General features: G+C 73.1%; 108 protein-coding genes and 2 pseudogenes (1 of these 110 cut by a window edge). 58 read left to right on the top strand and 52 right to left on the bottom strand.

The window, feature by feature from the left end; genetic code table 11:
• Nucleotides 1-381: 381 nt before the first annotated feature.
• Both ACIPN7_RS18380 and ACIPN7_RS18375 read right to left on the bottom strand, forming a co-directional pair.
• Nucleotides 382-450, bottom strand: a pseudogene (locus ACIPN7_RS18380) (hypothetical protein); the annotation flags it as partial.
• A gap of 2,459 nt (nt 451-2,909) precedes the next feature.
• The gene (locus ACIPN7_RS18375) at nt 2,910-3,848 is read right to left on the bottom strand and encodes a hypothetical protein (RefSeq protein WP_400545270.1); all 939 of its coding nucleotides are present in this window, start codon (nt 3,846-3,848) and stop codon (nt 2,910-2,912) included.
• A gap of 186 nt (nt 3,849-4,034) precedes the next feature.
• Here ACIPN7_RS18375 and ACIPN7_RS18370 point away from each other — a divergent pair, with 186 nt between their 5' ends.
• Nucleotides 4,035-5,198: a sensor histidine kinase gene (locus tag ACIPN7_RS18370; protein WP_400545267.1), complete on the top strand. Its 1,164-nt coding sequence runs from the start codon at nt 4,035-4,037 to the stop codon at nt 5,196-5,198.
• Nucleotides 5,195-5,806, top strand: a complete 612-nt coding sequence (locus ACIPN7_RS18365) for a DNA-binding response regulator (protein WP_400545264.1) — start codon at nt 5,195-5,197, stop codon at nt 5,804-5,806. The genes ACIPN7_RS18370 and ACIPN7_RS18365 overlap by 4 nt, the downstream gene beginning before the upstream one ends.
• Before the next feature lie 6 nt (nt 5,807-5,812).
• Here ACIPN7_RS18365 and ACIPN7_RS18360 read toward each other — a convergent pair whose 3' ends face one another.
• Nucleotides 5,813-6,214: a YchJ family protein gene (locus ACIPN7_RS18360; protein WP_400545261.1), complete on the bottom strand. Its 402-nt coding sequence runs from the start codon at nt 6,212-6,214 to the stop codon at nt 5,813-5,815.
• 17 nt (nt 6,215-6,231) lie between these two features.
• Nucleotides 6,232-7,065, bottom strand: coding sequence for a helix-turn-helix transcriptional regulator (locus ACIPN7_RS18355; RefSeq protein WP_400545258.1), 834 nt, complete (start codon nt 7,063-7,065; stop codon nt 6,232-6,234).
• A gap of 101 nt (nt 7,066-7,166) precedes the next feature.
• Here ACIPN7_RS18355 and ACIPN7_RS18350 point away from each other — a divergent pair, with 101 nt between their 5' ends.
• Nucleotides 7,167-7,931 (top strand): SDR family oxidoreductase, encoded by a 765-nt coding sequence (locus ACIPN7_RS18350; RefSeq protein ID WP_400545255.1) that lies wholly within the window; start codon nt 7,167-7,169, stop codon nt 7,929-7,931.
• A 103-nt stretch (nt 7,932-8,034) separates the two neighbouring features.
• Here ACIPN7_RS18350 and ACIPN7_RS18345 read toward each other — a convergent pair whose 3' ends face one another.
• The 6 genes from ACIPN7_RS18345 to ACIPN7_RS18320 all read right to left on the bottom strand — a co-directional run bounded on the left by ACIPN7_RS18345 (nt 8,035) and on the right by ACIPN7_RS18320 (nt 15,510).
• Nucleotides 8,035-10,068, bottom strand: coding sequence for an ABC transporter ATP-binding protein (locus tag ACIPN7_RS18345; protein ID WP_400545252.1), 2,034 nt, complete (start codon nt 10,066-10,068; stop codon nt 8,035-8,037).
• Nucleotides 10,065-11,873: an ABC transporter ATP-binding protein gene (locus ACIPN7_RS18340; protein WP_400545249.1), complete on the bottom strand. Its 1,809-nt coding sequence runs from the start codon at nt 11,871-11,873 to the stop codon at nt 10,065-10,067. Before ACIPN7_RS18340 ends, ACIPN7_RS18345 begins: the two co-directional genes overlap by 4 nt.
• On the bottom strand, nt 11,873-12,685 hold the full coding sequence (locus ACIPN7_RS18335; RefSeq protein ID WP_400545247.1) for a TetR/AcrR family transcriptional regulator: 813 nt from the start codon (nt 12,683-12,685) through the stop codon (nt 11,873-11,875). Before ACIPN7_RS18335 ends, ACIPN7_RS18340 begins: the two co-directional genes overlap by 1 nt.
• Before the next feature lie 134 nt (nt 12,686-12,819).
• Nucleotides 12,820-13,959 (bottom strand): SPFH domain-containing protein, encoded by a 1,140-nt coding sequence (locus ACIPN7_RS18330; RefSeq protein WP_400545244.1) that lies wholly within the window; start codon nt 13,957-13,959, stop codon nt 12,820-12,822.
• Between the two features lie 125 nt (nt 13,960-14,084).
• Nucleotides 14,085-14,513 carry an NfeD family protein gene (locus tag ACIPN7_RS18325; protein WP_400545241.1) on the bottom strand — a complete coding sequence of 143 codons (429 nt, stop codon included), beginning with the start codon at nt 14,511-14,513 and terminating at the stop codon, nt 14,085-14,087.
• A gap of 211 nt (nt 14,514-14,724) precedes the next feature.
• Nucleotides 14,725-15,510, bottom strand: coding sequence for an ABC transporter ATP-binding protein (locus ACIPN7_RS18320; RefSeq protein ID WP_400545239.1), 786 nt, complete (start codon nt 15,508-15,510; stop codon nt 14,725-14,727).
• A 43-nt stretch (nt 15,511-15,553) separates the two neighbouring features.
• Between ACIPN7_RS18320 and ACIPN7_RS18315 the strand changes: the two genes are divergently transcribed.
• Nucleotides 15,554-16,315, top strand: a complete 762-nt coding sequence (locus tag ACIPN7_RS18315) for a hypothetical protein (RefSeq protein ID WP_400545236.1) — start codon at nt 15,554-15,556, stop codon at nt 16,313-16,315.
• A 4-nt stretch (nt 16,316-16,319) separates the two neighbouring features.
• On the opposite strand, the gene glgA is transcribed toward ACIPN7_RS18315, so the two are convergent.
• Nucleotides 16,320-17,543, bottom strand: a complete 1,224-nt coding sequence (glgA, locus tag ACIPN7_RS18310; RefSeq protein WP_400545557.1) for a glycogen synthase — start codon at nt 17,541-17,543, stop codon at nt 16,320-16,322.
• 164 nt (nt 17,544-17,707) lie between these two features.
• On the opposite strand from glgA, the gene glgC reads away from it, so the two are divergent.
• Nucleotides 17,708-18,949 (top strand): glucose-1-phosphate adenylyltransferase, encoded by a 1,242-nt coding sequence (gene glgC / locus ACIPN7_RS18305; protein WP_377233437.1) that lies wholly within the window; start codon nt 17,708-17,710, stop codon nt 18,947-18,949.
• Between the two features lie 78 nt (nt 18,950-19,027).
• On the top strand, nt 19,028-19,648 hold the full coding sequence (serB, locus tag ACIPN7_RS18300; RefSeq protein ID WP_400545233.1) for a phosphoserine phosphatase SerB: 621 nt from the start codon (nt 19,028-19,030) through the stop codon (nt 19,646-19,648).
• Between the two features lie 28 nt (nt 19,649-19,676).
• On the opposite strand, the gene ACIPN7_RS18295 is transcribed toward serB, so the two are convergent.
• From ACIPN7_RS18295 to fabG, 3 genes are all read right to left on the bottom strand, one after another.
• Nucleotides 19,677-20,216, bottom strand: a complete 540-nt coding sequence (locus ACIPN7_RS18295; protein WP_400545231.1) for a SixA phosphatase family protein — start codon at nt 20,214-20,216, stop codon at nt 19,677-19,679.
• 17 nt (nt 20,217-20,233) lie between these two features.
• Entirely contained in the window at nt 20,234-21,004 is a 771-nt protein-coding gene (gene fabI, locus ACIPN7_RS18290) for an enoyl-ACP reductase FabI (protein ID WP_400545228.1), read from the bottom strand.
• Nucleotides 21,005-21,164: 160 nt separating this feature from the next.
• Nucleotides 21,165-21,902, bottom strand: coding sequence for a 3-oxoacyl-ACP reductase FabG (gene fabG, locus ACIPN7_RS18285; RefSeq protein ID WP_400545225.1), 738 nt, complete (start codon nt 21,900-21,902; stop codon nt 21,165-21,167).
• 264 nt (nt 21,903-22,166) lie between these two features.
• On the opposite strand from fabG, the gene ACIPN7_RS18280 reads away from it, so the two are divergent.
• The 3 genes from ACIPN7_RS18280 to ACIPN7_RS18270 are packed head-to-tail and all read left to right on the top strand — an operon-like array spanning nt 22,167 to nt 23,760.
• The gene (locus ACIPN7_RS18280; RefSeq protein ID WP_400545222.1) at nt 22,167-22,571 is read left to right on the top strand and encodes a DUF3099 domain-containing protein; all 405 of its coding nucleotides are present in this window, start codon (nt 22,167-22,169) and stop codon (nt 22,569-22,571) included.
• Nucleotides 22,571-22,822 (top strand): hypothetical protein, encoded by a 252-nt coding sequence (locus ACIPN7_RS18275; RefSeq protein ID WP_400545219.1) that lies wholly within the window; start codon nt 22,571-22,573, stop codon nt 22,820-22,822. The genes ACIPN7_RS18280 and ACIPN7_RS18275 overlap by 1 nt, the downstream gene beginning before the upstream one ends.
• The gene (locus ACIPN7_RS18270) at nt 22,819-23,760 is read left to right on the top strand and encodes an SURF1 family protein (protein WP_400545216.1); all 942 of its coding nucleotides are present in this window, start codon (nt 22,819-22,821) and stop codon (nt 23,758-23,760) included. The genes ACIPN7_RS18275 and ACIPN7_RS18270 overlap by 4 nt, the downstream gene beginning before the upstream one ends.
• Nucleotides 23,761-23,992: 232 nt before the next feature.
• On the opposite strand, the gene ACIPN7_RS18265 is transcribed toward ACIPN7_RS18270, so the two are convergent.
• On the bottom strand, nt 23,993-25,591 hold the full coding sequence (locus tag ACIPN7_RS18265; protein ID WP_400545213.1) for an ABC-F family ATP-binding cassette domain-containing protein: 1,599 nt from the start codon (nt 25,589-25,591) through the stop codon (nt 23,993-23,995).
• 127 nt (nt 25,592-25,718) lie between these two features.
• Here ACIPN7_RS18265 and ACIPN7_RS18260 point away from each other — a divergent pair, with 127 nt between their 5' ends.
• Nucleotides 25,719-26,909, top strand: coding sequence for an MFS transporter (locus ACIPN7_RS18260; RefSeq protein ID WP_400545210.1), 1,191 nt, complete (start codon nt 25,719-25,721; stop codon nt 26,907-26,909).
• Nucleotides 26,910-26,963: 54 nt separating this feature from the next.
• On the top strand, nt 26,964-27,620 hold the full coding sequence (locus ACIPN7_RS18255; protein ID WP_400545207.1) for a hypothetical protein: 657 nt from the start codon (nt 26,964-26,966) through the stop codon (nt 27,618-27,620).
• A gap of 143 nt (nt 27,621-27,763) precedes the next feature.
• On the opposite strand, the gene ACIPN7_RS18250 is transcribed toward ACIPN7_RS18255, so the two are convergent.
• Nucleotides 27,764-29,047, bottom strand: coding sequence for an aminoacyl--tRNA ligase-related protein (locus tag ACIPN7_RS18250; RefSeq protein WP_400545205.1), 1,284 nt, complete (start codon nt 29,045-29,047; stop codon nt 27,764-27,766).
• Between the two features lie 165 nt (nt 29,048-29,212).
• Nucleotides 29,213-30,103, bottom strand: a complete 891-nt coding sequence (locus ACIPN7_RS18245) for a neutral zinc metallopeptidase (protein ID WP_400545202.1) — start codon at nt 30,101-30,103, stop codon at nt 29,213-29,215.
• A gap of 86 nt (nt 30,104-30,189) precedes the next feature.
• Between ACIPN7_RS18245 and ACIPN7_RS18240 the strand changes: the two genes are divergently transcribed.
• A complete protein-coding gene (locus ACIPN7_RS18240) occupies nt 30,190-31,257 on the top strand; it encodes an MBL fold metallo-hydrolase (RefSeq protein ID WP_400545199.1) in 1,068 nt (355 codons plus the stop codon).
• 21 nt (nt 31,258-31,278) lie between these two features.
• On the opposite strand, the gene ACIPN7_RS18235 is transcribed toward ACIPN7_RS18240, so the two are convergent.
• Together ACIPN7_RS18235 and ACIPN7_RS18230 are read right to left on the bottom strand one after the other, a co-directional pair.
• Entirely contained in the window at nt 31,279-32,709 is a 1,431-nt protein-coding gene (locus ACIPN7_RS18235) for a serine hydrolase domain-containing protein (RefSeq protein ID WP_400545196.1), read from the bottom strand.
• A 17-nt stretch (nt 32,710-32,726) separates the two neighbouring features.
• The gene (locus tag ACIPN7_RS18230; protein WP_400545193.1) at nt 32,727-33,371 is read right to left on the bottom strand and encodes a DedA family protein; all 645 of its coding nucleotides are present in this window, start codon (nt 33,369-33,371) and stop codon (nt 32,727-32,729) included.
• Between the two features lie 127 nt (nt 33,372-33,498).
• Between ACIPN7_RS18230 and ACIPN7_RS18225 the strand changes: the two genes are divergently transcribed.
• The 7 genes from ACIPN7_RS18225 (at nt 33,499) to ACIPN7_RS18195 (ending at nt 39,846) form a co-directional block, all read left to right on the top strand.
• Nucleotides 33,499-34,671 (top strand): sensor histidine kinase, encoded by a 1,173-nt coding sequence (locus ACIPN7_RS18225; RefSeq protein WP_400545190.1) that lies wholly within the window; start codon nt 33,499-33,501, stop codon nt 34,669-34,671.
• Nucleotides 34,662-35,300, top strand: coding sequence for a response regulator (locus tag ACIPN7_RS18220; RefSeq protein WP_400545187.1), 639 nt, complete (start codon nt 34,662-34,664; stop codon nt 35,298-35,300). Before ACIPN7_RS18225 ends, ACIPN7_RS18220 begins: the two co-directional genes overlap by 10 nt.
• A 70-nt stretch (nt 35,301-35,370) precedes the next feature.
• Nucleotides 35,371-35,640, top strand: coding sequence for a DUF1905 domain-containing protein (locus ACIPN7_RS18215; RefSeq protein WP_400545184.1), 270 nt, complete (start codon nt 35,371-35,373; stop codon nt 35,638-35,640).
• A 16-nt stretch (nt 35,641-35,656) separates the two neighbouring features.
• A complete protein-coding gene (locus tag ACIPN7_RS18210) occupies nt 35,657-36,550 on the top strand; it encodes a hypothetical protein (RefSeq protein WP_400545181.1) in 894 nt (297 codons plus the stop codon).
• 91 nt (nt 36,551-36,641) lie between these two features.
• On the top strand, nt 36,642-37,253 hold the full coding sequence (locus ACIPN7_RS18205; RefSeq protein WP_400545178.1) for an NAD-dependent epimerase/dehydratase family protein: 612 nt from the start codon (nt 36,642-36,644) through the stop codon (nt 37,251-37,253).
• Nucleotides 37,254-37,355: 102 nt separating this feature from the next.
• Nucleotides 37,356-39,104, top strand: a complete 1,749-nt coding sequence (gene argS / locus ACIPN7_RS18200) for an arginine--tRNA ligase (protein ID WP_400545175.1) — start codon at nt 37,356-37,358, stop codon at nt 39,102-39,104.
• A gap of 121 nt (nt 39,105-39,225) precedes the next feature.
• Nucleotides 39,226-39,846, top strand: a complete 621-nt coding sequence (locus tag ACIPN7_RS18195) for a TetR family transcriptional regulator (protein WP_400545172.1) — start codon at nt 39,226-39,228, stop codon at nt 39,844-39,846.
• 18 nt (nt 39,847-39,864) lie between these two features.
• Here the strand turns inward: ACIPN7_RS18195 and ACIPN7_RS18190 are convergent, their stop codons facing one another.
• The 3 genes from ACIPN7_RS18190 to ACIPN7_RS18180 are packed head-to-tail and all read right to left on the bottom strand — an operon-like array spanning nt 39,865 to nt 41,631.
• Nucleotides 39,865-40,206, bottom strand: a complete 342-nt coding sequence (locus ACIPN7_RS18190) for a hypothetical protein (RefSeq protein WP_400545169.1) — start codon at nt 40,204-40,206, stop codon at nt 39,865-39,867.
• A 54-nt stretch (nt 40,207-40,260) separates the two neighbouring features.
• A complete protein-coding gene (locus tag ACIPN7_RS18185; protein WP_400545166.1) occupies nt 40,261-41,001 on the bottom strand; it encodes an ASCH domain-containing protein in 741 nt (246 codons plus the stop codon).
• Between the two features lie 42 nt (nt 41,002-41,043).
• The gene (locus tag ACIPN7_RS18180; protein ID WP_400545163.1) at nt 41,044-41,631 is read right to left on the bottom strand and encodes a DUF4291 domain-containing protein; all 588 of its coding nucleotides are present in this window, start codon (nt 41,629-41,631) and stop codon (nt 41,044-41,046) included.
• Between the two features lie 313 nt (nt 41,632-41,944).
• On the opposite strand from ACIPN7_RS18180, the gene ACIPN7_RS18175 reads away from it, so the two are divergent.
• The 3 genes from ACIPN7_RS18175 (at nt 41,945) to ACIPN7_RS18165 (ending at nt 43,869) form a co-directional block, all read left to right on the top strand.
• Nucleotides 41,945-42,613, top strand: a complete 669-nt coding sequence (locus ACIPN7_RS18175; protein WP_400545160.1) for a hypothetical protein — start codon at nt 41,945-41,947, stop codon at nt 42,611-42,613.
• Between the two features lie 198 nt (nt 42,614-42,811).
• Nucleotides 42,812-43,267: an NUDIX domain-containing protein gene (locus ACIPN7_RS18170; RefSeq protein ID WP_400545157.1), complete on the top strand. Its 456-nt coding sequence runs from the start codon at nt 42,812-42,814 to the stop codon at nt 43,265-43,267.
• Between the two features lie 86 nt (nt 43,268-43,353).
• The gene (locus ACIPN7_RS18165; protein ID WP_400545154.1) at nt 43,354-43,869 is read left to right on the top strand and encodes a GNAT family N-acetyltransferase; all 516 of its coding nucleotides are present in this window, start codon (nt 43,354-43,356) and stop codon (nt 43,867-43,869) included.
• Between the two features lie 27 nt (nt 43,870-43,896).
• Here the strand turns inward: ACIPN7_RS18165 and ACIPN7_RS18160 are convergent, their stop codons facing one another.
• A complete protein-coding gene (locus ACIPN7_RS18160; RefSeq protein WP_400545554.1) occupies nt 43,897-44,223 on the bottom strand; it encodes a GTP-binding protein in 327 nt (108 codons plus the stop codon).
• A gap of 368 nt (nt 44,224-44,591) precedes the next feature.
• Nucleotides 44,592-45,074, bottom strand: a pseudogene (locus tag ACIPN7_RS18155) (cobalamin biosynthesis protein CobW); the annotation flags it as partial.
• Nucleotides 45,075-45,199: 125 nt separating this feature from the next.
• On the opposite strand from ACIPN7_RS18155, the gene rpmB reads away from it, so the two are divergent.
• The 6 genes from rpmB to rpmF are packed head-to-tail and all read left to right on the top strand — an operon-like array spanning nt 45,200 to nt 46,580.
• The gene (rpmB, locus tag ACIPN7_RS18150; RefSeq protein WP_026365262.1) at nt 45,200-45,436 is read left to right on the top strand and encodes a 50S ribosomal protein L28; all 237 of its coding nucleotides are present in this window, start codon (nt 45,200-45,202) and stop codon (nt 45,434-45,436) included.
• Complete coding sequence (rpsN, locus tag ACIPN7_RS18145; protein ID WP_400545150.1) at nt 45,436-45,741, top strand: 30S ribosomal protein S14; 306 nt, start codon at nt 45,436-45,438, stop codon at nt 45,739-45,741. The genes rpmB and rpsN overlap by 1 nt, the downstream gene beginning before the upstream one ends.
• A 58-nt stretch (nt 45,742-45,799) precedes the next feature.
• Nucleotides 45,800-45,922, top strand: coding sequence for a type B 50S ribosomal protein L36 (gene ykgO, locus ACIPN7_RS18140; protein ID WP_020013141.1), 123 nt, complete (start codon nt 45,800-45,802; stop codon nt 45,920-45,922).
• 17 nt (nt 45,923-45,939) lie between these two features.
• Entirely contained in the window at nt 45,940-46,242 is a 303-nt protein-coding gene (locus ACIPN7_RS18135; protein ID WP_400545147.1) for a type B 50S ribosomal protein L31, read from the top strand.
• On the top strand, nt 46,242-46,409 hold the full coding sequence (gene rpmG / locus ACIPN7_RS18130) for a 50S ribosomal protein L33 (RefSeq protein WP_285106734.1): 168 nt from the start codon (nt 46,242-46,244) through the stop codon (nt 46,407-46,409). The genes ACIPN7_RS18135 and rpmG overlap by 1 nt, the downstream gene beginning before the upstream one ends.
• A 3-nt stretch (nt 46,410-46,412) precedes the next feature.
• The gene (rpmF, locus tag ACIPN7_RS18125; RefSeq protein WP_377232394.1) at nt 46,413-46,580 is read left to right on the top strand and encodes a 50S ribosomal protein L32; all 168 of its coding nucleotides are present in this window, start codon (nt 46,413-46,415) and stop codon (nt 46,578-46,580) included.
• A gap of 102 nt (nt 46,581-46,682) precedes the next feature.
• Here rpmF and ACIPN7_RS18120 read toward each other — a convergent pair whose 3' ends face one another.
• The 3 genes from ACIPN7_RS18120 to ACIPN7_RS18110 form a co-directional block, all read right to left on the bottom strand.
• Nucleotides 46,683-47,954: an ATP-grasp domain-containing protein gene (locus ACIPN7_RS18120; protein ID WP_400545142.1), complete on the bottom strand. Its 1,272-nt coding sequence runs from the start codon at nt 47,952-47,954 to the stop codon at nt 46,683-46,685.
• A 114-nt stretch (nt 47,955-48,068) separates the two neighbouring features.
• Entirely contained in the window at nt 48,069-49,478 is a 1,410-nt protein-coding gene (locus ACIPN7_RS18115) for an MFS transporter (protein WP_400545139.1), read from the bottom strand.
• Between the two features lie 174 nt (nt 49,479-49,652).
• On the bottom strand, nt 49,653-50,561 hold the full coding sequence (locus ACIPN7_RS18110) for a LysR family transcriptional regulator (RefSeq protein WP_400545136.1): 909 nt from the start codon (nt 50,559-50,561) through the stop codon (nt 49,653-49,655).
• Nucleotides 50,562-50,642: 81 nt separating this feature from the next.
• Here ACIPN7_RS18110 and ACIPN7_RS18105 point away from each other — a divergent pair, with 81 nt between their 5' ends.
• The gene (locus ACIPN7_RS18105; RefSeq protein ID WP_400545133.1) at nt 50,643-51,947 is read left to right on the top strand and encodes an MFS transporter; all 1,305 of its coding nucleotides are present in this window, start codon (nt 50,643-50,645) and stop codon (nt 51,945-51,947) included.
• Between the two features lie 120 nt (nt 51,948-52,067).
• On the opposite strand, the gene ACIPN7_RS18100 is transcribed toward ACIPN7_RS18105, so the two are convergent.
• Complete coding sequence (locus ACIPN7_RS18100; RefSeq protein ID WP_400545130.1) at nt 52,068-52,568, bottom strand: SRPBCC family protein; 501 nt, start codon at nt 52,566-52,568, stop codon at nt 52,068-52,070.
• 1 nt (nt 52,569) lies between these two features.
• Entirely contained in the window at nt 52,570-52,959 is a 390-nt protein-coding gene (locus tag ACIPN7_RS18095) for an ArsR/SmtB family transcription factor (RefSeq protein ID WP_400545127.1), read from the bottom strand.
• A 178-nt stretch (nt 52,960-53,137) separates the two neighbouring features.
• Here ACIPN7_RS18095 and ACIPN7_RS18090 point away from each other — a divergent pair, with 178 nt between their 5' ends.
• A complete protein-coding gene (locus ACIPN7_RS18090; RefSeq protein ID WP_400545124.1) occupies nt 53,138-54,409 on the top strand; it encodes an exo-alpha-sialidase in 1,272 nt (423 codons plus the stop codon).
• Between the two features lie 164 nt (nt 54,410-54,573).
• Here the strand turns inward: ACIPN7_RS18090 and ACIPN7_RS18085 are convergent, their stop codons facing one another.
• The gene (locus ACIPN7_RS18085) at nt 54,574-55,608 is read right to left on the bottom strand and encodes a LacI family DNA-binding transcriptional regulator (RefSeq protein WP_400545121.1); all 1,035 of its coding nucleotides are present in this window, start codon (nt 55,606-55,608) and stop codon (nt 54,574-54,576) included.
• Between the two features lie 141 nt (nt 55,609-55,749).
• Between ACIPN7_RS18085 and ACIPN7_RS18080 the strand changes: the two genes are divergently transcribed.
• From ACIPN7_RS18080 to ACIPN7_RS18045, 8 genes are all read left to right on the top strand, one after another.
• Nucleotides 55,750-56,979, top strand: coding sequence for an amino acid ABC transporter substrate-binding protein (locus tag ACIPN7_RS18080; protein ID WP_400545118.1), 1,230 nt, complete (start codon nt 55,750-55,752; stop codon nt 56,977-56,979).
• A 4-nt stretch (nt 56,980-56,983) separates the two neighbouring features.
• Nucleotides 56,984-57,868: a branched-chain amino acid ABC transporter permease gene (locus ACIPN7_RS18075; RefSeq protein WP_400545115.1), complete on the top strand. Its 885-nt coding sequence runs from the start codon at nt 56,984-56,986 to the stop codon at nt 57,866-57,868.
• Nucleotides 57,852-58,925, top strand: a complete 1,074-nt coding sequence (locus ACIPN7_RS18070; protein WP_400545112.1) for a branched-chain amino acid ABC transporter permease — start codon at nt 57,852-57,854, stop codon at nt 58,923-58,925. The genes ACIPN7_RS18075 and ACIPN7_RS18070 overlap by 17 nt, the downstream gene beginning before the upstream one ends.
• Entirely contained in the window at nt 58,922-59,662 is a 741-nt protein-coding gene (locus ACIPN7_RS18065) for an ABC transporter ATP-binding protein (RefSeq protein WP_400545109.1), read from the top strand. The genes ACIPN7_RS18070 and ACIPN7_RS18065 overlap by 4 nt, the downstream gene beginning before the upstream one ends.
• The gene (locus ACIPN7_RS18060; protein ID WP_400545106.1) at nt 59,652-60,446 is read left to right on the top strand and encodes an ABC transporter ATP-binding protein; all 795 of its coding nucleotides are present in this window, start codon (nt 59,652-59,654) and stop codon (nt 60,444-60,446) included. The genes ACIPN7_RS18065 and ACIPN7_RS18060 overlap by 11 nt, the downstream gene beginning before the upstream one ends.
• 56 nt (nt 60,447-60,502) lie before the next feature.
• Complete coding sequence (locus ACIPN7_RS18055; RefSeq protein WP_400545104.1) at nt 60,503-61,486, top strand: ThuA domain-containing protein; 984 nt, start codon at nt 60,503-60,505, stop codon at nt 61,484-61,486.
• An 83-nt stretch (nt 61,487-61,569) separates the two neighbouring features.
• Entirely contained in the window at nt 61,570-63,891 is a 2,322-nt protein-coding gene (locus tag ACIPN7_RS18050) for a PQQ-dependent sugar dehydrogenase (protein ID WP_400545101.1), read from the top strand.
• A 71-nt stretch (nt 63,892-63,962) separates the two neighbouring features.
• Nucleotides 63,963-65,732 carry an ABC transporter ATP-binding protein gene (locus ACIPN7_RS18045; RefSeq protein ID WP_400545098.1) on the top strand — a complete coding sequence of 590 codons (1,770 nt, stop codon included), beginning with the start codon at nt 63,963-63,965 and terminating at the stop codon, nt 65,730-65,732.
• A 72-nt stretch (nt 65,733-65,804) separates the two neighbouring features.
• On the opposite strand, the gene ACIPN7_RS18040 is transcribed toward ACIPN7_RS18045, so the two are convergent.
• Nucleotides 65,805-66,281 (bottom strand): winged helix-turn-helix transcriptional regulator, encoded by a 477-nt coding sequence (locus ACIPN7_RS18040; RefSeq protein WP_400545095.1) that lies wholly within the window; start codon nt 66,279-66,281, stop codon nt 65,805-65,807.
• A 74-nt stretch (nt 66,282-66,355) separates the two neighbouring features.
• Here ACIPN7_RS18040 and ACIPN7_RS18035 point away from each other — a divergent pair, with 74 nt between their 5' ends.
• Together ACIPN7_RS18035 and ACIPN7_RS18030 are read left to right on the top strand one after the other, a co-directional pair.
• Complete coding sequence (locus ACIPN7_RS18035; protein ID WP_400545092.1) at nt 66,356-67,654, top strand: MFS transporter; 1,299 nt, start codon at nt 66,356-66,358, stop codon at nt 67,652-67,654.
• Nucleotides 67,654-68,358 carry an SDR family oxidoreductase gene (locus ACIPN7_RS18030; RefSeq protein WP_400545089.1) on the top strand — a complete coding sequence of 235 codons (705 nt, stop codon included), beginning with the start codon at nt 67,654-67,656 and terminating at the stop codon, nt 68,356-68,358. Before ACIPN7_RS18035 ends, ACIPN7_RS18030 begins: the two co-directional genes overlap by 1 nt.
• 77 nt (nt 68,359-68,435) lie before the next feature.
• Here the strand turns inward: ACIPN7_RS18030 and ACIPN7_RS18025 are convergent, their stop codons facing one another.
• A complete protein-coding gene (locus ACIPN7_RS18025) occupies nt 68,436-69,602 on the bottom strand; it encodes a sensor histidine kinase (RefSeq protein WP_400545086.1) in 1,167 nt (388 codons plus the stop codon).
• Complete coding sequence (locus tag ACIPN7_RS18020; protein WP_400545083.1) at nt 69,599-70,261, bottom strand: response regulator transcription factor; 663 nt, start codon at nt 70,259-70,261, stop codon at nt 69,599-69,601. The genes ACIPN7_RS18025 and ACIPN7_RS18020 overlap by 4 nt, the downstream gene beginning before the upstream one ends.
• 88 nt (nt 70,262-70,349) lie before the next feature.
• Here ACIPN7_RS18020 and ACIPN7_RS18015 point away from each other — a divergent pair, with 88 nt between their 5' ends.
• Nucleotides 70,350-71,021 carry a M15 family metallopeptidase gene (locus ACIPN7_RS18015; RefSeq protein ID WP_400545080.1) on the top strand — a complete coding sequence of 224 codons (672 nt, stop codon included), beginning with the start codon at nt 70,350-70,352 and terminating at the stop codon, nt 71,019-71,021.
• A gap of 28 nt (nt 71,022-71,049) precedes the next feature.
• On the opposite strand, the gene ACIPN7_RS18010 is transcribed toward ACIPN7_RS18015, so the two are convergent.
• The 3 genes from ACIPN7_RS18010 to ACIPN7_RS18000 all read right to left on the bottom strand — a co-directional run bounded on the left by ACIPN7_RS18010 (nt 71,050) and on the right by ACIPN7_RS18000 (nt 78,967).
• On the bottom strand, nt 71,050-72,075 hold the full coding sequence (locus tag ACIPN7_RS18010; RefSeq protein ID WP_400545078.1) for a DUF4037 domain-containing protein: 1,026 nt from the start codon (nt 72,073-72,075) through the stop codon (nt 71,050-71,052).
• Nucleotides 72,076-72,711: 636 nt separating this feature from the next.
• A complete protein-coding gene (locus ACIPN7_RS18005) occupies nt 72,712-74,208 on the bottom strand; it encodes a BadF/BadG/BcrA/BcrD ATPase family protein (RefSeq protein WP_400545076.1) in 1,497 nt (498 codons plus the stop codon).
• A gap of 115 nt (nt 74,209-74,323) precedes the next feature.
• Nucleotides 74,324-78,967: a hypothetical protein gene (locus ACIPN7_RS18000; protein WP_400545074.1), complete on the bottom strand. Its 4,644-nt coding sequence runs from the start codon at nt 78,965-78,967 to the stop codon at nt 74,324-74,326.
• Between the two features lie 266 nt (nt 78,968-79,233).
• On the opposite strand from ACIPN7_RS18000, the gene ACIPN7_RS17995 reads away from it, so the two are divergent.
• The 4 genes from ACIPN7_RS17995 (at nt 79,234) to ACIPN7_RS17980 (ending at nt 83,865) form a co-directional block, all read left to right on the top strand.
• Complete coding sequence (locus tag ACIPN7_RS17995) at nt 79,234-79,791, top strand: hypothetical protein (RefSeq protein ID WP_400545071.1); 558 nt, start codon at nt 79,234-79,236, stop codon at nt 79,789-79,791.
• Nucleotides 79,792-79,881: 90 nt separating this feature from the next.
• Nucleotides 79,882-80,403 (top strand): DUF1269 domain-containing protein, encoded by a 522-nt coding sequence (locus ACIPN7_RS17990; RefSeq protein WP_400545069.1) that lies wholly within the window; start codon nt 79,882-79,884, stop codon nt 80,401-80,403.
• On the top strand, nt 80,400-80,858 hold the full coding sequence (locus tag ACIPN7_RS17985; protein WP_400545066.1) for a hypothetical protein: 459 nt from the start codon (nt 80,400-80,402) through the stop codon (nt 80,856-80,858). The genes ACIPN7_RS17990 and ACIPN7_RS17985 overlap by 4 nt, the downstream gene beginning before the upstream one ends.
• Nucleotides 80,859-81,090: 232 nt before the next feature.
• Nucleotides 81,091-83,865 carry a LuxR C-terminal-related transcriptional regulator gene (locus ACIPN7_RS17980; RefSeq protein WP_400545063.1) on the top strand — a complete coding sequence of 925 codons (2,775 nt, stop codon included), beginning with the start codon at nt 81,091-81,093 and terminating at the stop codon, nt 83,863-83,865.
• A gap of 22 nt (nt 83,866-83,887) precedes the next feature.
• Here the strand turns inward: ACIPN7_RS17980 and ACIPN7_RS17975 are convergent, their stop codons facing one another.
• The 8 genes from ACIPN7_RS17975 to ACIPN7_RS17940 all read right to left on the bottom strand — a co-directional run bounded on the left by ACIPN7_RS17975 (nt 83,888) and on the right by ACIPN7_RS17940 (nt 91,502).
• Nucleotides 83,888-84,292: a hypothetical protein gene (locus ACIPN7_RS17975; protein WP_400545061.1), complete on the bottom strand. Its 405-nt coding sequence runs from the start codon at nt 84,290-84,292 to the stop codon at nt 83,888-83,890.
• A gap of 32 nt (nt 84,293-84,324) precedes the next feature.
• Complete coding sequence (locus tag ACIPN7_RS17970) at nt 84,325-85,236, bottom strand: haloacid dehalogenase-like hydrolase (protein ID WP_400545058.1); 912 nt, start codon at nt 85,234-85,236, stop codon at nt 84,325-84,327.
• Entirely contained in the window at nt 85,233-86,222 is a 990-nt protein-coding gene (locus ACIPN7_RS17965) for a formylglycine-generating enzyme family protein (protein ID WP_400545055.1), read from the bottom strand. Before ACIPN7_RS17965 ends, ACIPN7_RS17970 begins: the two co-directional genes overlap by 4 nt.
• Nucleotides 86,223-86,230: 8 nt before the next feature.
• Nucleotides 86,231-87,730 carry an arylsulfatase gene (locus ACIPN7_RS17960; RefSeq protein WP_400545052.1) on the bottom strand — a complete coding sequence of 500 codons (1,500 nt, stop codon included), beginning with the start codon at nt 87,728-87,730 and terminating at the stop codon, nt 86,231-86,233.
• Between the two features lie 130 nt (nt 87,731-87,860).
• Nucleotides 87,861-88,583, bottom strand: a complete 723-nt coding sequence (locus ACIPN7_RS17955; protein WP_400545049.1) for a ZIP family metal transporter — start codon at nt 88,581-88,583, stop codon at nt 87,861-87,863.
• Between the two features lie 83 nt (nt 88,584-88,666).
• Nucleotides 88,667-89,950 carry an ABC transporter permease gene (locus tag ACIPN7_RS17950; RefSeq protein ID WP_400545046.1) on the bottom strand — a complete coding sequence of 428 codons (1,284 nt, stop codon included), beginning with the start codon at nt 89,948-89,950 and terminating at the stop codon, nt 88,667-88,669.
• A complete protein-coding gene (locus tag ACIPN7_RS17945; protein ID WP_400545043.1) occupies nt 89,947-90,642 on the bottom strand; it encodes an ABC transporter ATP-binding protein in 696 nt (231 codons plus the stop codon). The genes ACIPN7_RS17950 and ACIPN7_RS17945 overlap by 4 nt, the downstream gene beginning before the upstream one ends.
• A gap of 149 nt (nt 90,643-90,791) precedes the next feature.
• Nucleotides 90,792-91,502 (bottom strand): GntR family transcriptional regulator, encoded by a 711-nt coding sequence (locus tag ACIPN7_RS17940; RefSeq protein WP_400545040.1) that lies wholly within the window; start codon nt 91,500-91,502, stop codon nt 90,792-90,794.
• A gap of 290 nt (nt 91,503-91,792) precedes the next feature.
• Here ACIPN7_RS17940 and ACIPN7_RS17935 point away from each other — a divergent pair, with 290 nt between their 5' ends.
• The 3 genes from ACIPN7_RS17935 to ACIPN7_RS17925 all read left to right on the top strand — a co-directional run bounded on the left by ACIPN7_RS17935 (nt 91,793) and on the right by ACIPN7_RS17925 (nt 94,696).
• Nucleotides 91,793-93,070: an MFS transporter gene (locus ACIPN7_RS17935; protein ID WP_400545551.1), complete on the top strand. Its 1,278-nt coding sequence runs from the start codon at nt 91,793-91,795 to the stop codon at nt 93,068-93,070.
• On the top strand, nt 93,067-94,092 hold the full coding sequence (locus tag ACIPN7_RS17930) for an L-idonate 5-dehydrogenase (protein WP_400545037.1): 1,026 nt from the start codon (nt 93,067-93,069) through the stop codon (nt 94,090-94,092). The genes ACIPN7_RS17935 and ACIPN7_RS17930 overlap by 4 nt, the downstream gene beginning before the upstream one ends.
• Before the next feature lie 91 nt (nt 94,093-94,183).
• Complete coding sequence (locus tag ACIPN7_RS17925; protein WP_400545034.1) at nt 94,184-94,696, top strand: DinB family protein; 513 nt, start codon at nt 94,184-94,186, stop codon at nt 94,694-94,696.
• Between the two features lie 26 nt (nt 94,697-94,722).
• Here ACIPN7_RS17925 and ACIPN7_RS17920 read toward each other — a convergent pair whose 3' ends face one another.
• Both ACIPN7_RS17920 and ACIPN7_RS17915 read right to left on the bottom strand, forming a co-directional pair.
• On the bottom strand, nt 94,723-95,235 hold the full coding sequence (locus ACIPN7_RS17920) for a MarR family winged helix-turn-helix transcriptional regulator (RefSeq protein WP_400545031.1): 513 nt from the start codon (nt 95,233-95,235) through the stop codon (nt 94,723-94,725).
• A gap of 5 nt (nt 95,236-95,240) precedes the next feature.
• Nucleotides 95,241-95,600 (bottom strand): nuclear transport factor 2 family protein, encoded by a 360-nt coding sequence (locus ACIPN7_RS17915; protein ID WP_400545028.1) that lies wholly within the window; start codon nt 95,598-95,600, stop codon nt 95,241-95,243.
• A gap of 155 nt (nt 95,601-95,755) precedes the next feature.
• On the opposite strand from ACIPN7_RS17915, the gene ACIPN7_RS17910 reads away from it, so the two are divergent.
• Nucleotides 95,756-97,117: a zf-HC2 domain-containing protein gene (locus tag ACIPN7_RS17910; RefSeq protein ID WP_400545025.1), complete on the top strand. Its 1,362-nt coding sequence runs from the start codon at nt 95,756-95,758 to the stop codon at nt 97,115-97,117.
• A gap of 121 nt (nt 97,118-97,238) precedes the next feature.
• On the top strand, nt 97,239-98,033 hold the full coding sequence (locus ACIPN7_RS17905; RefSeq protein WP_400545022.1) for an SDR family NAD(P)-dependent oxidoreductase: 795 nt from the start codon (nt 97,239-97,241) through the stop codon (nt 98,031-98,033).
• 20 nt (nt 98,034-98,053) lie between these two features.
• Here the strand turns inward: ACIPN7_RS17905 and ACIPN7_RS17900 are convergent, their stop codons facing one another.
• Together ACIPN7_RS17900 and ACIPN7_RS17895 are read right to left on the bottom strand one after the other, a co-directional pair.
• Nucleotides 98,054-99,403, bottom strand: a complete 1,350-nt coding sequence (locus ACIPN7_RS17900; RefSeq protein WP_400545019.1) for an SLC13 family permease — start codon at nt 99,401-99,403, stop codon at nt 98,054-98,056.
• Between the two features lie 52 nt (nt 99,404-99,455).
• Nucleotides 99,456-100,886 (bottom strand): homoserine dehydrogenase, encoded by a 1,431-nt coding sequence (locus ACIPN7_RS17895; protein ID WP_400545016.1) that lies wholly within the window; start codon nt 100,884-100,886, stop codon nt 99,456-99,458.
• Between the two features lie 120 nt (nt 100,887-101,006).
• Between ACIPN7_RS17895 and otnK the strand changes: the two genes are divergently transcribed.
• The 4 genes from otnK (at nt 101,007) to ACIPN7_RS17875 (ending at nt 104,631) form a co-directional block, all read left to right on the top strand.
• Nucleotides 101,007-102,260: a 3-oxo-tetronate kinase gene (otnK, locus tag ACIPN7_RS17890; RefSeq protein ID WP_400545013.1), complete on the top strand. Its 1,254-nt coding sequence runs from the start codon at nt 101,007-101,009 to the stop codon at nt 102,258-102,260.
• Nucleotides 102,257-102,910 (top strand): class II aldolase/adducin family protein, encoded by a 654-nt coding sequence (locus tag ACIPN7_RS17885; protein WP_400545010.1) that lies wholly within the window; start codon nt 102,257-102,259, stop codon nt 102,908-102,910. The genes otnK and ACIPN7_RS17885 overlap by 4 nt, the downstream gene beginning before the upstream one ends.
• 21 nt (nt 102,911-102,931) lie before the next feature.
• On the top strand, nt 102,932-103,720 hold the full coding sequence (locus tag ACIPN7_RS17880; protein ID WP_400545007.1) for a DeoR/GlpR family DNA-binding transcription regulator: 789 nt from the start codon (nt 102,932-102,934) through the stop codon (nt 103,718-103,720).
• A 110-nt stretch (nt 103,721-103,830) separates the two neighbouring features.
• The gene (locus tag ACIPN7_RS17875; protein WP_400545004.1) at nt 103,831-104,631 is read left to right on the top strand and encodes a CHAD domain-containing protein; all 801 of its coding nucleotides are present in this window, start codon (nt 103,831-103,833) and stop codon (nt 104,629-104,631) included.
• 17 nt (nt 104,632-104,648) lie between these two features.
• Here the strand turns inward: ACIPN7_RS17875 and ACIPN7_RS17870 are convergent, their stop codons facing one another.
• Both ACIPN7_RS17870 and ACIPN7_RS17865 read right to left on the bottom strand, forming a co-directional pair.
• Nucleotides 104,649-105,602, bottom strand: coding sequence for a helix-turn-helix transcriptional regulator (locus tag ACIPN7_RS17870; protein WP_400545001.1), 954 nt, complete (start codon nt 105,600-105,602; stop codon nt 104,649-104,651).
• A gap of 17 nt (nt 105,603-105,619) precedes the next feature.
• Entirely contained in the window at nt 105,620-106,192 is a 573-nt protein-coding gene (locus tag ACIPN7_RS17865) for a dihydrofolate reductase family protein (RefSeq protein WP_400544998.1), read from the bottom strand.
• Nucleotides 106,193-106,396: 204 nt separating this feature from the next.
• Here ACIPN7_RS17865 and ACIPN7_RS17860 point away from each other — a divergent pair, with 204 nt between their 5' ends.
• Entirely contained in the window at nt 106,397-107,083 is a 687-nt protein-coding gene (locus ACIPN7_RS17860) for an alpha/beta fold hydrolase (protein ID WP_400544995.1), read from the top strand.
• A 45-nt stretch (nt 107,084-107,128) separates the two neighbouring features.
• On the opposite strand, the gene ACIPN7_RS17855 is transcribed toward ACIPN7_RS17860, so the two are convergent.
• Complete coding sequence (locus ACIPN7_RS17855; RefSeq protein WP_400544992.1) at nt 107,129-108,055, bottom strand: S1C family serine protease; 927 nt, start codon at nt 108,053-108,055, stop codon at nt 107,129-107,131.
• Between the two features lie 157 nt (nt 108,056-108,212).
• Here ACIPN7_RS17855 and ACIPN7_RS17850 point away from each other — a divergent pair, with 157 nt between their 5' ends.
• The 3 genes from ACIPN7_RS17850 to ACIPN7_RS17840 all read left to right on the top strand — a co-directional run bounded on the left by ACIPN7_RS17850 (nt 108,213) and on the right by ACIPN7_RS17840 (nt 110,423).
• Complete coding sequence (locus ACIPN7_RS17850; protein ID WP_285106630.1) at nt 108,213-108,683, top strand: carboxymuconolactone decarboxylase family protein; 471 nt, start codon at nt 108,213-108,215, stop codon at nt 108,681-108,683.
• A 200-nt stretch (nt 108,684-108,883) separates the two neighbouring features.
• Nucleotides 108,884-109,657 carry a MerR family transcriptional regulator gene (locus ACIPN7_RS17845; protein WP_400544988.1) on the top strand — a complete coding sequence of 258 codons (774 nt, stop codon included), beginning with the start codon at nt 108,884-108,886 and terminating at the stop codon, nt 109,655-109,657.
• A 67-nt stretch (nt 109,658-109,724) separates the two neighbouring features.
• A complete protein-coding gene (locus ACIPN7_RS17840) occupies nt 109,725-110,423 on the top strand; it encodes a GPP34 family phosphoprotein (protein ID WP_400544986.1) in 699 nt (232 codons plus the stop codon).
• 33 nt (nt 110,424-110,456) lie between these two features.
• Here the strand turns inward: ACIPN7_RS17840 and ACIPN7_RS17835 are convergent, their stop codons facing one another.
• On the bottom strand, nt 110,457-111,104 hold the final stretch of the coding sequence (locus tag ACIPN7_RS17835; RefSeq protein WP_400544983.1) for a beta-galactosidase. 1,725 nt of this gene lie beyond the right edge of the window; the window shows 648 of its 2,373 coding nt (coding positions 1,726-2,373); its start codon lies off the right edge, out of view; the stop codon is at nt 110,457-110,459.

Here is a 111,104-nt window from a genome sequence, read left to right as displayed (position 1 = left end):
TCGCCACCGCGAAGAGATAGGCCGACCGGTCCATCTCCTCCGCCCCGCGGTCGACGTCGTTCTCCCCGTAGCCCATCACCGGGAAGCCCAGGAAGTCGGTGCGCCGCCACAGGTTCACCCACGCGGGCTTCGCACCGCAGGTCAGCAGCGACAGCAGCGTGGCCTGTTCCCCCGAACCGGGCTCGGGGCCCTCCGGCGTCAACGGCGCCGCCGGAACGGCCCCGGGTCCGGAACCTGCCGCGTCCGCGGCGGCCTCGACCTGCCCGCCCCACGGGTCCGCCGACCAGGCGGGTCCGGTGCTCGGCGGCAGGCCCGTCGTCGCAGACCCCAGGAGGTCGGGGAAGAACCGGCCGAAGAACGGCCGCAGCTGCACGCCGTAGGTCAGCAGACCGAGGCGCCCGTCCACGCTGTCGGGCGCGCTGTCGGGCGCGCTGTCGGGCGCGCTGTCGGGCAGGCTGTCGGACGCGGTGCCGGCCACCGGGTTGCCCGCCCGGATCAGGATGACGGCGGCCGCCAGCACGCCGCCCATCGAGTGCGCGGACAGCACGACGCGCCGTTGCGGAGCCACCCGTGCGCGCTCGGCGTCGTCGGCGATGTCGGCGCCGGTGAGCCAGGCGTCCACGCGGGAGCGCACCTCGGGCACCACGCGCTCCGCGTAGCTCGGCGGGCCGAACGGGTGGGCGCTGCGCGGCAGGAAGCACAGGAGGTCCCACAGCAGCCCCCAGGGGCGTCCGGGGACGCCGCCCGAGGCGCCCGCCAGCGCGCTGGCCACCAGCGTCGCCGCCAGCACCCCGAGCGCCGGCACCGCCAGCGAGGACAGCCACTGCGGCACCTGGACGGTCCTGGTGCCGTCGTGCTGGGCGATCAGGGGGATGTGGGCCACCAGGGCCGCGACGTAGCAGGCGGCGGCCAGGGCGCCGACGGCGAGCTCCACCCGGTGCGACATGGCCGCGACCTGCCGGCCCCGTAGCACGCGCTCCAGGACGGGGTTGGCGCCACCGTCGGGGTCCGGGGCGTCCGCGACCGCCCGCCAGGCGGGCACCGCCGGGCCGTACGGCGGCCCGAGCGTGCGCGGCGCGCCCGGGATCCAGAGCGCCCGCGAGCGCAGGGTGTCGACGACGTAGGGCCCGGCCGCCGCCACGAGCAGCAGCACCACGAACACGAGCGCGATCACCACCGACGCCGTGCCGAACTCGGTGTAGACCGGCGGGACCCGCACGAGCTCGGGGTCGGGCACGGTGCGCGCGATGCCCACCAGGCCGCCGTCGAGGGATTCCGGCGTGGGGTGCTCGCCGCTGCGCAGGACCCACTGCACACCGAGCACCAGCAGGCTGGAGTACACGGTCGCCGCCGCGACGGAGACCAGCAGGAACACGCCCGGCCCGGCGCCGTTCCAGCCCTCGGCGGCCCGGCGCCGCAGCAGCATCGCGGCCAGCACGACCACCACCGGGCTCAGCACGGCGAGCAGCGCGACGCCCACGAGCAGGTAGCGCAGCCCCGGGCCCGGCTCGGTGACCAGCACGACGGCGACGCACGCGGTGGCGACCACCGGCACCGCCGTCCACGCCGCGACGGCCCGGGTGCTGCGCGTGGTGCGCCACGCGAGGCTCGTCGCGGCGATGCCGCCCATGCCGACGCCGAGCAGCGCGGGCACCAGGTCCAGGCCGATCAGGGCCGGCATCCGCTCCGGCTGCGGCCCGGCGACGCAGGCGACGCACGCCAGCAGCCAGACCAGCAGCCCGGCGGCGAACACGGCGAGACCAGCCCGGGCCTTCCAGCGCGGCGTGACCGCCTGGACGCCGTCGTCGTCGGTGCGCAGGGCGACGAACACGCATGCCCCCAGGATCACGACCAGGGCCACGAGCGGGAGGGCCGGGACCGGCAGGCCGGCGTCGGCGTAGCGCGTCCAGGTGAGGTACTGCCCCGTCAGGGCGAGCGCCGCGCCCAGGTGCGCCCACAGCAGGCCCGAGCCCGAGCGCTGCGACCAGAAGCCCGCGCGGTGCAGCGGCGGGCCCGACGGCGGCACGGTGCGCCCGGCGCGCATCGCCGAGAACTTGGACTCGAACCGGACCTGACCGCTGTGCGCCACGGCCACCAGGATCGCGACCAGCAGCACCGGGGCGAGGGACAGGAGCGCCAGGCGGTCGCCGACGTCGAGCCGGGCCAGGCCGTACAGCGCGCCGGGGATGCGGGCGCAGACGGGGACCACCGCGGCGGGTCCGGGGGTGGCCAGGCCGATGCAGCGCGTGCCGATCACCGACAGCGCGACCGTCGCGACGGCCGAGACGAACAGCAGCGTCAGCCCGAGCGAGAACACGCGCGTCAGCGCGGCGGTCGGGTCCGGGCGCAGGCTGCCCGAGGGCGTGTCACGCGCCGTGGGCCGGTGCGCCGCCGGGACCGGAGCCGGGATGCGGCGCGCCCAGTACGCGGCGTTCACCAGGCCGAACGGGACCATCGCCGCCCACAGCAGGCGCACCGCGACCGTCCCCACGACGCCCAGCACGCCGCCGAACGGCAGGCCGCCGAGGCGCGCCATCGCGCCCCACGAGTACGCCTCGCGGCGCACGTCGGGCCGGATCGCGTGGACGTCGCCCGGCGGGAGCGCCCGGTCCCGCGCCTCGGCGGCCGGCGTGGGGACCCAGAAGCTGCCCAGGCCGTCGCCGTCGGACTGGGTCACCTCGCCCCGGGGCAGGCCGAGCGCGCCGTACGGCAGCGTGTTCGCGATGCCGTGGATCCGGAGCTCGAGGATGCTGGGCGGGGTACCGGGCCGGGTTCCGGGCGCGCTGTCCATAGCGCCCCAACGTAGGGGTGCCCGACGTCGCCGGGCGCGCCGCCACGCGCGGCCCGGCCGGATCCTGCGGGAATCACGCAGGATCCGGCCGGCCTCCCTGACCTGGGGCGCAGCGGCCTCAGGGGGCGAACGTCACCGCGACCACCGCCGCGGCCAGCAGCAGGTCGTAGACCACGCAGGTCTCGGCGTACCAGCGCCACACCACCGCGCCGGCCCGGTGGTGGAACGCGTCCCAGACCGCGTGGCCCACCAGGCCCGCCGCGACCACGTACGCCCCGGTGTCCTGCCCCGCGAAAGCCGTGGCCAGCAGCGCGACCACCGCGAACACCGCGAGCCCTGCCGCCTGCAGCAGCACCATCGACCGGCCCCGGATGCTGCGCCGGACCAGGCCCACCACGGGGTACACGAGGGCGACCCCCAGGATCAGCCACGGCGGGAGCCCGCCCACACCGCCCGCGATCGTGAGCGCGAGCAGCGCCAGCCCGAGCAGCACGGGCCACCGGCGCGCCAGCCACGCCAGGTCGAACCCGTGGACGTGCCGCGTGTACTCGGCCGGGCGCAGCAGCATCGCGCCCGCCATGGCCGGCACCATCAGCACGTGACCCCAGAGCATGAGGTCGCCCGCCGTCGCGAACCCGGCCCAGAACAGCGCCAGCAGCACCGCGAACGGCGCCGCCATCGCCGCGTTCATCTCCCCGATCGCGGCCCAGCCGTGCCGCCGCAGCCGCATCCACACCGTCATGGCCGCGACCATGTCCAGGACCATCACGACCGCCCCGACGTCCGGCCGGGCCAGCGCCGCCTCGACGCCGAGGGCGACGCCCGCCAGGTCCCACGCCGGGGCCAGCGCCAGCATGCCGAGCACCATCACCACGACCATCTCGGCCAGGTGCGCCAGGAACCTGCCGACCGTCCGGGCCCGCGACACGGGTGCGGTGTCGTGGGCCGGGTGACCCACCACGGCCGCCGCGGTGTCGCCCGTGCCGTCTCCCCGGACCGGCACCGTCATCGAGCCTGCCGCCGTTCCCGCCGTGACCCGGCCTGTCGTCTCCGTCATCTCGCCGTCTCCTCGCTCCGGGCGGCGTTCCTCGCCGCGCTGTTCTCCACGCTGTCGCGCGGCGAGAAGCGCCAGTAGTGCCGGACCGCACCCGGGCGCGGGCACTTGTCACGAGCCCGTATGACAGATGTCATCCAGGCGCCGCGACACACCCCGGACCGGCGTCGGCGCTGGCAGGATGGCGTCATGAGCACCGGGCGGGCCGTCGCGGACGACGGCGGCAGCGGACTCGTGAGCTTCCGCCGCAACGTCTGGTGGGGGCTGGCGGGCACGGTGGCGTGCGTGCTGGGCTTCGCCGTCGGCGACTGGGTGCTGGACCCCGACGTCCCCGCCGGGCTGCGCGCGCTGACCGGTCTGTCCACGGCGGCCACGATCGTCGCGTGCGGCGTGCTGCTGGGGCAACGGATGCGGGACCGGGCGCCGTCGGCCGGCTGGCTGGTCACCGCGGGCTGCGCGGCCCTGGTCGCCGGGGCGGTGCCGCTCACGGTCGGCAACTTCGGGATCTGGTCCATCGCCCCCGCCGCCACGATCTCGGTGCTGGTCATGTTCCTGCCGATCCGCCGGGCGTGGCAGGCGCTCGGCCTCGCGCTGCTCGTCCTGCCCGCGATCGGCCTGGTCACGGCGCTGGCCACGGGCGAGCCCAACGTGGCGCACGCGGTGTGGATGCCCGCCCTCATGGTCGTCGCGTTCGGCCCCGCGATGCTCGGCATGGTCCGCGCCTGGCAGGTCACGGCCCGGCTCGACGACGCCCGGCGGCTGGCCGGACAGCTCGCCGTGGCGGACGAGCGGCTCCGGTTCGCCGCCGACCTGCACGACATCCAGGGGCATCACCTCCAGGTGATCGCCCTGAAGAGCGAGCTCGCCGCCCGCCTGGCGGAGGCCGACCCGGCGCGGGCCGCCGAGCAGATGCGCGAGGTGCAGCAGCTCGCCGGGGACGCCCTGCGCGAGACCCGCGCTCTGGTGCAGGGCTACCGGCGCACCACGCTCGACGCGGAGATCGCCAACGCGTCCCGGGTGCTGGCCGCGGCGGGTGTCCAGGTGCGCGCCGACGTCGATGCCGGCCTCGCCGCCGCCCTTCCCCAGGCGCCGCGCAGCCTGCTGGGCCTGGTGGTCCGCGAGGCCACCACCAACGTGCTGCGGCACAGCAGCGCCACGCGCGCGGCGATCGTCCTGGTCCCGGACGACGCCGGCGCCCGCCTCGTGATCGACAACGACGGCGCCCGTCCTGCCGTGGCCGGCGACGGGACCGGGCTGGCCTCGCTCGCGGAACGGCTCGACGCCGTCGGCGGGCGCCTGTCGTGGGTCAGCGACGACGACCGGTTCGTCGTGACCGCTACGGTGACCGGATGATCCGCCTGCTGCTGGCCGACGACGAGGAGCTGCTGCGCGGGGCGCTGTGCGCCCTCCTCGACCTCGAGGAGGACCTGCACGTCGTGGCCGAGGCGGCCACCACCACCCAGGCGGTCCGGCTCGCGGGGCAGCACCGGCCCGACGTCGCGGTGCTCGACCTGGAGATGCCGCCCACCGACGGGCTGCACGCCGCCGGGCAGATCCTGGCCGCCGCCGACGGTACGCTGCCCCGCATCATCATCGTCACGCGGCACGCGCGCCCCGCCGTCCTGCGCCGGGCGCTGGCCGCCGGGGTGAGCGGCTTCGTCCCCAAGTCGACGCCCGCGGCGCGGCTCGCGCAGATCGTGCGCGACGTCGCCGTCGGGCACCGGTACGTGGACCCCGAGATCGCCGCCTCGGCGCTCACGGAGAACGAGTGCCCGCTGACGGACCGGGAGCTGGAGGTGCTGCGGGCGGCCCGGACCGGCTCCCCCGTGGCCGACATCGCGGCCGCCGTGCACCTCGCGCCGGGCACGGTGCGCAACTACCTGTCCTCGGCGATGGCCAAGCTCGGCGTCGCGACCCGTCATGCGGCGGCCCACCGCGCCTGGGAGGAGGGCTGGATCTGACCGGCCCTAGCGGTCGAGGGCCTCGCGGGCGCCGTCGACGTAGAACCAGCGGCCGCCCTCCCGGACGAACCGGCTGGTCTCGTGCAGGCTGCCGCGCACGCCGGTGACCGGGTTGCGGTAGAAGGCGGTGAACTCGACGACGCCGCTCGTGTCGAACGGACCACCGCGCTCCGTGCGGTGGATGTCGAGGCGGCGCCACTCCTCGTCGCCCACCCCGGCGTCGCCGGGCCGGGTCTCCGGCGCCCACGTGGCCAGCAGGTAGGCGCCGTCCCCCACCGCGAACGCCGAGTAGCGCGAGCGCATCAGGGCCTCGGCGGTCGGGGCGGTCGCGGCGCCGGAGTGGTAGCGCCCGCAGCAGGAGCCGTAGGTGTCGCCGGAGAGGCAGGGGCAGCGTTCGTCGTCGTGCACGAGGACGATCCTCGCACCTACGCGAACGTCTCGTGCCCCAGCACCGCGAGCAGCCGGACCTTCTCCTCGGCCACGCTGCCCGGCGCGGGGGTCAGCACCAGGAGGGCCTGGGACTGGTCCTCGGTGAACAGCGCCTGGCAGTCCACGTCGATGCGGCCCAGCTCGGGGTGCACCAGCGTCTTGTGGTCCTCGAACCGGCGGGAGACCTCGTGCAGCTCCCAGAGCCGCACGAACTCGGGGCTCTGCCGCAGCAGGGCGCGCAGCACCTCGTCGGCGGGCGAGCCGGGCCCCGCCGCCGCGTGGGCCGCCCGCAGCGAGGCGACCTGGCTCCGGGCCTGCCGGTCGTGGTCCTCAGGCGGGTAGACGTCCCGGGACGCGGGGTCGGTGAACCACCGGTAGACGGAGCTGCGGGCCAGGCCGCCGGCAGGCGCCGGGCCGAAGACCGCCTCGGCGAGGCGGTTCTGCACGAGTGTCTCGCCCAGGCCCGAGATGATCAGCGCCGGGGCGTCCTCCAGGCGGTCGAGGACCCGGAGCAGGGCGGGCGCCACGTGGGAGTCGGCCGGCGTGCGCCGCGGCACGCCGTGCCCGGCGAGGCGGAACAGGTAGTCGCGCTCGTCGGCGGTCAGGCGCAGGGCCCGGGCGAGCGCGGCGAGCATCTGCTCGGACGGCTGCGGCCCGCGCTGCTGCTCCAGCCGCGCGTAGTAGTCCACCGACATCCCGGTCAGGGCGGCGACCTCCTCCCGGCGCAGCCCGGGTGCGCGACGGCGGGGCCCGGGCACCAGGCCGACGTCGGACGGGCGCAGGGCCTCCCGGCGTCGGCGGAGGAAGTCGGCGAGGGCTGCGCGGTTCATGCCCCCATCGTGCGCCCCGCACGGGACACGAACCAGGGACCGCCGGTCCCTGGTTCACCGGGTCTCTCCCGCCGCCGGCGCCGGGGCCGCACGGTGGAGCCATGAACATCACCGGAAACACCGTCTTCATCCCCGGCGGCACGCGCGGCATCGGCCTCGCCCTCGCGACCCGCCTCCAGGCCCGGGGCAACACCGTGATCGTCGGCGGGCGCAACGCCGCCGCGCTGGACGTCCTGGCCACCGAGCACGGCTTCGGCACGGTGCGGATCGACACCGCCGACGCCGACTCGATCAAGGCGGCCTCCGCCGAGGTGATCGAGCGATACCCCGCAGTGAACGTGCTGCTCGCGATGGCCGGGATCATGCGCGCCGAGGACTGGCGCTCCCCGGCGTTCCTCCACGACGCCGAGGAGACGGTCACCACCAACGTGCTCGGCCCGATCCGGCTGATCGCCGCGTTCACCGAGCACCTGCAGAGCCGGCCGGACGCGACGATCGTCACGGTGGCCTCGGGCCTCGCGCACAGTCCGCTGCGGGTGACGCCGACGTACAACGCGACCAAGGCCGCCGTCCACATGCTCTCGGAGAGCGTTCGCCTGCAGTTCGCGGGCACGAGCGTGTCCGTGGTGGAGCTGGTGCCGCCGTCGGTCCAGACCGATCTCATGCCGGGGCAGGCCGACAACCCGCACGCGATGCCGCTCGACGAGTACGCCGACGAGACCATGGGCCTCCTGGAGTCCCAGCCCGACGCCCACGAGATCCTGGTCGAGCGGGTCAAGTTCCTGCGGTACGGCGAGGTGCGCGGCGACTACGCCGACGTCGTCGCGACCCTGAACGCGACGGACCCCCACGCGGCCGCCCACTGACCCTCCGCCGTCAGCCGACGAACGACCGTGCGGTTGCTGCCAGAACGCGGTTCGTCCTGGCAGCAACCGCACGGTCGCCTCGTCCGCCCGCACGGGCGGGACGTCACGTCGCGGCCGGCTCCTCCACCACCGGGGCCGCGAACTGGCTCGCGTACAGGCGGGCGTAGGGGCCGTTCGCGGCGAGCAGGTCGTCGTGCGAGCCCTGCTCCACGATGTCGCCGTGCTCCATCACGAGGATGACGTCGGCGTCGCGGATCGTGGACAACCGGTGCGCGATGACGAACGACGTCCGGTCCTTGCGCAGCCGGTTCATGGCCTCCTGCACCAGCACCTCGGTGCGGGTGTCCACGGACGACGTCGCCTCGTCGAGCACGAGGATCGCCGGGTCTGCCAGGAACGCCCGCGCGAGCGTGAGGAGCTGCTTCTCGCCGGCCGAGACCGACGAGCCCTCCTCGTCCACGACGGTGTCGTAGCCGTCCGGCAGCGTCCGCACGAACGGGTCCACGTGGGTGGCCCGGGTCGCGGCGAGGAACTCGTCCTCGTCCACCGCGACGCCGTCGGGCACGCCGTACCGGAGGTTCTCCTCGATGCTGCCCTTGAACAGCCAGGTGTCCTGGAGCACCATCCCGACCGACGAGCGCAGGTCGTCGCGCGACATGTCGCGCGTGTCCACGCCGTCCAGGGTGATGCGCCCGCCGTCCACCTCGTAGAACCGCATGAGGAGGTTGACCAGCGTCGTCTTGCCGGCGCCCGTGGGGCCGACGATGGCGATGGTCTGCCCCGGCTCCGCGACCAGGTTGAGCCCCGTGATGAGCTCCTGCTCGGGCGTGTAGGAGAACGTGACGTCCTCGAACGCGACGCGCCCACGGACCGGCACGACCTTCTGCGACTGCTCGGGGTCGGGCGACTGCTCGGGCGCGTCCAGCAGCTCGAACACGCGCTCCGCGGAGGCGACGCCGGACTGCAGCAGGTTCATCATCGAGGCCACCTGGGTCAGCGGCTGCGTGAACTGGCGCGAGTACTGGATGAACGCCTGCACGTCACCCAGCGACAGCGTGCCGGAGGCCACGCGCAGGCCGCCGACGACGGCCACCACCACGTAGTTCAGGTTCGCGAGGAACCCCATGGCGGGCTGGATGGTGCCCGAGATGAACTGCGCCTTGAAGCTGGAGTCGTACAGCGCACGGTTCTCCTCGGCGAACGCCTCCGCCGTGGACTCCTGGTGCCCGTAGACCTTCACGAGCGCGTGCCCGGTGAACGACTCCTCGATGTGCGCGTTCAGTCGCCCCGTGGCCGCCCACTGCTCCACGAACTGCGGCTGGCTGCGCTTGGCGATCTGCGCCGTGAGGATCACGGACAGCGGCACCGTCACCAGCGCCACGAGCGCCAGGACCGGGGAGATCCAGAACATCATGCCGAGCACGCCGATCACCGTCAGGACGGCGGTGACGAGCTGCGCGAGGGTCTGCGTGGTGGTCTGGGCCACGTTGTCGATGTCGTTGGTGACGCGCGAGAGGATCTCGCCACGCTGCTTGGCGTCCACGTAGGAGAGCGGGATGCGGTGCAGCTTCGCCTCCACCTGGTCACGCAGGTCCCGCATCGTGCGCTGCACGACGCCGGCGGTGATCCGCGCCTGCAGCCAGCCGAACAGGAACGCCCCGACGTACGCCACCACGACCCAGCCGAGGGTCTGCATGAGCACCGTGAAGTCGATGCCCTGACCGGGCACCACACCCACGACGCCGGACAGCAGGTCGGCCATCTGGTCCTGACCCTCCGCGCGCAGGCCGGCCTCGGCCTGCTCGGTGGTCACCCCGGCGGGGAGCTGCGATCCCACGACTCCCGCGAAGATCACGTTGGTCGCGTTGCCGAGCAGCTTGGGGCCCAGCACGGTCAGGGCCACCGAGCCGATACCCAGCACCATGAGCACCACGACGTTCAGGCGCTCGGGGCGCAGCATGCTGGCGAACCGGCGCAGCGAGCCCTTGAAGTCCATCGGCTTCTGCACGGGCATGCCCATGCCCATGCCCATCGGCCCGCCCCCGCCGGGACCACGCCCGGGGCCGCGTGCGGGTGCGGCGGGCGCCGCCGTCGTGCTGCCCTGACCTTCGCCCTGAGGCTTGTCCTCGTTGCTCACGCTGCCTCCTCCAGGCTCATCTGGGACGTCACGATCTCCTGGTACGTCGGGTTGTCCGCGAGCAGCTGCGCGTGCGTGCCGCGGCCGACGATGCGGCCGTGGTCGAGCACCAGGATCTGCTCGGCGTCGCGGATGGTCGCCACGCGCTGCGCGACGACGATCACCGTCGCGTCGGCGGTCTGCGGCCGCAGGGCCGCCCGCAGCCGGGCGTCGGTCGCGTAGTCGAGGGCGGAGAAGCTGTCGTCGAACAGGTAGATGCGGGGCTTGCGGATCACCGCTCGCGCGATGGCGAGCCGCTGCCGCTGCCCGCCGGAGAACGTCGAACCGCCCTGGGCCACCACGGACTCCAGGCCGTCCGGCAGCGCCTCCACGAAGTCGCGCGCCTGCGCCACCTCGAGCGCCGCCCACATATCGTTCTCGGTGGCGTCGGGCTTGCCGTACCGGAGGTTGTCGGCGACGGTCCCGGTGAACAGGAACGCCTTCTGGGGCACCAGGCCCATGAGCGAGCCGAGGTCGCGCTGCAGGAGGTCCCGCACGTCGACGTCGTCCACCCGGACCGTGCCGCCGGTGGCGTCGAAGAGGCGCGGCACCAGGTTGAGCAGCGTCGACTTGCCGGAACCCGTCGAGCCGATGATCGCGGTGATCTGGCCCGGCTCGGCCGTGAACGTCAGGTCGTGCAGCACGGGCTCCTCGGCGCCCGGGTACCCGAACTCGACGTTCTCGAAAGTGACGCGGCCGCGCGGACCCGCGCCGACGGGCGAGCCGTTGCTCTCCGGCGAACCGTTGCTCTCCGGCGAACCGTCCTCCACGGCGCGCAGGCCGGGCAGGGCGACCGGGTGCTCCGGGTCGACGACGGACGGCTCGGTGTCCAGGACCTCCCCGATGCGCTCCGCCGCGACCGCGGCGCGCGGGATCATCATGAAGATCATCGTGGACATCATCACGGCCATGAGGATGTACATGAGGTAGCTCAGGAACGCCGTCAGCGAGCCGATCTGCATGCTCCCGTCCTCGACGAGGTGCGCGCCGAACCACAGCACCGCCACGGACGACAGGTTCATGATGAGCATGACCACCGGGAACGTCAGCGCCATGAGGCGGCCGGCGCGCAGGGAGGTGTCGAACAGCTCCTCGTTCACCACGCCGAAGCGCTGGGACTCGCGCCGCTCGCGCACGAACGCGCGGACAACGCGCAGGCCCGTGATCTGCTCGCGCAGCACGGAGTTGATGGCGTCGATGCGCTTCTGCATGCGGCGGAAGTGCGGCACCATGCGCCACACGATGACGCCCGCCGTGGCGGCCAGAACCGGCACGATGACGACGAGCAGCGCGGACAGCGCGACGTCCTCGGACAGCGCCAGGATCACGCCGCCGACCAGCATGATCGGCGCCATCACCATGATGGTGAACGTCATCAGCACGGTCATCTGGACCTGCTGCACGTCGTTGGTGCCGCGCGTGATCAGGGTCGGCGCCCCGAACTGCGCCATCTCTCGCGCGGAGTAGGTCTGCACGGAGTGGAACACGTCGCGCCGCAGGTCACGGCCGAACGCCGTGGCGACCTGTGCGCCGAAGTAGACGGCGATGACCGACGCGACGACCTGGCCCAGCGACACGACCAGCATCCAGCCGCCGGTGCTCCAGATGTAGCCGATGTCGCCGGCCACCACGCCGTTGTCGATGATGTCGGCGTTGAGGCTGGGCAGATACAGGGCCGCGAGCGTCTGCACCAGCTGCAGGACGAGCACCGCGACCACCGCCCAGCGGTACGGGCCCAGATATTTCCGGGCGAGCGTGACGAGCATCAAGAGTTCCCTTCAGGGCTGGGGGTTGGAGAACCTGGTGCACCGGCTCCCGCAGTGGAGGCTGCACCTTCCACGCTGTCGGGGCCAGGCAATTTCGGCGGGCCGGCGAGGCCGTTCACGAGGGCGTCGGCCAGGACGTCGGCCGGCACCGCGGGCTGCAGGTGGTCGATCCTCAGGTGCGCGCCCGTGATCGCGGACTCGACCAGCGAGATCGCCACCTCGACGGGGACCCGCAGGCGGTGCGCGTCCGGGGCCAGGACGGCGGTGATCCCCTCGACCGTAGCCGCGCGCTGAAGAGCCCGCTGCTCCAGCAGCGTCTTGCGGTACGTGAGCATGCGCTCGTGCTGGTCGGCCACCGAGCCGGTGCCGGGAGGCGGCCCCGGCGTCACGACGCGCGGGCCCGGCGGGCCCGGTGGACCCGGTGGACCCGGAGGACCCGGTGGCAACGGGGCCATGCTGCGCAGGACGGACATCCACCGCATGACCTCGGCCACCCGGTGCCGCCCCAGCTCGATCACGAGCTCGAGGCGCCGCTCGAGCGGCAGCCCGGAGTCGATGCCGGTGAGCTCGGCGAGGGTCTCCTCGGGCTTGCCCGCCCGCGCCAGGCCCTCGATGGCGACGGCGCCCACCAGCGCCGTCTTGTCGCCGAACGCCCGGAACAGCGTGCCCTCCGCGACATCGGCGGCCTGAGCCAGCTCGCGCGAGGTCACGTCGTGTCCCCGCTCGGCGACCAGCGGCAGCACCGCGTCGACGATGGCCGCCTTGCGGTCCTCGGGAGACATGCGGGGTGCCCGCGTCCGTGCGTTGTCCATGGCGCAGACGGTAATTGAGTGAGCACTCACTCCGCAACTCGATTACGCCTACGGCAGACCCGGGCCCGGACATGCCGGAAGCCCTCCGGTGCGAGCACCGGAGGGCTTCCGTGAACTGCTGGCGGCGGGTCGGCTCAGCCGGCCGGCGGCGCCGGCGGGGGCGGCGTCGAGCCACCCGGGTGCTGACCGCGCTCGGACTCGGTGTCGAACGGCTCGCCCGACCGGGTGCCGGCGCTCGTCGCGTCGGCCGTGGCGGCCTCGGCCTGCCGCTGCGCCTCGGCGAGGGCCTCGGCAGGGTCCGGCAGCAGGGGCTCGTCCAGCACCGAGTCGATGGGCAGGCGCGGACCCGAGGGGCCCTCGCCCGGCGGGGGCGGCGGGACCGCGGGGCCGGCGCCGCCACCGAAGCCCGAGGCGATGTTGCCCAGCGCGGCGGTGAACTCCGTGGGGATGACCCAGGTGGTGTTGGACGTGCCGTTCGCGATCTGCGGCAGCGTCTGCAGGTACTGGTACGCCAGCAGCTTCGGGTCCGCGTCACCGCGGTGGATGGCCTCGAAGACCTGGAGGATCGCTCGCGACTCACCCTCGGCACGCAGGATCTGCGCCTGGGCGTCACCCTCGGCCTTCAGGATCTCGGACTGCTTCTGACCCTCGGCCGTGAGGATGGCCGACTGCTTGACACCCTCCGCGGTGAGGATCGCGGCGCGGCGGTCACGCTCGGCGCGCATCTGCTGCTCCATGGAGCCCTGCACCGAGGGCGGCGGGTCGATCGACTTGAGCTCGACCCGGTTGACGCGGATGCCCCATCGACCGGTCGCCTCGTCGAGCACACCGCGCAGCTGGCCGTTGATCTGGTCACGGCTGGTCAGCGTCTGCTCGAGGTCCATCGAGCCGATCACGTTACGCAGCGTGGTCACGGTGAGCTGCTCGATGGCCGTGATGTAGTTCGCGATCTCGTAGACCGCGGACTTGGCGTCCGTCACCTGGAAGTAGATGACGGTGTCGATCTCGACCACCAGGTTGTCGCTGGTGATCACGGGCTGGGGCGGGAACGAGACGACCTGCTCGCGCAGGTCCACGCCGGCGCGGACCCGGTCCACGAACGGCACCAGCACGTGCAGGCCCGGGTCGAGCGTCTTCGAGTACCGACCCAGGCGCTCGACCACGAGCGCCACCGACTGAGGAACGATCCGCACGGCGCGGATCACCGCGACGATACCGACGATCACCACCAGGGCGATGATCAGATAGAGCAGGACTTGCCCGAATGACTCCACGACGTCTCCTTACGCGGGCACCTTGGCCCGCGGGCGGCTTTCAAGCTCCTGATGAGCACAGGAAGCTTCTGACTTGGACTGTCTGGGGGGGACAACACAAAGGGGCGCCCAGGCGCCAGGCGGTGTTACGCCGGCTCGACGACGGCGGTGGCGCCGTCGATCTGGACGACACGAACGCTAGTGCCGGCGGGCAGCAGCGGCGACCCGGGCACGGACCGTGCGCTCCACACCTCTCCGCTCAGCTTGATCAGCCCCGACGCGGTGCTGACCTCCTGGACCACCGACGCCGTGCGACCCACGTTCGCCTCGACGTTGGTGGGCGACTTGGGCGTGTTGTCGCGCAGGTGCCGGATCAGCGTGGGCCGCAGCGTGACGAGCAGCACCACCGACGCCACCACGAACACGATGGCCTGCATCCACAGGGGCGCGCCCGCGCCGTTCGCGACGGCGGCGGCCAGCGCACCGCCGGCGAACATGATGAAGACGAAGTCCAACGACAAGAGCTCGATCAGCGCGAAGACCAGCGCCGCCCCTACCCACCACAACCACGCCATGGGTTGCTCCCTCCGAGCGTCCACTCCGGTTGGCGACCGGTCGCCGCCGGAACCTCTCCGACGGCGGGCCCTCGCGGTGAAATTACCGCTACCTCGGACCTTTGCCCGGACTTTACCAAGGACCACTGACACAGCGGTAGTGAAATCGCCGTTTCAAACACTTTTCCTGAGGGCCCTGAACATTCCAGGTTCCGGGCGCCGGGAAATGCGGTCAGCGGGCTGCGCGAGCCAGCCAGCGACCGCCGCCGTGGGCCACGACCAGCGGCAGCCCGAAGGCCGCCGAGAGGTTGTCCGCGGTGAGGACCTCCTCGATGGGACCGGCCGCCTGGATCCCGGCCTTCTTCATGAGCAGCAGGTGCGTGAAGCCCGGCGGGATCTCCTCGACGTGGTGCGTCACGTGCACCAGCACCGGGGAGGCCGGGTCGCTCGCCAGGCCGGCCAGCGTGGCCACCAGCTCCTCGCGGCCGCCCAGGTCGAGACCCGCGCCGGGCTCGTCGAGCAGCAGCAGCTCGGGGTCGGTCATCAGGGCCCGGGCGATCTGCACGCGCTTGCGCTCGCCCTCCGAGAGGGTGCCGTAGGTGCGCTCGGCGAGGTGGTCGACGTCGAACGCCGAGAGCAGGTCCTTGGCCCGCTGCTCGTCGAGCTCGTCGTAGCTCTCGCGCCAGCGCCCCGTCACGCCGTAGGCGGCGGTCAGCACCACGTCGCGCACCGTCTCCGCCGTCGGCAGCCGCTCGGCGAGCGCCGCGCTGGAGATGCCGATGCGCGGGCGCAGCTCGAACACGTCGACGCGGCCGAGGGTCGCGTCCAGGATCTGCGCCGTGCCCGACGTCGGGTGCAGGCGTGCGGCGACGATCTGGAGCAGGGTTGTCTTGCCGGCGCCGTTGGGCCCGAGAACGATCCAGCGCTCTCCCTCGTTCACCTGCCAGTCCACGGAATCGAGGATGGTCGAGGTGCCGCGACGGACGGTGACGCCCGCAAGATGGAGAACCGAGCTCATGGGCACCGACCCTACCTGGTCGACCGTCATTTACAGTGCTGCGGTGGACACCGAACAGGACCTCCCCCGGAGCGTGCTGCTCGCCCTGTGGCTGCAGGGCATTGGCGACACCTCGGACGCCGTGAAGTCCGTGGTGGGCGACGACGAGCCGCACACCGTGGAGGGGCTAGCAGGCTTTGCCGACGGAACAGACCTCGACACCCTCTTCACCGCGTGGACGGAGGGGCGGCGCGAGGTCTGCGCGCTGCTGCCCGCGCCGGGCGACGCCGCGGGCGTCCCGGCGGCCGCCAACCACGAGGCCACGGAGGCCGGCGAGTGCGTGGTGGTCACCACGCCGGCCGGGAGCTGGGCCGCCATACCGCGGGTGCAGGCGTTCGGCAGCCACATCGAGCCGGGGCACCTGGTGACGTGGCGCGTGCTGCCGGTGCCCGCGTGGACCACGCTGGTGCACGGCACGATCGGCTCGGTGGCCGACGCCGAGCGGGAGCTGCGCACGAGCCTGATGACGGCCACGGACGCCCTGGACCAGCTCGACGTCGCCCGCTGGCGCGACGACGCGGCCGACGCGATCGAGCGGATCCGCTCGGCCAGCACGTCGTCGTGGCCGGTGCCGCACCTGGACGGCCGGCGCGCCCGCGTGCTGGACCTCGCCAGCCGGCTGCGCGCGATCGTCGCGCTGGGCACGGTGGACGACGGCGGGGCGGTGAACGTCTTCCAGGTCGACCAGCGGTCCACGGCGCTGCGCGAGGTGGACCGCACGGCGCGCCACGCGATGAGCGCGGCGACGTACGGCCAGATCTCCTGACGCGCTAAGCGCCCGCCAGCACCCGCTCGTAGACGTCCATGGTGCGGTCCGCGATGGCGGCCCAGGTGAAGTGCTCCTCCGCCCGACGCCGGCCGGCGGCCCCCATCGCCGCCGCGGTCGGCGCGTCAGTCGCCACGCGGGTCAGTGCCGCCGCGAGGTCGGCCACGAACCGGTCGGGGTCGAGCGGGGTGCCGGTGCCGTCGTCGGACTGCTCGATGGGCACCAGGAGGCCGGTGACGCCGTCGTCGACCACCTCGGGGATGCCGCCCGTCGCCGTGCCCACCACGGGCAGGCCCACGGCCATGGCCTCCAGGTTCACGATGCCGAGCGGCTCGTAGACGCTCGGGCAGACGAAGACGGTGCACGCCCCCAGGACGGCGATCAGGTCGGGCCGCGGGAGCATCTCCTCGATCCAGACGACGCCGGTGCGGGTCTCGCGCAGGCGCTCGACCAGGCCGCGGACCTCGGCCATGATCTCCGGCGTGTCGGGTGCCCCGGCGCACAGCACGAGCTGCACCTCCGGCGGCAGCTCGGTGGCCGCGCGCAGCAGGTACGGCAGGCCCTTCTGGCGCGTGATCCGGCCCACGAACACGACGGCGGGCCGGTCGGGGTCGATGCCGTGGCGGCGCACGGTCGCGGCGGCGTCGGCCCGGGCGACGTCGTCGTCGGCGTCGGGCCGCCGCCAGCCCGACAGGTCGATGCCGTTGTGCACCACGTGCACGCGCTCGGGGTCGAGCTCCGGGTAGACGCGCAGGATGTCGGCCCGCATGCCCGCGGAGACCGCGATGACGCCCGCGGCGCCGAGGTAGGCGGTGCGCTCGGCCCACGAGGAGAGCGCGTAGCCGCCGCCGAGCTGCTCGGCCTTCCAGGGCCGCAGCGGCTCCAGGGAGTGTGCCGTGACGACGTGCGGCACACCGTGCAGGAGGCCGCCGAGATGTCCCGCCATGTTGGCGTACCAGGTGTGGGAGTGGAGCAGGTCGGCACCTGCGACGTCGTCGGCCATCACGAGGTCCGTGCCCAGGGTGGCCAGGGCCGCGTTCGCGTCCGTGAGCGCCGTCGGCGTCGTGTAGCCGGTGACGCCGGACGCCTCGGTCGCGGCGTCGCGCGGGCCGTCGAAGCAGCGCACGCGCACGTCAGCGTGCTGAGCCAGGACGGCGGCCAGCTCGGCGACGTGCACGCCCGCTCCGCCGTAGACGTGGGGCGGGAACTCGCGGGTCAGCAGGTCCACGCGGAGCGCGCCGCCGGGCCGGCCGGCGGCGTCCGGCGCGGCGACGTCGGGACGGGGGGCGGAGCCGGGGGCGGCGGGAACGTCGGGCACAGTGCCAACCTAGCGTGCGCGACGTCTCAGCGTGCCACCTGACGTTACGGCCCGAAAGGCCCTAATCTCACGGTATGGCTTCCGCCCCCCGCGTCCTTGCGATCGTCCTCGCCGGCGGCGAGGGAAAGCGGCTGATGCCGCTGACCGCCGCTCGTGCCAAGCCCGCCGTGCCCTTCGGCGGTATCTACCGCCTGGTCGACTTCGCCCTGTCCAACATCGTCAACTCGCGGTACCTGCACGTCGTGGTGCTGACGCAGTACAAGTCGCACTCGCTGGACCGCCACATCTCCAAGACGTGGCGCATGTCGCCGCTGCTGGGCAACTTCGTGGCGCCGGTCCCCGCGCAGCAGCGCGTGGGCAAGCACTGGTACCTCGGCAGCGCCGACGCGATCTATCAGTGCCTCAACATCATCGACGACGAGCGTCCGGACATCGTGGTCGTGGTGGGCGCCGACCACGTCTACCGCATGGACTTCTCGCAGATGGTGGACGCGCACATCGAGTCGGGGGCGCGCGCGACGGTCGCGGCGATCCGGCAGCCGATCGACATGGCCGACCAGTTCGGCGTCATCGACGTGGACCCGGGCGACCCCACGAAGATCCGCGAGTTCCTGGAGAAGCCGACCGACCCCACCGGCCTGCCGGACTCCCCCACCGAGGTGCTGGCCTCGATGGGCAACTACGTGTTCGACGCCGACGCGCTGGTCGAGGCCGTCACGCGCGACGCCGCCGACCCGGACTCGCGGCACGACATGGGCGGCGACATCATCCCGGCGTTCGTGGCCCAGGGTGAGGCGGGCGTCTACGACTTCATCCGCAACGACGTGCCCGGATCCACCGACCGGGACCGCGACTACTGGCGCGACGTCGGCACCATCGACTCGTTCTACGACGCCCACACGGATCTGATCGCCGTGCACCCGGTCTTCAACCTCTACAACATGGAGTGGCCGCTGTACACGGGCTACACGGGGCTGCCGCCGGCCAAGTTCGTGCACGCGGGCCCGGGGCGGATGGGGCACGCGGCGGAGTCGATCGTGTCGCCGGGCGTGCTCATCTCGGGCGCGCAGGCCGCCGGGTCGGTCCTGTCCCCCGGCGTGCACCTGCACTCGTGGTCGAACGTGTCCAACTCCGTGCTGATGGACGACGTCCAGGTGCACCGCTACGCGCACGTGCACCGGGCGATCGTCGACAAGAACGTGATCATCAACGAGCGGGCCCGCGTGGGCGTCGACCACGACGAGGACCGGGCGCGCGGCTTCACGGTGACGGAGTCGGGCCTGGTGGTGGTCCCGAAGGGCACGGTCGTCGACTGACGGGGTGCTGCGCGCCCGCCGGCGCGCAGCACGTGGACGGATCCGCGCGGCAGCGGGCCGCTCCGGCACACTGGGAGCGTGAAGCGACTCATCGTGTCCGACGCCGACTCCACGTTCTTTCGCCAGGAGGTCATCGAGCTCATCGCCGAGCACGCGGGCACCCGCGACGAGGTGGCCGCCGTGACCGAGCGTGCGATGCGGGGCGAGCTCGACTTCGCCGGGTCGCTGCGCGAGCGGGTGGCGACGCTGGCCGGCGTGCCCGTCGAGGCGCTGGACAAGGTGCGCGCGGCGGTGGAGCTGATGCCGGGCGCCCGCGAGCTCGTGGCCGAGTGCCAGGCCCGCGGCTGGGCGTTCGGGCTCGTCTCGGGCGGGTTCGAGGAGGTCGCCGGGCCGATCGCGCGCGAGCTGGGCATCGAGCTCGTCCGCGCCAACCGGCTCGAGGTCGCCGACGGCGTGCTGACCGGCCGCACCGTGGGCCCCGTCGTCGACCGGGCCGCGAAGGCCGCGACGCTCCGCGAGTGGGCCGCGCAGGTCGGTGTGCCGATGGAGCAGACGGTCGCCGTGGGCGACGGCGCGAACGACCTCGACATGATCGCCGCCGCCGGGGTGGGCGTGGCGTTCAACGCCAAGCAGATCGTCCGAGACCAGGCCCCGCACACCGTCGAGGACCGCCTGGACAACCTCCTGACCCTCCTCTGACGGGCCGCCGCACCCTGTCCGAGGAGGGTCAGGCGGGGCGCGTGACCTCCGTCAGGCGGGCCACCTTGCGGTCCCAGTCCGCCCAGGCCAGGTCGGCCTCCAACACTGAGTAGGTCGCCGTCGGGACGCCGACGCGCACCTGCGCGAGGGCGCCGTCCTCCGAACCGGGACCCGCCAGGAGCTCGGCGGTGCCCGCCATGGCGGGCTCGTGACCGATCACCAGGACGGTCCGCGCCGCGGGGTCCAGCTCACGCACCAGCGCGAGGACACCGCGCGGCATGGCACCGAGCAGGTCGTCGGTGAAGGCCACCGCCGGCTCGCCCAGGTGCTTGCGCACGAGGTCCCAGGTCTGCCGCGTGCGCAGCGACCCGGAGACGAGGACGGCGTCGGGCACGAGGCCGGACGCGACCAGCGCCGCGCCGACCTTTCCTGCCTGGTCCCGGCCACGCAGGGCGAGTGGCCGGGACTCGTCGGGAAGTTCCGACGCCGGCTCCGCCTTCGCGTGCCGGAGCAACACCAGACGCCGTGACGGCGTCGTGGTGGGCTCCGTGCCCGACGCTCTGCCCATCAGTGCCTCCTGACCGTCTATTGGCCCATGGCGTGCACGCCGCCGTCGACGTGCACGATCTCGCCTGTCGTTGCCGGGAACCAGTCGGACAGCAGGGCGACCACGGCGCGCGCGGCCGGCTCTGCGGTGGTCTGGTCCCAGCCGAGCGGGGCTCGCGTCGGCCAGGCGTCCTCCATCGTCGCGAAGCCCGGGATGGACTTGGCGGCGGTGGTGCGGATCGGCCCGGCCGAGACGAGGTTGCAGCGGATTCCTTCAGGGCCGAGGTCGCGCGCCAGGTAGCGGTTCGCGGACTCCAGACCGGCCTTGGCCACGCCCATCCAGTCGTAGACGGGCCAGGCGAACTGCGCGTCGAACGTCAGGCCGACGACGGCGCCGCCGTCGGTCATCAGCGGCTTGGCGGCCACCGCGATCGACTTGTACGAGAACGTGGAGACGTGCAGCGCGGTGGCGACGTCCTCCCAGGTGCCCGAGAGGAAGTTGCCGCCCATGACGGACTGCGGAGCGAACCCGATCGAGTGCACCACGCCGTCGAGCCGCTCGAAGCCCTCCGCGCGCACGGCGTCCGCCAGCGCGTCGAGGTTCTCCTGGCTCGTGGCGTCCAGCTCCACGACCGGCGCCTCGACGGGGAGACGCTTGGAGAAGGCCTGGGTCAGCTTCATCTGCCGTCCGAAGGACGAGAGCACGACCTCCGCGCCCTCCTCCTGGGCGAGCCGGGCGGCGTGGAATGCGATCGACGAGTCCGTCAGCACGCCCGTGACGAGCAGCTTCTTACCTTCGAGGAGACCCATGTTGTCCTTCCGATCAGGCGCAGGCGTGCCGGAGCAACCCCTGTGCTGGGTGCGAGCGTAATGCGGATTGCCGCGCGGAACGAAACTCCGCGCCGTTCTCGATACCGAGAATGTTGGATATGTACGGCCGAAACCGCAGGTGGCGGCGTCAGACTACGGGTCAGTGCCCCATCCCGAGGCCACCGTCGACGGGGATGATCGCACCGGTGACGTAGCCCGCGGAGTCGGACGCGACGAAGGAGACCACGGAGGCCACCTCGTCCGGGGTGGCGAAGCGGCCGGCCGGGATCGACTTCAGGTAGCCGTTGCGCACGTCGTCGGACAGCGCTGCGGTCATGTCGGTCTCGACGTACCCGGGGGCGACGACGTTCGCGGTGATGCCGCGGGTGCCGAGCTCGCGGGTGATCGAGCGGGCCATGCCCACCAGCGCCGCCTTGGAGGACGAGTAGTTGACCTGGCCGGGGCCGCCGGACATGCCGACGATCGAGCCGAGCAGGACGATGCGGCCCTTGCGGGCGCGGATCATGCCCTTGGACGCGCGGCGCACGCAGCGGAAGGTGCCCTTGAGGTTCACGTCGATGACCGTCTCGAACTCCTCGTCGCTCATGCGCATGAGGAGCTGGTCCTTGGTCACGCCGGCGTTGGCCACGAGCACCTCGACGGGACCCATGTCGGCCTCGATGGCGGTGAACGCCGCGTCGACGGCCGCGGTGTCGGTGACGTCGGCCACGTAGGGCTCCACGCCCTTGGGCAGCTCGCCACCGCGGTAGATCGTGGCGACGCGGTCGCCGTCGGCGACGAACCGCTCCGCGATGGCGCGGCCGATGCCGCGTGCGGCACCCGTCACGACGACGACACGGCCGGTCGGACCTGCGGCAATGCTCTGAGTGGCGGGCATGGTGGTCACCTGAAGCTCCTCGATGCTGGGCTTTTCGCAAAGGGGCCGCGCGAGGCTGGGGGCCGCGGCCGGTACCTGGGTCGATCCGGGTCCGCTGCGACGCTACCCCGCGCGTCGTACGCCCGCCGCGCGCGCCGGGCCACAGGGATGGACCGGACCTTGTCGGTTTTCTACAACAACCCCGAGCGTATCCGGCGCGCACCGGGTCGTGTGAGGTACGTCGGCATCGTGTCCGACGTCGTCGGACGCACGTAGACTGGCAGGATGAGCGAGCCGGTTCCCTCCATCACCTCGGCCCCCGAGCCGCTGGCGGTGGACCAGGCGCGCCGAACGCGCAGCTACCTCATCCAGATGTCCATCCGCGTGGTCTGCATCATCGGCGCCGTGCTGGTCGACGGCTGGGTCCGCTGGGCCCTGGTGGCCGCCGCCGTGGTGCTGCCCTACTCGGCGGTGCTCGTCGCCAACGCCGGCCGCGACCACACGACGCACGACACCTCCCCCGTCACGCCGCAGGCAGCCCCGATGCTCGAGGAGCTGCCCGAGGCCGCGCCCCCGGCCGCACACCAGGGCCGCGCGGCGGACGACGGTCCCGACGACCCGGGCGCCGCCGACGGGACCGGACGGCTGAGCCACGGCTCGGGCCGCGTGATCAACCACGTGGACGACTGATGGACGTGCTGGGACTGGCGGGCGCGACGCCCGACGCCGTTCCCGACGGCGAGCTGATCTGCAGCGCCAAGGGCTGCGGCAACCAGGCCGTGTGGGGCCTGCTCTGGAACAACCCGAAGCTGCACACGCCGCAGCGGCGCAAGGTGTGGCTCGCGTGCGACGAGCACCGTGAGCACCTCGAGCAGTTCCTGGGGGCGCGGTCCTTCTGGAAGCAGACCGTGCCGGTGACGGAACTGGACCGGGCCTCGTGAGCGACGCCTCGGTGCTCGCTCCGGGGCGGGACGACGCCCGGGGGCCCCGCACGACCCGCCAGTGGGTGGTCCTGGCGGTGGCGGCCGTGGTCCTCGCCGCGCTGTGCCTGATCGCGGGCCGCTGGCAGTGGAACAGGTACGAGTCCCGCGAGATCGAGATCGACCGCATCGAGAACAACTGGTCCGCCCCCGCGGTCGCCGTGGACGAGATCCTGGCCGGGCCGGGGGCCGTGGTACCGGAGTCCGACGTCTGGCGTCCGGTCGAGCTGGAGGGCAGCTACGTCACCGACGCGACGGTGCTGCTGCGCAACCGGCCCGTCGCCGGCCAGAACGGGTACCACGTCCTGGTCCCGTTCGAGGCCGGCCTGCCGGACGGCCAGGACATCGTGCTGATCGTCGACCGCGGCACCGTACCGCTCGGGTCCGACGGGTCTGAGCCCGACGCGGTGCCCGCGCCGCCGTCGGGCGACGTGACCGTGGTGGTCTCCCTGCGCGCGGACGAGCCCGCCTCGACGCGCGGTGCCCCCGCGGGCCAGGTGCAGGCGATCTCGACGGCGCAGGTGCTCGCGGCGGGGGCCGACGGCGCGGACTGGGCCGAGGGCCGGACGGTCGGCGCGTACGGCGCCCTCCGCTCGGAGACGCCCGCGCCCGACGTCCAGCTCGCCACGCTGCCCAAGCCGAACACGGACCCCGGCTCGCACCTGTCCTACGCGTTCCAGTGGTGCATCTTTGCGATCGGCGCGATCGCCGGCTACGTGCTGCTGTGGCGCCGCGAGCGCGGGGCGCTGCGCGGCGAGAACGTGTCGGCGGGCGACCTGCTGCTCGCCTCGGGCGAGGAGTCCGACGGCGAGGGCGTGCGGGCGCGCAGGCCGGCCCGCGAGCGCCGTCCGACCGCGGAGGACGAGGAGGACGCGCTGATCGAGGCCCAGCTGCGCTGACCTGCGCCGGGGCGGCACCGGCCGCGAGGCCCGGGCAGCCACGGGCTGGCCGCCCAGGCGGTCCAGGGCGGTCAGCGGGGTCCGGGGAACGACGTACGCAGCCGAGGGGGTAACGCTGAGCTAGCAGTGCTCGCTCAGCGTTACCCCCTCGGCTGCGCAACCGTTACCCCGGAGGGTCGCTCCGGCGTCAGGTTCTGTCCCTGTCGCCCGGGCCGGCAGTTCCGCCCCGGGATCAGGCGAGGGAGACGAGCTCCTGGTAGCTGTCGTTCCAGAGGTCCTCGTCGCCGTCGGGCAGCAGCAGCACCCGCTCCGGCTCCAGCGCCTCGACGGCGCCGTCGTCGTGGGTCACCATCACGACCGCGCCCTCGTACGTCTTGAGCGCCCCGAGGATCTCGGCCCGGGAGGCGGGGTCGAGGTTGTTCGTGGGCTCGTCCAGCAGCAGCACGTTCGCGCCGGAGACGACGATGGTCGCGAGCGCGAGCCGCGTCTTCTCGCCGCCGGACAGCACGTGGGCGGGCTTCTCGGCGTCGTCCCCGCTGAACAGGAACGAGCCGAGCACCGAGCGCACCTGGGTGTCGGTGAGGTCGGGCGCGGCGTGCCGCAGGTTCTCCACGACGGTCGCGTGCATGTCGAGCGTGTCGTGCTCCTGGGCGTAGTAGCCGAGCTTGAGGCCGTGCCCCGGCTCGACCTCGCCGGTGTCCGGGGCCTCGACGCCCGCGAGGATGCGCAGCAGCGTCGTCTTGCCCGCACCGTTGAAGCCGAGGATCACGACGCGTGACCCCCGGTCGATCGCCAGGTCGACCCCGGCGAACACCTCCTGCGACCCGTACGCCTTGGACAGCCCGCTCGCGGTGAGCGGCGTGCGCCCGCAGGGCGCCGGCGTCGGGAAGCGGAGCTTGGCCACGCGGTCGGCGGCGCGCTCGTTCTCCAGGCCGCCCAGCATCTTCTCGGCGCGCTTGATCATGTTCTGCGCGGCGGTCGCCTTGGTCGCCTTGGCGCGCATCTTCTCGGCCTGCGCGAGCAGCGTGCCCGCCTTCTTCTCTGCGTTGGCCCGCTCGCGCCGACGCCGCCGCTCGTCCGTCTCGCGCTGCTCCAGGTACGTGTCCCAGCCCATGTTGTACTGGTCCAGCTCGCCCCGGTTCGCGTCCAGGTGGAACACCTTGTTCACCGTGGCGCGCAGCAGGTCGACGTCGTGGCTGATCACGATGAACCCGCCGTTGTACGCCTTGAGGTAGTCGCGCAGCCAGATGATCGAGTCGGCGTCGAGGTGGTTGGTGGGCTCGTCCAGCAGCAGCGTCTCGACGCCGCTGAACAGGATGCGCGCGAGCTCGATCCGGCGGCGCTGACCGCCGGAGAGCGTGCTCAGCGGCTGGCCCAGGACGCGCTCGTCCAGGCCGAGGTTCGCCGTGATGATCTGCGCCTCGGACTCCGCGGCGTACCCGCCCGCCGCGAGGAACCGTGCCTCCAGCTTGGGGTACCGCTCCAGCGCGGCGGCCTGGGTGTCCGGGTCGGCCGACGCCATCTCGCCCTCGGCCTCGCGCATCTGCGTGATGACCCGGTCGAGGTTGCGGGCCGAGAGCACGCGGTTCATCGCGAGGACCTCGAGGTCGCCCGTGCGCGGGTCCTGCGGCAGGTAGCCGATGTCGGTACCGCGCACGATCTGCCCGCCCGTGGGCTGGGTCTCGCCCGCGAGGGTCTTGGTCAGCGTGGTCTTGCCGGCACCGTTGCGGCCCACCAGGCCGATCCGGTCGCCCGAGGCGACCCGGAAGGTGGCCTCGCTCAGCAGCACGCGCGCGCCGACGCGCAGCTCGACGCCATGGGCAGTGATCACGCAGGTGTTCCTCACGGTCAGGGGGATGGTGGCAGGGTGGATCGGCCCACGGCGGCGGGGGCCGGTCCAGTCTAGGGGGTGTCGGTCCGGCAACGAGCAGGTCGCGACGAATGTCACCATGGAGCCCATGCCCAGTTCACGTGGTGAGGTCATCGCCTGGCAGCCCGGCGACGTGCGTGACGCGGCCGGCGGCCTGTTCGCCCTGGCCCTCGCCACGTTCGTCGCCATCACCACCGAGCTGGTCCCGGTGGGCCTGCTCCCCCTGATCAGCGACGACCTCGCCGTGTCCGAGTCGGTGGCGGGCCTCCTGGTCACCGCGTACGCGTTCATGGTCGCGGCGCTCGCCCTGCCGCTGACGTCGGCGACGCGCCGGCTGCCGCGCAAGACCGTGCTGCTCGGCACGCTCGCCGTCTACACGGTGAGCAACGTGATCGTCGCGCTCGCCCCCACCTTCGCCGTCGTCGCCGCGGCCCGGGCCCTGGGCGGGGCGGCGCACGCCGTCTTCTTCTCGGTGAGCATCGGGTACGCCTCGCGCCTGGTGCGGCCGCACCTCGCGGGACGGGCCCTGGCGCTCGTCACGCTGGGCGCGTCGGCGGGGTTCATCCTCGGTGTCCCCCTGTCGACGTCGCTGGGCACCGCCGTCGGCTGGCGCACGGCGTTCCTCGTGCTCACCGGGGTATGCGCCGTCGCGGGCGTGCTCACCGCCCTCCTGCTCCCGCCCGTCCCGGGTGGCGGCGCTCCCCCGGACGACGCAGCCCGCGGCGCGCGGCGCACCGCCCTCGCTCAGGTCACCACGGCCAACGCGCTGGCGTACCTCGGCCACTTCACCGTCTACACCTACATCTCGGTGCTGCTCCTGGCCGCCGGGCTCGCCACCGCGGCGCTCGGCCCCGCGCTGCTGCTGATCGGAGCGCTCGGGCTCATCGGGGCCGCGTTCGCCGCCGCACGGCTCGACGTCCGGCCCCGGCAGACCACGGTGATCACCCTGTCCGTGGTCGCGGGCGGTGTGCTCGCCCTCGGGATCGTGTTCCCGGTGACGGTCGGCGCGCTCGTCGCCGCGGCCGTGTGGAGCATCGGCTTCGGCGCCGTCGCCGCCGTGTTCCAGACGGCGGCGATCCGGACGCACGGCGCCTCTCCCGACGTCGTCGGTGCACTGGTGAACGCGACGGCGAACATCGGCATCGGCGGCGGCGCGGCGCTCGGCGCCCTCGTGCTCGACGGCGCGGGCGTCGCCGCCGTCCCGTACACCGGTGCGGTGCTCGTGGTGGCCGCGCTGGTCGTGGTGCTGGTGGCGCGCAAGGCGTTCCCGCGCGAGTGATCCCTTCACCGCCAGGACGCGCGCACCCGGCGACGCGGACGTAACGTCCGCCCCATGGGCCCTGAGACCTCCAGCGTTCCGGTCACCGTCGCCGACGCTCTGCCGCACCTGCGCGCGGGCCGCCTGACGGGCGGTGACGACCTCACGGCCAACCGGCCGGCGAAGCACCTGATCGCCCGGCGCCGCACGTACTTCCGTCAGCACGCCGCGGCCGTGCTGCGCGGCCGGCTGACCGGCCGGCCCGACGAGTACCACCGCGAGATGCGGCACCGGATCACCGGGGCCCGCGGTGCCGCGGACGAGCTCTGGAAGCTCGTGGCCCGGCGCCCGGTCTGGCGGGTGCTGCAGTCCGTCCAGTCCGACGGCGGCGCCCTGGAGCTCGACCAGCTCGTCATCGGGCCCGGCGGCGTCTTCACCATCCACACGATCTACCGGCCCGCGCACGAGGTCACCGCCGAGGCCGCCCGGAACGAGGCGCGCCGCACCCAGGAGATCCTGCGCCGGGCCACGCGCGTGCCGATCACCGTGCGGCCGGTCATCGTCTTCGTCCGCACCAAGGAGACCCGTGTCGAGGGCTCCCGCGAGGGCGCCGAGATCCTGACGGCCCGGGAGCTCGCGCCCTGGCTCGAGAAGCACCGGCCGGTGCTCACCGACCGCGAGCTGGAGGTCGTCCACCTGGCAGCGCGCGACCGGCGGACCTGGGTGCGCTGACCGTTCGGCGACCTACCGCCGGGCCCGCAGGCGCGGCGGCACTCAGAGGTCGACCCGCGGCACGCGCCGGCGCGCCGCCTCGGCGAGACGGTCGCCCAGCTCGGCGAAGGGCACCGCGGCCCTGGCGCCCGACGCCGGATCGGTCACCGCCAGCGCACCGCCTCCACCTCGCGGGCGCCCAGGACGCCCAGCAGCGCGTCCCGCCGCTGCCGGGCCCGGCGGATCCGGCTGCCCAGCGACCCCTCCCGCTCCACCCGGACCCGCAGGCCGCGGGCCTTCAGGTCGGCGGCGAGCTCGTCGACGAGCTGGTCGGCGCCGGGGCCGCCGTCGGAGGCGCCGTCCGGCAGCGGCAGCAGGCAGACCTGCACCGGCGCGAGCCAGAACGGGAGCCGTCCGCCGTGCCGCTCCAGGAGGAACGCGACCATCCGCTCCATGGCGCCGACGGTGCCGCGGTGGATCATCACGACCCGCTCGCGCTCGCCGGACGCCGCGACGTAGGTCAGGTCGAACCGCTCGGGCTGGTTGAAGTCGAGCTGCACGGTCGCGAGGGTCTCCTCGTGGCCGCGCGCGTCGAGCACCTGGACGTCGATCTTGGGGCCGTAGAACGCCGCCTCGCCGGCCTCGGCGTGCCATGGCACACTGGCGGGCGACGCGAGGTCGTCGAGCACCGCGCGCAGCTCCTCCTCGGCCGCGGCCCACTGCTCGGGCGCGCCGAGCCACCGGTCGGAGGAGTCCCGGCCGGACAGGCGCAGGTACGCCACCTCGATGCCCAGGGTGTCGAGCACCTCCAGGACGGCGGTCAGCGCGGTGCGCACCTCGGCCCCGACCTGGTCGGGACGGCAGAAGACGTGCGCATCGTCCAGGTTGATCTGCCGCACCCGGCGCAGCCCCGACAGCACCCCGGACCGCTCGGCCCGGAACATCGACGCGAGCTCCGCGTACCGCACGGGCAGGTCCCGGTACGAACGCGGTTCGGACGCGTAGATCTGCGCGTGGTGCGGGCAGTTGGCGGGGCGCAGCACGAGGGGGTCGGCGTCCGGGCTGCCGTCGAGGTCGGGAGCCGGGCCGGAACCGTCGCCGTTCCCGCCGAGGTACATCGGCGGGAACATGTCGTCGGCGAACTTGGCCCAGTGGCCCGAGCGCTCGTACAGCGACCGCTTGCCGAGCACCGGCGAGTACACGGGCTCGCAGCCGGTGCGCAGCGCGACCTCACGCGCGTACTGCTCCAGCTCGTACCGCACCGCCGCGCCGGCGGGCAGCCACAACGGCAGGCCGGGCCCGACCAGCGGGCTGGTGTCGAAGATCCGCATGTCGCGGCCGAGGACTCGGTGGTCGACGACGACGGGCGCGTCGGAGGGCCCGGAGCCGCGGGTCGCGGCCTGATCCGCTGCCGGGGACTGCTGCTGGTTCGATGCGGGGACGTTCATGACGGTGCTCCTTCGCTGGACGAGCCGCCCCGGTACCGCCGTCGTGCACGGCAAAGGCCCCGGAGCGAGCTCCGGGGCCTGGGTGCTGAGTGCAAGGGTCAGCGCGCGCCGGAGGGGTCCGGCGTCGTCGTGCGTGCGCTGAGATGCATGCCGCCCACCGTAACGTCAGAGGGTGCGGGCGTCCAGGGCGTTGCAGTCCTGGATGGTGCCGCCGTCGTAGCCGATCGAGAACCACCGCACGCGCTGCTCGCTGGAGCCGTGCGAGAACGCCTCGGGGTTGACGCCGCCGCCGGAGCGGCGCTGGATGTTGTCGTCACCCACGGCAGCGGCCGCGGAGAGCGCCTGCTCCAGCTCCGCCTGCGAGATGGGCTGGAGGAACGGCACGCCCGTGTCCGGGTCCTCGGTGGTCGCGGCGTTGCCGGCCCACATCCCGGCGAGGCAGTCCGCCATGAGCTCGATGCGCACGGAGTCCGACTCGGGCCCGGTGCCCGACCGGTCGGCCCGCCCGAACAGTCCGAGCTGGTTCTCGATGTGGTGCCCGAACTCGTGCGCCGTCACGTACATCTCCGCCAGCGGCCCACCCTCGGCACCGAACTGGCTGGAGAGCTGGTCGTAGAACGAGAGGTCCTCGTACACGGTGGTGTCGGCCGGGCAGTAGAACGGCCCGGTGGCCGACGTCGCGGAACCGCAGCCGGTGTCGACCGCGTCGGTGAAGCTGACGACCTCGGGCAGCTCGTACTCGACGCCGCCCTGCTCGGGGAGCGTCTCGGCCCAGTAGACGTCCAGCGAGTCGACGGCGGCGTTGAGCCGGCACTCGGGATCGACGTTCGCCTCCTCCGCGGTGCACGCGCCGATGTACCCCTGCTCGCCCCCACCCCCGCCGTCGGTGGTGGTGGTCCCGAGGATGTCGGCCGGGCTGTTGCCGGTCAGCACCATGTAGAGCAGCGCGATGACGAGCGCCGCACCGCCGCCGACTCCCGCGCCGACGGCGCCCCGGCGTCCGCCGCCCTTGCGGACCCGTCCGCCCTCGAACTGCCCGCCCTCGCTGAAAGTCACCTGACAACGCTACCGCGACGCGGGCACCACCACCCGGAGGCTCGGGCCGCCCGGCGACCCGGCCAGGTCCTTCGTACGATCGGGCGATGGATCTTCTGCGTCACGCCGAGCTGTCCCGTCGCGCTGTCCTCGCCGCCGCACTCGTCCCGCTGGTCGGCTGCGCGACGGAACCGGCGCAACCGGCGCAACCGGCCGGAGGCTCGGCGTCCGCCGGGGGTCCCGCACCGGGCGGCTCGGCGGGCGCCGCCCCGTCAGGCGGGGCTTCGGCGTCCACCGCCTCGCCGTCCGCGTCGGACGACGCTGCTGCCGGACCGGAGGCGACGGGCGACCACGCCGAGCAGGCCGCGCGGATCGCGGGCGACGACCCGGTGCTGCTCGCCCTGATCACGGCGTTCACGCCGGGCTGGCTGCCACCGCCGGCCCCCGACCCGGAGCCCACGCGGATCTTCGACAACGTCACCGTGGTCGGCACGGACTTCGTGTCGGCGACGGCCGTGGAGACCTCCGACGGCGTGATCCTGATCGACGCGCTGGAGTCCCGGGACCAGGCTGCCGACATCCTGGTCCCCGAGCTGCGCGCGCTGGGTGTGGACCCCGCGCGCATCCGGTACGTGGTGGTGGCGCACGGGCACGCCGACCACTTCGGCGGGGCCCAGTACCTCGCCGACCGCTACGGCGCACGGGTGCTGATGAGCCCCGCCGACTGGGACCTCGCCGCGGCCGACGACTCACCCGACGTGCCCGAACGCGACCTGGAGATCTCCGACGGGCAACGGCTCGCACTGGGCGGCACGACCATGCGCCTTCCGCACACGCCCGGGCACACCCCCGGCACCGTCTCGCCGGTGTTCCCGGTGTGGTGGCACGGGCGACGGCACACGGCGATGCTCTGGGGCGGTACCGGGCTGCCGGAACCGGCGTCGGGCAAGCGCGCCTACCTGCGTTCCGTGATCGACTACGCCGCCCTGACGCGCCGCTCCGGCGTGGACGTCGAGCTGAACAACCACGCCCAGACCGACCACGGCCTGGCCCGCCTGCGGGCGCTGCGCGACGGGACGGCCGGGACGCACCATCCGTTCGTCCTCGGCCGTCCCCGCGCGCAGCGCTTCCTGCGGGTGCTGGAGCTCATGGTGCGCCACCACCTCGACCGGTAGGCCCCGTCCCGTCGCCCTGCGCTACCCGGCCGTGCGGCTCCGGTACTGCTCGATCGGCCAGGACGTCATCGCGCCGATCCGCACCGAGACGATCTCGCCGTCGGCGGCGCGCTCCGTCTGGATCGGCTCGCCCACCGTGCCGAACCCGGCGACCGGCTCCTGCACCAGCCGGCCGTCGGAGACGACCAGCCGCTGCGCGACCTCGGCAGGCTCGGCGGCGCGCGCGTTGATCGCGTGCAGGATCCCGCCGAGGTCCACGACGTCGGCCACGCCCCACAGGTTGGCGAACCGCCCGACGGGCGCGTCGGCCGGCACGCCCGGCACCGGGTCGCTGCCCTTGCCGGAGGCACCCGCGAGGACCCCGGCGGCCGCCACCTCGTCCGCCGCCGCGAGCGCCAGGTTGATCAGCTGGATGACGCCGTTGGCGATCTGCCCGGCGGCGCCGTCGACGGCGTTGGTCAGGGCGGAGACCACGATGCCGTCCACGGGGTCGATCCAGGTGCGGGTGATGTGCCCGGGGTAGCCGCCGGAGTGCCCGACGACCTCGCGGTCCCCGACCTTGCCGACCTCGATGCCGACTCCGTAGCGGCCGAGCTCCTTGCCGCGCACCGCGACGCGGGACTCGTCACGCTGCATGATGCGCTTGCTGGCGTCGCTGATCAGGGTCGTGTCGCCGTGGACGTGCGCGGCGCCGTAGCGGACCATCTCCGTCGCCGTGGAGTACCAGCCGGTCGCCGCGGCCATCGCTCGGGTGTCGACGTGCGGGATGACCCGGCGCGCGTCGCCGTGGGCGATCCGCCCGGTGTGGCCGGCGGCGTACTCGGCGGCGCGGGCGGGGTCCAGCTCGGTGCCGGTCCGCGTCAGGCCCAGCGGCTCGACGACGGCGACGCGCGCCACCTCGTCGTACGTCTTGCCCGTGACCTGCTCGATGATGATCCCGAGCAGGCTGTACCCGATGTTCGTGTACTTGAAGTGCTCGTTCGGCTCGAACACGACGCCCTCGGCGCGTACGCACTCCAACACCTCGGCGCGGTCGAGGAAGGGCCGGTGGTGCTGCCAGAAGTCGCCGTCGGAGGAGTCGCGGATGATCCCGGCCTGGTGGCCGAGCAGCTCCCGGACGGTGACGCCGGCGGCACGCGAGCCGTCCAGCTCCGGCACGAGGTCGCCCACCCGGTCGTCGAGCCGCAGCTCGCCGCGCTCCACGAGCTGCATGACCATGACGCCGGTGAAGGTCTTGGAGTGCGACGCGACACGGAACAGGTGGTCGCTGGTGAGGTCCTCCCCCGTCTCGACGTCGGCCTTGCCCCAGGCGAGGTCGACGAACACCTCGCCGCGGCGTCCGACGGCGAGCTGCAGGCCGGGAATGCCGTGGTACGCGGCCTGGAACGAGGCCCAGTCGGCGAGGTAGGGGGCGATGGAGCGGAGGGTCTGGGCGGTGCGGTCGTCAGTCACGGTTGCATCATGCCCGATCAGCGCTGACGGGCATGGCGCGGCCGGTCGGGGTTGCGCAGCGTCTTGACCAGCCACCACACGATCAGCAGGACGGCCACGACGATGACGACCTTCTGGAACACGCCGACGCTCTCCTCGACGATGTGCCACTGGTCGCCCAGCAGGTAGCCGGCGCCGACCAGCAGGGTGTTCCACACGCCCGAGCCGAGCGTCGTGAACAGCAGGAAGCGCGTCAGCGGCATGCGCTCCACACCGGCCGGGATGGAGATGAGGCTGCGCACGATCGGGATGACGCGGCCGATGAGCACCGCCCAGTCGCCGTGCCGGTTGAACCAGGCCTCCGCCTTGTCGACGTCCTCCAGCTTCACCAGCGGCATCCGGTCCACGATGTTGCGCAGCCGGTCCCGTCCGAGCCAGGCGCCGAGCCCGTACAGGAGGAGCGCGCCGATCACGGACCCGGCCGTGGTCCAGACGAGCACCTGCCACAGCACGAGGGTGCCCTGCGCCGCTGTAAAGCCTGCCAGCGGCAGGATCACCTCGCTCGGAAGGGGCGGGAACAGGTTCTCGAGGGCGATCGCTACGCCTGCGCCCGGTGCGCCGAGGGTCTCCATGAGCCCGACGGCCCAGTCGGCGACGGTCGTGGCGAAGCTTTGTGTCGTCATGCCCCTACGCTATTCGGCCGCGGAGGGTCGGCAGACTGTGGTAGTCCGTCACGGCGTGGGGGTATGCCGCAGGTGACGTGTGGTTTTCCGCAGTCCGTCCAGCCGTCGTCGTCCCTATCCTGGCGAGGTGAATCCAGCCCCCGCCGCTCCGCACAGCACCCCCGCACGGGTGATGTGGGGTGCTGCCCTCGGCGCCGTCACCTGGCCGATCGACGTGTTCTGCGCGGTGCTGGCACTCCTGACGGCAGGTGGCCCGGCGCCGCTCGGGCCGGTGCGCGCCGCGGTCACGTGGCACCGCCGGCGCGCAGTCCGGTTTCTCGACTGGTCCGACGACGGCGCCCCGCTCACCTCCCGGCGCGCCGCCGCGTACCTCGCGCTCCGGGTCGGCATGAGCTCGCTCGGTCTGCTCGTGCTGGGGCTGCTGGCGTACGGCGTGTTCGGGGTGGTCGTGAGCCTGGCGTCCTGGCTGTTCGACGTGCGCCTCACCGTGGACGCGGCGGTCCAGGGCGACGGTCTGTCGACGTGGGACGTGGTCGTGCTGGTGCCCATCGGCGCGATCCTGCTCTACCTGGACCTCATGGGACTGTTCGGGGTGGGTCTGCTGGACCGGTGGACCGCCGCCCGGTGGTTGTCGCCGAGCCGCAGCGAACGCCTGGAGGCACAGGTCGAGGAGCTGACGGTCAGTCGCGCGGACCTGCTGTCGGCGCTCGACACGGAACGCGGCCGCATCGAGCGGGACCTGCACGACGGGGTGCAGCAGCGCGCCGTCGCCCTCGGCCTGCTGGTCAACCGGGCACGGCGGCTGGCCGGGCCCGGCTCGGCGGGCTCGCTGCTGCTGGAGCAGGCGGGGCGCGAAGCGGAGCAGCTCGTGACGGACCTGCGCGACGTCGCGTGGCGGGTGCGACCCACCACGCTGGGCACGCACGGGCTGGAGCCGGTGCTGCGCCAGCTCGTGTCGCACACCGCGGTGCCGACGGTGCTGGACTGGGCGGTCCCGGTGCGGCTGCCGCCCGGGGTGGAGACGACGGTGTACTACGTGGTGGCGGAGGCGCTGACGAACGTAGCGAAGCATTCGGGGGCCGAGGGCGCCCGGGTGGCGGTGCGTCTCGCGGACCAGCCCCGGGACGGGACATTCGTGCAAGTGGTGATCAGCGACGACGGCACGGGCGGCGCCGCACCCCGCCCCGGCCACGGGCTCGCGGGCCTGGCCGGCCGCACGGCCGCCGCGGGTGGCGCCCTGACCATCGAGAGCCCGGCCGGCGGCCCCACACGGATCGAGGTGACGCTGCCGTGCGCGTGATGCTGGCCGAGGACTCCACCCTGCTGCGGGAAGGTATCCGCAGCCTCCTGGCGGACGAGGGTCACGACGTCGTCGCCGCCTACGGCTCCGCCGAGGGCCTGCTGAACCGGCTCGCGGCCGAGCGACCCGACGTCGTCGTGCTGGACGTCCGGATGCCGCCGACCCATACCGACGAGGGCGTGCGAGCTGCGGCCACGATCCGGGAGCGCTGGCCGGAGGTCGGCATCCTCGTGCTCTCGCAGTACGTCGAGCGGCAGTTCACGCAGGTGCTGCTGGGCGAGGACGCGCGCGCCGTCGGCTACCTGCTCAAGGACCGGGTGATGGGCGTGGACGACTTTTTGGAGGCCCTCGACCGGGTGCGGGCCGGAGGCCTGGTGCTGGACCCCGAGGTGGTGGGACAGCTGTTCCGGGACACGTCGCACCCGCTCGGATTCCTGAGCGAGCGGGAGCGGGAGGTGCTGGCGCTGATGGCTGAGGGGCGCACCAACACGGGGATCGCCCGGGCGCTGTTCATCTCGACGTCGGCGGTGGAAAAGCACTCGAACGCGATCTTCGACAAGCTGGGGCTGCTGGCCGAGGACGGGTACAACCGGCGGGTGCTGGCGATCTTGCGGTGGCTGGAGTCGTGACGGCTGGCGGTCTCTCGGCGCCGTGCCATGGTGGTGTTCCATCGACGGCAAGCGAACGGACGGTACGGGCATGCATCAGCAGTTCTCCGCGACCCTGCAGAAGAGCCCGGACAAGGGCGGCTGGACCTACGTCGTGTGGCCGGGATCCGTCGACTTCTTCGGCACGCGTGGCCTGGTCAAGATCCGCGGCACGATCGACGGCCACCCGTTCCAGAGCTCGTTCATGGCGTTGGGCGACGGCACCCACAAGCTGCCCGTGAAAGCCGACGTGCGCAAGGCGATCGGCAAGGAGGAGGGCGATGACGTGACCGTCGTCCTGCAGGAGCGCCTGGACGCCTAGGGCCTACCCTCGCCTCGTGCCTTTGCCCGATGCCGTCGCCCGCCGCCTGATCCAGGTACGCCTCCTGCTGGACGCCGACGAGAGTCTGGCGATGAACCACCAGGTGGGACCGGCACTTGACGACGTGCCCGCCGACGTCCACCCCGACCACGCCGACGTGCTCCAGGTCGCCGACGGCTTCGTGCTCGGCGTCGTCCGGCTGAACGACGGGCCATGGCTGCCGGGTTACGACCCGTTCGCCGCGCTCGCCCTGGGACAGGACCCGCCGGCGGGTACCTGGCACGTGGTCGGCGACGTGAACGACGTCGACCTGCTCGTGGTGAACGACGACGACAGCTCCGTGTGGCTGGTCGACGGCGAACCCGGCGGCCACTGGAGTGACGGGACCGCGTTCCGCCGGCTCACCGACGATCTCGCCACGTTCGTCAACGACTTCGTGCTGGGCTCCCGGTACCAGGACCTCACCGCGACTCCCGATGACGACTGGGCCGACATCACCGGAAGGCTGGACGACCTACAGCCGCTCGTGGACTACGTCCGCTTCCAGGCGAGCGAACCGAACCGCCGCATGTCCTACCCGGGCGTCTTCGCACTGGCGAACGGCCTCGCACACTCCGGGCGACTGTCGGCGGCGGACCAGGCCTGGTGGCGCACGCACAACGACCTCATGAACGCGGCCTACACGGACCCGGCGTCCGTCGACCCGAGCGTGTATGACCGTGACCGGCACCCCGGTGCCCGCGCGTTCTTCCGCGCGGACGCACTCGAGCTGCTCGACCTCACTCGTGGCTATCTGGACCTGCTCGACCGGTACGGCGTCGGCTGGCGCGAGATCCGGACCTTCGATCCGGGCCGCATCCTGTACGCGGACGACGCCCAGGTCGTCGCCGAGCCCCGGTCCATCTGCTGACCCACGAGCCGCCGGTGAAGGCGGGCCGTGCGGCCGCGATCTGCGCTCCAGGACTTTGCGCCGCGTCCTGACCCGTCCATAGGGTGCTGCGGTGCGCGTCTTCCTCGCCGGCGCGACCGGCGTGATCGGGTCCCGGTTGCTGCCGCTGCTCGTCGCGGCCGGCCATGAGGTCGCAGGCACCACGCGCTCGCCCGAACGCGCGGGCGCGGTCGAACGGCTCGGCGGCAGCCCGGTCGTCGTGGACGTCTACGACGTCGAAGCACTCACGGCCGCCGTCGTCGCGTTCCGGCCCGACCTGCTGATGCACCAGCTCACCGACCTCCCCGACGACGTCGCCGCGATCCCGGCCCGCGCCGCGGCGAACTCCCGCATCCGCACCGAAGGCACGGCCAACCTGCTCGCGGCAGCACGGGCCGCGGGCACGCCCCGCGTGCTCGCGCAGTCCATCGCCTGGACGCCGCCCGGCCGGGGCGACGCCGTGGCCTGGCACGAGGCCGCCGTCCTGGACGCGGGCGGGGTCGTGGTCCGGTACGGGCAGCTCTACGGCCCGGGCACGTACTACGAGACGGAGCCGCCCGCGGACCCGCGGATCCACGTGGACGACGCCGCGCGGCTGACGGTGCCGCTGCTGAGCGCGGAGCCGGGGGTCGTGGTGCTGGCGGACCCGGTCCACCTGGTCGCGTGCCCGTCATCCGCCGCGTAATACATCGGGACGACGCCGTCGGCGATCCCTAGACTGACCCGACCCCGCCCACCCCAGGGCAGGACCCACCCCGTACAAGCCATCCACGAGGAGAGGCCCCGCGTGTCCCACGTCGTCGCGATCAAGGACCAGGTGGAGGCGGCCGTCCAGGCCGCCCTGACCCAGGTGCTCCCGGCCGAGCTGGCCGGCACCGACCCGGTGGTCCGACGATCCGACCGCGCCGACTTCCAGGCGAACGGCCCTCTGGCCGTCGCCAAGCGCGTCGGCCGCGCGCCACGCGACCTCGCCGCGGCCACGGCCGGCCGCCTCGCCGCGAGCAGCATCAGCCCCGAGGTCTCCGGCCCCGGCTTCCTCAACCTCACCGTCCCGACAGCCACCCTCTGGCGGCAGGTCGCCGCGCGCCTCGCCGCCGAGAACCTGGGCATCGCCGCGACCCGCGTCGGCGAGCGCACCGTCATCGACTACTCCGCGCCCAACGTCGCCAAGGAGATGCACGTGGGCCACCTGCGCTCCACGATCATCGGCGACACCCTGGCGCGCGTCCTGGCACACCTCGGCGCCACCGTCGTCCGGCAGAACCACGTCGGCGACTGGGGCACGCAGTTCGGCATGCTCATCCAGTACATCGACGAGCACCCCGAGCAGACCTGGCAGGGCGAGGCCTCCATGTCCGCCCTGGACGCGCTCTACCGGGCGGCCCGCGCCGAGTTCAACGCGGACCCGGCCTTCGCCGACCGCGCCCGCGCCCGCGTGGTCGCGCTCCAGTCCGGCGACGCCGCCACGCTGGCCACCTGGCGCGAGCTCGTCGCCGAGTCCGAGGCAGCGTTCCAGGCCGTCTACGCCCGCCTCGGCATCCTGCTCACCCCGGCCGACGCCGACGGCGAGTCCCGCTACAACGCCGACCTGCCGGGCGTCGTCGACGACCTCGTGGCCCGGGGCATCGCCGTCGACTCCGACGGCGCCCTGTGCGCGTTCACGGACGGCGTCGTCGGGCCGGACGGCGATCCGGTCCCGCTCATCGTGCGCAAGAAGGACGGCGGCTTCGGCTACGCCGCCACCGACCTCGCCACGGTGCGCCTGCGCGTCGAGGAGTACCAGGCCACCCGCATCCTCTACGTCGTCGACGCGCGGCAGGCCCTGCACTTCCGGATGGTCTTCGACGTCGCCCGCCGCGCCGGCTGGCTGCCCGACGACGTCGCCGCGACCCACGTCCCGTTCGGCACCGTCCTGGGCGCCGACGGCAAACCCTTCAAGACGCGCGACGGCGGGACGGTCCGCCTCGACGACCTGCTGGACCAGGCCGTCGAGCGGGCCCGCGCGGAGCTTGCGGAGAAGGACCACGGGCTCACGCCGGAGGAGTTCGAGCGCGTGGCGCAGGCGGCGGGCATCGGCGCGGTGAAGTACGCCGACCTGTCGAACACGCGCACCAAGGACTACGTCTTCGACGTCGACCGCATGGTGGCGCTGAACGGCAACACCGGCGTCTACCTCCAGTACGCGCACGCACGTGTCCGCTCGATCCTGCGCAAGGCGGCCGATGCCGGGGTCCCGCTCGGCCGGCCGATCGACCCCGCCCTCCCCCTGCACCCCGCGGAACGGGCGCTGGCCCTCACGCTGGACGAGCTGGCGGCGACGCTCGACGACGTCGCCGGCACGCTCGAACCGCACCGCCTGGCCGGCTACCTGTTCGGCCTGGCCCGCGCGTACACCGAGTTCTACGACCAGTGCCCGGTCCTGCGGGCGGACGACGACGGCGTCCGTGCCAACCGTCTGGCGCTGTGCGAGCTGACGGGCCGCACCCTGGCGACCGGGCTCGACCTGCTGGGCCTCGCCGCGCCCGACCGGATGTGACGGCGCCCGCCCCACACCACGGGACCGGCACCCGCGCGACCCTTGGTCGCGACAATGCGTGTCGACACACGTCACTTCTGTCAGAGCCTGACACATGTGACATCGACGCTACCCTGGAGCCATGTCAAGCACGACGAGCAGCGGACCGAGCAGCGGCCAGAGCCTGCGCGAGATCAGCCGCGAGGCCGTGCGGGCGCGCATCAACGAGATCGCGCTGGACCTGTTCGCCGAGCGCGGGTTCGACCAGGTGACCGTGGAGCAGATCGCGGCGGCGGCCGGCATGTCCGCACGCACCTTCCACCGCTACTTCCCGGCCAAGGAGGACGTCGTCATCGGCGACCCGGCGCACGGCGGCAAGTTCGTCCGCGCGGCCTTTGCCGGCCGGCCCGAGGACGAGCCCGTCTGGGACTCGCTCCGCATCTCCTTCGAGGCTTTCGTCACCCGGTCGCCCCAGAAGGGCGGCGACGACGACCGCGGCAAGCTCGCCATGCGCGTCCTCGTCAGCGCTGCCTCCCTGCGGGCCCGCAGCCTCGAGAAGCACCTCCTGTGGGCGCGCATGCTCACGCCGCTCGTCGCGGCCCGCCTGCCCGACGACGACGCGGCGTTCCGTGCCGAGATCATCGTCCAGTCGGCCCTCGCCTGCCTCGACGTCGCCCTCACAACCTGGGCGAACGCCGACGACGGCACCACGGCAAGCGAGCTGCTCGAACGCAGCTTCGCGACGCTCCGCCCGCAGGCCTGACGGCGCCGCGACCGGGCGTCAGCGGAACTCCGCCACGACCTCGATCCGGCCCACGATGTTCGCGTTCAGCTCGTCCAGGTCCTCCGCGGGGATCCAGTACTCGAGGATCGTCTGCCCACCGACCTGCTGGACCTCGTACGGGTCGAGGAACAACTGGGCGACGTCGAACCGGGTCACGTACCCCGCCCCGCTCGCCTGCACGTTCCAGTCGCGGGCGATGCGTGTGGCGTAGTCCTCGTTCAGCACCGGGTAGAAGATCGGCTGGTCAGGAAGCCGCGGCGGCCAGGCACGCCAGTCCGACTCCTCGACCAGGGCCAGCTCCCGCGGCCCGGTCGGCCGCCACAGGGTCACCGTCCTCATGGTCGGGATCCTGGCATGCCCGGCATCTGCTGATCGAGGTGTTATCCGGTGGCGTCAGCTCGGGTCGACGGTGCGGAACCGCACGAAGTCGACCACGTCGTCGTCCGCGACGTCGGGGTAGTAGTGCGTCCGCAGCGCCGTGCGCAGCTCGTCGGCGGTGCAGCCCTCCAGGGCCGCCTGGGCATCGGTGATGTCGGCGAACCGAACATGCTCCACGGAGTCGACCACGCCGGGCAACGCCCGGTACCGGTCCTCGAACTCGAACAGCAGCGTGACGGGCCCCGGCACGGCCGGATCGTCGAACCGCGTGGTGGCGGTCTTGCCGCCGTCGACCACGCTCGTCCAGTGCCGCGCACTGAACCGCAGCAGGCGCGGCGGGTCCGCGTCCGGGTGCGGGGACGGGTGCGGGAGCAGGTCGCGGGCGGGGACCGAGTACGGCCCGTCGCCGTCGGGCACGATGACACGGCAGTCGGGCTGCTGGTCGAGCAGCACCTGTCGGCACCGTCCGCACGGGGGCATGACGCCGCGGCCCTCGTCTCCGACCGCGACGATCAGCGCGATCGGGCCGGAACCCGCGGCGGCCGCCGTGCCCAGGGCCACGAGCTCGGCGCACGGCCCGCCCGTGAAGTGGCCGACGTTGGCACCGGTGTGGATGTCACCGTGAACGTCCATCACGGCCGACGCCACGGTGCTCAGGTAGGTCCCGTCCTCGGGAAGCCGGGCGACGACCTCGAGGGCCGCGTCGATCAGCCGCTGCTCGGCCGGGGTCAGCACGGGGGTGGTCGCCGTCGTCATGGACGGGATCCTGGCACGGTCGATGCCCGCACACCGAGGGCTTTATCCGTCGGCCCCGATCCGTGCCGCGACGTCCGGCGGCAGAACATACGGCGTCTCCTGCGGCAGCACGGGCGAACCGCCCGCGGTCAGCTCGGCGCGCCAGGCCCCGACCTGGTCGGTGACGTCGTCCAGCCCGACGACCCACTCGTCCACGTAGGTATCCACCGCCGCGCCGCCGATCCCGACCTGCAGGGACCGGTGCTCCAGCGCGCGGCCCGACGGCGTCCGCTCCGGGTCCCACTGCACCCGCACCGGGCTGGCCGCCTTCTGCGCGGCCCAGGCCGCGGCGTCGTCGTGCAGCGAGCGGTCGAAGTGGCTCAGGGCGGCGATGCGGAGCGCCTGCTCGAAGCCGGTGCGCGACAGGCGCACCGCGAGGACCCGCTCCTGGCCGGGCTTGGTCGCCCAGCCGCAGCGGTACATCATCCAGCAGAACGAGGGCTTGACCCAGGTCATCCGCTCGCGCTTGAACGGCGGCACGAACCGGCCGGCCCGCAGGGCGGCGTCGGCGATCGCGGGCGGGTAGGCCTGGTAGACGGTGAGGGTGTCGGCGTCGTGGACGGCGCGGACCTGTCGCTTCGGAGTGCTCATCGGCGGCGACGGTACGCACCCGGACGTCGTCCGACCAAGGTGATTGTCCCGTTCCGCAACCACCCAGTCGGCTTCCAGGCAACCACCGGATATCACCGTTGTGATGTCTGGGTTACGGCTGTTAATGACGACCTGTCGCAGAGTTCGGTCCTGGAATGTCTTGGTTCATTCCACGTGCTCCAGGTCACGTTCCGATTGACAGGATGAAAACCCCGTCTGACGCTATTTCGCGGTGAACCCACGCTTATGTGCAACACCATTGTTCCGGCGGAGCGATTCGAGGGGAAACACAATGATCCGAGGATTCCGTGTCATGAGTCGTGCGGGAACGGTGCTGGCCATCTCGGCCGGCCTGGTCTGCACGGCAGCAACAGGTGCGAGCGCGATGGTGCAGCCAGGGGCCTACCTGCCCACGGCCCACCTCATCGGCGCGACCGACCCGGTCGACGCCCCGGCAGCCGACGCTCCCGTCGACGCCCCAGCAGCCGACGCACCGGTGGACGCACCGGTGCCCGACGTTCCCGTCGACGCACCCGTGCCGGACGTGCCGGTCGACGCACCCGTCCCGGACGTTCCCGTGGACGCCCCGGTCCCTGACGTGCCGGTCGACGCACCGGTCCCCGACGTTCCCGTCGACGCGCCCGTCCCGGACGTTCCCGTCGACGCGCCCGTCCCGGACGTTCCCGTCGACGCCCCGGTGCCTGACCTGCCGGTCGACGCACCGGTCCCCGACCTGCCCGTCGACGCGCCGGTCCCGGATCTTCCGGTCGACGCCCCGATCCCCGACCTCCCGGTCGACGACCTCCCCGTGCCTGCCCTCCCGGTCGACGACCTGCCGATTCCGGAGCTCCCGGTACCCCTGCCCACCGGCGGCCTCCTGAGCTCCCTGCTGGACGCGGTCGGCGGTCTGCTCAGCACCCTGCTGGGCGCCCTCGGCGGCGGACTGCCCGTCCCTCTCCCCGTTCCCCTCCCCGTCGGATGAACATGACGCCGACGTCGGCGTCGTGAAAAACACCTGAGATGCACGGTGAGGCCCTTTTCCGGAGTTCCGGGAAAGGGCATCACCGCATTTTGAACAATCGTCCAGAAGAGTTGAACAATCGTCCAGAATAGCGTCCCGCCGGCGCTGTGCCGACGCCGCGAGATCGTGTGCGGCGGTCCGGTGCGGTAGGACGGTCCCATGCTCAACATCCGCTCCCCCGAGGAGCCCTACCTGGTCGAACGCAATCCCGGCTACTTCGAGTACCAGCTCCCGGTCTCGGTCAAGGCGGTGATCGGCTGGCGCGGCAGGCTCCCCCTCCTGCGCAACGAGCGCGACGAGTGGGAGCTGCCCGGCGGCAAGCTCGACCTCGGCGAGGACCCGGCGCAGTGCCTGGCCCGCGAGATCCAGGAGGAGCTCGCCTGGGACGTCACGGTCGGCGAGCCCTTCCACACCTGGGTGTACCGGGTCTTCCCCCACCGTCATGTCCTCGTCCTCACGTTCCTCGCCGACTACGACGGCGACGCCACACCCACCTTCAGCGACGAGCACAAGGAGCTGGTCCTCGTGACACCCGACGAGGCCGGCGCGCTGAACCTGCCCGAGGGTTACCGGACGGCGATCCGGCAGGCCGTCGAACGGGGACACCTCCGCTGAGGACGAGCGACGCGCGTCCATTCCTCACCCGCTCGCGAGCCGCTGTCCGGCCGCCGGCCCCACCGGGCGTCGGATACCTTGAGCCCGTGCCCGACCTCCTGATCGCCCAGCGCCACACGGCCCATCTCGACCGGGTCGTCGAGGCGCTGCGGCAGGTGCACGAGAGCGACGGCTACCCGATGGTCTGGCCCGACGACCCGGTCGCCTGGCTCGCTCCCGCGGGCACGATCGGGGCGTGGGTCGCGCTGTCCGACGGCGTCGTCGTCGGCCACGTCATGCTCGTCGCCGCCGACGGTGTCGAGCACGTCGAGGAGCTGGTGGCCGCCGCGCGGACGACCGTGACCGGGCTCGCCGGAGTGAGCCGCCTGTTCGTGACGCCGAAGGCGCGCGGCTCCCGCATCGCCACCGCGCTGCTGGAGCGCGTCGAGGACGCGCCCACCCGGCGCGGACGGCGGCTCGTGCTCGACGTGGTGGACGACGGCGGTCCGGCCGTCCGCCTGTACGAACGGCTCGGCTGGGTGCGGGTGGCCTCGGGGCCGGCCGGCTGGACCGGCCCCGACGGCGTCCGCCCGCGGACGGCCGCCTACCTCTGCCCCCGCTGACCCACCGCCCGGCCCCAGCCCCGCGAGTCAGGCGGAGCGGGCGCCCAGCCAGGGGGCCAGGTGGTCCTCGCGCCACAGCCACTCGACGCCGGCGGCGGCCTCCTCGGGTGTGCACAGCGCCGCCTGGAACGCCTCCCGCAGGCGGCGCCGCTCGTCGTCCGGCCCGCCGACGGCGCCCGCACCGGCGTCCGGCCCGGCGACCCCGACCACCACGATCCGGGTGTGCGGCGGCGTGCCCGCGCAGACCTCCGGCCACGGGCCCAGGTCGCCGACCGCGAGCTGACCGCCCGCGCCGTCCCACAGGCAGGCGAGCCCTGGCCGGTCGGCCACGTGGAAGACACCGCGGGCCCGCAGGCCGCCCGCGCCGAGCGACTCGATCTGCTCCAGCAGCCGCTCCGGGTGGAACGGCAGGGTGAGCGCAGCTCCAGCGTCCAGCTCCGGTCCTCGGGCACACCGCCCGGTCCGGTGACGACGACCGCGCCGAGCGGGTGCGCCCGGTGCTCGGCGCGGGCCGGCGAGTGCGTGGCGGCGGCGAGCCCGGCGGCCGAGAGCGCGTGCAGCCCGTTCACGCGGCGCGTCCCTGCGCCGCGCAGCCGGTCCAGCAGGCCCGACGCCGTCGCCGGCAGCGAGACGTCGGCAGGTCCGGCCGGCGAACCGTGGGCCACCACGAGGTCCGCCTGCTCGATCTGGGCTGCGAGCGCCTCCCCCACCGAGCGCTCGTCGCCGCTCGTGAGGCCGAGGCCGCGTTCGAGCGGGGTGTCGTCGCCGAGCAGGTCGTGCTGGAGGGTGTCGGTGTCGACCACGGTGAGGGACGTGGCGATGCGCGTGTGGTCGAGCGCGCCGCCGGGTGCGGTCTCGGCCGCCAGCGAGCGGGCCGCGGGCAGGGGTTCGGCGCTGATGGGGAGCGCGAGCAGCACGTGGGTCCAGCGGCCGTCGCGGGCGAGGCGCGCGATGGTGGGGACGGCGTCCTCGCGGACGGCGCAGGACAGGCAGGCGTGCTCGAGCGGCACCAGCACGTCCTCGAGGACGCCGGTGGCGTCGAGGACGACACGCCGCAGGTGGTCCTCGTAGATGTCGTGCCGGGTGGCGACGACGCCGGGTGTGTCGGTGAGCAGGCCGAACAGCGGGGAGTCGCGCAGCACGGGGTCGATGGTGGCCAGGACGCTCACCGGGATGATTCCGCGGCGGTCTCCGGTTCGGTACATGCTGCCTCCTCGCCCGGGGGCGGGCCCCGGAATAATTGATAACCGTTCTCAGTTCTGATTCACTGTAGCGCGATATGAGAACGGTTCTCACCAGCGGCGGCCAGTCCGTCGCCACAGGAGGTCATGTGTCAGCCAGATGCCAGGTGCTGGGCACCGTCCCGGGGTTCGGCCACTCGATTTCGCACTCCCACGTGCGGACCAAGCGGCGGTTCGACCCCAACATCCAGAAGAAGCGCTACTGGGTCCCGTCGCTCGGCCGCAACGTCACGCTGCGAGTGAGTGCCAAGGGCATCAAGACCATCGATCGCAAGGGCATCGACGTCGTCGTCGCCCAGATCCTGGCCAGAGGGGAGAAGGTCTGATGGCCAAGAAGTCGAAGATCGCCGCCGACGCGCGGCGCCGCGAGCTCGTCGTCCGGTACGCCGAGCGGCGCGCGGAGCTGCGGCGCACCCTCCGCAGGCTCGACCTGCCGGCCGAGGAGCGCCAGGCCGCGGCCACGGAGCTCTCCGGTCAGCCGCGCGACGCCAGCCCGACCCGGCTGCGCAACCGCGACGCCGTCGACGGACGGCCCCGCGCGTACTCGCGGAAGTTCGGGCTGTCCCGGATCCGCCTGCGCGAGATGGCCCACCGCGGCGAGCTGCCCGGGGTGACCAAGTCGAGCTGGTGAGACCGGCCGGCACCCCCGGCGGCCCCGCCGTCGCCCACCCGCACGTAAGGAGTGACACATGAAGGTTCGCGCATCACTGCGGTCCCTGAAGGACAAGCCCGGCGCCAAGGTCGTGCGCCGGCACGGCAAGACGTTCGTGATCAACAAGCTCAACCCGCGCTGGAAGGCGCGCCAGGGCTGACGAAGAGGAGACAAGCCATGAAGCAGAACCTTCACCCCACCTACGGCCCCGTGGTCTTCCGGGACGCGAGCGCAGGCTTCACGTTCCTGACCCGTTCGACGCTCGCCGGCACCACGGACTCCGGTCCCGGCCGCCCCACGGCGACCATCGAGTGGTCCGACGGCCAGACCTACCCCGTGGTCGACGTCGAGATCAGCAGCGCCAGCCACCCGTTCTGGACCGGTTCGGCCCGCGTGGTCGACACGGCCGGACGCGTCGAGAAGTTCCGGCAGCGCTACGCCAAGCACAACACGAGCAACGACAGCAAGGGTGGTAACTGATGGCCTCGCGTACCGACCTCCGTCCCGTGATCAAGCTCCGCTCGACGGCGGGCACCGGGTTCACCTACGTGACCCGCAAGAACCGGCGCAACGATCCTGACCGGCTCGTGCTGCGCAAGTTCGACCCCGTCGCGCGGCAGCACGTCGACTTCCGCGAGGAGCGCTGATCGATGGCGGTCCCCAAGCGGAAGATGTCCCGGTCGCGGACCCGGTCCCGCCGCTCGCAGTGGACGGCCCTCGTGCCCGACCTGGTCGCGGTGACCGTGGACGGGCGCCAGGTGCGCATCCCCGCGCGACTGGTGCCCGCGGTCCGGCGCGGCCTGGTCGTCCCCGACTGAGACCCGCACCCCGCTGAGCTCGTGGAGCGCAGCAGCACGAGAGCCCCGGCGCAGCAGCGCCGGGGCTTTCGTCATGTGGGGGTGTCTGCCCGGCGCGCCGGGTCAGCGCGCGAGCGCCCCGGCGTCGACCTGGATGTCGAGGCCGGCCGCCAGCTCGTCGGCCCAGTCCTTCGCCGCATGCCCGGTCTGGTCCACGACCAGCACGTGCCCGATCCGCTCGTTGTTGTCGCCCGGCCGCACCTCGCGGCCGGGCGACGGCGTCTCGTGGCCGAGCACCCGGTCGTCGTCCGCCAGGCGCTCCGCGCCCCGGACCTCCCGCACGACGCCGTCCGCCGGGGCGAGCAGGAACGTGACCGCCGCGCTCGTCGCGACCGACGGGCCGGGCACCGGTTCGCGCCCGAGCGCCAGGTCCACCAGCACCCGCAGCGGGCTGAACCCCGTCACGAGGCGGACCAGCTCGAAGATGTACCCGCCGCCCTGGCGCGGGTTCAGCTCGATCAGCCGCGGGCCGGCCGCGGTGAGCCGCACCTCGGTGTGGCTGACGCCGTGCGTCAGGCCGACGGCGGCGAGCACCGCGACGACGTGCCCCTCGATCGCCTCCCGCACCCCGGGCGTCAGCGGGGCCGGGAACAGGTGCCCCGACTCGACGAAGCCCGACCCCGCCTCCACGCCGGGTTCGGCGACCGACTTGGCCGTGATGCCGAGCACCCGCGTCACGCCGTCGCGGGTCACGCACTCGACGCTGTACTCCGGGCCCTCGAGGACCCGTTCGAGCAGCGCGAGCCGCTCCAGCGGCTGGTCCCGGGTGTTGCGCTCCGGCCCGGTCGCCTCGGCGAAGGCCACGGCGAGCCCGGCCTCGTCGACCACCTTGCGCACCGCCGTGCCGGAGTTCATGTCGACCGGCTTGACCACGAGCGGGTAGCCGAGGCTCGCGGCCTCCTTGCGCGCCTGCTCCCAGGTGGCGGCCACCGCGAACGGCACGTCGGGCACTCCCCCGGCCGCCAGTGCGTGCCGCACCAGGTGCTTGCGCGTCGCAGTACGCAGCACGTCGGCGGGCGCCCCGGGCAGGCCCAGACAGTCCGCGACGTGGGCGACGGCGGGCAGGTAGTAGTCGCAGGTCGTCAGCACGCCGTCGACCGGCCGGCGCGCCGCGACGTCCCGCGCCGCCGCGAGCAGGGCGGCGTCGTCGTTGGTCTCGGCGACGACCACCTCGGCGGCGAGCGCGAGGACCGGGTGGGGTGCGCCGTCGGGCAGCCGGTAGAGGTCGGGGTCGCGGGTGATCAGCACGTACTCGTGGCCGGCGTCGCGCAGCAGGGGCGGGAGCATCAGGCCGGTCGACTGGAGCCAGCTCTCGATCATCAACAGGTTCGCCACGTCAGCACGCTCCGTGCGTGCGAACGCGAACGAGAGTCGTTCTCAACATGGCGCACAGCCTGCCACGCCGACAGCGCGTCTGCTTGCCGGGGAGCGTTCATCCACAGGGTCGTGCTACAGCACCCCGTCCGGAAGCGCCGGGTGCTCGTCGACGGGCGGCTTGGGCCGCGGGATGAGCAGCGCCAGGACGGTGCACACCAGCGACGCGAGCAGGCCGAGCAGCAGGGCCGTGCGGAACGCGTCGCCGGACGGCACCGGGACACCCTCGAACTGAGCACCACCCGCGGCGAGCACGCCGCCCACGACGGCGGCGGCCGACGTCGTGCCCAGCGATCGCATCAGGGTGTTCAGCCCGTTCGCGGCGCCCGTCTCGTGCGACGGCACGACCTGCATGATCAGCGCGGGCATGGCCGCGAACCCCAGGCCGATGCCGACTCCGACCACGATGTTGACCACCAGCACGTGCCACACGTCGAGGTCGACCACGACGGCGATCACGTAGGAGACCGCGATGACGGCAGCCCCGGACGCGAGCAGCGGCTTGGCCCCGAAGCGGTGCGCGAGCCGCCCCGAGACGGGCGACATGGCGAGCATCACCAGGCCGGACGGCATGAGGATCAGGCTGGCCTGCATCAGGGTCAGCCCCAGGCCGCCCGCCGCCGTCGGCAGCTCCAGGAGCTGCGGGAACACCACGTTGGAGGCGAACAGCGCGAAGCCCATCGCGATCGAGGCCAGGTTGGTGAACAGGACTGTGCCGCGCGCCGTCACCCGCAGGTCCACGAGCGGCTCCTCGATCCGCAGCTCGTACCAGCCCCACACCAGCAGGACCACGAGACCGCCGAGCAGGAGCCCGAGCGTGCGGGGCGATCCCCAGCCCCAGTCGTTGCCGCGCGAGACCGCCAGCAGCACCCCGGTCAGGCCGACCGCGAGGCCGAGCACGCCGACGACGTCGAGCCGACCACCCGTGCGCAGCGTGCTGACGGGCACGACCCACGCGACCAGCGCCAGCGCGAGCAGGCCGATGCCGGCCGCCACCCAGAACACCACGTGCCAGTCGTAGCGCTCGGTCACGAACGCGCTGATGGGCAGGCCGAGCGCCCCGCCGACGCCGAGCGTCGCGCTGACCAGCGCGATCCCCGACCCGAGCCGGTCGCGGTGCAGCACGTCGCGCAGGATCGAGATGCCGAGCGGCACCACGCCCATGCCCATGCCCTGCAGCGCCCGCCCGACGATCAGGAGCACCACGGACGGCGACAGCGCCGCGACCACCGAGCCCAGCGCCAGCAGGCCGAGCAGCGCGAGCGCGACCGTCTTCTTGCCGTACATGTCGCCGAGCCGCCCGGAGATGGGCGTGCAGATCGCCGCCACCAGGAGCGTCACGGTGATCACCCAGGCGGTGACGTCACGCGAGACACCCAGCAGGACCGGCAGCTCCGCCTGGATCGGCAGCAGGATCGTCTGCATGAACGACGCCCCCATGCCGGCGAACGCGAGCACCGCGATGACCACCCCCGGCCGGGGCATGCGGGTGAGGCGGGAACGGTCACCAGGGGGAAAGCGAAATCTCATGTGGGGCAGACGATCCTTCGGCGAGGAGACGGGTCCCGCGCACGCGAGCGGCCGCAGCACGAGGTCCGCGCGGCGCGAGGGGGATGCCTGCACCTTACATAGTTGCCCACGCGAACCACGGGGCCTCCGCTAGTGCCCGTCGCGCTCCGGCCCCGCATCGCCGCGCCCGCCGCGCTCCAGCTCGGCGGCCAGCGCCGCCGCGGCCGCCGACAGCGGGCGGCTCGCCGAGTGGGCCAGACGCACCGTCCACGTGAGCGCCGGCTCGACGTCGAGGGCGGCGAGCTGCGGGTCGGGTGACACGGCGGAGGCCGGGACGAACATGACGCCGAGCCGTTCGCGGACCAGCGCCTGGCCCAGCTCGAAGTCGGTCGCCTCGGTCTGGATCGTGCGGCGCAGGCCGGCGGCCGCGAAGGCGCCGTCGACCACCGCACGGTTCCCCCAGCCCACGGGCGAGTCGATGAAGGCCTCGTCCGCGATCTGCGCGAGCCGCACCGCGCCCCGCCCGGCCAGCGGGTGGGTGCGGTGGCAGACGAACCGGATCGGCTCGCTGTCCAGGTAGCGCAGGCGCAGCCCGGAGACGGTCCCGCCGGCCGTGGAGACGAGGGCGAGGTCGAGGTCGCCGCTGCGCACGGCGTCGAGGCTGCCCCGCGAGCCGGTCGCCGTCTGCCGGGCGTGCACCACCACGGCGGGGTGCGCGCGCCCGAACGCGGCCAGCAGGCTCGCCAGCTCGAAGCCGGCGAGGTGGTTCATCATGCCGAGGCTCACCGTCCCGGCGACCTGCCCGCGCGTGGCGGCGACGGCGGCCCGGGCGGCGTCCAGCGCCGCGAGCACGTCCCGCGCCCGGGGCAGGAGCGCCTCGCCCTCGGGCGTGAGGGCGATGCGGCGGCCCCGGGTGAACAGGGCGCAGCCCAGCTCGCGCTCGAGCTGCTTGACGGCGGTCGACGCCGCGGACTGCACCACCTGGGCGCGCTGCGCACCGGCAGTGAAGCTTCCCGTCTCGGCGATCGCCACGAAGTACTGGAGCTGATGTGGCTGCATGAACCAACTATCGCAGATCGCGATATCTGGCTTCGGAAAGATTCGTTGGACACGATCGGTCGGGCTCGGCACGATCGAGGCGTGACACTCTCGACCAGCACCACACCGCCGTCCGGCACCCAGGCCCTGCCCGAGCCGGCGGAGCCGGCCCGCACCCGGCCTCCCCTCCCCGCGGGCGACGCCCGTCCGCGCCGGCACCACGCCCGCGGGTTCTGGATCATCGCCTACGTCTTCGCCGTGACGATGGCCTTCGCCGGTGCCCCAGCGCCGCTGTACGTGATCTACCAGGAGCGGGAGGGCTTCGGCGCGCTTGCGGTCACGTTCGTCTTCGCCGCCTACGCGGTCGGCGTCACCGCCGCGCTCTTCCTCGCGGGGCACCTGTCGGACCGGTTCGGACGCCTGCGCCTGATCGCCCCCGCGGTGCTGCTGAACGTGCTCGCGGGGCTCGTCTTCCTGACGTCGACGGACCTCGGGCTGCTCCTGCTCGCCCGCCTCGTCTCGGGCTTCGGCATCGGCCTGCTGACCGCCACCGCGACCGCCCACATGACCGAGCTGCACGCCGCCTCGCGCGCCGCGGCGGGCAGGCCCGCCGGCCGGCACGCCGAGATGATCTCGACGGCGGCGAACCTCGGCGGAATCGGCCTCGGCCCGCTCGTCGCCGGCCTCCTGGCCGACGTCGCGCCCGCTCCCCTGCGCACCCCGTACCTGGTCCTGCTGTTCGCACTGGTCGTCGGGCTGCTGCTGATGACGCTCGTCCCCGAGACGGTCGACGCCGTGGGCGAGCCCTGGCGCTACCGGCCGCAGCGCGTGACGGTCCCGGCCGAATCCCGCGGCCTGTACGCGGGCGCCCTCATGGCGGGCTTCGTCAGCTTCGCGATGTTCGGGCTGTTCACCTCGCTGGCGCCGTCGTTCCTTGCCCACGACCTGCACGTCACGTCGCACGCCGTCGCGGGACTCGTCTCCTTCGCCGTGTTCGGCTCCGCCGCCCTGGCCCAGATCGCCACGGGCCGGCGCAGCACCCGGGCACAGCACACGCTCGGGGTGACGCTGCTGGCCGCGGGCCTCGTGCTGATCGTCGGGGCGATGCTCACGACGACCTTCCCGGTGCTCGTGGCCGGCGGGATCGTCACCGGCGCCGGCGCGGGCACGCTGTTCAAGGCGGGCGTCGGCACGGTGGTCTCCGTCGCGGCCGGCGGGTCGCGCGCGGAGGCCCTCGCCGGGCTGTTCCTCGCGGCCTATGCCGGCATGTCGCTGCCCGTCGTGCTGCTCGCGGTCCTCCTGCGCGTGGTCCCGACGCCGGCCGCGGTGCTCGCCTTCGGCGTGCTGATGCTCGTGCTGCTCGCCGCGGCGTCGGCCCTGCTGCGCTCGGGCCGCCGTCCGGCGTAGCCCGCTGCGCTTCGAGGCCCGAGTTTCTTCGCTTTGACCGGGGTCAAAGCGAAGAAACTCGGGCCTCGAAGGTGAGTGGGAGGGTGGCGGACGGCGGTGCGCCCGGGGCCGACGGCGTGGTCAGGCGCTCGCCAGCTCGACGGCCAGCTCCTCGACCAGGTCGTAGCCCTCCTGCATGCCGCCCTCCATGCCGGTGGCGATGATCATGTCGCGCACGTCCTTGCCGGACACGACCGTGCGGACGGTGAGCGTGGTGCGCCCGTCCTGCTCGGTGAGCGTGTAGTGGTTCAGGCTGGGCTCGGAGTCACCGTCGGGCATCCCCTCGAACACCTCCGTGTGCGTCATGCGCTCGGGGGCCTCGATCTCGCGGTACTCGCCGTGGAACCCGACCTCGAAGCCGTCGTTCGCGGTCATCACGTACCGCCACGCCCCGCCGACCCGCAGGTCCACGATCGCCTCGGTCACGGTGCCGCGCTGCCCGGCCCACCAGCGCCTGATCAGCTCGGGCTCGGTGAGCACCCTCCACACCAGGTGCCGAGGTGCGTTGAACTCCCTGGTCACCAGGATCTCGGTGTCGGTCGGCAGCGTCAGGACGGCGCTGCCCTTGGTCGTCGTGGTCATGTCAGTCTCCTTGTCCGGTTCCTGCATCGGTACCCGTCGCGGCCGCGTCCCCCGGCGCGGTCTCCTGCTCCACCAGCTCGCCCAGCACCTCGTCGACCAGGTCGAACCGCTCGTTCCAGAGGCGCTCGTACTGCGAGACCCAGTCGTGGACGGCCTGCAGCGGCGCGCCGTTGACCCGGTACAGCCGGCGGCGCCCGTCGTCGCGCACGTCCACCAGTCCCACCTCCCGCAGCACCCGCAGGTGCTTGGATACCTGCGGCTGGGCGAGCCCGAGCAGCTCGACCAGGTCGCCCACCGCGAGCTCGCCGCCGGCGAGGGCGTCGAGGATCTCGCGACGGCGCGGCTCGGCCACCGCGTTGAACGCGTCGGTCGTGGTCGCTGCTCGTGCCATGGCTCAAATATATACCCATATCGGCATGCGTCAATAGCTGCGCATGCCCGGGCAGCACTTTCATGGTTCTGCACCTTTCCTTGACGCCCTATTGGCACGGCGTGCACCGTGGTGCCCGGTCGGCCGTGCACGATCTGCCCGGCCGGCGTCTTCCAACGAGGTCTGTGAGGGATGGGGCATGACGCTTTCGCGTCGGATGTTTCTCGGTGGAGCGGCTGGTGTGGCCGCGCTCGGACTCACGGGAGTGGGGGTGGCGTCCCCGCAGCGGGCGTTCGCCCTGGACCCGGACGGTATGGAGAGCAAGATGCTCTTCGGGGACGCGCAGGCTGGAGCCGCGTCGATCCCGAAGGAGAGCGGCAACGGCAACTACCACTCGTGCCGGATCCCGGCGATCCTGGCGATCCCGGGTACCGGCGTGGTCATCGCGGTCGTCGAGGGCCGGCCGGACGGCGTCGCGGACGCCAGCGGCAACATCAACCTGCTGATGCGCCGGTCGACCGACTCCGGCCTGACCTGGAGCGTTGCGACAACCATCGCCGGAGCCGGAGCAGGTGGCTGGACCAACCCGACGCTGGTGCACGACCGCACCACCGGTCGGGTCACCTGTTTCACGCTGCGTCGACAGGAAGGCGCGGAATACAACGTGGAGCCCGACGTCTACGTCCTGACCTCGGACAACAACGGCGCGACCTGGACGAGCCCAGTAGCACGAACCGACCTGAACCGGAACGCGGGCAACGACTTCATCGGCCCCGGCAACGGGATCCAGCGCGTCGACGGCACCCTCGTGGTCCCGGCCCGCGGACGCCTGATCACCAAGGCGCCGGGCGGGGACTGGTCGAACGTCTCCATCCCTGGCGGTTTCCTCAAGGCCGCCGACGGGCACGGACTGCCGTACGGCGAAGGCACCGTGGCGGAGCGCTCCGATGGCCAGCTGATCCTGAACTACCGTGCGCTGGACGCGGAGATCAAGAACGGGGGCACGTTCCCGAACACCCGCAGGATCGCTATCGGTAACCCGGGAAGCTGGCAGCAGTTCGGCAGCGAGTACTGGCGTACCCAGATCATCGACCCCGGGGCCCATGCAGCGCAGATCTCGCACACGATCAACGGCAACCCGTTCCTCATCCACCTCAACTCCGCGAGCCAGCAGGATGACAACCGCTACCAGATGAAGCTGCGGGCGAGCGCCGACAACGGCGAGACATGGCCCAACGCCTACGAGCGGTTCCTGAGCACCGACCCGCTGGCCAGCGAGGGCAACCAGGTGGGCGACCTGCGCGAGGGCGGCTACTCCGCGCTGACCTCGACGGGGAGCGGCATCGTCCTGGCCCTGGTCGAGGCGCGCCGGGTACAGGACGCCAACCCGACGATCGGCCAGCTCAACGACTACCCGTGCGCCGTGGTGCTGCGCCGGTTCGACCCGAGCTGGCTCGTCCCGGCGTCGTAGGCCGGCGTCCGGCCTGATCCACGCGGACGCTCCAGGCTGATTCGCCGGCGCTGGTAAAGCACGCGCAGCCGGAGGGGTAACGCAGAGGGAGCACTGCTACCTCTCCGTTACCCCTCCGGGTGCATCGTGCTTTCCCCGGAGAGCCGTCTCGGCGCGGCAACGCCTCAGCCCCGCACCGGCGCCGTCGACGCCCGGACCATCAGCCGCTGCTCCGCCGTGCGACGGCGGGCGCGCGCGGCCCGCGGCAGGAGAGCGAGCTCCAGCGCCTGCCGCCCCATCTCCTTCATCGGCAGGCGCACCGTCGTCAGCGCGGGCGAGAGGTGGCCGGCCACGGTCACGTCGTCGAACCCCGTGACGGAGACGTCGCCCGGCACCGAGACGCCCCGCTCCCCCAGCACCGACAGCACGCCGACCGCCATGTCGTCGTTGAGCGCGAGGATCGCCGTGACGTCCGGGTGGGCGTCGAGGATCTGCCCGGCGGCGTCCTTGCCGCCGTCGAGCGTGAACGCCGCCTCGACCACGGGCACGTCGGCCAGCCGCAGGCCGTGGACGACGAGCGCCTGCTCGACGCCGGCGATCCGGTCGGCCATCGTGGCGAGCCGCCGCGACCCGGCCGCGACGGCGATCCGCCGGTGCCCGAGCCCGAGCAGGTGCTCGGCGATGGCCCGGCCGCCCGCGACGTTGGCCGGCACCACGGCGTCGACGCCGAGCTGGGGGTGCCGGCCGATCACGGCGACCCGCCCGCCGGCCGCCTCGAAGGCCTGCACCTGCGCCTTCATCTGCGCCTGGACGTCCCGGTCGAGGTGCCCGGACCCGGCCACGACGATGATCCCCACACCCGCACCCGCGAGCGCCCGCAGCTGGGCAACCTCGGCGTGCGGGTCCCGGCCGGTGTGGCAGATCTGCACCATGCGGCCGTGGGCGCCCGCGACCTCGAGCACGCCGCTGGCGATCTCGGCGAAGTACGGGTCGCCGATCTCGTGCACCACCAGCCCGACGGACGGGCTGGCGCCGCTCGCCAGGGAGCGCGCGTGCACGTTCGCGACGTAGCCCAGCTCGGCCGCGACCGCCCGGACCCGTTCGGCGAGGGCCTCAGACACCCCGGCGGCCCCGGACAGCGCCCGGGAGGCGGTCGCGATGGACACGCCGGCGTGCTCTGCGACGTCGACCAGGCGGAGCCCGGCGGTGTGCTTGCGCATCGAATCTCCTCGCCACAGGTAAAGCGACAGGTAATGGATGGTGCCAACACCCTTGTCACACAGCGTCCCAGTTCCTAGAGTGCCGTAAGCGGTTACGGAAGCGCTTGCCCACGATGATGTGGACCCACAAGGGAGTGGACCATGAGAGCAACCCGACGCCTGACGGTAGCGGCAATCGCCGCGGCCTCGGCACTGTCCCTGTCCGCCTGTCTGGCGAGCCCGGAGCAGGGCGGTGAGGCCGCCGGCCCCGACGACCCGATCGTCATCGGCGTCTCGCTGCCCCTGACGGGCGACTTCGCCGAGCCGGGCAAGGGGGTGCAGCGCGGCTACGAGGCCTGGGCCAAGCACGTCAACGAGAACGGCGGGCTGCTGGGGCGCCAGGTCGAGCTGGTCATCGTCGACGACCAGTCGAACGCGGACCGGGTCGCCTCGGACTACGAGCGGCTGATCAACCAGGACGGCGTGGACCTGGTCTTCGGGCCGTTCTCGACCCGGCTGGTGGTGCCGGCGGCGCAGGTCGCCCAGGACTACGGCTTCCTCTTCGTGGAGCCGGCGGGCGCCGCGGCGGAGGTCTTCGAGCAGGGCTTCGACAACCTGTTCTACGCGGCGCCGGCCATCGCCGACGACCACTACGACCACCTGGCCGAGTACATCCTCGCGCTGCCCGAGGACGAGCGGCCGAAGACGATCGCCGTGGCCTCGATGGACGACCCGTTCGCGCAGGGCACCGCGTACGGCCTGCGCGACCAGCTCGCCGAGGCCGGGATCGAGGTGGTGGTCGACGAGGTGTACCCGCCGAACACCACCGACTTCAGCGGCATCGCGGCGAAGATCGCGGACTCGAAGGCGGACCTGCTGATCGTGGGGTCGCAGTACCAGGACGGCGTGAACCTCGTGGTCGCACTCCAGCAGCAGGACTACCAGCCGCAGATGGCGGCGATCTCGGGCGCGCCCACGAACGCGGAGTTCCCGGCGGCGATCGGCGACAAGACCGAGGGCATCCTCGCCCCGACCGGGTACACGCCCACGGCGCCGTACCCGTCCAACGAGGAGTTCGTGGAGTTCTACACGGCGGAGCACGACGCCCCGCCGGCCGAGGACGAGGCGAACGCCTGGACCACCGGCCAGGTCGTCGCGGCGGCCGTGGAGGCCGTGGGCTGCGCCGACCCGAGCCCGGAGTGCCAGGAGCAGCTCGTCGGGTGGCTCCACGAGAACGAGGTGGAGACCGTGGTCGGCGCGCTGAGCTGGGACGCGCAGGGCCGGCCGCAGAGCGCGCACCTGATCCAGCAGTACGTGGACGGCGAGATCAAGATCGTGCTGCCCGACGACGTCAAGGAAGCCGACCTCGTCCACCCGAAGCCCGCGTGGTGACCCGATGACCGGTGCCCTGTTCGCGCAGAGCCTGGTGCTCGGCGTCCTCCTGGGCGGGCTCTACGCCCTCCTGGCCGCCGGCCTGACCCTGTACTTCGGCGTGATGCGGGTGGTCATGATCGCCCACTCGGCGTTCCTGATCCTGGCCGCCTACCTCGCCTGGTACTTCCACGAGCGCACGGGGATCGACCCGCTGCTGTCGCTGGTCGTGACGGTGCCGCTGTTCTTCGTGGTCGGTTACGGGATGCAGCGGTTCCTGGTGTCCCGGCTGCGGCCCATCACCCTGACCACCATGTCGGTGCTCCTCACGTTCGCCGTCGCGCTGACGATCGAGGGCCTGCTCGGGTTCGTCTGGACCGGCACGCAGCGCCGCGTCCAGCTCGGCTACTCGGGCACGAGCATCGAGGTGGCGGGCGTCAGCATCGCCGTCGTGAAGCTCATCGCGTTCGGCCTGGCGGCCCTGTCGCTCGGCGCGCTGTACGTGATCCTGCGCAAGACGTCGTTCGGCCGGGCGCTGCGGGCCACCACCCAGCACCCGGAGGCGGCGCGGCTGATCGGCATCGACACGGACCGCGTGGCCGGGCTCGGCTTCGGGCTGGGGCTGGCCACGGCCGCCGTCGGCGGGACGGCGCTGGCCCTGGACTACACGATCTACCCGTCGCTGCACTGGCACTGGATCGGGCCGCTGATGGCGATCATCGTCGTGGGCGGGCTGGGCAGCATCCCCGGGGCGGCCGTCGCGGCCCTGCTGCTCGGCGTGGCCGCGAGCCTGCTGCAGGTGCCGCTCGGTACCACCTGGGCGCAGACCGTGTTCTACCTGGCCCTGTTCGTGACCCTCATGATCCGCCCGCAGGGATTCTTCGGAGGTCGCCTTGCCCAACGCTTCTAGCCCCGCCAGAGCCTCCGGCCCGACGACGGCGCGCGTGGTCCGGATCGCCGCCCTGCTCGCCCTCGTGGTGGTCGTGCTCCTGTTCCCGTCGCTGGCCCCCGACCCGTTCATCCTGTCCGTGGGCGTGGTGATCCTGAGCTACGCCGTGCTCGCCACGTCCTGGAACCTGGTGGGCGGGTTCACCGGCTACATCTCGCTCGGGCACGCCGCGTACTCGGGCCTCGGCGGGTACGCCACCGCGCTGCTGATCCTGCGGTCCGGGATGGACCCGTGGCTCGCGCTCGTGGTCGGGGCCCTGATCGTGGCGCTGATCGCGATCCCGGTCGGCATCGCGTCGCTGCGGGTGCGTGGCGCCTCGTTCGTGATCGTGTCGATCGCGCTGGTGCTCATCCTGCAGCTCACGTTCCAGAGCTGGCACACGTTCACCGGCGGCTCGGGCGGGCTGCGTGTGCCCCGGCCGTTCGGCCCGGACGTGCTGCGGCCCGAGCAGCACGAACGGTTCTTCTACCTGCACGCCGTGCTGCTGGCGCTGGCCCTGCTGACCTGGTGGGCCATCGAGCGGTCCCGGCTCGGCGCGGGGCTCAAGGCCATCCGCGAGGACGAGGACAAGGCGCAGGCGCTCGGCGTGCCGACGTTCGCGTACAAGCTCACCGCTCTGGTGACCAGCGCGTTCTTCACCGCGCTGGGCGGCGGCCTGTACGCCCTGTGGTTCGGCTACCTCGACCCGATCTTCCAGTTCTCGATCCTGGTCGGCACCTACATGGTGCTCATGTCCCTGCTCGGCGGGGTGCGCAGCCTGTTCGGCCCGCTGCTCGGCGCCGTCGTCGTGGGGTACGCGGTCGAGGTGTTCAAGTCGCAGTACGGCGACACGCAGTTCCACCTGGTCGCCACGGGCATCCTGCTCGGCCTGGTCGTCCTGTTCATGCCCGACGGCGTCATCCCGGCCCTCACCTCGTTCCTGAACCGGCGGCAGCGCGCGGCGTCGATCCGCGAGGTGAGCGCCGAGGAGCTCGCCCGGCAGCGCGACAAGAAGCAGCGCGAGGAGGCAACCCGATGAGCACCACCGGCTCCGTCACCACCGAGGGCCTGACCAAGTCGTTCGGCGGCGTGCGCGCCGTCGACGGCGCCTCCGTGGCGTTCCACGACGGCGAGATCAACGCCCTGATCGGGCCCAACGGCTCCGGCAAGACCACGTTCTTCAACTGCGTCACCGGCATGATCAAGCCGGACGCCGGCACGGTGACCTACCGGGACCGGGACGTGACCGGGCTCGCCCCGCACCGGATCGCCCGGTCCGGGATCGGCCGCAGCTTCCAGCTCTGCCGCGTCTTCCCGCGGCTCACGGTGCTGGAGAACGTGCTGGTCGCGGTGCAGCCGCACGGCCTGCTGGAGCGGCTGCGCGGCATGCGCAACCCGGACGACGTCGCCCGGGCCCGCGAGCTGCTGGCCCGCGTGGGCATCGACCACCTGGAGCACGCCGAGGCCCGCGACATCTCCTACGGCCAGCAGAAGCTGCTGGAGCTGGCCGGGGTGCTCATGGGCGACCCGCACACGATCATGCTCGACGAGCCGGCCGGCGGCGTGAACCCCGCGCTCGTGGACCGCATCGCCGACCTGGTGCGGGAGCTCAACGCCGAGGGCCGCACCTTCATCATCGTGGAGCACAACATGGAGCTGGTCATGGGCCTGAGCCACCACGTGGTGGTGTTCGACCGGGGCCGCCCGATCGCGCAGGGCACCCCCGCCGTCGTGCAGGACGACCCGCAGGTGCTGGAGGCCTACCTTGGCGTCTGAACTCGCCCCCGAGACCGCGGCCGGACCGGCCGCCGCACCCGGCCCCGCGGCCGAACCCCTGCTGCGCCTGACCGACGTGCAGGCCGGCTACGGCCGCGCCGCCCTCGTGCTGCGCGGGCTGTCCGTGACGGTGGCGCCCGGCAGCGTGGTCTGCCTCGTGGGCCCCAACGGCGCCGGCAAGTCGACGGTGCTCAAGGTGGCCAGCGGCCTGCTCAGACCGCGCGCCGGCCAGGTGGTGGTCGACGGCGTGGACGTCACCGGGCGCTCGCCGCAGCAGCTCCTGGCCGCCGGGCTGTCGCACGTGCCGCAGGGGCACAGCGTGTTCCCCGAGATGACGGTGGCCGAGAACGTGCTGCTCGGCGCCTACACCGTGCGCGACCGCACGGAGATCGCGGCCCGCACGGACGCCGTGACGGACCTGTTCCCGCTGGTCGGTGAACGGTGGTCCGCCCTGGCGGGCGCGCTGTCGGGCGGGCAGCAGAAGCAGGTCGAGTTCGCCCGCTCGCTCATGGTGCGGCCCAAGGTGGTGCTGCTGGACGAGCCGTCGATGGGGCTGGACCCCAAGGCGACGGCGGTCGTGTTCGAGCAGGTGCAGCGCATGCGCGACGCCGGCACCGCGGTGCTGCTCGTGGAGCAGAACGCACGGCGCGCGCTGGAGTCGGCCGACGTCGGCTGCGTGCTCGACCTGGGCCGCGTGCACATCACCGGCCCCGCCCCGGACCTCCTCGCGGACCCGCGGCTGGCCCAGCTCTACCTGGGCGGCCGCCCGAAGGAGGTCTCGTAAGGACCCCCACCCCTCCCGATGAGGGCTGACTGCTGGCTGTTCAAAGGAGAACCGTCATGTCGTTCAGAACCATGCTCGGAAAGTCGCTCGGCGGCGCGGGACAGGTCGTGCTCGGCCTGGCGATCCTGGCCGCGCTGCTCGCCGGCCTGCACCTCGCACCGGCATCGTCGTCCGCGGGCCGCCAGGACCCCTACCAGGACAAGATCGCCGACTACGGCGTCTGCCGGGGCACGGACCCGGCCTGCTACAACGACTGGGACCTGCCGCGCACCACCGACGGGCGGGTGCGCGTGCTGGTGTTCACCGCGACCGGCGTCTCGCGGCACGCCCACCTCGGGCCGCTGCTGCCCGCCGGGATGAACCCGCCGCTCACCTCGGCGCACGTCGCGCAGAACGCGGTGATCCGCTGGGGGCAGGAGTACGGGTTCGAGGTGGACTGGACCGAGGACGTGCGCCAGCTCGACGCCCCGGCCAAGCTCGCGCCGTACGACGCCGTGGTGTTCCTCAGCAACTCCCGCACCATGCTCGACGACGCGTCGCAGACGGCGCTGCTGCAGTACGTCCGCTCGGGCGGCGGCTTCGTCGCGGTGCACAACACGCTCGGCGCGATGTACCACTGGCCGTGGTTCCAGGGGCTGCTCGGCGGCGCCAACTTCTACGACCACGGGCCGCACCGCGACGGGCAGGTGCTCACCGTGGACCGGCGCGACGCCTCCACGAAGGACCTGCCGCGCCGGTGGGACTTCCGCGACGAGTGGTACAACCTCGAACCGTTCCCCACGGGTGTGCGGTTCCTCGCCGAGGTGGACACCGACACGATCGGCTCCGGCCCCGGCTTCAACGGGCACCCCGGGCACGCCGGCGAGCACCCCGTCTCCTGGTGCCAGTACTACGACGGCGGCCGCGCGTGGGTCACCTCGCTCGGCCACGACCCGGCCGCCTGGACCGCGGACTCGACGCTGCCCGGCGCCGACTCGTTCAAGACCCACGTGGTGGGCGGCATCCTCAGCGCGGCCGGCGAGCGGCCGTTCTGCCGGTAGGTCCGGTCCATCACACACAGCACCGCACAGCACTCGCACCGCTCAGCACTCCGCAATGACGACGACGACATTCAGGAGGCACCATGCGCACCAGACAACGATGGCGGTCGGCGGTGGCCGCGGTGGCGATCACCGCTACCGCGCTGGCCGGGCTGACGACCGCGACGCTGGCCACGGCCGCCCCGGTCGGCGACCCGATCGAGGACCCGGCACCCGAGGAGAAGCAGTCGACGATCGGCCTCGTGCTCGAGGAGTACGCGCAGTTCCCGAGGACGGAGCCGATCCCGGCGCCGGTCGACCGGCGGCTGATGCGGCACGCGCGCATCAACGGCATCGGTGAGCTGCCGGACGGTTCGGGCCGCACGTACGTCCCGGACCTGAACGGCCCGCTGTACTTCGTGGAGGACGGCGAGCCGCGGGTGTACCTGGACGTGGCCGCGCGGTTCGCGCCGGAGTTCTTCTCCGGGCGGGGCATGGGCAGCGGGTTCGGGTTCGCGGCGTTCCACCCGGACTTCGAGCACAACGGCACGTTCTACACGGTGCACAGCGAGCGCCCCGGCAACGCCGGGCCGCCGTCCGACCCCACGACCTACCCGGCGCAGACGCCGACGTTCCTGCACGCGGTGGTCACGGAGTGGGTGGCCGACGACCCGGACGCGGACGTGTTCTCGGGGACGAGCCGGGAGGTGATGCGCCTGGGCTTCGCGGGGCAGGTGCACGCCATCCAGCAGATCGACTTCAACCCGACGGCGCGGCCGGGCGACGAGGACTACGGCCTGCTGTACCTCGCGGTGGGCGACGGCGGCATCGGCGTCGGTACGGGCGTCCCGCAGGACCGGGGTACCCCGGCGGGCAAGATCCTGCGGATCGACCCGGCGGGCACGAACGGGCCGGGCGGGACGTACGGCATCCCGGCGTCGAACCCGTTCGTGGGCACGCCGGGCACGCTCGGCGAGATCTACGCGATCGGCATGCGGGACCCGCACCGGTTCAGCTGGGACGCGAAGACCGGCCGCATGTTCCTGGGGCACATCGGCGAGCACGCGATCGAGGCCGTGTACGACGTCGAGGCGGGCGACAACTTCGGCTGGGGCGACCGGGAGGGAAAGTACGTCTTCGACGCCGCCGACCGCTGCAACCTGTACCCGCTGCCGGAGGACGACGACGAGCTCGGCTTCACCTATCCCGTGGTGGCGTACGACCACGACCCGCCGCCCGGCTGGTCGTGCACGGCGGACAGCGGGTACGCGATCAGCGGCGGGTTCGTCTACCGCGGGCGCGACCTGCCGGCGCTGAACGGCAAGTACCTCTTCACCGACCTGGTCGAGGGGCGCGTGTTCTACGCCAAGGAGTCGCAGATGCGGCGCGGGCGCCCCGAGGCGCAGATGTACGAGCTCGCGCTGTACGACACCGACGGCACCCGCAAGCGCATGCCCGACTTCACGGGTGACGAGCGGGCCGACCTGCGGATGGGCCGGGACGCGTCGGGCGACCTGTACCTGGTGGCGAAGGCGAACGGCAAGATCTGGAAGATCGTGGACACGGTGCACGCGCCGGTGCCGCAGGACGTGCCGCGCTCGCTGGCGGGCAGCTCGGTGAGCTTCTACGACTTCGAGCACCCGTTCCAGCAGAACGGCGCCGTGGAGATCGACCGCGGCCTGTCCCGCACGTACCTGAACCTGATCAACGGCGGGGAGGACATGCGGGTGGCCGACGGCGCCTACCCGGGCAGCAACAACTCGATCCAGCTCGGCCAGATCAACCCGCTGACGGCGGGCAACGACGACTGGAAGGCGGGCGTCTACAACGCGGGCGGCGTGAGCACCCTGTCGGCGTTCAACGGGGTGGACGGCGTGACGGTCATGGGCTGGGTCAAGATGACCGGCCAGAACCCGAGCCCGAACACCACCACCGCGAACCCGGACGACTACTACAACGCCGTGGGCCTGGCGGGCCTGCTCAGCGGTGACTCGGACGGGCACGGCGTGCGCGCCCTGCTGGAGATCATCCAGGTGGACGGCGAGCTGCGGCTGGTCGCGCTGGGCCGGCGGATCGACGGCGGCGCGTCGCAGACCTTCGCCGCGAGCGAGGACTGGCGCACCCTGCTGCCGCAGGACGAGTGGGTGCACCTGGCCGCCACGTTCGACTACACGACCGGGAAGATGGCCCTGTTCCGCAACGGTGAGCGGGTGCCGGGCTTCTACGTGGTGGACGGCGACCCGTGGCAGGTGGACGGCACGGGCACGTCGGCCACGACGCCGCGGGGCATCAAGATCGGCGGCAGCTTCCCGCAGGACACGCAGGAGCGGAACCCCTGCAACTGCCGCATGGACACGATCCAGCTCCTGGACCGCGCCATCACGCCGAGGGAGGTTGAGGCCCAGTACCGCCTGATGACCCGCTGACCGCACGTGTCGGACGTACAGGTCACCCCGGTGACCTGTACGTCTGACACGTGGTGGATAGCATGGGCGCCATGGCTGCCGAGAAAGCGCTTACCGCCCCGATCCGCATCGACAGCACCCAGCCGGCACGGTCGATCCTGCGGCTGCTCGCCCGGCGTCCCGGCCGCATGACCGTGGCCGTCGCGGCGTTCACCGTCAAGGAGATCCCGATGTGGTTCCTGCCGGTGGTCACGGCGGCCGTCATCGACATCGTGGCCACCGGCGGCGAGGTGCGCGACGTGCTGGTCTGGTTCGCGGTGGCCGCCGTCCTGCTGCTGCAGAACTTCCCCAACCACCTGGTCTACACGCGCAGCTTCATGACGGTGGTGCGCGACACCGGCGCCGGGCTGCGCAACGCGCTGGCCGCCCGCCTGCAGAGCCTGTCGATCGGCTACCACTCGCGGGCCAGCTCGTCGGTGGTGCAGTCCAAGGTGGTGCGCGACGTCGAGAACATCGAGACGATGCTCCAGCAGGTCACCCACCCCCTGCTCTCCTCGCTGATGGTGCTGGTGGGCGCCGTGACGATGACGGCGCTCAAGGTGCCGCAGTTCCTGCCCGTCTACCTGCTGGCCGTGCCGCTCGCGCTCGGGCTGCGCTGGTTCACGGCCCGGCGCTCGCGGGACCGCAACGAACGGTTCCGCCGGGAGGTCGAGGGCTTCGCCTCGCGCGTGGGCGAGATGGCCTCGCTCATCCCGATCACCCGGGCCCACGGCCTGGAGCAGACGGCGGTCACGCGCCTGGCCGCCGGCGCCGACGGCGTGCGCCGCGCGGGCCTGCACCTCGACATGCTCAACGGCCGCGTCGCGTCGCTCTCCTGGGTGACCATGCAGCTGCTCGGCGTGACATGCCTCGCGCTCGCCGCCGTCTTCTCGCTCACCGGGCTGCTGCCCGTCACGGCCGGCGAGGTGGTGCTGCTCTCCAGCTACTTCACGCTGCTCACCCAGGGGCTCACCCAGCTCCTCATGCTCCTGCCGGTCACGGCGCGCGGCATGGAGTCGGTGCGCTCCATCGCCGAGGTGCTGGAGGAGCCCGACCTGGAGGAGAACGAGGGCCGCCGCACCGTGGACGCCGTGGCCGGCGAGCTGACGCTCGACCACGTGCACCACCGCTACCCCGGAGCCGACGAGGACGCCCTGGACGACGTGACGCTCACGATCCCGGCCGGCCAGACGGTGGCGTTCGTGGGCTCGTCCGGCTCGGGCAAGTCCACGCTGCTCAACCTGGTGCTCGGGTTCATCCGGCCGACGTCCGGCCGCGTGCTCGTGGACGGCGTCGACGCCCAGGAGCTGGACCTGCGCACGGTGCGCCGCCACGTCTCGGTGGTGCCGCAGGAGTCGGTGCTCTTCGAGGGCACCATCCGCGACAACGTCACCTACGGCCTGCCGGACGCCTCGGACGACGTCGTGCGCGCCGCGCTGCGGGACGCCAACGCGCTGGACTTCGTGCAGGCCCAGCCGGACGGCTGGGACACCGTGGTCGGCGAGCGCGGGGCGCGGCTGTCCGGCGGGCAGCGGCAGCGCATCGCGATCGCCCGCGCGCTGGTGCGCGACCCCCGGGTGCTGCTGCTCGACGAGGCGACCAGCGCGCTGGACACCGAGTCGGAGACCCTGGTCAAGGAGGCGCTGGGCCGCCTCATGCGAGGGCGGACGACGCTGGTCGTCGCGCACCGGCTGTCCACCATCCGCCAGGCCGACCGGATCGTCGTGCTGGAGCACGGCCGGATCGTCGAGCAGGGCACGCACGACCACCTGGTCGCCCACGGCGGGCGGTACGCGACCCTCCACGAGACCCAGGCGGGCTGACGCCCGCCGAGATCGGCACGTGGCAACGCCCGGCGCAACTCGTCCGGCACGGCGTGACCGGCCGTCCAGCCGTCAGGCCGCTGCGCCGCCGCTCAGCGAGCCCGGGCCCGGCACCACCGAGACGGCGTCGGGAGGGAGCTCCCGCCCGTCCTCGGTCAGGAAGGCGACCCGGACGGGCTGTTCCGTGGCCTCCTCGACGTACACGACCGACGGCCCGAACCCCGAGGGCCGGTGCACGTCGCCCCACGCCGCGAACGCCGCCAGGACGGTCTTGAGCTCCGCCCCCGCCTCGGTGAGCACGTACTCGTCACGCTGCCGCTGCCCCGCGTCGCGGTACGGCCGGCGCTCCAGCACGCCGCCCTCGACCAGGGTCTCCAGGCGTGCCGTCAGCACGTCGGGCGCGATGCCGAGCCGTGCGCGGAAGTCGGCGAACCGCGTGTAGCCGAAGAAGGCCTCACGGACCACCAGCAAGGTCCACTTCTCCCCCAGGACCTCGAGGCTTCGGGCCACGGAGCAGCGGGCGTTGCGTTCGCGGGGCGTTGTGCTCATGCCCACATCCTATCTAGGTTGTCTTTTCCAATCCAGGTGCTAGGTTGTGATTCCCAACTCAGATAGGAACCTCGATGACTTTCACCTGGGCGGCACGCGGCAGCCGCTGGGCGGCGGCGGCCGCGGTGGCCCTCGCGCTCTGGGCATCGGCGGCGCCGACGCTCGTCTACCCCGTCTACGCGGCGCAGTGGCACCTCACCACGGCGGTCACCACCACGGTCTTCGCGGCCTACCCCGTCGCCCTGATCGCGACGCTCCTCCTGCTCGGCGGCATCTCGGAGACCGTGGGCAACCGGGGCGCGATCCTGGCCGGCCTCGGGTTCCTCGGGCTCGGCGGGCTCATGTTCCTGCTCGCGCCGAACCTGGCGCTGCTGCTCGTGGGCCGCGCGCTCATGGGCGTCGGGGTGGGGCTCAGCCTCGGTCCGGCCACGAGCGTGATCGCCTCCGCCGGGGCGGACGACGCCCGCGACCGCACCGGCGCGATCACCGCCGGCGCGTCCTCGGTGGGCCTCATCACCGCGTTGCTCGTGGGCGGCGCGACCGTACAGTTCAGCACCAACCCGCTGCACGCGGGCTACGGGGTGCTGCTCGCCGGCGTCGTCGTCGCCGTGGTGGCCGCCTGGTACCTGCCGCGGCGGCTGCGCACCGCCGTGCACGGCTGGCGCCCCCGGCCGCTGGCCGTGCCGCGGCACCGGCTGCCGTTCGTGGCGGGTGCGCTCGGCGTCAGCGCCGCCTACGCGCTCGGCGCCATCTTTCTCGGGATCGGCGCGCAGTTCGCGCGGGACACCGTGCGGTCCGACGACGCCTTTGTCAACGGCGTGGTCCTGGCGATCTCCGCCGCCGCCATCGGCGTGGTCGCCCTGTTCACCGGGCGGCTGCGTGCGCCGACGGCGCTGCGGCTCGGCGCCGTCGCCGCGCTGGCCGCGCAGAGCCTGATGCTCGTCGCGGGCGCCACCCACTCGATGACCGCGCTGGTCCTGTACTCCCTGATCGGCGGCGCCGGCTACAGCCTCCTGTTCTCCGGCGGCGTCACCCTGGTCACCCGCAGCGCGCCCCCGGAGCACCGCGCCGCGACGACGTCGTCGGCCTACCTGGTCGCGTACCTCGTGCAGGCGGGCACGGCCCTCGCCGTCGGCCGCCTGGCCACCGCCCTCGGGCTGCAGACGGCGCTCGTCGTGGGCAGCGCGACCGTCATCGCGTTCGCGCTGGCCGCCGTGCTCACCGTCCGCGCCCGGGCGGCCGCACCCGAGGCGGCGCCCGCCGCACCCGAGCAGCACCCCGCCGGCACCGACACCGCTCGTCTCCGCACCACTCCCGACGACACCGCTCCCCTCGACACCGCACCGCACCACCTCATGAAAGCGAGCTCGTGATGACTGATCTGAAGAACGCCGTGGTCCTGATCACCGGCGCGAACGGCGGCCTCGGCCGCGCGTTCGTCGCCGAAGCCCTCCTGCGGGGCGCCGCAAAGGTCTACGCCAGCGCCCGCACCCCGCGGGAGTGGACCGACCCCCGTGTGGTTCCGCTGCCCCTGGACATCAACGACCCCGGGTCGGTCGCGGCCGCGGCCGAGCTGGCCGGGGACACGACGGTCCTGATCAACAACGCCGGGATCTCCGACCGCGGGCGGCCGGTGCTGAGCACGCCGCTCGACGACGTCCGCGCGGTGTTCGAGACCAACGTGTTCGCCCAGCTCGGCGTCACGCAGGAGTTCGCCCCGGTGCTGGCGCGCAACGGCGGCGGCGCCATCATCAACATTCACTCGGCGCTGAGCTGGTTCGCCATGGGCACGTACTCGGCGACCAAGGCGGCGTTCTGGTCGTACAGCAACGCGCTCCGCGTGGAGCTGCTGGGCCAGGGCACGCACCTGCTCGGCGCGCACCTCGGCTACACGGACACCCCCATGACCGAGCGGCTCGACGTGCCGAAGGAGGACCCTCGCGACATCGTGGCGGCGATCCTCGACGGGCTGGAGGCCGGCGAGCCCGAGGTGCTGGCCGACGACACCAGCCGCCGGGTCAAGGCGGCCCTCTCCGGTCCACTGAGCGACCTCTACCCGCAGCTCCAGAGCGCCTGAGCCCGTCGTGTCAGACGTACAGGTCCCTCCGGTGACCTGTACGTCTGACACGTGCGGGTGCGTCTGACACGAGGCACTCAGGACGGCGGGAAGGTGACCGTCGCGGTCAGGCCGCCGCCCGGGCGGGCGGCGAGCGCCAGCTCCGCACGGTGCGCCCGGGCGATCGACGCGACGATCGACAGGCCGAGCCCGCTGCCGGCGGCGCGGTCCGGGCGGCGCGTTCGGGCATCGGCACGCACGAAGGGTTCGGCCAGGGTGGCGACCACCGCCGGATCGAGCGGCGCTCCGGTGTTCTCCACCACCAGCGTCGGACGACGGCGGTCGTCGAGCCGGGTGCCGACCCGGACCTGGCCGCCGGCGGGGAGGTTGTGCCGCGCGGCGTTGCCGAGCAGGTTGGCGGCGAGCTGACCGAGCAGCACCCGGTTGCCGTGGACCGCTGCCGCGTCGAGCGTCAGGACCAGCTCCGGCGGGGTGCCTCCGGCCGGGCCGGGTCTGTCTCCCGCCGGGGCGGGCGCGTCCAGGGCTGGGGCCGGCGCGTCCAGCTCCGGCGATACCCGGACGGCCTCGCGGACGACGTCGGCCAGGTCGACGGGCTCGGCCCGGAGGCTGTCGTGATCGAGCCGGGCGAGCTGCAGCAGGGACTCGACCATCGCGATCGAGCGCTCGTTGGTCTCGTGCAGCCGGCTCAGCAGACGGTCCACGTCTCGGCCCGCCGGATCCGCCTGCGCCACCTCCAGCAGCGCCTTGACCACGGTGTTGGGCGTGCGCAGCTCGTGCGAGGCGTTGGCGGTGAACCGCCGCTGCTCCTCGAAGGAACGCTCCAGCCGGGCGAGCATCATGTCGAAGGTGTCGGCGAGCCGGCGCAGCTCGTCGTCGGGCCCCTCCAGGGCGATCCGGTGGTCGAGGGAGCCGTCCGCGGCGAGCGCCGCGGCCTCGCTGATCCGGTCGAGGGGGCGGAGCATCCGGCCCGCCAGGATCCAGCCGCCCACCAGGCCGACGAGCGCGAGAAAGCCGACCGCCGCAGCCGACAGGGGCACGGCGACGTCGAGGAGGTCCGAGCGGCTGGGCGCGAAGCCCCCGCCGTCCTGGACCATGAGGTTCTCGTCGGGCACGTACCGCAGCACCAGCAGGAGCGCGGCGAACAGGGCCGTGCCCGCCAGCACGAGGAACCCCGCGTAGCTGAGCGTGAGCCGCAGGCGCACCGACGGCCCGGCGCGGCGCTGCCCGAGGGCGGGCGTGGTCACGGTTCCCCGAACCGGTACCCGACGCCGGGGACCGTGTGGATCAGCCAGGGGTCGCCCAGGCGTTTGCGCAGCGTCGAGATGGTGATGCGCACGGCGTTGGTGAACGGGTCGGCGTTCTCGTCCCAGGCGCGTTCGAGCAGCTCCTCGGCGCTGACGACTCCGCCACCGGCGTCCATCAGCACCTGCACCACGGCGAACTGCTTGCGGGTGAGCGCGATGTACCGGCCGTCGCGGTAGACCTCGCGGCGGTAGGGGTCCAGCCGCACCGGCCCGAGCTCCAGCACGGGCGGTGTCGTCGCCTCCGGCCGCCGGGCGAGCGCACGCAGCCGCAGCACCAGCTCGCGCATCGCGAACGGCTTGGTCAGGTAGTCGTCGGCGCCGAGCTCGAAGCCGCTCACCTTGTCGGTCAGCTCGCCGGCCGCGGTCAGCATGATGATCCGGACCGCGGGGTGCTCCGCGACGACCTGGCGGGCCACCTCGTCCCCGTGCACCACGGGGACGTCCCGGTCGAGCACCACGGCGTCGTAGGGGTTCGCGGCCACCAGGTCGAGCGCGGACGCGCCGTCGTTCGCGACGTCGGCGGCGATCGCCTCCAGCCGCAGCCCGTCCCGGATCGCCTCGGCGAGGTAGGGCTCGTCCTCCACCACCAAGACGCGCATGTCAGCACACGCTACCGGCGGGCGCATATCCGGGGCGTATCCAAAAGCGAAGACGCCCCGGCAACGTCAGCCCCGGTGGGCTGGGCTCATGACTCGATACGAACTGGCCCACCCGCCGGCACGCGTCGGCGGCCCGCCCCGGCACGTCCCTCGACCGCGGCGCACCCGCCGCCCGATGGTGTTCACCCTCGTGGTCGCCGCCGTGGTGCTCACCGCGGTGTTCGGCGTCTATCCCCTGCTCGACCGCGGCGACGCGCCGGTCGTGCAGGCCGTCGACCAGGTGCTCGACCGGGGCCGGCCCGGTTCGGCGGGCGACGCCGGGTCGACCGGCGTGGCCGGCGGCGACATCCCGGACGGTGCGGCGACGCTCGACGACGACCTCCCGGCGATCACCAACCTCGACGCCGATCTCTCTGCTGCCGTCCGCGAGGCCGCCGCCGACGCCGCGGACGACGGCATCGACTTCTGGGTCACGAGCGGCTGGCGCAGCCCCGCGTACCAGCAGCGGCTGCTCGACGACGCCATCGCGGAGTACGGCAGCCTGGAGGCCGCCCGCGAGCGGGTCAGCACGCCCGAGCTGTCCGAGCACGTGAGCGGCAAGGCCATCGACATCGGTCCGACCGAGGGCGCCTACTGGCTCATCCAGCACGGCACCGAGTACGGGCTGTGCCAGGTGTACTCCAACGAGATCTGGCACTTCGAGCTGCTGACCAGGCCCGGCGGCACGTGCCCCGCGCTGCTGGAGAACGCCGGCGGCTGAGGCCGTACGCGCGCGGGACCGCGCCCGCTCAGGCCCGCGAGGCCCGGGCCAGGCGCCCGCGCGCACCCGCGTCGGTGAGCGTCCCGACGTCGTCCACCCACTGCTCGACGCCGCCACGGTGCGGCAGCGCCCGTACCTCCGGGTCGGTGACGGCGGCGCGCAGCACGCCCGCCACGTCGCGCAGGCCCGTGAACGGCCGGTCGTAGAAGTCCTGGCACACCGGACCGTCCAGCGCGGGCAGGCCCACGGCGCGCTGCCGCGCGTGCAGCGCCTCGCACGCGTCGCGCAGGGCGGCGTCCCGCTCCTGCCAGGTCCCGGCCGCGAGCGTCCGGGCCAGCTCGCCGCCGACCGGCGACGCCACGGGCAGCCGCCCGAACAGCGTGCCCGCCCACTTGGGGTACGGCGGCCAGCGCCGCTCCAGGAGGAAGCCGAGCCGGAGCAGCGCGGTGACCAGGCGTGCGGCGAGGAGCCGGGAGCCGAGGTCGTCGCCGCGCTGACCGGTGCGCCCCACGAACGGCAGCTCCTGCTCGACGCGTGTCCACTCGGCGGCCAGCACGTGCAGCCAGACGTCGTGCGGGTACCACGCGAGCCGCTCGCGCAGCGCGGTGAGCTCTCCCGGCGCGTCCTCGAACACCGGTCCCGCTGTCACCTCCAGCACGGCCTGCCCGGTCAGTGCCAGCCAGTCGGTGACGCCGAGGTCGCCGCCGAGGTCGAGCCCCGTGCGCGACCGGACCAGGTCGACGGGTGCGGCCACCTCGACCCGGTGCCGGACGGTCGGGTCCCAGGTGACGGGGAACGCCGTGGGCAGGTCCTGGTACGACGTCGGGAGGGCCGCGGCGAGGACCTCGTCGACCTCACGGACCCGTTCGGCGGGGACCAGCAGAGTCAGCCGCAGGCCCCAGTCGTGGTCGCGCGAGGTGTCGTCGTCCAGGCCCAGCACGTCCGAGCCCGAGCCGAGCCGGGCGGCCGCGCGCGGCACGTCCGGCAGCTTCCGGTCCAGGATCGGGCGGACGACGTCGGCCCAGTATGCGTGGGCGAGCTCGGTTCCGGACATGCGGTCAACCTAGGAGCCGCGACACGGCGGGTCCAGGTCAATCGTGCCCGCCCCCGTTCCCGCGCCGTTGCGCCCCGCACCTGAGCCGCCCGTGGCGGAAAACGTGATCCGGGCTCCGGGGCACACACCACTGGTTCGAGGGGTGTCGGCGGGGATGAACCACGTTCGGCCCGCCCATGCGTTGTCTGGCTCACCCGAACAGTCCAGCCAGGACAGACCATGCCTTCGAAATTCCAGCCCAGGCGAACTATTCGGCCGACGTGAACCCTGTGAGGCCGCATCCCGGAAAATCCAGCGCGGCCGAACAATCACGCCAGCAATTACCAGGTACTGCTATATATCCGGAAATACGGCACACCCGAACAATTCAGCAAAGCTGAACGCGTTTAGATGTGCCACTGATAATCCGGCTGAGCGGGATAGTTCGGCCAGGGTTGATCGGGGCAGCCCAGGACGCACGGAATTCAGCACGGCCGACACCCACCGTCCGGGTTCGCGTCACCACCCCCACCGCCGCACGACCAGCACCGCACCACCGGTTGTCAGCGCACCGCACCGGAGCGGTTGTCAGCGCACCGCACCGGAGCGGTTGTCAGCGCGCCGCACCGGAGCGGGGCGCGCCGTCCGCCGGCGGGCTCAGCGCACGCTGGCGGTCACGGCGCGCGCCGTGAGGCAGGTCCAGCCGCCCACGTAGATGCGGTCGCCGTCGGCCAGCCAGCGACGCTCCCCCGGGCGCAGCGGTTCGGTCGGAAGCGCGTCGCCCCGCGCCGCGACGTAGGTCCCGTTGGCCGACCCCAGATCGACGACGCTCCATCCGCCCTCCGACCAGGCGATCTCGCAGTGCCGGCGCGAGACGCCGGTGTCCTCGCACACGATGTCCGGCACCACGCCGCGGCTGCGCGAGGCACGGCCGACCACGAGCCGCTCGCCCGTCAGCGGCACCACGGCGTCGGTCACGGAGGTCGCTGAGGCCGCCGAGGCGGGGACGGTCCGGGACGACAGGGCGGCCGGGGACGCCGGGGTCGGGCCGGCGTCCGGAGCCTGCTCGGCCGACCACTCGTAGTCCGACCGGACCTCGACCGCCCAGGCGGTGGGCGCAGCGGCCTCGCGCAGCGGCCGCACGGCGGGGAGGACCACCCGGGGCAGCGTGACGGAGTCGTCGGGCCGGGGCGCGGCGCCGATCCGGACCGCCAGCAGGGGCACGTGCTCCTGGACGACGTTCGGGTGCGCGGCCATCATGCGCGCCAGGGCCAGCGCCCCGTCGAGCGGCAGGCCGGCGCTGGGCAGCACGCGCACGTCGTCCCGCTTCTCCAGGAGGTGCTGGACCACCATCGACCGCAGCGTCGGCGCGTGCATCAGCAGCTTTCCCGTGGTGACCGCCACCGGCACGACGCCGGGGTGGTTCAGCACCGCGCACAGCCCGTCCGCCAGGGAGCGGGCGGCCTCGTCGAGGATCTCGCGGCACGCCAGGTCCCCGTAGTCCGCCGCCGTGATGACCTGGGGCGCGAACCCGGCGAACAACGACACGTCGTTGACGGCCGCCCACCGCTCCCGCCGTCCGAAGTGCTCCTCGGCGGCCCGGACCAGGCCCGGCGACGCCCCCATGCGGCGGCCGTCCATCGACCGTGCCGCGGCGTCCAGGCCGCGGCGGCCGATCCAGGCGCCGCCGCCGTTGTCGCCTACGTGGGGCCCCATCCCGTCGGCGAGGTGCCAGCGGCCGACGTCGTCGCAGGCCACGGCCACCGCGCCCGTACCCACCGCCAGCGTGGCGCCCGACCCGGTGCCGATGGCGCCCAGGTGCGCCGTGACCGCGTCGCTCGAGACGGCCGTCGAGGTGGTCCGCAGCTCCTCGGACAGGATGTCGTGCACGCGGTTGGGGTCCAGCGTTCCGGACTGGGTCATGGACCGGAACCCGCGCATCCCGACGGCGGCGGCCGACACCCGCGGACGACCGCCGAACCGGGCGGCGAAGCCGCGGCACAGCTCGCGCACCACCTCGGGCACGGTCGACCGCCCGCCGACCACCGTCGCCGGCGGCCCCGTCACCTCGTAGGACACGCCGCCCCGCCCGGCGCTGAACCGGAGGCGGGAACCCGTGCCGCCGATGTCCACGCCTACCACCCGAGCGTCCACTTCGGGGTCCTTTGCCCCGCCCTGCTCCACAGTCAGTATCGGCACCGGCACATATTCACCCGGGATGCCGCATTCCGCATGTGTCGGCTGTCATACGGCGCGGCGTCGTCCCCGGTCAGCGTGCGCGGCGTACGCGCACCCCGACCAGGAGCACGGATCCCAGCACCAGGAACACGACCGCGGCCGCCAGCAGGCCGCCCACATCCGTGCCGGTCGTCGCGAGGTCGCCGCCGTCAGGTCCGGGCGCGGCGCCCGGTCCGGGCGGTACGTCCGGCCCTGGCCCCGGCGGGGCCGGGGAGGGCGTCGGGGTCGGGGTCGGGGTCGGGGTCGGCCCTGCCGCCGCGGTGTTGGTCACCGCGCACTCCAGCGACGCGCCCGGCTCGGCGACAAGCTGGAAGCCCGGGCTGTCCGCGTCGGCGTCGTCCACCCCGCCGCAGGTCACCGGGCCTGCCGTCCACCCGGCACCTGGCTCCGGCTCGGCGAGCGTGTACCCGGCGCCCGGCACCAGCCCGGTCCACGACACCGTCGCGGACCCCGGGCCCGTGCCGGAGACCGTCTGCGTCCCCGGCTCGGCCGCGTCGTCTGGCGTGAGCACCAGGTCGAACGACCACTCCAGCCCCGGGTCCGCAGCCTCCACGGTCTTGGTCACGGACAGGTCGGCGGGTGCCGCCGTGTTGACCGCCTCGCAGGAGAGCACGAGCCCGGCGGTCGCGGTGAACTGGAACCCGTCGGCGCCGGGGTCCTCGTCGTCCGCCCCGGAGCAGGACAGGTCCGCCGACCAGCCTGCGCCGGGATCCGGTTCCGTGAGGCTGTAGGACGCGCCGAGCTCCAGGTCGGGCCAGCTCGCCACCGGCTCCTCGTCGGTCACCGTGACCGGCACGGGACCGCCGGGGCCGGTCAGCACCAGGTCGAACGACCAGGGCGCGTCCTCGGCCCAGCCGGCGACCGTCTTCTGCGCGGTCACGCTGCCGGCGTCGGCGGTGTTGGAGAACGTGCACAGCACGGTCTCGCCCAGCCCGACGTCGACCGTGACGGCCGGGATCGCCACCGTGACCTCCCCGGCCGCACCCGTGCACGTGATGTCCGCCAGCGTCCATCCCGGTGGCAGGTCCTCGCCGACCCGGTACGTACCGGATGTCACCGGCCCCGCGGCGAACGGCTCGTCCGCGTCGGTCAGGACGAACGGCTCCTGGGGCCCGCCGTCCGGCCCCCAGGAGAAGTCGAACTCCTGTGGGGCGCCCGCGGGACTCGTCTGCTTGTCCACCAGGAGCATGCCCCAGGGCGCGTTGGTGTAGGTGCAGGTCACCGTCTCGCCGGGGTCGAGCTGGACCGAGCCGACCAGCCCGTCCGCGCCCGACGGCTCCCCGTCGGGGTCGCCGTCCACGCACGTCAGGTCGGTCGTCTCGAACCCGTCCTGCGCCAGCTCCGTCACGGTGTAGGCGCCGGGGTCCACGTCCGGGAACGTCTGTGCGCCCATGCCGCCCTGGGTGACGATCGAGAACTGGGGCGGATCCAGCCAGTCACCCGTGAACTCGAACTCGCCGTCCCCCTCGGTGACGGCCTTCGCCACCACGATCGTGCCCGTCCGGATGTTCTCGACCGTGCAGTCCGCCACGTCCCCCGGGTTCACCGAGAAGTCGCTCAGGTCCTCGATCACGAATGGCTCGCCGCCGTCCGCAGGGGTGATCGTGCACGTCAGCTCCCCCTCGATCCAGCCGTCGACCCCGGACTCGACGAGCGAGTACCGCACGCCGGGCACGACGGGCGGCAGGTCGACGGTGGTGGTGCCGTCCACGGTCGTGACCGGCACCACCACGGGGTCGACCGCCTCGTCCAGGTCGGTCAGGACGAGCTCGAACTGGCCGTCGCCGCCGACCGAGGTCTTGGTCAGGGTCCCGCTCCCCTGCACCGCGGTGTTGACGAAGGTGCAGGAGACCGCTTCGCCGACGGGTGCGACGAACTGCAGGCCCGGGCTGCCCGGATCGACGTCCTCGATGCCGGTGCACATGGTCTCGGCGGTCCATCCCGGTACGTCGCCCTCGGTGATCGAGTACGTCTGCCCCGGCAGCAGGCCCGACCACGTCACCGTCTCGCCGCCCTGCCCGGTGCCCGCGACGGTCCGCGGCGAGGTCTCGCCCGCCGGGAGGGGGTCGATGCTCAGGTCGAACTCCCACGGCTGGGCCGCGCCGATGCCCGCGGCCACCTTGGACACGCTGACGGACGACGGCGTCACGGTGTTCTCCACCACGCAGTCCAGGTCCTGGCCCGGGTCGAGCACCAGCTGGAAGCCCGGGTCCGCGCTCAGGTCGGTCAGCCCGGTGCAGGTGATCTCACCGCGGGTCCACCCGTCCGGCGTCGTGCCGGCCTCCCGCAGCGTGTACGTGACGCCCGGGACGAGGTCGCCCCAGTCGACGGTCGGGGAACCTGACGTCGACGTCCTGGTCACGACACCGCCGGCGGGATCGGCCAGCTCGACGTCGAACGACCAGGGCAGGTCCGGGCCGGCGCCCGACACGGTCTTGGTGAGTGACACCGCGGCGGGGTCGGCCGAGTTGGTGAAGAAGCAGACGATGACGCCGCCCGCGGGGAGGTCCACCTCGACACCGCGCCCGTCCGCCGTCGGCGTCCAGAAGTCGTCGTTGCACGTCAGGTCGCTCAGCGCCCAGCCCGGTTCGTCGGCCGGCTCGGTGATCGTGTGGACGCCGGCCTCCAGGTCGAGGAACGCGCGCAGGGCCACGTTGGGCGGCTCGGAGTTGCCGTTCAGGGTGAACGGCGTCGCCTCGCCCTCCGGCGGCGTGAGGACGAAGCCGAACTCCTGGTCGAACTCCACCGGCTCGGTGCGCTTGATGACGGTGATCGACCCGGGCATCGTGTTCGTGAAGAAGCACCGCACGGTCTCCCCCGGCAGCACCGTGAGATCGATGGCCCGGGTGGCCGGGTCCCCCGAGTGGTCGGCGCCGCCGTACGTGCAGGCGAGGTCGGCGAGCTCGGTCGCGGGGTCGCCGCCGTCGGTCAGCTCCTCGATCGTGTAGGTGCCGGCCGGGACGTCGGAGATCACTTCCTCGTACAGCGTGCCGTCCCCCTGCTCGACGTCGATCGAGAAGGACTCACCCCCCGGGATGTCGCTCGTGAAGTCGAACGTGCGCCCGTCCACGCCGTGCGCCTCCTTCGAGACGATCACCGTGCCGAGCTGTGTGTTGGTGAACGTGCACTCGATCTCCTCGCCCGCCACGGGGACGACGGTGGCGGCGCGCTCCTCGACGGTCGCCGCGGCCGTGCAGTCGATCTCCGGAGGCAGCCAGCCGTCGACCTCCGCCTCCGACATCGTCACGGGGGCACCCGCCGGGACCGGGAAGGACACGCTCGCTCCGTCGCCCAGCGTCACCGGGTCGTGGCCGGTGACGTCGAACCCGAAGGTGTCCGGCGCGCCGTCGGGCTCGGTCTGCTTGGTGACGGTCACGACGGCGGCCGAGTTGGTGATCACGCAGTCCGTCGTGTTCCCGGGGGTCACGGGGAACCTGTCCGAGGGGTCGTCGAGCACGAACTGCTCCGGCGGACCGCCCACCAGCGGGACCGCGGTACAGACGAGCGACTCGAGCGCCCAGGGCGGGGGGATGTCGGGCTCGGTGAGCGAGTACGAGAGACCGGCGAGCACGTCCGGGTACGTCTTGGTCTCGCCGCTCGCCACGGTGTCGACCAGGGTCTCCACCGTCGGCGGTCCGGGCAGGACCGGTCCGGTGTCGCTGGCCACGGTGAACCCGAACTGGTCGCCGTCGCCCGCGATGTCGGGCACGGTCTCCTTGGTCACCGTCAGCGTGCCGCAGTTGGAGATGCTCGTCCGGTCCGGCGCGTGGTCGGCGAAGTCCTGGATGTTCGCGTTCTCGGAGTTCCCCGTGCGGGTGAACATCTCGGAGACCTGGAACGCGGAGCAGGCCTCGGGCGAGAACAGACCGGCGGAGTTGAGGTCGATCGCGAACTCGCCGAACGTCTCCTGCGGCTGATTCGTCAGGGGCGGCCCCTCGCTCCGCACGCCGACCGACCAGTCGAAGTCGGCGGTGCCCGGCTGCGGGGCCCACGTTCCGGCCCCGAGCGGGTCCGCGCAGCCGTCACCCGCTGTGGGCGTCCACCGCTCGACGACGGCGGTCGTGCCCGACGCCGCGTAGTTGAACTCCAGGAGCACGTCGTCGCACCGGCCCGGCTCCGGGCCCTCGAGGTTCTGGAAGATGCTGACCTCGCCGTTGCCCACGTACCGCGTCCAGTACCCGTAGAGGATCGCGTGGCGGCCGCCCGCCGCGTCGGTGACGATCTCGACCCCGTACCCGGTGGAGCAGAGGTCGCCCTTGGCATTGGGGTTTGCCGGCCCGGGGACCCACGGGTTGGTGCCGGGGTTCTGGCTCGGCGGGGCACCGGTCGCGTCCGGGTTGGCGTCGCAGGATGCGCCCACCGTCCCGTTGTCCCAGGCGAAGCCGCCCTGCACGACGCCGGTGGAGCTGTTGCCCTGCTCCGTGACATAGGGCCCCGTGGGCGTGAACGTGAAGCTGCCGTCCGGCTCGACGTCCGTGACGAAGTCGCCCCAGCTGAAGGTCTCCGGCGGCGCGGCGGGATCAGTGGTCCCGTCCATCACCATCCCGGTCTGCAGGCCCGACGGCTCCAGGGTGGCGGCCGCCGCCGCGGGCGCGAGCACCACGGGGACGACGACGGCCCCGCCCGCGAGCGTGACCGTGGCCAGCACTGCCACCCAGCGGCGCGCGCCGCTCACCCGACGACCGTCTCGACGCTCGATCCCGGCACCGGTGCCTCCTTCTCAGCCGCGCCTGGTCGGAGCGGGCACCTCGACGCTACGAACCAGGGCCGAGGGCCGCCACCGGGGTACGGGTGAATTCCGTCAGACGGAATGCCGCCGTCCACATCACCCGCCGGGACGGCGGCGTCACCCGAACAGGGTGACCCGGCGGGCCCCCGGCCGCCCGAGTCTGGGACGGTGCGCACCCAACGCCGTCGGCCGACCGATCCCGAGGGTCCGTGATGTCCGCCCTCGCCGTCACCCTGATCGGGCTGGTCCTGCTGCTCGCGGGGTCGCTGTCCGTGCGCCTCACCGTCCTCGCCGCCGGGTTCGGCGTGTCGTGGATGCTCGCCGAGGCGATGGGCGCCGACACGGCCACCACCCTGCTCGTGAGCGTCGCCGGCGCGGTGCTGGCGTTCCTGCTCACACTCGTGGCGGCCCGGCTGCTGTTCTTCGTCTGCGGCCTGTGCGTCGGGGCGCTGATCGGGGCCAAGCTCTTCGTGCTGGTCCAGGGCGGCACCGCCGACGTGCTGCTCGCCGTGATCGTGGTGCCGGCCGTGGCCCTGCTGTGCGCGTTCCTGGCCCGCCGGCTGGAGCGCCGGTTCCTGGTGTGGGGCACGGCGGTGGCCGGGGCGGCCCTGGTGCTGTCCGGTGTGGGCCGCCTCTGGACCGACGCGGGCGAGCTGTGGAAGCCGGAGAGCGGCGGCGCCGTCGTCCTCATGCTGGTGCTCTGGGTCGTGCTCGCAGTGATCGGCAGCCAGGTGCAGAAGCGCACCACGGCGCGCCCGGCCGACCGGTAGGAGTTTCACCGGGAACGGGTGATGCCCGGTTGGGGCACGAGAGGTGGAGTGGCAGTGTCAGGCCACCCGCGCGAGCCCTAGGAGCCCTCGATGTCCCAGTCCACGCTCACCGCCTGGAAGTTCAAGACCGCCGACGGCGCGGACGAGGCTGCGAAGTCGATCCAGCGGCTCGCCAAGGAGCGGCTCGTCACGATCCACGACGCCGCGACCGTGCGGTGGGACACGGGGGCCAAGAAGCCCAGGACCCATCAGCTCTCGTCGCTGGCCGGGGCGGGGGCCCTCGGCGGCGCCTTCTGGGGGATGCTCTTCGGCCTCCTGTTCTTCGTCCCCCTGCTCGGCGCGGCCATCGGCGCCGCCACGGGTGCCCTGAGCGGCGCCCTCACGGACGTGGGGATCGACGACGGCTTCATCAACCGGGTCCGGGACAAGATCACGCCGGGGACGTCGGCGCTGTTCATCCTGTCCTCGGACACCGTCGTCGACAAGATCCAGGACGCCTTCGCCGGGCAGGAGGCGCCCGAACTCATCTTCACCAACCTTGACGCCGAGCAGGAGGCCGCGCTCCGCGAGGTCTTCGGCGACGAGCGACCTACCGACGAGGAGAAATCATGACCAGCGCAGCATCCGGCTCCGAGCCGGTCCCCGGGACCTACCCGAGCGGCCGCGTGAGCTCCACCGACTACGGGCAGACGAGCACCGTCGCCCTGACCACCTCGGCGTTCGCCGGGGTCATGCTCATCATGGTCTCCGTGTTCCAGATCCTGCAGGGGATCGCCGCGACCGCCGCGGGCACGGTGTACGTCACGGGCGCCGAGTACGTGTTCCAGCTCGACGTCTCGACCTGGGGCTGGATCCACATCGTCGTGGGGGCCGTCGCGCTCGCCACCGGTATCGGCGTGCTCGCGGGGCAGACCTGGGCGTACGTGGCCGGCATCGTCCTGGCCGCGTTGTCGGCCCTCGCGAACTTTGCCTTCATCCCCTATTACCCCGTCTGGAGCCTGGTGATCATCGCCTTCGACGTATTCGTGATCTGGGCATTGTCGACCCTTGTCGCACGGGGCGACTGAACGCGGTCGCCGGGGTGAATCCACCCGGTGCGCAGGCACCGGTGGAGAAGGGCAGGCATCATGGCAGGTAAGCGTGTGACCGATTCCTGGAGCGGCGTTCCGACGCGGCATTCCTGACCGGTCTTTCCGGAGGTGCGGTAATACGTGAATTCCTGGCCGGTGGGGTTCCCCCGTCACCGGCCGGCGGCCAGGGGGCGGCCGCCACTTCACCGTCAAGTGAGGAATCCGCGGAATGCGCGCCAACCCGAGCCCCGTCGCCCGCCATGGCGGAACCCGCACGCCCCGTGCGCCCCGCGCGTCACGAGCCGGGTACACGGTCGGCACACCGGCCCAGCCGGGCACGACCCGCCGGCCGGCCGACGACGACCAGCTGCCCCGCCTGCCCCGCGTCTACGTGCCGCGGCTGCGCCTGTGGCAGCGGCTCGACGCGGCGACCGAGGGCGCCGTGACGCTGCTGGTCGCCCCGGCGGGCGCCGGCAAGACCCTCGGTGTGACCGGGTGGCTGCGGCACGCGGCCCCGGCGCACGCCGAGCACGCCGTCTGGGTGCGCGCCGACGGCTCGTGGACCCCCGAGCGGATCGACGCCGCGCTCGACGGCCCGGGCGGGCCCGGCGAGCGCGCGTCCGGCGAGCCGCCACGCCTGGTCGTCGTCGACGACGCCCACCTGCTGCCGTCGTCGGCCCTGCGCCGCGTCGACGAGCGGCTCAACAACGCGCCGGAGGGCATGCGGCTCCTGCTGCTCAGCCACTGGGTGCTGCCGCTGACCCGTCTCGTGCCCGAGCTGCTCGGCAACTTCACGTTCCTGCGGGGCGACCTGCTGCGGCTCAGCGACGCCGAGGCCGCGCAGCTCGTCGCGGCGCACGCCCGCACCGAGGACCGGCAGGTGCTCGACGCCGTGGCACGGCACGCCGACGGCTGGTGCGCCGCCGCCGTGCTGGCCGCCCGCGACCTGAGCGCCGCGCCCGATCCGGCGGCCGTGGCCCACCACCTGGCGCACGACGTCACGCCGATCGCCACGCGCGTGGCGGGCGAGGTGTTCAGCACGCTGACCCCCCGCCAGCGGCACCTCCTGCTGTGCATCGCCGGCGACGGCGTGGTCACCGTGGCCGCGGCGGCCCACCTCTCCCACGACCAGCACGCGGGCGAGATCCTCGCCGAGCTGGAGGACACGGGCCTGCTGGTGATGCGCGCGGACCAAGGGTGCGACCCGGGGCCGGCGGAGGGCACGCCGGCCGAGGGCGGCTTCCGGGTCCACCCGCTCCTGGCGGACGTGGTCCAGCGACAGCTCGCCGTGGGCGGCGTCGACGCCGCGCGCGCCCGCGCCACCGTGATCCGTGCCGTCAAGCTGGACATGGCGCGCGGCAACCTGACCAGGGCGTTCGCGCGGCTCGTGCGGGTCGGGGCGCCCACCGAGGCGGCCGACGTGCTGGCCCAGGACGGCGTGCGCATGGTGCTGGACCAGTGCGAGCACGACGAGGTGGGCGAGTTCGTCCGGGCCCAGCCCGAGATCGTGGACCGCCGGCCGGACATCTGGTTCGCCATCGCCCTCGACTGCTGGATCCGGGACGACCTGGAGGGGGTGCGGCACTGGGGCGACCGGCTGCTGGCCGCCCAGCGGCGGTGGTCGCCGACCTGGCTGGCGGGCGGGCCGGAGGGCCTGGACGCGTCGATCGCCTGCGTGCGGCTGTGGCGCGTCGCGCTCGGGCTCGAGCCGGCCTACGCCGCCGTCGGCCACGCGAAGCGCGTGGTGGTGGCCTCCCAGAGCCGGCCGGCCGTGCGCGAGGCCAACGCCGACGTCCTGCCCGTTCTGGCGGCCGAGCTGGGGGTGACGCAGAACTGGCTCGGCGAGCTGACCGAGGCCGAGACCAGCCTCACCCTCGCCGTCAGCCTGTCACGCAGCCAGGGCCTCGCGCCGCTCGGGGTCCTCGCCCTGAGCCACCTCGCCTTCACCCAGTACATGCGCGGCCGCGAGAACGCGTGCGTGGAGCTGGCCGGCGAGGTCCTCGTCGCCGCCGACGCCCCGGGGGCGCGTACGCTCCCGTTCGTCGCCGCGCGGGCCCGGCTGGCCCGGCTGCTCGCGCGCCTGCTGGACGTGCCCTCGCCCACCGGCCCGGTCGAGGCGCAGGTCACCGGCGCCGACCGGCACGGCGCAGACCTGTGCACCCGCTTCTGGTTCCGCGTCCTGGACGCCCGCCAGGCCGTCCTGGCGGGCGAGGTGGTCGAGGCCCAGCGAATCCTCACCCCGCGGGAGAGCCAGCGCCTGACCGACGACCAGCTCCCGGAGCACCTGCGGGTCGCGCTGCTCATGGAGCAGGCGTTCGTGGCGGTGCTCGCGAGCGACCGCGAGACGCTGAAGTCGCTGCACGGCACTCTCGACGCGCTCGGCGCCGTGGGCGAGGCGGCGCTCGTGCAGGGCCTGCGCGCCGACCGGGAGGGGGACCGCCGCGGCGCGGCGGTCGCGTTCGAGGCCGCCGCCGCGGACGCCGCCTACTCGCAGCCGCCCACCCGTGCGCTCGCGCTGGTGTGCGAGGCCCAGATCCTCGACGCGCTCGGCGACCCGTCGGGTTCGCAGGACCGGCTGGCGGAGGCGATCTCCGTCACCGAGGCCCGCCGGAACGCCGCACCGTTCCTGGGCTGGACGCGCCAGGGCACGCCCGTCGCGACGCTGCTGCGCCGGCTGGTCGAGCGACCGGCCGGGTCCTGGGCGCAGGAGCTGGCCGCCACCGCGGCCGAACGGCCCGACGTGACGGTGCTCTACGCCTCGATGACCGCGACGCCCCGCGAGCTCGGCGAGGTGAGCCTGGCTCTCGTCCCGCCTGCCCTGAGCCCCCGCGAGCGGGAGGTGCTCAACGAGCTGGCCCGCGGCGCGACGTACGCGGACATCGCGGCAGCGCTCTTCGTCTCGGAGAACACCGTCAAGACGCACGTGTCGAGCCTGTACACCAAGCTCGCGGCGTCCCGGCGCAGCGAGGCGCTCAAGATCGCGCGGAGCTTCCACCTGCTGTGACGACGACGCCGTCCGGCGCGTCTCAGCAGTCGAGCTCGGCCACCACGTCGTCCTTGGCGTCCTTGAGGCCCTGCGCCTCGTCGCGGAGCGTGTCGATCGCACCTGAGACCGTCGCCTCGCCCGCGACGTCGTCGACGGCCTTCTGGAGGCCGTCCCACGCCTCGTCGAGCTCCTCGGAGCGGTCCGCGACGACGTCGGACGCCGCCGAGTCGAACTCCTGCCACGCCTGGCCCAGGTCGTCGCGCGCGGCGCGGACCTCGTCCACCGTGGCGTCGGGCGTCAGCGTGGAGCGGAAGTCGTCCAGCGCGGCCGTGAGGTCGTCGGCCGCGCCGCACGCCTGCTCCGTGTTCGCCTCCGGGCTGTCGCCCGAGCACGCGCCCGTCGCCAGGAGCATCAGCCCGACCAGGACCCCTGTTGTCCGTCTCATCTTCGTACCTCTCTGCTTGCCGGAAGCCCTGCTCACGGGAACACGACCGCCCAGTCGTCCTTCATGCTGACGGTCGTCCAGCCGAGGCGGTCGGCCGTCGCCGTGACCGGCTCCGTCGCCTCGAAGGTCTGGGCCTGGCTGGCGTAGGCGAACTCTCGCTCGGGGTCGTCGTGGTCCACCAGCAGGGACAGGTGCGGCCCGGCGGCGGCCGCGGCCCACTCCAGGAGCTCGTGGTCCCCCGCGGAGTTCCCGGCCGCGAGCACCGGGGGCCTGCCAAGCTGGGTCTGGATGTTCGTCACCTTGGCGGCGCCCTCGTTGACGTCGCCCAGCACGCGAGCCGTGCGCCGCAGGGCGGGCCGGCCGTCGGCGTCCTGCCCGAGGTCGTACGCGATCATCGTCCCGACGACCAGCTCGGGCGGCACACCGTACAGCTCCTGGCTGACCGCGCGGACGAACTCGGTACCACCGCCCGTGACGACCCCGACGGTGAAGTCCAGTGCCCGCAGCGCGTCGAGGAGCTCGAGCATCGGGCGGTAGCGGACCGCGCTCAGCGGCCGGCCCAGGGTGGGGTGGGCACCGCCGGCGAGGAAGGTCCGGGCCTCGCGCGTGAACGCCTGCGGGTCGAGCCCCTGGAAGAGGCCGGCCAGTGCCAGCGCCACGCGTTCGAGCCCGATCTCCCCGACCGCCGCGCTGTCACCCGCGAGCACGGCGCGGAACTCGGCCTCCCCCGCGAGCGACGGGTCCGCCTCGACCCGTCGCCGCAGCGCGTCGACGTAGAACTCGTACTGGACATAGGTGGGGCGCTCGCACCACAGCGTGCCGTCGTTGTCGAAGTAGGCGACGCGGTCCTCGGGCGGGATCGTGGTGGCGTCGTCGAGGAACCCGAGCAGGGCGTCCCGGGTGCCGCCGGGACGCCACGAGGGGAGCTGGCCGACGTCGGTCATGGTGCGACTCCAAGGAGAGTGGTGCCTGGCGGAACCGCGGGGGCGGCGTCTTCACGGACGCAGCGGAAGCCGACGTGGCTCATCCCGGTGTCGACGGCCTGCGGTCGGCGCGCGGCGGGCCGGTAGCGCCGGCAGTACGTGTCGGCGCAGAGAAAGGACCCGCCCTTGATGACCTTGCGGGGCACGGCGAACTGCGGCTGACGCTGGTCCCGGCTGGCCTCGGCATCCCCGCCGCGCGGGTTCACGGGCGCGCAGCACGCGTCGGGTGCCGCCGCGGTGTGACGGCCGGTCCACCAGTCCGCCGTCCACTCCCAGACGTTCCCCGCCATGTCGAACAGGCCGTACCCGTTCGGCGGGAACGACCCCACCGGGGCCGTCCGCGTGAAGCCTGACCCGCCGGTCGACCGCCACGGGAAGTCGGGGCCGTCCCAGGTGTTCGCCAGGACCCGGCCGCCGGGCCGGGCCTGGTCGCCCCAGGTGAACTCGGCGCCGTCGAGCCCGCCCCGGGCGGCGTACTCCCACTGCGCCTCCGTGGGCAGGCGCGCCCCGGCCCACGCGGCGTAGGCGGCGGCGTCCTCGTGGGCGACCTGGACCACGGGGTGGTCGCCACGCTCGTCGATCCCGGAGCCCGGCCCCTCCGGACGGCGCCACGACGCCCCGGGGACCCAGGCCCACCACTGGCTGAGGTGGCGCAGGTCCACCGGGCCAGGGGTCGGGGTGAACACCATGGACCCGGGCGCGAGGTTCTCGGGCGGCGCGCCCGGGTAGAGCGCCGGGTCCAGCGGCCGCTCGGCCACGGTCACGTACCCGGTGGCCGCGACGAACACGTCGAACTGCGCGTTCGTCACGGCGAACCGGTCGATCCGGAACCCGTCGACCCGCACGGGGTGCGCCGGCGCCTCCTCCGGGTAGTGGTCGTCGGAGCCCATCCGGAACAGCCCGCCGTCGACCCGGACGCGTCCGGCGGTGCGGGTGTCCTCGTCCATGTGTGCCGTCATGCGCTGGGCAGGCCGGACTGGAGCTTGGCGAGCACCTGCTCGACGTTGAAGCTCGCCGGCTCCTGCCGAGCGGGGAACTCCTTCAGCGTCGTCAGCATCTGGCCCACGTACGTCTGCGCCGGCACGAGGATCCAGGCGTGGTCCAGCATCCAGTCGAAGTAGCTGTTGGACGTGATGTCGGCGCGCTCGAACGGGTCGGTGCGCAGGTTGAAGATCTTCGGGGCGCGCAGCTCGACGTACGGCTCGAGCCAGATGTCGAGCGTCCCGGCGGCACGCTGTTCGAGGAACACGATCTTCCAGTTGTCGAAGCGCAGCCCGGTCAGGTCCCCGTCGTCGGACACGTAGAAGAAGTGCCGGCGTGGCGACTCCTCGGCGGCGCCGGTCAGGTACGGGAGCTGGTCGTGGCCGTCCAGGTGCACCTTGTACCGGGTGCCGGCGAGCTCGGTGCCCTCCCGCAGCTTGTCGGCGATGGCCGGCTCCCCGGCCGCCGCGAGCAGGGTCACGAACCAGTCGTTGTGGCTGAAGAGCCCGTTGAGCACGGTGCCCGGTTCGATCCTGCCCGGCCAGCGCACCATCGCCGGCACGCGGTAGGCACCCTCCCAGTTGGAGTTCTTCTCGTTGCGGAACGGCGTCATCCCGGCGTCGGGCCAGCTGTTCATGTGCGGGCCGTTGTCGGTGGAGTAGATGACTATCGTGTTCTCGGCGATGCCGAGCTCGTCCAGCTCGTCCAGCAGGCTGCCGACGACGTCGTCGTGGTCGAGCATCGTGTCGTGGTACTCCGACTGCCACCGGCCGGCCCGGCCCTTGCTCTCGGGCTTGCCGTGGGTGCGGAAGTGCATGTGGGTCGAGTTGAACCACAGGAAGAACGGCCGGTCGCCGCCGGCCTTGTCCCGCATGAAGCCGAGCGCCGCGTCCCGGAACTCCTCGTCGACCGTCCGCATGCGCTCGCGGGTCAGCGGCCCGGTGTCCTCGATCCGCTGCGTCCCGTCGCCGTTCGCCCACGAGTGGAGCACCCCGCGCGGACCGAAGTTCTTGCGGAAGTCGGGAAACTCCTCCGGTCTCGGGTAGTCGTCCAGCTCCGGCTCCTCCTCCGCGTTCAGGTGGTAGAGGTTGCCGAAGAACTCGTCGAAGCCGTGCATGGTCGGCAGGTGCTCGTCGCGGTCGCCGAGGTGGTTCTTGCCGAACTGGGCAGTCGCATAGCCCTGCTCCTTGAGCGCCGTGGCGATCGTCGGGTCCTCGGCCTGCAGGCCCACCTTCGCACCCGGCATGCCGACCTTCGTCAGCCCCGTCCGGTAGGGGTTCTGCCCGGTGATGAACGCCGCCCGGCCCGCGGTGCAGCTCTGCTCCCCGTAGTAGTCGGTGAAGCGGACGCCCTCCGCGGCGATCCGGTCGATGTTCTCCGTGCGGTACCCCATCACGCCGTCGGAATAGGCGCTGATGTTGCTCATCCCGATGTCGTCACCCCAGATGACGAGGATGTTCGGTGCGTCGGCCACGATGTCTCCTTCGAGTCGGCGGGACGTGCCGCTGCCTGCGCGGGTGACCCCATGCTCGCCGCGGCGTCCCCGGCCGGGCTCCCCCAGAACGGGTGAGGTGCGCGACGGCGGGGCGCTCGACCGCGCGCCGTCAGAGCGCGGACAACATCAGGGACACGGCGAAGCCGATCGCCACCAGCGAGCCGGTCGCCACGCCCTCCACCTTGTACGACTCGGGCAGCAGGGTGTTCGAGACCATCGCGAGCAGCGCGCCGGCGGCGAACCCCTGGGCGGCCGCCCCCGTACGCCCGGTGGCCGGGTCGAGGAGCAGGAAGCCGAGCGCGGCGCTCACCGCGGAGACCAGCACGACGACGGACCACATCCACAGCACCCGCGACCGCGCCCAGCCCGTGGCGCGCAGCCCGCTGGAGGACGACAGGCCCTCCGGGAAGTTGCTCAGGACGATGCCCGCCAGCAGGGCGACGCTGACGTCGCCCTGGAGCACCGTCAGACCCAGCACGAACGACTCCGGGACGCCGTCAAGGACCGAGCCGAAGACGATGGCGAGCGGGTTCCCGTCCGCCTGGGCCCCGTCCGCGTCCTTGCGCCCGCCGCCGCCCTTGCGCCCCAGCCACCAGTCCCCCACGGTGAACGTGGCGGCGCCCAGCAGCGTGAGCAGCCCCACGAGGCCGACCGACGCGGTCTTGACCGCCTCGTCGACCAGCTCGAAGGCGACCGACCCGATGAGCAGGCCGGCGCCGAGCGCCATGACGACGGCGATGAACCGGCGGCTCGGCGCCCCGGCGTAGGCGACGAGGGCGCCGACGACCAGCGCCGCCGCACCGACCGCGCCCCACAGCGCCGCTACGAGCATCGGGCCCGGCCCACCTGGAGGTCCATGGGCTCGAAGGTAACGGCAGGTCCTGCCCGCCGCCCCCGGGGGCGGCGGGCAGCGCGTCACTCGTACCGCAGCGAGGAGATCGGGTCCTGCCGGGCGGCGCGCAGGGCGGGCAGCGTGCCGGCGACGAACGCGATGGCCATGACCCCCAGCACCACGGCGGCGACCGTCACCGGGTCGAACGCGATGAGGGTGAGCCCCGGGAGGTTGGCCAGGAGGTCCCCGGAGATTCCGCCCACGAGCTGCCCGACGCCGATCGCCGCGAGCACACCCAGGGCGCTGCCGACCAGGCCGATGACCACCGCCTCGATGCTGAACAGGGCGAAGACGCGCGGGCTGGAGAGCCCCATCGCCTTCATGAGCCCCACCTCGCGGGTGCGCTCCTGGACCGCCATGAAGAGGGTGTTGACGATGCCGATGGCGGCCGCGACCAGCGCGATCACCGCGAACCCGTTGAGCACGAGCACGATGGCGTCGATCACGGAGGTGATCGTGCCGAGCTGGTCCTCCAGGGTGGAGGCGGTGTAGCCCGCGTCCTCCAGCCGGTCCTTGAGGGCCTGCGTCGCCTCGTCGCCCGCCGCGGCGTCGAACGAGACCGACGCCTGGGCGTACCGCGTGGTCTCCGCCTCCGGCGCCCCCGTGGTCTGCAGGTCGTAGAGCGTCTCGGCGAGCGTGTCGTTGGGGATCGCCCCGGCCATGCTGATCACGCCGGGCTCGGCGATGCCGACGACGTCCGCCTCCGTTGTCACCTGCGTGCCGGTGCCGTCGGTGACGGCCAGCACGACGGTCTGCCCGACGGCGTCGGCCGCGCCGCCCAGGCCCAGCGGCTCCAGGTAGCTCTCGGGCAGGACCACCTGGGGGTCGGCGGCGTCGAGGTCGACCTGGGTGCCGGACGCGAGCTCGACCTTCATCCCCGGCACGAACTGGGAGATCGAGAGCTGGAGCTTGTCGCCGCCGTCGTGCTGGACGTAGTCGGTGGTGACCTCCTTGACCGGCTCGACGGACAGCACGCCGTCGATGCCGGCGATCGTGTCGATGTCGTCGTCGGTCAGGGCGGTCGCCGTCGCCCCGGGCGGACCCTCGACGGCGATCTGGTCGGGGTCGTACTCGGCGGGACCGCCGTCGGCCGGGGCGTCCTCGTTCGTCGCGGTGACGGTCATGACGTCGTCGACGCCCACCGACGCCACCGTGTCGTCGATGTACCGGTTGATGCCGGTGCCCAGGCCGTTGGTCACCGACAGCGTGAACGCGCCGATGAAGATCGCCAGGACGGTCAGGCTGGTCCGCAACCGGGACCGGAACGCGTTGCGGAACGCCGTGGTGACGACGTCGAGCGCCCTCATGCCGCCACCTCCGCGTGCGCGGCCACGCGGCCGTCGCGGACGTGGATGCTGCGGTCGCAGCGGGAGGCGAGCTCCTCGTCGTGCGTGACGACCACCAGGTTGATGCCCTGGCGCCGGTTCAGGTCGAAGAGGATGTCCTCCACGACGGCGCCCGTGGCGGTGTCCAGGTTCCCGGTCGGCTCGTCGGCGAAGATCACGCGCGGCTCGTTGATCAGCGCCCGGGCGATGACCACGCGCTGCTTCTGCCCGCCGGACAGGTCGTTGGCCCGGTTGCCCGCCTTGTCGTCGAGCTCGAGCTGGGCCAGCGCCGCCATGCCGCGGGCGGTGCGCTCGCGGCGCGGCACCCCGGCGATCTTGAGCGGGAGCGTCACGTTGTCCAGCACGCCGGCCTGGGCGTTGAGGAAGAACTGCTGGAAGACGAACCCGAAGGCGCTGTTGCGGGTGTGGTTGAGCTGCCGCGCGGACAGCCGCGACGTGTCGGCGCCGTCCAGGGTGATGGTGCCGGAGGTGGGCCGGTCGAGCAGGGCGAGCAGGTGCATCAGGGTCGACTTGCCCGAGCCGCTCTTGCCGACGATCGCCAGGGACTCGCCCGGGGCGATGTCCAGGTCGAGACCCTTGAGCGCCTCGAAGGCGCCGGGGCCGGACCCGTAGGTCTTGCGCAGGTTGCTGACGGAGATCAGTGGGGAGGCCACGGCGGCCGCCTCTCTCGTGGTGCCGGAGGTGTTGACGTGACCGACTCTGGTCCACCACGGGCGCGCGCGAATCGTCCCAGCGATGACTCCTGTGTACCCCCCTGGTAGTACATGGGGTCGCCGGCCCGCTCGCCCGGGACGGTGGAGGGCTACTCCCAGACGGCGATGCTGCGGCGCACGGGCACGGTCCCGTCGTCCGCGGCGAACAGCTCGGGCGAGCGCTGCCGGGTCTTCTCGATGTCGTCGAAGACGGCACGCAGGTGCGCCCGGAGGCTGTCGCGGGCGCCGGAGATGTCACCGGCGACCACGGCGTCGAGGATGGCATGGTGCTCGTCCACGAAGCGGCCGACACCGTTGGTCTCGTGCAGGCCGAGGCGGCGCGCGCGGTCGAGGTGCCCCTTGGCCGCGACGACCGTCGACCAGGCCCTGCCGTGCCCGCTCAGCCGCAGCAGGCCGTGGTGGAACGCCTCGTCGAGCGCGAAGAACCGCTCGATGTCGAGCCCGGGCTCGCGCTGCTGCTCCAGGTTGGCCCGGAGCTCCGCGAGCAGGTCGGGGTCGAGGGTCCCGGGGATGTCGTCGAAGGCGGCCAGCTCGACCGCCTCGCGGAGGAACTGCGCGTCGGCGACCCGCTCGGCGTCGACCCGGGAGACGAAGGACCCGACCTTGGGGAAGACCCGGACCAGGCCCTCCTCGCCGAGCAGGATCAGGCTCTCGCGCACCGGCGTGCGGCTCACGCCGAGGGACGCGGCCAGCTCGTTCTCCGACAGGGAGGCGCCCGGAGCGAGCTCCAGCGTGAGCACCTTGCGCCGCAGCGTCTCGTAGACGACGCTCCGGTTCGATCGGGTCGAGGCTTGCCCCATGCCCGGAGTCTAGACGAGACGGCGCCCGATCCCGCGCCACCGACGGTTGACACAGACTTGTGGACGCTGCTTACATACAAGGCCTGCCACACATCGGCCGTCGCGGCCGTGCGGACAACGACGTCAGTCACAGAAGTCAAGGAGCACCTCCCATGGCGGACACCGCTATGACCTCACCGGGCGACACCTCATCGGGGAACACCTCACCGGGCAGCTCGCCGGGCAACGCAGTCACCCGGTCCACCAAGGACCTCACCCGGGCCGCCGTGTCCGGCTGGCTCGGCACGGCCATGGAGTTCATGGACTTCCAGCTCTACTCGCTGGCGGCCGCGATCGTCTTCAACCAGATCTTCTTCCCCGGGGTCAGCCCCGCCATCGCGCTGATCGCCGCGATGGCCACCTACGGCGTCGGGTACGTGGCGCGGCTCGCGGGCGCCGTCTACTTCGGCCGCATGGGCGACCGGATCGGACGCCGCAAGGTGCTGTTCCTGACCATCGCGCTCATGGGCGTCTCGACCACGCTGATCGGCGTGCTGCCGACCTACCAGATGATCGGGATCGCCGCGCCGATCCTCCTGGTCGCGCTGCGGCTGATCCAGGGCTTCGGCGCCGGCGCCGAGATCGCGGGCGCCACCGTGATGCTGGCCGAGTACGCGCCCGTCAAGCGGCGCGGCCTGGTCGCCTCGCTGGTCTCGCTCGGCACCAACTCCGGCACCCTGGCGGCCTCCGCCCTGTGGGCCCTGCTGCTGGTCGTGCTCAGCGAGGAGCAGCTCCTGTCCTGGGGCTGGCGCCTGCCGTTCCTGCTCAGCTTCGTGCTGATGATCTTCGCCGTCTGGATCCGCCGGAACGTCAAGGAGAGCCCCGTCTTCGAGGCCCGCCCCGACGTCGTCGACGGCGTGGCCCTGACCCGCGCCGAGGTCAAGGAGGCCGAGGCCGCACCCGTGCTGGAGGCCGCCCTGGCGCAGCGCAAGGGCAAGGCGTTCTTCCTGACCCTGGCCCTGCGGTTCGGCCAGGCGGGCAACTCCGGCCTGGTGCAGACCTTCCTGGTGGGCTACATCGCCACCAGCCTCGCCATGGACCGGGCCCTGCCCACCGAGGCCATCATGTGGGGCTCCATCGCGGGCTTCGTGACCGTGCCCCTGGTCGGCATGCTGGGCGACCGGTTCGGCCGGCGCGCCATCTACACCGCGCTGTCCCTGCTGACCATCGCGTTCGCGTTCCCGATGATGCTGCTCATCACGAGCGGCAGCACCGCCGCGCTCCTGTTCGGCATGATCGCCGGCCTCAACCTCGGCGTGCTGGGCCTGTTCGCCCTGGAGAGCGTGACGATGGCCGAGCTGTTCGGCGCCCGCACCCGGTTCACGCAGCTCGCCCTGTCCAAGGAGATCGGCGGCATCCTCGCCACCGCGATCGGGCCGGTCATCGCCGCGTCGCTGACCGCGGCGACCGGGAGCTGGTGGCCCATCGCGGCGATGCTCGTCGTCTACTCGACGATCACCCTGGTGGCGGCGCGCCTCTCCCCCGAGACCCAGGGCCGCGACCTGGTCCAGCTCGAGGACGCGGCATGAGGGCCGTCGTCGTCCACGGCGCCGGCGACCTGCGGGTCGAGGAGCGCCCCGACCCCGTGGTGGGGCCCGGCGAGGTCGTCGTGGCCATGGAGTGGGGCGGCGTCTGCGGGTCCGACGTCGCCTACTGGAGGAACGGCGCCTCGGGCACCGCGGTGCTGCGCGACCCGCTGGTGCTGGGCCACGAGGTGGCCGGGCGCGTGGTCGCGAGCGGGCCCGGCGTGACCGGCTGGGCGCCGGGCACGCCGGTCACGGTGCACCCGGCGCAGGCCACTGCCGAGTCCGTGCTGCCCGAGCGGCTGGCCGGACGCACCAACCTGCACTCGCAGGTCCGGTACTTCGGGTCGGCCGCCTTCCACCCCCACACCGACGGCGGGTTCAGCGAGCTGCGGGCCGTCCCCGCGGCCCAGCTCCGCCGTCTGCCCGACGGCGTCGGCACCGAGCTGGGCGCGCTGGCCGAGCCGCTCGCCGTGGCGATGCACGCGGTACGCCGGGCCGGCGCCGTCACCGGGCGCGACGTGGTGGTCAACGGCGCGGGTCCCATCGGGTGCCTCGTCGTGGCCGCCGCGAAGCACGCCGGCGCCGCCTCCGTCACCGCGGCCGACGTCTCCGACGCCTCCCTGGCCGTGGCCAAGGAGCTCGGCGCCGACCACGTGCTCAACGTGGCGGACGGCGACGTGCTGCCGCCCGACAGCGAGCTCGTCTTCGAGGCGTCCGGCGCCCCGGCGGCGCTCGGCGGCGTGCTGCGGGCCACGGCCCGCGGCGGCACCCTCGTGCAGGTCGGCAACCTGCCCGGCACGGCGGCACCCGCCGCGCTCGGCGACCTCGTGACCCGCGAGATCACGTGGATCGGCGCCTACCGGTTCGTCGAGGAGATCGGCGACGCGCTCGACGCGCTCCGCGACGGGCTCGACGTGTCCGGTGTGATCACCCACCGGTTCGGCATCGAGGAGGCCGGCGCGGCGCTGGCCGCCGCCGCGGGCCGGGACAGCAGCAAGGTGATGATCCGGCTCGCGGACGGCTGAGCGTGCGCCGTCGGCGGGGCTGAGCAGCCGCCGGCGGCGGCGCTGTGGCATCGTGGCACCGCAACGCGACGTCGAGGCCTGAGGGGGAACGATGCGGGGTACGGATCTGCTGGTGGACGCGTTCGGCCGGATCAAGGAGACGGTGCGCGGCGCGGTCCGGGGACTGACCGCGGACGAGCTCGCCTTCCGGCCCGACGACGGGTCCAACTCCGTCGCGTGGCTCGTCTGGCACCTGACCCGGGTCCAGGACGACCACGTCGCCGACGCCGCCGGCACCAGCCAGATCTGGTCGGACGACGGCTGGGACCGCCGGTTCGGGCTGCCCTTCCCGGCGGAGGAGACCGGCTACCGGCACGACGCCGACCAGGTCGCCGCGGTCCGCGTCCCCTCCGGCGACCTGCTCACGGCGTACCACGACGCCGTGCACGACCGGACCGTGCGCTACCTGGGCACGCTGTCCGACGACGACCTCGACCGCGTCGTCGACACGCGGTGGGACCCGCCGGTCACGCTCGGTGTCCGGCTGGTCAGCGTCGTGAACGACGACCTGCAGCACGCGGGTCAGGCGTCGTACGTGCGCGGCCTCGTGCTGCGGCGGCGCTGAACCCCTCCCGCTCCTCCGGCGGCCGCTCAGGGATGATCCGCGGGGCGCGGGAGCGTCCCGTGCGCGATCAGCTGGTCGTAGATGCTCTCGAACGCGCTCGCGAGCTGCCGGGTCTGCGCGCCTGAGAGCGCGTCGAGGAAGACGGAGCGCACGAATGCGATGTGCCCCGGCGAGGCCCGGGCGAGCAGGGCACGGCCCTCAGCGGTGAGGGTGACGTCCTTCGCCCGGCGGTCCCGCACGTTCGGGGTGACCTCGACCAGCGTCCGGCGGGCCATGCGCAGCACCTGGTGGGACACCCGGCTCCGTTCGGCACCGATGCGCGTGGCCAGGTCGGAGACCGTCATCCTGCCGTCCTCCTCGCTGGTGAGCGCGACCAGGACGTCGTAGTCCGCCAGGGAGACGTCGGCGTCGGCCTGAAGCTGGTGGTTCATCTCGTACCGCAGGCGCAGGTGGACCTTCATGAAGGCGTACCAGGCGCGCACTTGATCGTCGTCGAGGAACGCGAGGGGCGACTCCGGGGGGACGTCGTACCGACCCATGCGGTTCAGCGGAACAGGACGGTGTAGACCTTCGCGAGGAGCCCGTCGCGGACGAAGCCCATGTCCGTGCCGCGGACCACTGGCGGCGCGCCCTCCGGCCCGAGCGCCCACGCCAGGTAGCCCAGGTCCTGCACCTGGTAGAAGTCCCCGTCCGGCCGGAACACGAACCCCGGCGCCCCGTCGAGGATCTCCCGCACCTTGGCGTCGAGCGCCTCGTGCCCCTCGACCTGGCCCTCCGCGTCGGCGAAGACCACGTCCTGGGTGTACGTCCGGCGGATCGCCTCCGCCCGGCGAGCGGCGTCGCGCTCGCCGAAGACCTCCAGCAGGTTGGCGCGCATCAGCTTCTCGAGACTCGGGTCCGACATGACACCCTCCAGATTTACGTGAAGTTTCACTCAAACTAGGTGCCCGCACGCCGCTCGTCAAGCCGATCGTGCGTTGACGCACATTCTGCGGTTCGTCGCGCGGCCGGTGCCCGACCTCGGTGGAATGGTCCCCGAACGGGAGGGGATCGGCCGGTATGACTGCCGCACGCGCGCTGCAGATCGACGACTGGGTGCTGCACCGGCCCAACGTCGTGCGTTCCGTCGCGGCGCGCGTACCCGGCATCGACGCCGAGGAGGCCACCAGCCGCGCCTTGGAGAAGATGGTCCGGATCGTCTCCACCGGCAGGACGATCGAGGACCCGGCCCCGTACTGGCGCAGGGCCGCGGTCAACGAGGCCATCTCCATGACCCGCGAGGCCGGCCGCGCCCGCCCGGTCGAGGACGACACCCTCGCGGCGCTGACACCCCCGGTCGCCGGTGCCGAGCTGGACGCGGAGCGCGAGGTGGACGTCTCGATGCTCCGCTCGGCGCTGTCCGACCTGGCCGACGACGACCGCAAGATCTTGCTGGACAGGCACGTCCGTGACCTGGCCGTCGCCGACATCGCCGGCGACCTCGGGGTGCGTCCGCACGCCGTGACCATGCGGCTGCGGCGGGCCGAGGAACGCCTCGCCGGCGCGTTCGCCGCCGCGCACGCCCAGGAGGTCAACGAACCCGAGTGCCGCACCACCCGTGCCGCCATGCACGACTACCTCAAGGAGCGGCTGCTCCCCCGGCGCCGTGCCCGGGTCGAGGCGCACATGGACGGCTGTGCCGAGTGCACGCGCGCGTTCATCGACGTGCGCGAGGTGTCCTGGATGCTCCGTGACCTGGGACAGCACCTCGTCGCCGGCGCCGCGGCCACGGGTGCGCTGGGTGCCGCGGTGGCCGGCGCGGCGGGGGCCGGCGCGGGGGCGGCAGGGGCCGCGGGCGCCCCGAAGCCGGCGTTCGGCAAGAAGGAGGCCGCGATCGTGGCCGGTGTGCTGGCCGCGCTCGCGATCGGCGGCGGTGCCGCGGCGATGGCGGCCAACCAGCCCGACGACCCCCCGGCCGCCGAGTCGGCCGCGAACCCGGGTGCGGGTGATGCCGGAGCAGGCGGCGCCGGGGGCGCCCGCTCCGGAAGCGGCTCCCCTGCCAGCGAGGGCGCGGACGTCGGCGGTGCGGACGGCAGCGGTGCGGATCCTGGCAGCGCCGACGGATCGAGCGAGGACCTTGCGAGCACGGTGTCGGGCTGGCTCACCGACCTCGGGATCCCCGTTGACACGTCCGGGGAGCCGGGCAACGCCGCGGGATCCGGCTCCCCCGACGGCACCGGCGACGCCCGGGACGGCACGTCCGACACGGGCGGCGGCGCGGACGGCGGTGACGGACCAAGCAGTGCCGACGGGTCGCGACCGGGCCTCGGCACCGAGATGACGAGCTGGTTCGCCCGGCTCGGGGTAGCGGGCGTCCCCGCGTTCCTGCTGCTCGTCTTCCTCCTGTGGCTCTGGGACCGCTGGTCCCGCACCGACGACTGAGCGTTGCCGGAGCAGGATCTCGTTCGGCTGGAGCCTGCGTTTGCGGGCTCAGCCGGATAGTTCAGGCTGGGTGAGCTGGACGGGGCCGGGCAACAGAGCAGACGAGAGAGCAAGGGGAAAGATGCGCATCGATCTGACCGGCAGGACCGCGCTGGTGACCGGCTCGACCCAGGGCATCGGACGGGCGATCGCCGCGACGCTCGCCGACGCGGGCGCCCGGGTGGCGATCAACGGACGCCGCCCCGACGGCGTCGTCGCCTCGATCGACGAGCTGCGGGAGGAGTCGGCGGACCGCGAGCTCGTCGCGGCGACCGGCGACGTCACCGACGCGGCGGGGGCCGCGCAGGTGCTCGCGGCCGTGGGCGACATCGACGTGCTGGTCAACAACCTGGGCATCTTCGGCAGCGTGCCGCCCCTGGAGATCGACGACGACCAGTGGCGCCGGTACTTCGAGGTCAACGTGCTGGCAGCCGTCCGCCTGATCCGCGAGACGCTGCCCGGCATGACGGCGCGCGGCTGGGGACGGGTGCTGAACATCGCCAGCGACTCGGCCATCGTGATCCCGGCCGAGATGATCCACTACGGCGTCTCGAAGACGGCGCTGCTGGGCGTCTCCCGCGGCTTCGCGAAGGAGGCGGCGGGCACCGGCGTGACGGTCAACTCCGTCATCGCCGGCCCCACCCACACCGGCGGCGTCGAGAACTTCGTCTACGAGCTCGTGGACGAGACCCTGCCCTGGGAGGAGGCGCAGCGGGTGTTCATGCGGCTGTACCGCCCGCAGTCCCTGCTCCAGCGGCTCATCGAGCCGGAGGAGATCGCGAACATGGTCGCCTACCTCAGCTCGCCGCTCGCCTCCGCGACCACGGGAGCCGCCGTCCGGGTGGACGGCGGCTACGTGGACTCGATCCTGCCCTGAGGTGCTGTCCCTGACGGGGGTCAGGCCCAGAGGAAGGGCACGACCATCGTCAGCAGCGTGACGACCGGGCCGATGATCACCATCGACAGGCCCCAGATGGTGAGGTTCCGGTTCACCGTCGGCCGATCGCGCTCCACCGTCGAGGCGACGATCGTCGCGCCGGTGGTGCCGAACGGCGCGCAGTCGACCAGCGAGGCGGAGATCGCCAGGGCGTAGATGAACCCGGTCGTCTCCAGGCCGCCGCCGGGCACGAGCAGCGGCACGGCGAGAGGGATGAGCGCACCGATGATGCCGATGGTCGACGCGAACGCCGAGACCAGGCCCGCCACGATGCACAGCACGAGCGCCGCGACGAGCGGCTCGCTGACCGACCGCGCGGCCTCGCCGAGCTGGTCGATCGCGCCGAGCCGCGTGAGCACCTCGACGTACGTGATGATGCCGCCGAGCAGCAGGATGGTGCTCCAGTCGATCCGCGAGATCCCGCGGCGTCCGACGCCGGGGTCCACGAGCGCGAGGATCACCGCGATGGTCAGCGCGACCACGCCGAGGTTGATGTCGACGTCGAGTGTGGTGAGCAGGAAGAACCCGCCGATCAGCACCAGGATCGAGACGATCACGAGCACCTGCATCGCCGTGATCTTCGCTGGTGCCTTGATCTCCGTGCGCTCCAGCGTGGCGACGCCGCCGCCGGAACCGCCCGCCGCGCCGCCGGACCCGCCGGCGCCACCGCCCGCGCCGCCGTCCGACGTCGAGCGGGCCAGCCGCGTGCGCTGGATCAGCTCGCGCCCGCCGAACAGGAAGAAGGCCGCGAGCACGACCAGGGCGTTGACGCCGACGGACAGACCGAACATCAGGCCTGCGTCGTAGGGGATGTCCGCGCTGGAGGCGACGGTCTGCACGGTGATGCCCACGATGCTGGTGGGCGCGAGCGCACCACCGACGATGGCGGAGCTCATCGCGATGCCCATCATGGTGGAGCTGATGCGGTGGGTCGCCGCCAGGCTCATGGCGATCGGCACCACGGCGAACGCGGCGTGCGACGTGCCGAGGCAGGCCACGCCGGTGGCGATGAGCCACAGGCCCCACGGCAGCAGCGCCACGCGGTCACCGATCAGCCCGAGCGAGCGGTCCACGAGCCAGTCGATGGTGCCGGTCTCGCGCGCGATGCCGAACAGGTAGGTGATGCCCACCAGGATGATCAGCGCGTCGACGGGGAACCCGCCGAGCACGTCGTCGAGCCCCTCCCCCACCACTCCGATGCCCACCACGAAGGCGGCCACCAGCGCGAGCGCGCCCATGTGGACGTTCCGCAGCGCGGAGATCCCGAAGACGAGCGCGAGCCCGATCAGGGCGACGATCTCGGCGGTCATGCCGTCAGCTCCTTGCGTGAGCGTGCGGCCTGCGTGCACGGGGCGAGAATCGTCATCGATCGTCTCCGTTCGTGGTGGTGCCGGTGGTCCCGGCGGTGGTGGTGTCGGCGGCGCCCGTGGTGTCGGCGGTGCCCGCCAGGTACGCGGCCAGCGCGGGCTCGTCGACCCCCTCGACGTCGGCCAGGCCGATCAGGGTGCCCGCGGCGACCGGACGCGCGAGGCGCGCGCCGTCGAGCAGGTAGTAAGGGGCGATGGCGTCGGGGGCGACACCCTCGGCCGGGTCGATCATCACGGGGGCGACCCCGGCGATCTCGTGGTGGTGGCCCTCGACGCGCAGCGTCGTGCCGGCCGCCAGGTCCTCGGCGGCGCGGGCGGCGAGCAGCGTGGTCCAGCGCGGCCGCAGGGCCGGCACCCGGTCCACGGCGGCGTGCACCGTGAGCGGCGTCTCGACGCCCATGTAGTGGTACGGCCAGTAGATGCAGGCGTACTTCCCGTCGCGGCTGATCACGTGGCCCTTGCCGCGCAGCAGCTCCCAGGTGACCGGGTCGCCGGTCCGCACCACGGCGAACACGCCCCCGGCGAAGCTCGCCTCGCCCGGCAGCCGGAGCGCCGAGAAGACGTCGACGACGCCGTCGTGCTCCAGGATGCCGCCGTCCTCGCGGGCGGCGTAGATGTCGGCGAGCTCCGCGATGCGGGCCACGGGGTAGTGCATAGCCTCGACGTCGGCGCTCGTGCCGGTGCGGGTGGCGACCACGGTCATCTCGCACGAGTCGGCGGCGGCGGCCCGCTTGAGGCCGCGGACGGCGTCGGCGCGGCGGGCCAGGGTGCCCGCGACGTCGTCGCCCAGCTCCAGCAGGTCGACCAGCGCCGGGGCGTCGACCGTGACGCCGGCCTGCGTGACGCGGCCGGTGGCGGGGTCGAGCTCCAGGTCGTACTCGCCGGACTTGCCGATCGCCACGATGTCGAGGCCCACGGCGCTCACCCAGTCGACCAGGCGCAGCAGGTTGGCGGGCTGGTCGCCGTCGCCGGGCAGGTAGCTGAGGCCCCTCGTGGCGGCGCGCGCACCGAGGTCGGCGCCCACGACGGTGTCGACCTCCTTGCTCACCATGACCACGTGCGTGCCGTGCTCCAGGGCCGCCGCGGCGTAGCCGAAGCCGGCCGCGACGCGGCCGCAGGCCTCGACCAGGACGTCGATGCCGGCCCAGTCCAGGGCGTCGGCCGAGGCCACCAGCACGATGCGGTCCTGCTCGACCAGGGCGGCCGTGGTGGCCGCGTCGGCCGACTCGGCGACATGCTCGGCCGGGTAGCCCAGCTCGTCGAGCATGCGGCGCACGCCGGCGACGTCGGGGTCGACCAGCACCGCCGGGCGGATCTCGGGCGTCAGCGCGAGCTGCGCCAGGAACGTGCGCCCGTAGCCGCCGTTCGCACCCGTCAGGGCGACGCGGAGCGGGGCTCGCGTCCGGGAGGCGTGATTGAGGATCACCGTTGTTCCGATCGTCGTGCACCCGCTCGGCGTTCGAGCGGGCTGGCGGCAACTGTGCCACAGTTTCTAACATCGTCCAACTTCGCATCAAATACTCACACGGTGTGAGAAGATCTGAGCATGCTCGGATCCATCGCCGACGACTTCACCGGCGCCACCGACCTCGCGACCATGCTGCGCACGTCCGGTCACCGCGTCTCCGTGGTGATCGAGGACGGCACGCTCTCGCCCGCCCAGCTCGCCGAGGTCGACGCCGTGGTGGTCGCGCTCAAGACGCGCACCGCGCCGCGCGCCGAGGCCGTCACCGCCTCGCTCGACGCGGTGACCCGCCTGCGCTCGTGGGGCGCCGACCGCTTCTACGTCAAGTACTGCTCCACGTTCGACTCGACCGACGAGGGCAACATCGGGCCGGTCCTCGACGCCGTGGCGGACGCCGTGGGCACGGACCGCGCCGTCGTCGCGCCGTCGCTGCCCGCCAACGGGCGCACGGTCTACCAGGGGCACCTCTTCGTGGGCACCGACCTGCTGGAGAACTCCTCGATGCAGCACCACCCGCTCACGCCCATGACCCGCTCGCGCGTCGCGGACCTGCTGCGGCCGCAGACGCCGCACGACGTCGGCGAGGTCGCCCTCGAAACCGTGCGCCAGGGGGCCGACGCCGTCCGGCGCGCCCTGGACACCTCGGCCGCCCGGTACACGGTGGTCGACGCGATCACCGACGACGACCTGGTGACCATCGGTGCGGCCACGGCCGGCGACGTCCTGGTCTCGGGCGGCTCGGGCCTGGCGCTCGGCATCCCCGGGCCGCGGCTCCCCGACGCCCTGTGGTCAGCTCCCGCGACGGGTCGCGGCGCCGTGCTGTGCGGCAGCGTGTCCGCGACGACGCTCGCCCAGATCGCCCACGCGGCGCAGACGCAGCCGGTGCGGCTGATCGACGTCGCGGCGGCGGTCGGCGACGAGCACGCCACGATCGCCGAGCTGGTCGCCTGGGTCGAGGAGCAGTCCCCGGACTCGCACCCGGTGGTATGCGCGGCGCGCGAACGTTCGGACGTGCGATCCCACCTCGACGGCGTCGAGGTGGCGCCGGTGGTCGAGCGGGTGCTCGCCGGAGTCGCCCGGCTGCTCGTGGAGCGCGGGCTCGTCACTGCCCTGATCGTCGCGGGGGGCGAGAGCAGCGGCGCCGTGGTGCGGGCGCTCGGCATGGGCGCGCTGCACATCGGGCCGGAGCTGGCCCCCGGCGTCTGCTGGGCGGCGGGCGCGGTGGACGACGCCGCTCCGGACGCCGGACGCGGCCGGACCGTGGCGCTCGCGCTCAAGAGCGGCAACTTCGGTGCCGAGGACCTGTTCACCCAGGCGTGGGAGGTGCTGGCATGAGCGGCGCGACCGGCCCCGTGGCCGCGCTGATCGAGGCCGGCCGTCAGCTCGTCGAGGCGGGCCTGAGCCCCGGCAGCAGCGGCAACGTGAGCGTCCGCGACGGCGACCGCATCCTGATCAGCGGCACGGGCACCTCGCTCGGCCGGCTGACGCCCGACGGGATCGCGGAGGTCTCGCTCGACGGCACGCATCTGGGCGGCGCGCGGTTCTCCAAGGAGACCCCGCTGCACACCGCCTTCTACCGCCGCGAGGACGGCTACCGCGCGGTGGTGCACGTGCACTCGCCGCACGCCGTGGCGCTGGCCTGCCTCGCGCCGTGGGCCGCCCACAACGCGGTGCCGCCGCTCACGCCCTACTTCGTGATGCGGGTGGGCCAGGCGCCCCTGCTCCCCTACCGCCATCCCGGCGACCCGGCGCTGGGCGACGACCTGCTGGCCGCGCCGTGGCCGCTGCGCGCCGCGCTGCTCGCCAACCACGGCGCCGTCGTCGCCGGGGCGAGCCTGGACGAGGCGGTCGACCGCGCCACGGAGCTGGAGGAGGCGTGCCGGATCGCGCTGCTCACGGCGGGTTCGGAGCGCCGCGAGCTGGCGCCCGGACGCATCCGCGAGCTGGCCGACCGGTGGGGCAGCCCATGGACTCCGGAACCCTAGACTGACGCGCAGGAGGCGATGATGGCGAAGACGACGGCGCTGATCCCGGAGCAGCGCAGGCAGCAGATCCTGCGGCACCTGCGTACGGAGCAGGTGCTCAGCTACCGGCAGATCACCGAGCTGCTCGGCATCAGCCAGATGACCGCGCGCCGGGACGTGGCGCTGCTCGCCGAGCAGGGCCGGGTGCGCGCGACGCAGGGCGGCGCCACCCTGGTGACCCGGCTGCTGAACGAGCCCCGGCGCGCCGAGAAGGCGGTGACCGGGCTCGCGCAGAAGACCGCGATCGCCCGCGCCGCGGCCGAGATGGTCACCGACTCGATGACGCTCTACCTCGACGCCGGCACCACGGTGCAGGCGATGCGCCCGTTCCTGGAGGAGCGCACCGGGCTCACCGTGGTCTCGAACGACCTCAGCACCGTGCTCGCGTTCCTCGACCACCCCAGCGTGGACCTCATCAGCGTGGGCGGGCGGGTGGACCCCGACAACCAGTCGACGATCGGGCGGCTCGCCGCCCTGACCCTGGCGGAGCTGTCGCTGGACATCGCGTTCCTGTCGTCGAGCTCGTGGGACGCGCGCCACGGCGTCACCACGCCGGTCGAGGCCAAGATCGAGGCGAAGCGCGCGGCCATGGCCTCGGCGACCACGACGGTGCTGCTCGCCGACAGCGGCAAGTTCGGGAGCTACGCCAAGTACCGGGTGCTGGCGCTGGACGAGCTCGACACGGTGGTCTGCGACCTGGCCCTCGACGACGCGGACGCCGAGCGGATCGAGGCCCTGGGCGTCGACGTCGTCCGGGCTCCACTCGCCTGACCCCGCCCGAGGTGACGCCGGGCCGGGCGCGGTAACCTGGCCGGATCGCTGTCAACACCTCCACGCCTGGGACCGCGGGCGAGCTGCTGACCCTCGCGGTCGGCGACCTGGTGCGCAAGATCCGCGACGACGTCCCCGCGGCGCTGGCCGACGAGCCCGACGCCGTGCACCGGCTGCGCACCTCGGTACGGCGCCTGCGCAACGTGCTGGCCGCGTTCCGCAGGTACCTCGACCGGGACGCCGCGGCCGAGCTCCGGTCCCGGCTCAAGGAGCTCGGCGACGTGCTGGGCAAGGCACGCGACCTGGAGGTCCGGGCGCAGCAGGCCGCCGCGGCGTCCGACGCCGCGGGCCTGGACGACGACACCCGCTCCGCGCTGGTCGACCCGCTGCGGGCGGCCCATCTGCACGCCCACGCGGAGGCGGTGCGCTGGATCCGGTCGGAGCGCAATCGCGACCTGGACCGGCGGCTGGCCGAGTGGGCGGCCCTGCCCCGGCTCGGCGACCGGGCGGCGCAGCAGGCCAGGAAGGCCGCCCGCCGGACCGTGCGGCGGCAGGCGGGGCGCACCCTCGACGCCGCGCCCCGGCTCGCGGACCCCGAGACCGCCCACGAGCTGCGCAAGGCGGCGCGGAGGCTGCGGCACACCTGCGACGCCGTCACCCGCGAGCCGGTCGGGCTGCTGGGCGGCAGGACCAAGGACCTGGGCGCCGTCGGCCACCGGATCCAGTCCGTGCTGGGCGACCACCGCGACGCGCTGCTCCTCGCCGAGCACGTCCGCGACCACGCCCGCTCGTACACGGACGACGCCCGCGCGTACGACGACGTCGTGGACCTGTGCCAGGGCCGCGCCCTGTCCGCCCTGGCGGACCTCCCGGCCACGCTGGGCGACCTGGAGCGCCGGGCCCGCCACTGACCAGGGGGCCGCAGGTGCTACGAGTCCCGGACCGCCGCCGCCAGCCGCTCCGCGAGCGTCGCGACCGCCGCCCGCAGCTCCGGGCCGTCCTCGACCCGGAAGGCGAACGGCACGCTCGCCAGCCACTCCTGCGCGTACATCGCGGGGTTGCGGGTGGTGCCGGTCAGCACGCACCGCTCCTCACCCGCCGCCTCGAGGCGACCCATCTGCGCGCCGACCCAGGGCGCGACGTCGGCGAGCGGGGCGTCGAACACGACGCGCGTGGTGAACTGCCAGCCGGTGCCGAGGTGCTCCTCCAGCGCCGCGACGGGGTCGAGGTCGGCGGGCGGCTCGGAGGGCCGGTCGGTGTGCTCGACGGCGAGCACACGGTCCACGCGGTACGTGCGGACGGCGTCGGCCCGGTGCGAGTGGCACAGCAGGTACCAGCGCCCGTAGCGCACGACGACGGCCCAGGGGTCCACCTCGGCGACCCACTCGCTGCCGGACTCGCCGCGGTAGGTGACCAGCACGCGCCGTCGGGCGGCGACGGCGGCGACGAGCTCGCTGGTCACGGCCGTGTCGGGGCGGGCCGCGTACCGGTCCGGGGCAGCCGAGGCGTGCTCGCGCAGGGTGGCGGCCTGCCGGCCGACGTCCTCGGGCAGCGCGCGGATGACCTTGCCGAGCGCGGTGTCAACGAGGTCGTCGGCCTCCGGATGGCTGTCGAGCACCGCCATGACCAGGCCGAGCGCCTCGGTCTGCGTGAACGTGACCGGCGGGAGCCGGGTACCGCGCCCGAGGCGGTAGCCGCCGTGCGGCCCCCGGGTCGAGGTGACGGGGATGTCCGCCTCGCGGAGGATCTCGACGTACCGGCGGGCGGCCCGCTCCGTGACACCCAGCCGCGCGCCGAGCTCCTCCGCCGTCGTGCCCGGGCGGGTCTGCAGGATCTCCAGGGCGCGCAGCGCGCGGGCGGTGGGGCTGGTCTCGGACGGCACCCCTGCAGGCTATGCCGTCAGCGCACGACGTCGAAGATCTGCTTCTGGATGCCGTTCTTGTACGCCTCGTGCTCGACCAGCCGGAGCTTCTGCGCGGGCTTGTCGGTGTCGCTGAACAGCGGCTTGCCCTGGCCCAGGAGCACCGGGAAGACGAGCAGGTGGTAGGAGTCGACGAGCCCCGCGTCGGCGAGCGCCCGGGTCAGCGACACGCTGCCGTGCACCTGGATCTCGCCGCCGTCGGTCTCCTTGAGCCGGGCGACGTCGTCCAGCGAGCGCAGGATGGTGGTCTCGCCCCAGTTGTCGGTCAGGTCCGCGTCGGTGAGGGTCGTGGAGACGACGTACTTGGGCAGCTCGTTGTAGCGCGTGAACTCGGCCATGTCCGGCCAGACCGGCGCGAACATCTGGTAGCTGGTGCGCCCGAGCAGCAGCGCCCCGGCCTCCTCCTGCTCCCGGCCCTTGAGCTCGTAGGCCTCGGGGACCATGTCGACCGTCTTGAAGGTCCACGCGGTGTCGTGCAGCTCGGGGTCGCCCCCGGTGGGGTCGACCTTGCCGTCGAGCGAGACGAAGTGCGTGGCGACGATGGTGCGCATGGGGTGGATCTCCTGTCGTGGTCGCCGCGCGGTGCGGCGTGCTGCGGGCTTTTCTCTGGGGATGGACGGGAGGGTCACGGCAAAGTCATCGGTGCCGCGCAGGATTTTTGATCCGGTAGCAGATCGTCCGGAACCGGTCCTACCGTTGGTGGGGTCGGCAGCGCGCCGCAGTTCGGATCAGCACGACTACGGGAGACGAGAATCATGGACATCCTGCTCATCGGTGGCCTCTGGCTCGACGGTTCGGCGTGGGACGACGTCGTCCCGCAGATCGAGTCGCTGGGGCACCGGCCGGTGCCCGTCACGCTACCCGGCCAGGGCGACGGGCGTACGGACGCGACGCTGGACGACCAGGTCGCGACCGTGCTCGCGGCCGTGGACGCGGCGTCCGGCAGGCCGCTCGTCGTGGGGCACTCCGCGGCGTGCACCCTGGCCTGGCTGGCCGCCGACGCGCGGCCGGATGCCGTGGCCGGCGTCGTGCTGATCGGCGGCTTCCCGTGGGACGACGGCAAGCCCTACGCCGACCTGTTCGAGGTCGTCGACGGCGCCATGGCGTTCCCCGGCTGGGAGCCGTTCGAGGGGCCCGACTCGGCGGACCTCTCCGAGGCGGCACGGAGCGACTTCACGGCCCGGGCAGTGCCCGTCCCCGAGGGGGTCGCCCGCGGCGTGGTGCACCTGAGCGACGAGCGCCGGTTCGACGTGCCCGTGGTGGTCGTGTGCCCCGAGTTCACGCCCGCCCAGGCGCAGGAGTGGATCGACTCCGGCGACGTGCCCGAGCTCGCGCGCGCCAAGCACGTCGACCTGGTCGACCTCGACTCGGGCCACTGGCCCATGTTCACGCGGCCGGCGGAGCTCGCCCGGATCCTGGCGGACGCGGCCGCGGCGGTGTGACGGCGGCGGTCGCGGCGTGGGCGGGACGACGGCGGCCCGGCGCCCTCACGGCGCGGTGACGAGCTCCTGCGGGAGCACCACCGCGTCGACGAGGGCGCCGTTGCGCCACACCGTCACCTCCGTGCGCCGCCCGATCGCGTCACCCACCATGAGGCGCTGCACGGCCGTGGTCGTCACGACGGTCGCGCCGTCGATCGCCACGAGGAGGTCGCCGCGCCGGATCCCCGCCAGGTCGGCCGGGGACCGCGCGATGACCTGCGCCACCTGCATGCCGGTCCGGGAGCCGACCCGTTCCGCGACCGGCTCGGGCAGCACCACCTGCGCCCCGGCGATGCCCAGCCACGCGCGCCGCACCCGGCCGTCCCGGACGAGGGTGTCGATGATCGCCCGGGTCGTGGTGTTGACGGGCACCGCGAGGCCCAGGCCGATGCCCGCGACGGCGGTGCTGACGCCCGCGAGGCGCCCGGCCGTGTCCGCGAGCGCACCCCCGCTGTTGCCGGGGTTGAGCGCGGCGTCGGTCTGCACCACCTCGTCGATGATCCGGCCTGCCCCGGTCGGCAGGGAGCGGCCGAGCGCGGACACGATCCCCGCGGTGACGCTGCCGGCCAGCCCGAGGGGGTTGCCGACGGCGACGACGAGCTGACCGACCCGCAGGGCGGCGGCGTCCCCGAGGGTCAGGGCGGGCGGCAGGTCGTCGTCCGCCCGGAGCACCGCGAGGTCGGAGAGCGGGTCCCGGCCGATCACCCGCGCGGCGACCTCCGAGCCGTCGGAGAAGGCGGCGCGGACGTCGGTGGCCGACTCGACGACGTGCGCGCTCGTGAGCAGCAGCCGGTCGCCCGGGATGACCGAGGCGCTCCCGGCCCCGGCCCCGCGCGCCGTCCGCACCGAGAGCGCCGCGACCGACGGCAGGACGGCGTCGACCACGCGCACGATCGACGCCGAGTAGGCGTCCAGTGCCTCCTGATCGTCCATAGGTCCCATCACACACCGCGCGGCGGCGGTCCGGGAGGGGATTCGCCAGGGGCAGACAAGACGTTCACGTCTCGGCCGGTCACATCCGTGGGTCGGTCCCGGTCAGGTGTGCGGACCCGCGACGCGGGCCGTCACCCTTACCAAGGAGAGCACACACATGGACGCCAGGATCGACTTCTTCGGGAACCCCTTCGCCGGAAAGGTCCTGCGGCACATCAACTCCGCGAACAAGCTCGTCGTGGACTCGACCCTGCCCGCCGTCACGCAGGAGCTCGTGAAGATCCGGGCGAGCCAGATCAACGGCTGCGGCTTCTGCACCGACATGCACACCAAGGACGCCGCGGCCGCGGGCGAGACGCAGCTCCGGCTGAACCTGGTCGCCGTCTGGCGCGAGGCGACCGTGTTCACCGAGCCCGAGCGGGCCGCGCTGGAGCTGACCGAGGAGGGGTCGCGCCTGGCCGACGCCTCGGGCGGCGTCTCCGACGAGACGTGGGCCCGGGCCGCCGCGCACTACGACGAGGACCAGCTCGCGGCGCTGATCTCGCTGATCGCGATCATCAACGCCTACAACCGGATCAACGTCATCAACCGGCAGCCGGCCGGGGACTACGTGCCCGGCCAGTTCTGACGCCGTCCGGCCCCGCTCCTTCGAGACCGGGGTTTCTTCGCTTTGAGCTGCCTCAAAGCGAAGAAACCCCGGTCTCGAAGGGGAACGGCCGGCCCCGGCCGAGGCGTCCCCGCGGCTGCCCGGGCTTGACTCTGCCCCTAGGGCATGGTTTGGACTGCTGTCCGTCGGCGGTCCCGCCGGCGGACCGAGAGGAGCGGACAGTGGCCTGGAGCACCCGCCAGCTCGCGGAGATCGCGGGGACCACGATCAAGGCCGTCCGGCACTACCACGAGATCGGCCTGCTGGACGAGCCCGCCCGCCGGTCCAACGGGTACAAGCAGTACGAGACCGCGCACCTCGTGCGGCTGCTGCAGATCAAGCGGCTGAGCGACCTCGGGGTGCCGCTCGCGCAGATCGCGACGATGGGGCGCGCCGACCAGGACCCCGACGAGGCGCTCCGCGTGCTCGACTCGGAGCTGGAGGCGACGATCACCCGGCTCCAGCGCGTCCGGGCGGAGCTGGCGGTGATCCTGGAGCACCGCGCCCCGGCGGACCTGCCGGCGGGGTTCAGCGCCGTCGCGCGCGACCTGACGGACGTGGACCGCTCCATGCTGATGATCTACGCCCAGGTGTTCGACGACGACGCCATGGCCGCGCTGCGCGAACTGCTGCACGACCAACCGCACACGGACGCGGACGACGAGTTCGAGACGCTGCCCGCCGACGCGGACCGGGCGACCCGGCAGGCGCTCGCCGAGCGCATCGCGCCCATCATGCAGCGGCAGCTCACGGCCTACCCGGCGCTCGGCGCGCCCGAGTCGCACGCGCTGCACGGCCCCGGCCTGACGGGGTGCGCCGTGGTGCAGGCGCTGCGCGAGCTCTACCACCCGGCCCAGCTCGAGGTGCTCTACCGCGCGCACCTGATCGTCACCGGACAGACTGACGACCGGCTCGACGCCGAGGAGCTCGTCGTGGACCCGACGCCCCGCCCCTGAGACAACCGGCCGCCGCACGGCACCGACGGCCCTGATGACCAGCCGACCCCGACGAACGGACGAGACGTTGACCGCACCGACCACGCCCGACACCGCGCTGATCGCCGAGGACCTGCTCCTGCTGCTGTTCGACCCCCGGTCGGGCACCATCGCCGGGGAGAACACCCTCTTCTACACCCTGGCGGGCGCGGTGCTCACCGAGCTCGCGGTGGGCGACCACGTCGAGATCGACAGCAGGCCCGGCCTGACCGGCCCCCGGATCACCGCGAACGCCGGCAGCCCGCCTGCCGACCCGCTGCTGCGCGAACGCTGGGAGCGGCTCGTCGAGAAGCCGCGCGGCGCGCAGACGTTCCTCGCCGAGGTCGGCCCGCGGCTGCGCGAGCCGCTGCTCGACCGGCTCGTCGAACGCGGCCACATCGGCCGCGAGAAGCGCAAGGCACTCGGGTTCATCCCCACCACCGCACTGACCGACGGCGGCACGCCCCGCCGGGCCGAGCTCGTCGCCGCCGTCCGCCCGGTGCTGGTCGACGGCGCCGACCCGGACTCCCGCACCGCGGTGCTCGCGGCCCTGCTCTCCGCCAGCGGCAGCCTGCCGGTCCTCAACAGCGACATCCCCTGGTCCGGCGCCGTCTACACGCGCGGCAAGGAGCTGGAGCAGGGCGACTGGGGCGCGGCCGCCGCCGGCGAGGCCGTGCTCAGGACCACCATCGCGGTCACCACCGCGAGCGCGACCATCGCGATCGCGGCCGTCCAGAACAACCCCTGACGCGTCGCTGAGCGCGAGCGGGACGGGTCTGGTTCAGCGCAGGGCGCGGGTGCGGACGGCTTCCAGCGAGGCCGCCCGCACCTCCAGCACCGGCACGTCGGACGCCGGACGCACGCGCGGGTCGACGTGGACGCCGGACGACGGCGACCAGGCGAAGGCGCGCAGCCACAGGCCGCCCGCGCGGATCTCGGCGCGGTACGGGGCGAGGTCGACGTCGAACCGGCGGCCGGACCAGAACTGGTCCGCGATCAGCCGGTCGCCCGCGTGGATGCGCATCACGTCGCCCGTCCAGTCGAGGCGGAGCAGGACCCGGTCCGCGTCCTCGAAGACGTCGTCGGGTACCGGCACCTCGACGGGGACGAGCGCGTCGAAGTCGGCGTCGTCCGGGGCGGACGACCGACCCGCGCTGCCGCCCGTGCGCACCGGCGCCGGAACGGCGGCGTCGAACACGGGCGGCACGAGGGGACGCGCGGCGTCCTCGCCCGGGACCACGTACCGGGCGAACAGCGAACCCTCCCCGGGCACCCGCGCGTACCCGCCCGCGGGCAGCGGGGGCAGGACGTCGGCGGTGCGGTCCTCGGCGTGCGGCACGACGCGGAACGTCTTGCCGTCGAAGTACCCGCTGCCGTCCCACAGCACGACGGACTCGCGGCCGTCGATCGTCCCCTTCCAGACGGTGTC

The sequence above is a fragment of the Promicromonospora sp. NPDC090134 genome (assembly GCF_044746965.1).
Classification (GTDB): Bacteria; Actinomycetota; Actinomycetes; order Actinomycetales; family Cellulomonadaceae; genus Promicromonospora.
This window is presented reverse-complemented; position numbering and strand designations above follow the sequence as displayed.

Excerpts from the sequence above, each read along its gene's own strand:
- ACIPN7_RS17855 (WP_400544992.1), bottom strand. The coding sequence starts at position 108,055 with ATGGACGATCAGGAGGCACTGGACGCCTACTCGGCGTCGATCGTGCGC.
- ACIPN7_RS17990 (WP_400545069.1), top strand. The coding sequence starts at position 79,882 with ATGTCCCAGTCCACGCTCACCGCCTGGAAGTTCAAGACCGCCGACGGC.
- ACIPN7_RS18085 (WP_400545121.1), bottom strand. The coding sequence starts at position 55,608 with ATGCGCAAGCACACCGCCGGGCTCCGCCTGGTCGACGTCGCAGAGCAC.
- ACIPN7_RS17905 (WP_400545022.1), top strand. The coding sequence starts at position 97,239 with ATGCGCATCGATCTGACCGGCAGGACCGCGCTGGTGACCGGCTCGACC.
- ACIPN7_RS18100 (WP_400545130.1), bottom strand. The coding sequence starts at position 52,568 with ATGACCACGACGACCAAGGGCAGCGCCGTCCTGACGCTGCCGACCGAC.
- ACIPN7_RS18015 (WP_400545080.1), top strand. The coding sequence starts at position 70,350 with ATGACTCGATACGAACTGGCCCACCCGCCGGCACGCGTCGGCGGCCCG.
- ACIPN7_RS18095 (WP_400545127.1), bottom strand. The coding sequence starts at position 52,959 with ATGGCACGAGCAGCGACCACGACCGACGCGTTCAACGCGGTGGCCGAG.
- ACIPN7_RS17965 (WP_400545055.1), bottom strand. The coding sequence starts at position 86,222 with ATGGACGAGGACACCCGCACCGCCGGACGCGTCCGGGTCGACGGCGGG.
- ACIPN7_RS18050 (WP_400545101.1), top strand. The coding sequence starts at position 61,570 with ATGCGCACCAGACAACGATGGCGGTCGGCGGTGGCCGCGGTGGCGATC.
- ACIPN7_RS17930 (WP_400545037.1), top strand. The coding sequence starts at position 93,067 with ATGAGGGCCGTCGTCGTCCACGGCGCCGGCGACCTGCGGGTCGAGGAG.
- ACIPN7_RS17915 (WP_400545028.1), bottom strand. The coding sequence starts at position 95,600 with ATGTCGGACCCGAGTCTCGAGAAGCTGATGCGCGCCAACCTGCTGGAG.
- ACIPN7_RS18250 (WP_400545205.1), bottom strand. The coding sequence starts at position 29,047 with ATGAACGTCCCCGCATCGAACCAGCAGCAGTCCCCGGCAGCGGATCAG.
- fabG (WP_400545225.1), bottom strand. The coding sequence starts at position 21,902 with ATGCCCGCCACTCAGAGCATTGCCGCAGGTCCGACCGGCCGTGTCGTC.
- ACIPN7_RS18035 (WP_400545092.1), top strand. The coding sequence starts at position 66,356 with ATGACTTTCACCTGGGCGGCACGCGGCAGCCGCTGGGCGGCGGCGGCC.
- ACIPN7_RS18350 (WP_400545255.1), top strand. The coding sequence starts at position 7,167 with ATGAACATCACCGGAAACACCGTCTTCATCCCCGGCGGCACGCGCGGC.
- ACIPN7_RS18065 (WP_400545109.1), top strand. The coding sequence starts at position 58,922 with ATGAGCACCACCGGCTCCGTCACCACCGAGGGCCTGACCAAGTCGTTC.
- ACIPN7_RS18335 (WP_400545247.1), bottom strand. The coding sequence starts at position 12,685 with ATGGACAACGCACGGACGCGGGCACCCCGCATGTCTCCCGAGGACCGC.
- ACIPN7_RS18185 (WP_400545166.1), bottom strand. The coding sequence starts at position 41,001 with ATGACGACGGCGACCACCCCCGTGCTGACCCCGGCCGAGCAGCGGCTG.
- ACIPN7_RS18045 (WP_400545098.1), top strand. The coding sequence starts at position 63,963 with ATGGCTGCCGAGAAAGCGCTTACCGCCCCGATCCGCATCGACAGCACC.
- ACIPN7_RS17995 (WP_400545071.1), top strand. The coding sequence starts at position 79,234 with ATGTCCGCCCTCGCCGTCACCCTGATCGGGCTGGTCCTGCTGCTCGCG.
- ACIPN7_RS18090 (WP_400545124.1), top strand. The coding sequence starts at position 53,138 with ATGACGCTTTCGCGTCGGATGTTTCTCGGTGGAGCGGCTGGTGTGGCC.
- ACIPN7_RS18075 (WP_400545115.1), top strand. The coding sequence starts at position 56,984 with ATGACCGGTGCCCTGTTCGCGCAGAGCCTGGTGCTCGGCGTCCTCCTG.
- ACIPN7_RS18030 (WP_400545089.1), top strand. The coding sequence starts at position 67,654 with ATGACTGATCTGAAGAACGCCGTGGTCCTGATCACCGGCGCGAACGGC.
- ACIPN7_RS17980 (WP_400545063.1), top strand. The coding sequence starts at position 81,091 with ATGCGCGCCAACCCGAGCCCCGTCGCCCGCCATGGCGGAACCCGCACG.
- ACIPN7_RS18275 (WP_400545219.1), top strand. The coding sequence starts at position 22,571 with ATGGACGTGCTGGGACTGGCGGGCGCGACGCCCGACGCCGTTCCCGAC.
- ACIPN7_RS18375 (WP_400545270.1), bottom strand. The coding sequence starts at position 3,848 with ATGACGGAGACGACAGGCCGGGTCACGGCGGGAACGGCGGCAGGCTCG.
- ACIPN7_RS17970 (WP_400545058.1), bottom strand. The coding sequence starts at position 85,236 with ATGACCGACGTCGGCCAGCTCCCCTCGTGGCGTCCCGGCGGCACCCGG.
- ACIPN7_RS17975 (WP_400545061.1), bottom strand. The coding sequence starts at position 84,292 with ATGAGACGGACAACAGGGGTCCTGGTCGGGCTGATGCTCCTGGCGACG.
- ACIPN7_RS17865 (WP_400544998.1), bottom strand. The coding sequence starts at position 106,192 with ATGCGCACCATCGTCGCCACGCACTTCGTCTCGCTCGACGGCAAGGTC.
- ACIPN7_RS17900 (WP_400545019.1), bottom strand. The coding sequence starts at position 99,403 with ATGACCGCCGAGATCGTCGCCCTGATCGGGCTCGCGCTCGTCTTCGGG.
- rpmG (WP_285106734.1), top strand. The coding sequence starts at position 46,242 with ATGGCCTCGCGTACCGACCTCCGTCCCGTGATCAAGCTCCGCTCGACG.
- ACIPN7_RS17920 (WP_400545031.1), bottom strand. The coding sequence starts at position 95,235 with ATGGGTCGGTACGACGTCCCCCCGGAGTCGCCCCTCGCGTTCCTCGAC.
- ACIPN7_RS18175 (WP_400545160.1), top strand. The coding sequence starts at position 41,945 with ATGAGTCGTGCGGGAACGGTGCTGGCCATCTCGGCCGGCCTGGTCTGC.
- ACIPN7_RS18255 (WP_400545207.1), top strand. The coding sequence starts at position 26,964 with ATGGGCCCTGAGACCTCCAGCGTTCCGGTCACCGTCGCCGACGCTCTG.
- ACIPN7_RS18110 (WP_400545136.1), bottom strand. The coding sequence starts at position 50,561 with ATGCAGCCACATCAGCTCCAGTACTTCGTGGCGATCGCCGAGACGGGA.
- ACIPN7_RS18055 (WP_400545104.1), top strand. The coding sequence starts at position 60,503 with ATGTCGTTCAGAACCATGCTCGGAAAGTCGCTCGGCGGCGCGGGACAG.
- ACIPN7_RS18365 (WP_400545264.1), top strand. The coding sequence starts at position 5,195 with ATGATCCGCCTGCTGCTGGCCGACGACGAGGAGCTGCTGCGCGGGGCG.
- ACIPN7_RS18010 (WP_400545078.1), bottom strand. The coding sequence starts at position 72,075 with ATGTCCGGAACCGAGCTCGCCCACGCATACTGGGCCGACGTCGTCCGC.
- ACIPN7_RS17985 (WP_400545066.1), top strand. The coding sequence starts at position 80,400 with ATGACCAGCGCAGCATCCGGCTCCGAGCCGGTCCCCGGGACCTACCCG.
- glgC (WP_377233437.1), top strand. The coding sequence starts at position 17,708 with ATGGCTTCCGCCCCCCGCGTCCTTGCGATCGTCCTCGCCGGCGGCGAG.
- ACIPN7_RS17860 (WP_400544995.1), top strand. The coding sequence starts at position 106,397 with ATGGACATCCTGCTCATCGGTGGCCTCTGGCTCGACGGTTCGGCGTGG.
- ACIPN7_RS17885 (WP_400545010.1), top strand. The coding sequence starts at position 102,257 with ATGAGCGGCGCGACCGGCCCCGTGGCCGCGCTGATCGAGGCCGGCCGT.
- ACIPN7_RS18355 (WP_400545258.1), bottom strand. The coding sequence starts at position 7,065 with ATGAACCGCGCAGCCCTCGCCGACTTCCTCCGCCGACGCCGGGAGGCC.
- otnK (WP_400545013.1), top strand. The coding sequence starts at position 101,007 with ATGCTCGGATCCATCGCCGACGACTTCACCGGCGCCACCGACCTCGCG.
- ykgO (WP_020013141.1), top strand. The coding sequence starts at position 45,800 with ATGAAGGTTCGCGCATCACTGCGGTCCCTGAAGGACAAGCCCGGCGCC.
- ACIPN7_RS18040 (WP_400545095.1), bottom strand. The coding sequence starts at position 66,281 with ATGAGCACAACGCCCCGCGAACGCAACGCCCGCTGCTCCGTGGCCCGA.
- ACIPN7_RS17925 (WP_400545034.1), top strand. The coding sequence starts at position 94,184 with ATGCGGGGTACGGATCTGCTGGTGGACGCGTTCGGCCGGATCAAGGAG.
- ACIPN7_RS18115 (WP_400545139.1), bottom strand. The coding sequence starts at position 49,478 with ATGCCCCGGCCGGGGGTGGTCATCGCGGTGCTCGCGTTCGCCGGCATG.
- rpsN (WP_400545150.1), top strand. The coding sequence starts at position 45,436 with ATGGCCAAGAAGTCGAAGATCGCCGCCGACGCGCGGCGCCGCGAGCTC.
- ACIPN7_RS17950 (WP_400545046.1), bottom strand. The coding sequence starts at position 89,950 with ATGAGGGCGCTCGACGTCGTCACCACGGCGTTCCGCAACGCGTTCCGG.
- ACIPN7_RS17940 (WP_400545040.1), bottom strand. The coding sequence starts at position 91,502 with ATGGGGCAAGCCTCGACCCGATCGAACCGGAGCGTCGTCTACGAGACG.
- ACIPN7_RS18280 (WP_400545222.1), top strand. The coding sequence starts at position 22,167 with ATGAGCGAGCCGGTTCCCTCCATCACCTCGGCCCCCGAGCCGCTGGCG.
- ACIPN7_RS17910 (WP_400545025.1), top strand. The coding sequence starts at position 95,756 with ATGACTGCCGCACGCGCGCTGCAGATCGACGACTGGGTGCTGCACCGG.
- ACIPN7_RS18230 (WP_400545193.1), bottom strand. The coding sequence starts at position 33,371 with ATGACGACACAAAGCTTCGCCACGACCGTCGCCGACTGGGCCGTCGGG.
- rpmF (WP_377232394.1), top strand. The coding sequence starts at position 46,413 with ATGGCGGTCCCCAAGCGGAAGATGTCCCGGTCGCGGACCCGGTCCCGC.
- ACIPN7_RS17850 (WP_285106630.1), top strand. The coding sequence starts at position 108,213 with ATGGACGCCAGGATCGACTTCTTCGGGAACCCCTTCGCCGGAAAGGTC.
- ACIPN7_RS18370 (WP_400545267.1), top strand. The coding sequence starts at position 4,035 with ATGAGCACCGGGCGGGCCGTCGCGGACGACGGCGGCAGCGGACTCGTG.
- ACIPN7_RS18190 (WP_400545169.1), bottom strand. The coding sequence starts at position 40,206 with ATGAGGACGGTGACCCTGTGGCGGCCGACCGGGCCGCGGGAGCTGGCC.
- ACIPN7_RS18195 (WP_400545172.1), top strand. The coding sequence starts at position 39,226 with ATGTCAAGCACGACGAGCAGCGGACCGAGCAGCGGCCAGAGCCTGCGC.
- ACIPN7_RS18260 (WP_400545210.1), top strand. The coding sequence starts at position 25,719 with ATGCCCAGTTCACGTGGTGAGGTCATCGCCTGGCAGCCCGGCGACGTG.
- ACIPN7_RS18295 (WP_400545231.1), bottom strand. The coding sequence starts at position 20,216 with ATGGGCAGAGCGTCGGGCACGGAGCCCACCACGACGCCGTCACGGCGT.
- ACIPN7_RS17955 (WP_400545049.1), bottom strand. The coding sequence starts at position 88,583 with ATGCTCGTAGCGGCGCTGTGGGGCGCGGTCGGTGCGGCGGCGCTGGTC.
- ACIPN7_RS17880 (WP_400545007.1), top strand. The coding sequence starts at position 102,932 with ATGGCGAAGACGACGGCGCTGATCCCGGAGCAGCGCAGGCAGCAGATC.
- ACIPN7_RS18340 (WP_400545249.1), bottom strand. The coding sequence starts at position 11,873 with ATGCTCGTCACGCTCGCCCGGAAATATCTGGGCCCGTACCGCTGGGCG.
- ACIPN7_RS18180 (WP_400545163.1), bottom strand. The coding sequence starts at position 41,631 with ATGAGCACTCCGAAGCGACAGGTCCGCGCCGTCCACGACGCCGACACC.
- ACIPN7_RS18020 (WP_400545083.1), bottom strand. The coding sequence starts at position 70,261 with ATGCGCGTCTTGGTGGTGGAGGACGAGCCCTACCTCGCCGAGGCGATC.
- ACIPN7_RS18325 (WP_400545241.1), bottom strand. The coding sequence starts at position 14,513 with ATGGCGTGGTTGTGGTGGGTAGGGGCGGCGCTGGTCTTCGCGCTGATC.
- ACIPN7_RS18135 (WP_400545147.1), top strand. The coding sequence starts at position 45,940 with ATGAAGCAGAACCTTCACCCCACCTACGGCCCCGTGGTCTTCCGGGAC.
- ACIPN7_RS18080 (WP_400545118.1), top strand. The coding sequence starts at position 55,750 with ATGAGAGCAACCCGACGCCTGACGGTAGCGGCAATCGCCGCGGCCTCG.
- ACIPN7_RS18215 (WP_400545184.1), top strand. The coding sequence starts at position 35,371 with ATGCATCAGCAGTTCTCCGCGACCCTGCAGAAGAGCCCGGACAAGGGC.
- fabI (WP_400545228.1), bottom strand. The coding sequence starts at position 21,004 with ATGGGTCTCCTCGAAGGTAAGAAGCTGCTCGTCACGGGCGTGCTGACG.
- ACIPN7_RS17935 (WP_400545551.1), top strand. The coding sequence starts at position 91,793 with ATGGAGTTCATGGACTTCCAGCTCTACTCGCTGGCGGCCGCGATCGTC.
- ACIPN7_RS18170 (WP_400545157.1), top strand. The coding sequence starts at position 42,812 with ATGCTCAACATCCGCTCCCCCGAGGAGCCCTACCTGGTCGAACGCAAT.
- ACIPN7_RS18320 (WP_400545239.1), bottom strand. The coding sequence starts at position 15,510 with ATGAGCTCGGTTCTCCATCTTGCGGGCGTCACCGTCCGTCGCGGCACC.
- ACIPN7_RS18240 (WP_400545199.1), top strand. The coding sequence starts at position 30,190 with ATGGATCTTCTGCGTCACGCCGAGCTGTCCCGTCGCGCTGTCCTCGCC.